Raw genomic sequence first — 112393 nt, 5'->3', positions numbered from 1 at the left:
AGCAGAAGGTCTCCGACGAGCTGAAGCAGCACTTCCGTCCCGAGTTCCTCAACCGCGTCGACGAGATCGTGGTCTTCCCGCCGTTGACCAAGGAACAGATCGTGGCGATGGTCGACAACATGATCGCCTCGGTCGAGCTGCGGATGAAGGACCGGGACATGTCCCTCGAGCTCACCCAGGCCGCCAAGGACCTGCTCGCCACCCGGGGCTTCGACCCGGTGCTCGGTGCCCGACCTCTGCGGCGCACGGTGCAGCGCGAGATCGAGGACTCGCTCGCGGAGAAGATGCTGTTCGGTGAGGTGGGTCCGGGTCAGATCGTGCTGGTCGACGTCGAGGGCGAGGGCCCGTCGGCCAAGTTCACCTTCAAGGGGCAGAAGTTCGGCGCCCTGCCGGACCTCCCGCCGCTGGAGACGGCCTCGATCGACCTGGTCAAGCCGGATGCCGGACCCGAGGGTCGTGGTGAGGGCGAGGACGAGACCCCAGGTCCGATCGACGTCACCAAGGCCGAGGACTGACCTGTCGCAGCTGTACCGCTGAATCACGCTGACCCGTCGCAGATGTACACCCGGAGGTGTACATCTGCGACGGGTCGCTGCATTTCAGGCGGACGTCTGCGACAGGTCAGTGCGCGCCCTGGAGGTTGAGCACCACCACGGCGGCGATGATCGTCATCAACATGGTGGCCTTGAGCGGGTCGATGCCCTCACCGAAGAACAGCACGCCGATCAGGACGATCCCCGCCGTACCCAGCCCGGACCAGACGGCGTAGGCGATCGAGACCGGGATGTTCTTGATGACCAGGGCCAACATCCAGATCGACAGGGCGTAGCCCAGCAGCACGAGGCCGGTCCAGAACGGGTCCCGGAAACTCTCGGTGCGGGGAAGCGAGGCGGTTGCTGCGACCTCGATGCCGATGGCGCCCAGCAGCAGGGCCCAAGCGGTGAACATGACTGACTCCTCATTGATGTAGCGATTGCTACAAATGTAGCACCCGTTACAATCGCTTTTTCCATCGTGGGGAGTGTGATCCGCATGACGTCTCGGCGCGACGAGCTCGCACAGGCGGCCACCGACTTCGCGCTCGAGCACGGACTGATCGGCCTGAGCCTGCGTCCGTTGGCCGCCGCGATCGGCACGAGCGACCGCATGCTGCTCTACCACTTCACCGACAAGGACGACCTGATCGCCAGCGTGCTGCGCGTCTCGGTCGACTGGTCGGTGGCCACGCTGCGGGCACTGCCTCCCGCGCCCGATGTCCGGGCGGCCGTCCTGGCCCTGTGGGCCGCGATGACCTCGGACCGGATGGACCGGTGCCAGCGCATGTACGTCGAGGCGGCGGCCCTCGGCCTGCTCGGTCGCGAGCCCTACTTCTCAGTCATCGGCGAGGCGAACACGCGGTGGACCGAGGCCCTCGCCGACCAGTTGGTCGCCGCCGGGAGCCCGGTGGCGCTGGCCCGCAGGGCGGTCGTGCTGCTCGACGCTGCGTTCATGGGGTTCCAGCTGGACCTGCCGCTCGACGCTGCCGACCCCGTCGTCGACACCGCGGTCGAGGACCTCGCCGACGCGGTCGTGGCGATCACCTCGGCTCAGGGCAGCGCGTAGGTCTCCGCGGACGTCTGCACGATCAGGCCGTCCGCGACGAGGCTCTCCAGACACCGTCCGCGTTGGTCCGCCGGGGACCACGCTGCGTCCAGTCGGGATCGATGGACCGGACCGTCACTCTCACGCAACACCGACAACAGGCGCCCTCGGCACTGACGGTCGGTGCCGGCCCAGGTCTGGACCTTCCGCGGCGGCCCCTCGTAGCCAGGGTGCCCGGCAGCTCTCCAGGCGCACAGCTCCGCGACCGGGCACGAACCGCATCGGGGTTCACGCGCGTTGCACACCAGTGCGCCGAGCTCCATCACGGCGACCGCCCACTGGGCTGCCAGCGCCTCGTCGTCGGGGAGCAGGCTGCCCGCCCGCTCACGCTCGGGCTTCGTGAGGGTCGTAGGTGGGAACTCGCTGCCGCCCACCAGGCGGGCGAACACCCGGCGCACGTTGGTGTCGAGCACGACATGGCGTCGACCGAAGGCGAAGGAGGCGATCGCAGCTGCGGTGTAGTCACCGATGCCCGGCAGGGCGAGCAGTTCGTCGTACTCCCCGGGCACCTCGCCGCTGTGGCGCTCCACGATGGCCGTCGCGGCTGCGTGCAGCCGCAGTGCCCGGCGCGGGTAGCCCAACCGACCCCACGCCCGCACAGCCTCGCCCGGTGCCTCGGCAGCCAGGGCGGCAGGAGTCGGCCAGAGTCGCAGCCAGGTCTCGTGCACCGGCAGCACGCGGGTCACCGGCGTCTGCTGCAGCATGAACTCCGAGACCATGACCGACCACGCGGTCGCCTCGGGACGCCGCCACGGAAGATCGCGGGCCTGCTCGTCGTACCACCGGAGGATCGGCTCGTGCAGCTCACTCATCGAGGCCGATAGTAGGTGACCCACGGTTGTGACCGAGCCCGAGGAGGCCGCCTCGGTGTGGCAGCCCGGGCGCGACGTCGGCTCTGGTTAGCGTGGCTCCATGAGTTCCGTGACCCGCCCCCGTGGACCGCTCCCGGCCCGCGTCTACTGGACCCGGCGGCTCCTGGTGCTCGCGGTCGCCTTCGCCCTGGTCTTCGGGCTGGGCCGGCTGCTCGGCGGTTCCAGTGACGGCTCGTCCGGATCAGGCGGTACGGCGGCCCAGGCCGCCGCGGATGCCTCCACGACCACCACCCCCGCGCTGACCTACGGGCCGACGGTCGCCCCGAGCGGCAAGAAGAGCCGCAAACCCAAGCCCCCGCCGCTGCCACAGCCACAGGGTCCCTGCGCGGACGACGAGGTCGTGGTCCAGCCGCTCCTCAAGGCGCCCCAAGGTGGCGGCGCGGTCGCCATCGGCCTGAGGATCTACTCGAACGACTCCCAGGCGTGCACCTTCCAGGTGTCACCCTCCAGCGTGGTGGTCAAGCTCGTCTCCGGCAAGGACTTCATCTGGTCCTCCCAGGAGTGCCCCAAGTCGGTGCCCACCGTCGACGTGATCGCGCGCCGCACCGTGCCGGGCGTGGCCGAGGTGACGTGGTCGGGTCGACGATCGGACTCGGCCTGCCGCACCAGCACCGACTGGGCCCGACCCGGGTGGTACCACGCGATCGGTGCAGCTCTCGGCGGCGAGGCGACTGACACCCAGTTCCAGCTGCTGCCCCGCGCCGCCGCGACGATCACCCGGACCGCGACACCGACCCAGTCGCCGTCCCCGAGCCAGTCGCCCTCCGGGGCTCCGAGCAGGTCGCCCCGAGGCTAGACGTAGCGCTCGAGGATGCTCGACTCGGCGAGGCGTGAGAGCCCCTCGCGCACGCTGCGGGCGCGCAACTCGCCCACCCCGTCGACCGCCTGGAGGTCGTCGATGCCGGCCGACAGCAACTTCTGCAGGGTGCCGAAGTGGTCGACAAGGCGATCGACGACGGCCGGTGGCAGTCGCGGCACCTTGGCCAGGAGGCGGTAGCCACGCGGCGCCACGGCGCCGTCGAGGTGCTCGCTCGCGCCCAGCCCGAGCGCTCTGGCCACTGCGGCCGGGTCGACGAGCTCGGTGGGGGACAACGACTCGAGCCTGTTGAGCAGCGTCTCGGGGGTGCGTGCCTTCCGCCCGGGCGGAAGGTAGTCACGGATCACCAGCTCCCGCTCATTGTCGACACCGGTGATCAGCTCCTCGAGCTGGAGCGAGAGCAGCCGCCCGTCGGTGCCGAGCTCGAGAACGTAGTCCTCGATCTCCCGGGCGATCCTGGTGACCATCTCGAGGCGCTGGGCCACGACGGCCACGTCGCGCACGGTCACGAGATCCTCGATCTCGAGCGCGGACAGGGTGCTGGACACCTCGTCCAGTCGAAGCTTGTAGCGCTCCAGGGTGGCGAGTGCCTGGTTGGCGCGCGACAGGATCTGGCCCGCGTCCTCCAGCACGTGGCGGGTGGCGCCGACGTAGGCGGCGATGATCTGCATCGACTGGGACACCGAGATCACCGGGAAGCCGGTCTGGCGGGCGACCCGGTCTGCGGTGCGATGCCGGGTGCCGGTCTCCTCGGAGGGGATCGTGTGGTCGGGCATCAGGTGCACTGCAGCCCGATGGATCCGGGTCACGTCGCGGTCGAGGATGATCGCGCCATCCATCTTGGCGAGCTCGCGCAGACCGGTGGAGGTGAACGGGACGTCCAGGGTGAAACCGCCCGTGGCGATCGAGTCGACGGTCTTGTCCATGCCCAGCACGATCAACGCCCCGGTGCGCCCGCGCAGGATGCGCTCGAGACCGTCACGTAGTGCAGTGCCGGGAGCGATGGACGCCAAGGTCGTGCGCAGGCGCAACCAGTCCTCGGTGCGCTCGATGTTGGCCACGCCATCCCCGTTTCCCAAAATTCGTCAGCACGCGCATTCTAGGGGATCGCATGCCTGCGGGGCTCATCCTTTGGAAGGGGCCTCGCGAGGGGACAGCCCGATCAGCCGAAGGGCCGAGGAGACGTCGTGGACGTCGATCACCTTCATGCCGTCGACGGTCCACTCCTCCGGCTTGCGTGAGATGCCCGACGGGTCACCGGGGACCAGGGCCACGCGGAACCCCAGGCGGGCCGCCTCGTTGAGCCGCTGGGGCAGATCACGGACCTTGCGCAGCTCGCCGGCCAGGCCGATCTCACCGAAGGCGACGATGCCCTGGGGTGCCGGACGGTGCACGAAGGCGGAGGCGATGCTGACCGCCAGGGCGAGGTCGGTCGCGGGCTCGATCAGGCGCGCACCTCCCACTGTCGAGGCGAACACGTCGTGGTTGTGCAACCGGATCCCGGCATGCTGTTGCAGCACGGCCACCAGCATCGCCAGCCGGGATGCGTCCAGCCCGACCGTGGTGCGCCGAGGGCGCTCGCCGGCGGATGGCGTGACCAGGGCCTGCACCTCGGCCAGCAGGGGGCGACGACCCTCCATGGTCACCGCCACACAGGTGCCCGGCACTCGCTGGTGGTGGGTCTCCACGAACAGCCCCGTGGGGTCTGTCACCGCGACGATCCCCTCGGCGGAGAGGTCGAAGCAGCCCACCTCGTCGATGGGGCCGAACCGGTTCTTCATCGCGCGCACCATGCGGAAGCGGGAGTTGCGGTCGCCCTCGAAGTGCAGGACGACGTCGACGAGGTGCTCGAGCACGCGCGGGCCCGCGATCGACCCGTCCTTGGTGACATGGCCGACCAGCACCGTGGTGATGTTGCGGGTCTTCGCGACCCGGATCAGCGCGGCCGCGACCTCCTTGACCTGGGTGACCCCGCCCGGGACGCCGTCGACGTCGGCCGCGCCGATGGTCTGCACCGAGTCGACGACCAACAGCTCGGGCCGCACCTCCTCGATGTGGCTGAGCACGGCGCCGAGGTCGGTCTCGGCGGCGAGGTAGAGCTCGTCGTGCACGCCGTTGGTGCGGTCCGCGCGCATGCGGACCTGGGCTGCCGACTCCTCCCCGGTGACGTAGAGGGTGCGGCGGTGGTAGCGGGCGGTCTGAGCGGCCACCTCGAGCAACAGCGTGCTCTTGCCGACGCCCGGCTCACCGGCGAGCAGGATGGCAGCGCCAGGCACCAGGCCACCCCCGAGCACCCGGTCGAGCTCCGGGACCCCGCTCGAGCGGAAGCCGGACTGCTCCACCGACACCTGCCCGATGGGCACGGCCGCCGTGGTGACCGGCCCGGCGGCGGCCCGGGTCTGGACGACCGCTGTCTCGGCGATCGAGCCCCACGCCTGGCACTCACCGCACCGGCCGACCCACTTGGCTGCCTCCCAGCCACACTCGGTGCAGCGATAACTCGCCCGGGGACGGCCCTTCGCCGCGGCTTTGCTCATGACCGGAACCGTAGGGCACAGCGCCGACAGCGGGAGGGTCGGCGTTAACCTTGGATCGTTCAACGTGGGGAAGGAGGCCGCATGTCGCACGACGTGCGTCGCGCCGCCCTCCAGGCGACGCTCTCAGACGTGGCCGAGCTCGCGGGCGTCTCGCGCCAGACGGTGTCGAACGCGATGAACAACCCTGACCTGCTCAAGGCCGACACGCTCGCCCGCGTGCAGGCAGCAGTCGCGGCGCTCGGCTACTCCCCGAACCGTGCTGCCCGCAACCTGCGGACCCGCTCGTCGCGTCTGATCGGCATGCGCTTCGCCCCCGCCCAGGAGGGCACCGCCAACGCGATGATGGACCGCTTCGTGCACTCCCTGGTGGAGGAGTGCAAGGAAGGCGGCTACCACGTCCTGCTCTTCCCCGGCGACGGCGAGGATCCGTTGGCGGGCTACGACGACCTGTTGCGCGCCACCGCCGTCGATGCGTTCGTGGTGACCGACACTTATCTGGGCAACCCGCAGACCGTGTGGCTGGAGGAGCGCGGGGCGCCCTTCGTGGCCTTCGGTCGGCCCTGGGACACCCCCGAGGTCTCACATCCGTGGGTGGACGTCGACGGTGCCGCCGGGACCCGTCTGGCCACCGACCATCTGCTCGACCGCGGTCATACCCGGATCGCCTGGATCGGCTGGCGCAAGGACTCACCGATCGGGGAGGACCGTCGCGCCGGTTGGCTCACCGCCATGCACGAGCGCGGACTGCCCACCACCGGGCTGGCCTCACGGGTGGAGGACACGGTCGCCTCCGGCGCCGAGGCGGCCGCCGTACTCCTCGACGACGCCGGGCCGACCGGTTTCGTGTGTGCCTCGGACACCTTGGCCATGGGCGTGCTGCAGACCCTCGGCGCGCGCGGCCTCACCCCGGGCAAGGACATCGCCGTCGTCGGCTTCGACGACTCGCAGGTGGCACAGGTCGTCACCCCGGGACTGACCTCGGTCCGACAGCCCCTGGAGGAGGTGGCCGTGGAGATCGTGGCCCGGCTCCAGGGTCGACTCGCGGTGCCGGCCGAGATGAATGCCAGCGCCCTGCTGACGCCACGACTGGTGGTGCGTGGCACGAGCTGATCCGGTGCTGCGGCAGGTCAGAACTGGCGCGACCACACGTTCACCGCATAGTCGACCTCGGTGCCGCAGTGGTTCTCGAGGATCCAGTCGGCGGTCTCCGGGTCGAACTCGATGCGCACGACCGCGATGAGGTCGGCGCGGTGGGCGAAGCGCCAGCCCATGCTGACCGAGGTCCTGGTCCAGCCGCGCGTGGACCAGAACCGCTCGACCTCGGTGGGGTCGATGTCGCGATAGCCGCGCCGGAACCATCCACCGAAGGTCGAGGTGCTCGGGTCGTTGTCGATCACCAGGGCGGTCCCCCCGCGACGTACGACGCGGTCCAGCTCGACGAGGCCGGGCTCGCAGCCGGGACCGAAGAAGTAGGCCCAACGGGCGTGGACCACGTCCACGGAGGCATCGGGGAGCGGGAGCTGCTGGGCCGTGCCGTCGAGCACCGTCACCCCAGCGAGTCGCCTGGTACGGCGCCGGGCGAGCGCAGCGAGGTCCGGGTGCGGCTCCACCCCGATGACCGAGGCGGCTGTCTCGGCGAACCACGGGAGGTGGAACCCCGTGCCGCAGCCCAGGTCCAGGACGCACCGGCTCGACCAGTCCGCGAGCTGGTGCAGCGTTGCGGCGAGGCGCCGGTCCGGGTCACAGGCGCGGTTCTCGATCTCGTAGATCGCCGGATGGTTCCAGATGTTCGGCGAGGGACGTGCGCCCGGCGGCGGTGTGGACACGACCGGGTCAGCGCACGAGCACGGTGTCAGATGCGGATCAGGCCGGACGGGGTGAGGAACTGGGCGGCGATGATGCCCGGAGTGCCGTGCGGGGCGACCCACTCGACCTTGACGTCCTCGAGGGGCGCCTCGACGGTCTGGCCGAGCCATTCGCTGACCCGCTGGGGGTCACCGGCGATCTCCAGGCAGGCGAGGGAGAAGTCCGTGGCGCCGCCGCGACCCGGGTGGTCGGCCGGGTCGCCGCTCCACTCGATGAAGAAGGGCAGCTGCGGGTCGGCCATGAGGCCGTTCACGCCGATCTGCTTCCAGGTGAGTTCCTTGCCGTCCGGGGTGTGCCGGTTGCCCAGCACTGCCGGGCGACCCAGGCGTTCCTCGACCTCACTGATGTCGTCCACCGCCACGACCCAGCCGAGCCAGCCGCCACCGTTGGCGGAGCGGGCGCGGACGGCCTGGCCGAAGGGAGCCTTGTCGGAGGCCGGGTGGTCCAGCACCTCGACGACCTCGATGTAGGTGCCGTCTCCGAGCGGCATCGTCATGTTGCGGGTCCCGAATCGGGGGTGGATACCGCCGCTGGTGAACTCCTGGCCGAGCAGCCCTGAAATGCGCTGGGCTGTGCCGGCAAGGCCATCCGGTCCGGCTGCGAAAGAGAGATGGTCCAGGCGCATGCACAGCATTGTGCGTGAACAGTAAATGCCCGCCGACACTGGGGTCGGGTCTCTTGATGTCGAGACGACGGCTCAGTGACGCGGATCGGCGGGGTGCAGCGCGAGGGCCGAGCGTGAGCGCAGGTGGGCCTCGCAGTGCCGGGCGAGCTCGGCGTACGCCGCGGGTCCCATGAGCTCGGTGAGCTCGGCGGCGTTGTTCACGAAGACGGCCGTGGTGCCGACGTGGGCCTCGGTGTTGCCCGAGCAGTACCAGTCCAGATCGTGCCCTCCCGACCCCCACCCGCGGCGGTCGTACTCGCTGATCGAGACTTCCGTGTAGGTGGTCGAGTCCGGCCTCTCGACCTCGCGGAAGCTGCGGCGGATCGGCAGCTGCCAGCAGACATCGGGCTTGGTCTCGAGCGGTTCGCGTCCCTCGCTCAGCGCCAATGCGTGCAGGGCACAGCCGGCGCCGAGTGCGAAGTCGGTCCGGTTGTGAAAGACGCAGGCGCTCTGTCCCTCGACGTCGAGCACCCGGGTCTTGCGGGCGTCCTCCTCGTCGGTCTCCACCCAGTCGGCGGCCCGGACCCGGCGGCCGGGGTGGAACTGCCACAGCTCCGCGGTGAGTCGCGCGACGTGGGTGGCGACCCGCTTCTCGTCGGCCTGGTCGGCGAAGTGTGCCCCCAGGGTGCAGCACCCGGTGTCCGGGGAGTCGGCGTAGATCCCCGCGCACCCCTCGCCGAAGATGCACCGGTACGACGAGGTCAGCCACGTCAGGTCGCAGCGAAAGACCTGGGCCGGGTCGGCCGGGTCGCCGAACTCGACCCAGGCGCGAGGAAAGTCCAGATCCACTTCGGGCACCTCGCAAACCTACGGGGCAGCGGTAGCGTTGGGCCATGCGGCTGGGCGTACTCGACATCGGTTCCAACACCGGACACCTCTTGGTGGTCGATGCCCACGGGGGTGCCGCACCGCTGCCGGCGTACTCCTACAAGGAGCCGCTGCGGCTTGCCGAGCACCTTGACGAGTCCGGAGCGGTCAACGACCGGGGGATCGCGGCCCTGACCACCTTCACCGCCGATGCGGTGCTGGTCGCCGAGGACAAGGGCTGCTCGGAGATGCTGGCCTTCGCCACCTCGGCGGTGCGCGACTCGGTCAACTCCGACGAGGTCCTGGCCCACGTCCGCGACCAGACCGGCGTCGACATCGGCGTGCTGTCCGGTGAGGACGAGGCTCGGCTGACCTTCCTGGCCGTCCGGCGCTGGTTCGGCTGGTCGGCAGGGCGCCTGGCGGTGTTCGACATCGGCGGGGGATCGCTGGAGATCGCCGGCGGCACGAATGAGGCCCCGGATGTGGCCTGGTCGCTGCCGCTGGGTGCCGGGCGACTGGCCCGGGAGTACTTCGCCAAGGATGCGCCGATGGACGACGACCTGCGCTCCCTGCGCCGACGGATCCGCGCCGACATCGCACGTGACGCCGGGCATCTGCTGCGCTCGGGGGTGCCCGACCGGGCTGCCGCCACGTCCAAGACGTTCCGCTCCCTGGCCCGGATCTGCGGTGCTGCCGGCTCCGCGGAGGGCCCCTTGGTGCCGCGCGCCCTCCCGGCTGCCGAGCTCTCCTCGTGGATCCCGAAACTGATCTCGATGAGCCCCGACAAGCTCAGCGAGCTGCCGGGGGTCTCACCCTCGCGCACCCACCAGATCGTGCCCGGGGCCCTCGTCGCCGAGGCCTGCATGGACATCTTCGACCTGCCTGAGCTCGAGATCTGCCCGTGGGCACTGCGCGAGGGCGTCATCCTCGAGCGCTTCGACCACCTCGGCATCCTGGATCGGTGAGCCATCCGATGATCCCCCTCATCGCTCTGTCCACCGCCTCGAGCTATCCGGAGTCGACCGCGCACGCGTTCGGCTACGCCGCGACCATCGGGTACGACGCGGTCGAGGTGATGGTCGGCATCGACTCCCTCAGCCAGCAGACCTCCGCGATCCGGCAGCTCTCCGAGCACCACGAGATGCCCGTGTGCGCCGTCCACGCCCCCTGCCTGCTGTTCACCCAGCGGGTGTGGGGCACCGAACCGTGGGGCAAGCTCGAACGCTCCGCGGAGATGGCGCACGCGGTCGGTGCCGACGTGGTCGTCGTACACCCGCCGTTTCGGTGGCAGAAGGACTACGCGCGCGACTTCGTCAACGGCATCGCGGCCCTCGAGGAGTCGACCGGGATCGCGTTCGCGGTGGAGAACATGTATCCGTGGCGCGCCTCCACCAAGCGGGGCATGGAGATGTACCTGCCCGGGTGGGACCCCTCCGGTGAGAACTACGCCAACACCACCATCGACCTGTCGCACGCGGCGATCGCCCAGAGCGACGTCATCGAGATGGCGAAACGACTGGGCGACCGGCTGCGTCACATCCACCTCACCGATGGCAGCGGGTCGGCCAAGGACGAACACCTGGTGCCCGGTCGCGGCGTCATGGGGGCGGCCCCGTTCCTGCGACACCTCGAGTCGGTGGACTTCAGCGGCCACGTGGTGCTGGAGATCAACACCCGTCGCGCCAACAACCGCGAGGAACGCGAGGCCGACCTGGTCGAGTCCCTGAGGTTCGCCCGCGAGCACCTCGGTCTGTCCGCGCGCCGCTGATCGAGAGGAGCACGGATGGACACCGCCGTGGTGGTCGCCGGCCTCACCGTCGTGCGCGGGCACACGAGGGTCCTCGATGGGCTCGACCTCGAGATCGGGGGTGGCGTCACGGGCCTCCTGGGCCCGTCGGGGTGCGGGAAGTCCACGCTCATGCGGGCCCTGGTCGGGGTGCAGAAAGTGGCCTCGGGGTCGGTCCTGGTGTTCGGTCAGGAGTCCGGAAGCGCCGCCCTGCGTCCCCGGATCGGCTACGTCACCCAGGCCGCCAGCGTGTACGACGACCTCACGGTCGCAGAGAACCTGGCGTTCTTCGCCGCGGTGCTGGGCGCCGACGCGGCCGCGGTCCACGCCGCGCTGGACTCGGTCGACCTCCGAGCCCGCCGCGACCAGGTGGTCGGTCGGCTCAGCGGCGGTGAGCGGTCCCGGGTCAGCCTCGCGGTGGCTCTGCTCAACCAGCCCGACCTCCTCGTGCTCGACGAGCCGACCGTCGGGCTCGACCCTGTGCTGCGCCGCGACCTGTGGGGGCTCTTCCACCGGCTCGCGGACGCAGGCGCCGCGGTCTTCGTGTCGAGCCACGTGATGGACGAGGCCGAACGCTGCGATCGGCTGCTGCTGATGCGCGCGGGGCGGATCATCGCCGACGGCAGCCCGGCCGCGATCAAGCAGCAGACCGGGACGAAGGACATCGAGGCGGCGTTCCTGAGCCTGGTCTCGACGGGCCCGGGCGCCGGGGACGCGCAGTGACGCCCCGCCTCACGCTGGCGGTCACGGCCCGGGTGCTGCGCCAGTTGCGCCGTGACCACCGCACGCTGGCCATGCTGCTGGTGCTCCCGTGCCTGCTCATCACCTTGCTGTGGTGGATGTTCGAGGACTCGCCAGCACCCATGTTCGACCGCCTGGGGCCGGGACTGCTCGCCCTGTTCCCCTTCATCATCATGTTCCTGGTCACCAGCGTGACCACGCTGCGTGAGCGCTCCAGCGGCACCCTCGAGCGACTGCTGTCGATGCCGCTGGGCCGCCTCGACTTCCTGCTCGGCTACGCCCTCGCGTTCGGGCTGATCGCCGCGGTGCAGTCCGCGCTCGCCGTCGGGCTGAGCGTGGGGCTGCTCGACCTCCAGGTCGCCGGTCCGGTCTGGCTGCTCACCCTCGTGGCGGTCGTGGATGCCGTCCTCGGCACGGCCCTGGGACTGTTCGTGAGCGCGTTCGCCCGCACCGAGTTCCAGGCCGTGCAGTTCATGCCGGCGGTGGTGATCCCGCAGATCCTGCTCTGCGGGCTGTTCCTGCCACGCAGTCAGCTGCCCGCCGTACTCCAGCGCATCAGCGACGTACTGCCGCTGTCGTATGCCACCGACGCGATGAACGAGCTGGTGGTCTCGGAGTCGACCGGCGAGGTGTGGCGCAACGTCGCGGTCGTGGTGGGCTTCGCCGTCGCCGCACTGGCCTTGGGCGCGGTGACGTTGCGTCGGCGTACGGCGTAGCCTGTCGGCCATGTCGTTGCTCCGTCAGCCACTGCTGCTCGTCTCGCGCAGCGAGCTGGTCAAGAACCTGGTCAGCACCATGCCCGTGTCCGCGGGCATCGTGAACAGCTACGTCCCCGGTGAGTCCACCGAGTCGGCGGTCGAGGCGACGCGTGCGCTGGTGGACGACGGCTTGAAGGTGACGCTCGACTTCCTCGGCGAGGACACCCTCGACGCCGCGCAGGCCCAGGCGACGGTGGACGCCTACCTCGACATGCTCAGGCAGCTCACCGCCAGCGGGCTGGCCCGCAACGCGGAGGTCAGTGTGAAGCTGAGCGCGGTCGGCCAGGCACTGCCCAGGGACGGCGACAAGATCGCCCTGGACAACGCGCGCACGATCGTGCGGGCGGCCCGCAACGCCGGCACCACCGTGACCCTCGACATGGAGGACCACACCACCACCGACGCGACCCTGGCCACGCTGCGCGAACTGCGCAAGGACTTCCCAGAGACCGGAGCGGTGCTGCAGGCCTACCTGCACCGCACCGAGTCCGACTGCCGGCACCTGGCCTTCGAGGGCTCTCGGGTGCGACTGTGCAAGGGCGCCTACAAGGAGCCCGAGTCGGTTGCGTTCCAGAGCCGCCTCGACGTCGACAAGTCCTACGTGCGCTGCCTGAAGGTGCTCCTGGCCGGCCAGGGCTACCCGATGATCGCGACCCACGACCCGCGGATGGTCTCGATCGCCTCGTCGCTGGCCAGTCGCTACGGCCGCGCCCAGGGCAGCTACGAATACCAGATGCTCTACGGCATCCGTCCCGAGGAGCAGAAGCGGCTGGCCGACAGCGGGGAGACGATGCGCGTCTACATCCCCTACGGCCAGGAGTGGTACGGCTACCTCATGAGAAGGCTCGCCGAGCGCCCGCAGAACCTGTCATTCTTCGCGAAGTCCCTGATCTCGAAGAAGTAGGACACTGATGACCCAGACTGCGATCCTCGGCGCCGGGGTGATGGGGGAGACCCTGCTCTCCGGCCTGGTGCGTGCCGGCCGCCGCGTCGACGACCTCCTCGTCGGCGAGAAGCGCGCCGAGCGTGCCCGCGAGCTCGAGGAACGCTATGGCGTGCGTGTTGTGGACAACCGCCAGGCGGCCAAGCTGGCTGACACCGTCGCCATCGTGGTGAAGCCGCAGGACATGGGTGATCTCCTCGACGAGATCTCCGGTGACCTGCGGGCGGGCCAACTGCTGGTCTCGCTGGCTGCGGGCATCACCACCGCGTTCATCGAGTCCCGGGTGCCCGCCGGGGTGGCGGTCGTCCGGGTCATGCCCAACACCCCCGCCCTGGTCGATGAAGGCATGGCCGCGATCTCGCCGGGGTCCCACTGCGACGAGGCCCACCTCGCCGAGGTGGAGTCGCTCATGGCGTCGGTCGGCAAGGTGCTCCGGATCCCCGAGCGACAGCAGGACGCGGTCACCGCGATCTCCGGGTCCGGCCCGGCGTACATCTTCTTCGTGGTGGAGTCGATGATCGAGGCCGGTGTCCACCTCGGCCTGCCGCGGACGACGGCCACCGAGCTCGTCGTCCAGACCCTGGTCGGGTCGGCCAAGATGCTGCGCGAGACCGGCACCCACCCGACGGTGCTTCGCGAGCAGGTGACCTCGCCAGCGGGCACCACCGCCGCGGCGCTGCGCGAGCTCGAGATCCACAAGGTGCGTGCGGCGTTCCTGGCTGCGATGGAGGCCGCGCGCGACCGCTCCCGCGCCTTGGCCGAGGGCTCCTGACCCCCGCAAAGTCATAGCTTCTGGCCGCTGGGGCAGCCAGGTTCGATGACGTCAGTCCGCCGGTGCGAGGGGCCGGCGGTTGTGACGTGCGCCCGAATGAGGCAGGTTGTCCCGTGGTGACCGTCTCGGGCCACCTGTCGAGCTCGGTGATCGAACAGGAGCGGTGCATGACCTCCACGACCAGCAGGACGCCTTCGGGAACCCGGCGGGATCTCCGCCAGACAGCGCTGTGGGTGGGCGTCGCCATCGTCGGCGCAGTCTGCTGGGCGGTCCTGGCCCTGGCGCGCGGCGAGAACGTCTCGGCGCTGTGGATCCTGTTCGCGGCCCTGAGCTCCTACGCCATCGCCTACCGGTTCTACGCGAAGTTCATCGTCAAGACCGTGCTCGAGGTCGACGACAGCCGGGCCACCCCGGCCGAGCGGCTCGAGAACGGCGTCGACTTCGAGCCGACCGACAAACGGGTCCTGTTCGGGCACCACTTCGCCGCCATCGCGGGCGCCGGACCCCTCGTCGGGCCGGTGCTGGCAGCCCAGATGGGCTACCTGCCCGGCACGATCTGGATCATCGTCGGTGTCATCTTCGCCGGGGCTGTGCAGGACACCATCGTGCTGTTCTTCTCGATGCGACGCGACGGCAAGTCCTTGGGCCAGATGGTGCGCGACGAGATCGGGGTCGTCGGCGGCATCGCGGCACTGATCGCGGTGTTCGCCATCATGATCCTGATCCTCGCGGTGCTCGCGCTCGTGGTGGTCAACGCCTTGGCCGAGTCGCCGTGGGGTGTCTTCTCCATCGGCCTCACCATCCCGATCGCCCTGTTCATGGGCTTCTACCTGCGGGTGCTGCGCCCGGGCAAGGTGCTGGAGGTCACCGGCATCGGGGTCGCCCTGCTGCTGGTCTCCATCGCAGGCGGGGCGTACGTCGAGGAGCTCGGCCTGTCCGGCGCCCTCACCCTCAGTCCCGAGACCCTCACCCTGCTGCTCGTGGTCTACGGGTTCGTGGCCTCCATCCTTCCGGTGTGGATGCTGCTCACGCCGCGTGACTACCTCTCGACGTTCATGAAGATCGGCGTGATCGTCCTGCTCGCCATCGGCCTCATCCTGGCCGCTCCCGACCTCAGTGCTCCTGCGGTCTCGGACTTCGCGACCTCCGGTGAGGGGCCGGTGTTCGCGGGCAAGGTCTTCCCCTTCGTCTTCATCACGATCGCCTGCGGTGCCCTGTCCGGCTTCCACGCCCTGATCGCCTCCGGCACCACACCCAAGATGGTGAGCAAGGAGAGCCACATCCGGATGATCGGGTACGGCGGGATGGTGATGGAGTCGTTCGTGGCGATCTCGGCGCTGATCGCGGCCTGCATCATCGACCAGGGGCTGTACTTCTCGATCAACTCGCCCCTGGGCGCCACCGGCGGGTCGCCGGAGTCGGCCGCCGAGTTCGTGCGCACGCTCGGCTTCACGATCAGCCCCAGCGACCTCGCCGCTGCTGCCGCGTCTGTGGAGGAGCAGAGCCTCATCTCGCGCACGGGTGGGGCTCCCACGCTGGCCTTCGGGATCTCGCAGATCTTCTCCGAGGCCTTCGGGGGTGGCCTGGCGGCGTTCTGGTACCACTTCGCCATCATGTTCGAGGCGCTCTTCATCCTGACCGCCGTCGACGCGGGCACCCGGGTCGGGCGCTTCATGCTGCAGGACACCATCGGCAACGTGTGGAAGCGCTATGGCGACACCTCGTGGCGCCCGGCGTCCTGGTCGGCCAGCGCGGTCGTCGTCGGCCTGTGGGGCTACATGCTCTACGTCGGCGTCACCGACCCGCTCGGCGGCATCAACCAGCTGTTCCCGCTGTTCGGGATCGCGAACCAGCTGCTCGCCGCGATCGCGCTCACGCTCTGCGCCACGCTGCTGATCAAGCACGGCAAGGCCAAGTGGGTGTGGGTGCCGGGCATCGGTCTGCTCTGGGACCTGATCACCACGATGACGGCCAGCTGGCAGAAACTCTTCAGCGACAACCCCAAGATCGGCTACTTCGAACAGGCGTCGGTCTATCGCGCGGCCATCGATCGAGGAGAGCTGCTTGCGCCGGCCGCGGATCTGGACCAGATGCGCCAGGTGGTCACCAACTCCACCGTGAACGGCACCCTCCAGGCGACCTTCGCGCTCCTGGTGATCGTGGTGGTCCTCAACGCCGTGGTCGTCTGTGTGAAGGCACTGCGCGGCGGTCAGCCGCTGCCCACCACCGAGGTCGCGAAGGTCGAGTCCGAGCTGGTGGACGCATGAACGTGTGGTCGAAGGCCCGGTGGTACCTGCGGGTCATCTCGGGCGACACCCGTTACGAGCGCCATCTCGCCGACTGCCGGGCGTCCGGGACGGTCGCGCTGTCGCGTCGCGACTTCGAGCGGCTGCGCTCGGACCACCGCGACGCCCACCCCGAGGGTCGCTGCTGCTGATCACGCCCCACGACGTCATGTCTCCTGGTCGCCCGGACGACCAGTTGCTATGACGTTGCTGATGAGGGGTCGGGTTGGCGCAGGCTGGCGATCAGACTGATGATGTCGTCGACCAGTCCGCGGATCACCGGCAGCCGGGTCATCCGCAGGAGCTTGTCGACGAGCGGGACGGCTTGGGTGATCAGCGTCCGGGTGCGCCGCTGGTCCGCACTGGTGTCATGGACCCAGAAGAGCACCAGGCCCATCTGCATCAGCCACAGCAGCTCCGGCAGCTCGCGTCGCAGCGCCGGCGCGACCTTCAGGTCGGCGCCGTCCAGCACCTCCTGGAGGATGCCGAGGGCGGCGTCGCGGGTCGGCTTGGACTCCTCGCTGAACGGTGACAGCGGGCTGCTGGGCTCGGCTGCGTTGCGGAAGAACTTGCCCGCGAACTCGTGGTACGGCGCCGCGACGTCCACCCACGCCTGGAGGACACCGTCCAGGCGGCGTACGAAGCCCTGGTCGCGGGCCAGCAGCGGTGCCACCGCCGCGGCGTGCTCGTGCTGCACCTGGTCGTAGAACGCCTGGATCAGGTGTTCCTTGGAGGAGAAGTAGTAGTAGGCGTTGCCCAGCGAGACGTCGGCCTCACCGGCGATGGCCCGCATCGTGGTCTTGTCGTAGCCACTGGAGCGGAACAGCCGCAGGGCCGCCTCCACGATCGCCTGTCGCGTCTGTTCAGCCTTGGCTGAGAGGGCTGCAGGTTCCGGCACAGTCGTCAATGTAGTCGCCTCCCACCGAGCTCCGGGTGCGGGACCTGATGCCCGCGGCGGTGTACGCCGCCGCCTTGGCCAGCGGGAGCCAGGCGGGCCGGGCCAGCCGTTCGGCGAGGGCGCGGTGCTGGGTGGTCGCCCACAGGCACATCACCCAGGCGTGCTCGTTGGTCCACACGGCACCGTCGTCGCCGACGACGGTGATCTCCTCGAGCGTCCGCCGGTGGTCGAGCCCAGGAAACCGGTTCCTGGCCTGTGTCGATCCGGCGGCGACGAGGTCGATCGGGACCAGGAGCGGCTGGTTGGCCAGCCACGTCCCGAACCCCCGACACATCGCGCAGTCCTCGTCGTACAGGACCGTCAGGCGCATGGCTCAGCTCCCTGCGCTCGGATAGGCCATCGCCGGGGGCACGAAGCCCTGGGGCGGGAGCGGGGGAGTGCGCAGGGCCTCGGCCCGGCTGCGGCGCCGGATGGAGTTGAAGACGTAGACGTTCATGAAGTGGATGACGCCCAGCACCAGCATCACCACGCCGATCTTGACGCTGATGGCCTCGAACAGGCCGGTCAGGTCGTCGACGGCCGAGCCCGAGCGGAGGTAGAGCATGACGAATCCGAGGTTGAGGAGGTAGAAGCCGACGACCAGCAGCCGGTTCACCGCGCCGGCGAGCTCGGCCTTGTCCTCGAACACGTCGGCCAGGAACACCTCGCCGTTGCGCGAGAGGGTCCGGGCCACCCAGATGGTGAGCGGGACGGCGATCAGCAGGTAGACCACATAGGTCCCGACGGTCCAGGTCATGTCGCAACTCCATTCTTGAACGTGTTCAATTCCTTGGAGACGACAAACTAGCACAGAGTTTTGAACGTGTTCAAGAGACTAGCTCACGCCGTCGAAACCCAACCCGGCGAGAGCGCCGGTGTCCTCGATCTGTCCCCACAGCTTCTGGCGGCGGTGAATGCCGATCTCCGCGGTCAGGTGGTTGTAGTCACGCCACACGACCACGTCGTTGAGGATCGGGCGACACAGCGGAGCATCGGGACAGAACACGGGATTGATGTCGACGGTGAACATGTCGTCGCGCAGGACGTCCTCGGTGGAGTAGAAGCCGTCGCTGGCGTCGACGCCGAGGGGGACGGGCACGGCGCACTGGCTGATGAACTTCGCTGTCGCCAGGCAGTCCAGCGGACTCCCGTCGGCCTTGAGGGTGTTCTTGACGACCAGGGTGCGGACCCCGAGGTCGCTGAAGGTGTCGAGCGTCTCGCGGGTGGTGTTGTAGAGCAACTGGTTGAGGCTCTCGTCGGAGCCGCCGATACGCGAGAGCGTGGACTCGAACTTCTCGTCGTTGCCGTCATAGCTCTGCTCGACCAGCACCACCAGGTCCGGCTTGATCTCCGGCAGCACCTCGTCGTACCAGTCGCCTCGCTGCTCCACGCACGCGTCGCGCTGTTCCGGGGGGCGGTTGTCGTTGATGACGCCGGCCTGCCAGGGACAGCCGGTGGCGATGTTGACGGCGAGCGAGAAGCCCTTGTCCTTGGCCAGTCGCCTGAAGGCCGGGGACAGCATCCGGGCGTGGCTGTCGCCGACCAGCAGGATGGTGGGCCCGTCCCCCTTCACGAGGAAGCAGTCGGCTGCCGTGGTGCACGTGCGCTGGGAGCCGATGTCGCCGGCGGCTGCCGCGAAGTCGATGTCGCCGGGGACCCGGTCCTTCGCGGTGCCCGCTCCTGCGGCTCCGGAGGCGGCGAACTCGGGCGCGGCCAGCGCCGGCTTGCGGTCGCTCTCCAGCAGCGGAGGGATGATCAGTACGGCGACCAGTGCGCTCACCGTCACCCCGGAGATGGCCACCGGCCACTGGATCCGGCGCGGCCCCTCCCGCCGGCGCAGCGGCATCTCGAAGACCTCGTAGGACAGGGCGGCGAGCCCCGTGCTGAGGGCGGCCCCGATGATCGAGAGCACGAGTGGGCGCAGCTCGAAGAGCTCCTGCAGGATCAGCAGGACCGGCCAGTGCCACAGGTAGGTGCCGTAGGAGATCTTGCCGAGATAGACCGGCACCGGCCGCGCGAACATCCGCGGCACCAGGCCCCGCTCGCCCATGAGGCCGGTGATCAGGAGTGCGCCGGCGACGGTGATCAGGAAGCCTCGCCAGGTGGGTACGACGTCGAACAGGTTGCTGGCGGCGAAGAGGGTCAGGGCGAGGCCGACCGGGGCCATCCAGGTCGCCAGTCGGGCGGTCACCCCGGACCGGATCACCACGGCCAGCAGGGCGCCGGCCAGGAGCTGGTAGAGCCGGGCGTCGGTGCCGTAGTAGGCGTGGTTCGGGTCGGCCGACATCCAGTAGAGCTGACTGCCCACCGACAGGACCGCGAGCACCCCCAGGCCGACGGGCAGGGCCCAGCCCCGGCGCCGGCTCAGCCAGATGAGTCCGAGCAGCACCATGGGGAAGAACAGGTAGAACTGCTCCTCGATCGACAGCGACCAGAAGTGCAGGTAGGGGCTGCGGTCCACCGTGGTGGCGAAGTAGTCGTTGGACTGGCCCAGGAAGTGCCAGTTCGCGTAGTAGAGCAGGGCGCTGCGGGCGTCGGCGACGAACACGAGGCGGCGCACCACGCTGGCCACGATGACGAACATCGCGGCCGTCGCCACGATGACGACGACCGCTGCGGGCAGCAGGCGCCGTACCCGGCGAGCGTAGAACCGCCCCAACCGGATCGAGCCGGTGTTGTCGACCTCGCTCAACAGCACGTTGGTGACCAGGAAGCCGGACAGCACGAAGAAGAGGTCCACTCCGACGAACCCACCGCCCACGATGCTCATCCCCGAGTGGAAGAGCAGGACCAGGTAGACCGCGAGTGCCCGCGCCCCGTCCAGGGCGGGTCGGTAGGACCATTTCATTGCCTGGAGGCTACCGAATCATGCCCCTATGTCCCGATTCGTGAAGCTCGTCCCACTACCCGATGCCCATGGCAGCCTGGGCGTCCAGCAGCACCGGGGCGGTCACCTCCCGGCACCTGGCAGCGCCCGCGGCGTACCTGGCCTGGACATGGTCGGGATGCTGGGCGAGCTCGGCGTAGCGGACCTGGAGTGGACGCAGCAGCTCGACGACGACCTCGGTGGTGGCGGTCTTCAGGGCGCCGTAGGTGGTGATGGACTCCAGCGAGCCTCCGGCCGCCTCGAGGAGCTCGATCAGGTTGGTGACCCCGGGCTTGTTCACCGGGTCGCGGCGTACGGCGTCCGAGCCGGTGTCGGAGTCGGTGACCGCGCGGGCCACCTTGCGGCGGATCACGTCGGGGGAGTCCAGCAGATAGATGATCCCGCTGCCGTCGGCGTGCGACTTGCCCATCTTCGAGCTCGGATCGGCCAGGTCCATCACCCGGGCCCCGAGTGCGGGCCGGACCAGCTCGGGCACCGTGAAGACGGGCCCGTAGGTGGCGTTGAACCGGATCGCGAGGTCGCGGGTGAGCTCGACGTGCTGGCGCTGGTCCTCGCCGACCGGCACCTGGGTGGGGCGGTAGAGCAGGATGTCGGCGGCCATGAGCGTCGGATAGGTGAACAGCGAGGCCCGGGTGGAGGGCTGACCACGGCCCTTCTCCTTGAACTGGATCATCCGGTTCAGCTCGCCGACGTAGGCCGTGGACTCCAGCAGGTAGGCCAGCTCGCTGTGACTCGGCACGTGGCTCTGGATGAAGAGGGTCGATCGCTCCAGACCGGCGGCCAGGAGCAGGGTGGCCACCTCGCGCACGCTGGCGCGCAGGCGGGCGGGGTCCTGGGCCACAGTCAGGGCGTGCAGGTCGCAGACGCCGTAGAAGCAGTCGGAGCCGTCCTGGGCCAGCGCCATGGGTCGCAGGGCGCCCAGCAGGTTGCCCAGGGTCAGGTGCCCGGTCGGCTTGAGCAGGGACAGGGTGGTGTTCATCGCAGGTCCTTTCGAGGGTGATGGACGCCTCGGGTGCCTGCCGAAATGCAGCACGGCCGCCCGGAGGCGGCCGTGGGTGTCGCGTGTGCGCGACGAGGAGGGGTCCGCCGGTCAGGCGGCCCACCACTGGGAGCTGTGAGTCCTCGTCACGTCATCAGTCTGGCACAGCTGGGGGACCGGTGATGTGACACGCGCTACTCTCGCGACATGTCCGGGTGCGGGAGAACGACGGTCGTGTTCGACGAGACGCTGACCGACTACGACTTCGGGCCCACGCATCCGATGTCGCCGCTGCGCGTCGACCTGACCATGCGGCTGGCCCGCGAGCTGGGCGTGGTGCCGACCCTCGTCGATGCGCCCGTCGCCAGTGACGACCTGATCGGGACCATCCACACGCCATCCATGATCGCTGCGGTCAAGCGGATGAGCCGGGGGACCGTCGACGTCGAGCATGGCCTCGGCAGTGACGACAACCCCACCTTCGACCACATGCACCAGGCAGCCGCGCACGTGGTCGGTGCCAGCGTCGAGGCCTGCCGACAGGTCTGGACCGGTGAGTCGAGCCACAGCGCCAACATCGCCGGGGGTCTGCATCACGCGATGCGGGACCGGGCCAGCGGCTTCTGCATCTACAACGACGTGGCTGTGGGCATCCAGTGGCTGCTCGACCAGGGCGCCACGCGGGTGGCCTACGTGGACGTCGACGTCCACCACGGCGACGGCGTGGAGCACATCTTCGCCGACGATCCGCGAGTGCTCACGATCTCACTGCACGAGACCGGCCAGATGCTGTTCCCGGGCACCGGGTTCGCCACCGACTGCGGCAGCGGTGCGGCTGAGGGCACCATCGTCAACGTGGCACTGCCGCCCGGCACCGCCGATGCCGGATGGCTGCGGGCCTTCCATGCGGTGGTCCCGCCGCTGCTGCGGGAGTGGAAGCCGGAGATCTTGGTGACCCAGCACGGGTGCGACTCCCACCTGGAGGACCCGCTCGCCCACCTGATGCTGACGGTCGACGGCCAACGGGCGACCTATCTGGCCCTGCACGACCTGGCCCACGAGATCTGCGAGGGCCGGTGGGTGGTCACCGGCGGCGGCGGTTACGCCATCGTCGAGGTCGTGCCCCGCGCCTGGACCCACCTGCTGGGCATCGTGAACGGCACTCCCTTGGACCCCCAGACCGAGACCCCGCCGCTGTGGCGTGAGCACGTCCGCGACGACCTGGGGTGTACGCCGCCCCTGCGGCTCACCGACGGCCGCACCCCGACCTGGCGGGACTGGGACGAAGGCTTCGATCCGGAGGTCTGGCTCGACCGGGCCATCCATGCCACGCGGCAGGCGGTCTTCCCTCTGCACGGCCTGGATGCCTACGCTTAGGGAGCCGATCTGGGGCGAATCAACTCGCCACGCCGAAACAACTGAGACAAATTTTCAGTAACCCCTTCCCCATGAGTCACACAAGACCCTATTCTCACCTGAGCGGGACGTGGGTCATCGGCGGGGAAGCCGATGGCGTGCCGCGCAGAAAGCCGGTGCCCATGTCGAACGGTGATATCTCTGAGGCGAAGTTCCTGACTGTCGCCGAAGTCGCCACCACCATGCGAGTTTCCAAGATGACGGTCTACCGTCTGCTGCACAGTGGCGAGCTGCCCGCTGTGCGCGTTGGACGCTCCTTCCGCGTCGTCGAGAGCGACGTGAACGAATACCTCCGCAAGAGCTTCTTCAACGCGGGCTGAGCCCCGCCCCACAGCAGCAGCCCGCGCCCGAGTGGTGCGGGTTTGTTGTGTGACGAGCAGTCCGGGCGTGGTCAAATGACCACTGGATTCTGCCGCCTGAGGGTGGCCCGATAGGCTGTGCGGGTCGTCTCGACCGTCGTCGTACGACCCGCATGGTTTTCGAGAGGTTTATTCGTGGGTTCTGTCATCAAGAAGCGTCGCAAGCGTATGGCCAAGAAGAAGCACCGCAAGCTTCTGAAGAAGACGCGCGTCCAGCGTCGCAAGCTCGGCAAGTAGCTCACTGCCGCCATGGGCAGGGTCGGCAGAGTGGTCCTGGTCACCGGGGTCTCGCGCGACCTCGGCCGCCGCTTCGCGCGAGCAGTGGCGAACGATCCTGCTGTCGACCGGGTCATCGGTGTCGATGTCGTGCCCCCGCGCGGCGACATCGGCAACGTCTCCTTCGTGCGCGCTGACATCCGCAACCCGGTGATCGCCAAGGTCATCGTCAAGGAGGACGTCGACACGCTCGTGCACATGAGCGTGATCGCCACTCCTGGCAGCACCGGTGGCCGGATCCCGATGAAGGAGCTCAACGTCATCGGCACGATGCAGTTGCTCGCGGCCTGCCAGAAGGCGCCCCGTCTCGAGAACCTCATCATCAAGTCGAGCGCGACGGTGTACGGCGCCAGCAGCCGCGACCCCGCGATGTTCACCGAGGACATGGAGGCCAGGCGGCTGCCGACCTCGGGCTACGCCAAGGACGTCCACGAGGTCGAGGGCTACGCCCGCGGCTTCGCTCGCCGGCGGCCCGATGTGCGCCTCACGATGCTCCGGGCTGCCAACGTGCTCGGCCCCCATGTGGTCAGCCCCATGGCCTCCTACTTCCGGTTGCCGGTGATGCCGACGGTGCTCGGCTTCGATCCGCGCCTGCAGTTCCTGCACGAGGAGGACCTGATGGCGGTCCTCCAGCACTCGGTGACCCATGACGTGTCGGGCACCTTCAACGTGGCCGGTGACGGCGTCCTGACGTTGTCCCAGGCGATTCGCCGACTGGGTCGCCAGGCCGTGCCGCTGCCCCGGTTCGCCGTGGGTCGGGTGGGCCTGCTGGCCCGACAGGCCAAGTTGGCCGACTTCTCACCCGAGCAGTTGGCCCTGCTGACCTACGGTCGAGGCATGGACACCACCCGGATGCGCCACCAGCTGGGCTTCGAGCCGCGGTTCACCACGGCCGAGGCCTTCGCCGACTACGCGGCCAGCGTGCCCAACGGCCGCCACACCTCCGAACGGATGCTCGCCGGCGTCACCGGGATCCTCGAGGCGGGAGGTGTCGGCCGTGGGTGATGCCGAGGTGATCCCGATCGGGACTCGAGGTCGACCCGGGCGCGGCACGGGCAAGCAGAAGCCGTCGGCGGCCGCTCGCAGCCTCGCCGGCAACGCCGGTGGCCGTTCGCGGGCCACTCCTGCGCCTCGCCCGGTCAAGGCCAAGAGCAGGTCCGGCGCCCAGGCTGCTCCCACGACGGGGGCTGCGACGCCCACCATCAGCGTCGTACCGGAGCCCCAGCCCGCCACCGGACAGGACGCACCCCGCTCGACGACCACCGCGAATGATCGTTCCCCGTCGGCAGGGATCCCGGTCGGCGACTGGCTCTCGGCCTTCGGCTTCGCGGCGCGCGAGATCTTCGGTGACGACTGGGAGCCGCGCCTCGCGCACTTCCTGGCCTTCCTGCGCCGCCGACTGGCCGGCGACTACGCCGTCGACGAGTACGGCTTCGATCGGGAGCTGACCGAACGCTTCCTGCTCGCGTCCCTCAAGCCGATCGCGGAGAAGTGGTTCCGCATCGAGGTCCGTGGAGCGGAGAACATTCCCGCCGAGGGCGGTGCCCTGGTCGTGTCCAACCACTCCGGCACGGTCCCGGTCGACGGGCTCATGACGATGTTCTCGATCCATCGCGAGACCGGTCGGTTCCTGCGGCCGCTCGGCGCGGACCTGGTCTTCAAGATGCCCGTGGTGAGCAGCATGGCCCGCAAGGGCGGGGCGACCCTGGCCTGCAACGAGGACGCCGAGCGCATGCTGTCGGGCGGTCAGCTCGTCGGGGTGTGGCCCGAGGGGTTCAAGGGGATCGGCAAGCCCTACTCCGAGCGCTACAAGCTGCAGCGGTTCGGTCGCGGCGGCTTCGTGGCCGCTGCCATGCGCACGGGGGTCCCCATCGTGCCGCTCTCGGTGGTCGGCGCCGAGGAGATCTACCCGCTGGTCGGCAACGTGCCGTCCCTGGCCCGCCTCCTCGGTGTGCCCTACCTGCCGATCACTCCGCTGTTTCCCTGGCTCGGCCCTCTCGGCATGGTGCCGCTGCCCTCCAAGTGGCTGATCGAGTTCGGTGAGCCGATCCGCACCGACTCCTACGAGCGCGGCGCCGCCGATGACCCGATGCTGGTGTTCAACGTGACCGACCAGGTCCGCGAGACGATCCAGCAGACGCTCTACACCCTGCTCATGCAGCGCACGTCCGTCTTCTCCTGATCCGCCTCCCTCGACGGGGGATCAGCCCTGGCGGCGTCCTTTGACAGCCAGGCCGGCGGCCACGGCACCACTGACCGCGCCCGCGACCGCCGCCACCCCGAGGCCGAACCTGGCTGCCTTGCGTCCGGTCCGGTAGTCGCGGATCCGCCAGCCCTGCTCCTTGGCGTGGGCGCGCAACCGGGAGTCGGGATTGATCGCACAGGGGTCGCCGACCATGGTCAGCATCGGCAGGTCGTTGAAGGAGTCCGAGTACGCCGAGCATCGGCTCAGGTCGAGCTGCTCGCGGATGGCCAGGGCCTTGACCGCCTCGGACTTGGCCGGACCGTGCAGCATCTCGCCCACCAGCTGCCCGGTGTAGACGCCGTCGACGTGCTCGGAGACCGTGCCCATCGCGCCGGTGAGACCGAGGCGCCGGGCGATGATGTTCGCGATCTCGATCGGTGCCGCGGTGACCAGCCACACCCGCTGGCCCTGGTCGAGGTGCAACTGGGCGAGCGCCCTGGTGCCCGGCCAGATCCGGTGGGCCATCATCTCGTCGAAGATCTCCTCGCCGAGCTCCTCCAGCTCCTGGACGGTGTGTCCGGCGATGAAGCTGAGGGCCGAGTTGCGGGCCTCGGCGACGTGTTCGGGGTCCTCGACCCCGACGACCCGGAAGTACATCTGCTTGTAGGCCGCCCCGAGGATGTCGCGGGTGGTGAAGAAGTTGCGGCGGTGCAGCCCGCGGGCGAGATGGAAGATGCTGGCACCCTGCATCACGGTGTTGTCCACGTCGAAGAAGGCCGCAGCCGTGGGGTCGGCGGCGATGTCGAGCGCACTCTCCACCTCGGCAGCCGAGGCGGCCGCCTCCCCGGCCAGTGTCGAGCGCCGGCGCAGGTCCTGGCGAGCGCTGGGGCGGCCCGGTTGGTGGCGCGGCGGCGGGTTCACGTCTTCACACTAGTGGTGTGGACGTGTGGAAGTATCTGCCCATGGCTGACTTCTCCGGTGTTGCCGACCTGCTGGGCCGCGCCGCCGCTGAGCATCCTGACAAGCGCGCTCTGGTCGAGGGCGGGGGGCGCACCCGCACGTGGGGTGAGCTCGACGACGACGTGCACCGGTTCACCGCCGGACTGGGCGCGGCAGGACTCGTGGCCGGCTACCGGGTGATGATCGTGCTGGGCAACCGCATCGAGTTCGTCGTGGCCTACCTCGGCATCCTGCGCTCGCAGACCGTCGCCGTACCGGTCAACCCCCGCTCCTCGGTGGACGAGCTCAACCGGATGCTGGCCGACTCAGGGGCCCGGATGGTGATCGCCGACCCCGACACGGTCCTCGCCGTGCGCGCGGCGGTGGCCCAACTGCCCGAGGAGGGCCTGCGCCCCCGCGTCGTCGTCGTGGGCGCCACCCTGCAACCCGGCGAGCGGTCCTGGGACCATCTCGTGGCCAGTCACGGGGCGGCGATCCCCGAGGTGCGGGACTCCGAGTCCCTGGCGGCCCTGCTCTACACCAGCGGCACCTCGGGTCGACCGCGCGCGGCGATGCTCAGCCACCGCGCGCTGCTGGCCAACGTGGAGCAGGTGGCCGCGATCGAGCCGCCGATGATCGGTCCCCAGGACATCGTGCTCGGGGTCCTGCCCCTGTTCCATGTCTATGGCCTGAACGCGATGCTCGGCGTGGTGCTGCGCCAGGGTGCCTGCCTGGTGCTGCTGGAGCGGTTCGACCCCCAGTCGGCCCTGGACCTGATCGCGGCCGAGCAGTGCACCGTGGTGCCGGTGGCGCCACCGGTCTTCGCGCACTGGCTGCCGATCGAGGACCTCGGCTCCCGCCTCGGATCGGTGCGCCTGATGCTGTGCGGCTCGGCCCCCCTGTCTCCCGAGGTCGCCGACCGGTTCACCGCGGCGACGTCCATCCCGGTGCACCAGGGCTACGGACTCACCGAGGCCGCCCCGGTGGTCACCAGCACCCTGTGCAGTGACCAGGTCCAGTCAGGCTCCGTGGGGGCAGCGCTGCCCGGGGTCTCGATCCGGCTGGTGGATGACGACGGTCGCGCGCCGGAGGGCGGAGATCCGGGGGAGATCCTCATCGCCGGGGACAACCTCTTCAGCGGCTACTGGCCCGACGGCACGGAGGGACCCGACGCCGAGGGCTGGTGGGCCACCGGGGACGTGGGCTTCCTCGACCCCTCCGGTGACCTCTTCCTGGTCGACCGGATCAAGGAGCTGGTGATCGTCAGCGGCTTCAACGTCTATCCCTCCGAGGTCGAGGACGTCATCCGCGAGGTCGACGGCGTCGACGGTGCGGCCGTCATCGGCGTCGCCGACGAGCTGACCGGCGAGGCCGTGGTCGCCTACGTGACCGGCGCGGATCCCGACGACCACCTCGTCGACCTGGTCCGCGCGCACTGCGCTGTCCGGCTGGCCAGGTTCAAGCAGCCCAGCCGCGTCGAGCTGGTCGAGGAGCTCCCACTCACCGGGACCGGCAAGGTGCAGAAGGGACGGCTGCGAGCGGCCGAGCGGCGGCGCGGCGTACCGCTGCTGGAGGACGAGTGAGCAGCCGCGTCACGCTCTACACACGACCCGGCTGTCACCTGTGTGACGACGCCCGCGCGGTCATCGAACGGGTGTGCGCCGAGCTCGGGGAGACCTACGAGGAGATCAGCATCGCCGGGGTCGAGGACCTCGAGCAGAAGTTCGGCGAGGAGATCCCGGTGACCCTCGTCGATGGCCGCCAGCACGACTTCTGGCGGGTGGACGAGACCCGGTTGCGCACAGCCCTGACCGGCTGATTCCCTGTGCCTGAGGAGTCCGTGCCCACCCCGCTGCGGTGAGGATTGTCACCCGTGGTAGCCATCGGCACCATACGGCACGCTCGCCAGTTTGTTCTCACGTTCACAAACTTCTACAGTGGGCTGGCCGCGATGGCCACCCCAGTCACCATCCCAGACACCATCGCCGGCTCTGGAGACGAGAGCATTGACCGCACGGACGCCAGCTACCGGGACCCCCCACGGGGGCGTGCCGATCGGATCCGACGTGTCTGCCGACCTCACGCCCGGCCGGGACATTCCCGAGGCCACCGTGGCCCGCCTGCCGATCTACCTGCGCGCCCTGACCTCGCTGTCCGACGCCGGCACCGGCACCTGTTCCAGTGAGGAACTGGCCGTGGCCACGGGCGTCAACTCCGCCAAGCTGCGCAAGGACCTCTCCTACCTCGGCTCCTACGGCACCCGCGGCGTCGGCTACGACGTCGACTACCTGCGCTACCAGATCGCCCGCGAGATCGGGCTGACCCAGGACTGGCCGGTCATCATCGTGGGGATCGGGAACCTGGGCCACGCCCTGGCCAACTACTCCGGCTTCCGCAGCCGCGGCTTCCGGGTCGTGGCCCTGCTCGACGCCGACCCAGCCCGCACCGGGGCAGTGGTGGCGGACGTGCCGGTCCGCTCCTTCGACGAGCTGGCCGAGATCGTCGCCGAGCAGTCGGTCTCCATCGGGGTGATCGCCACTCCGGCGGCTGCGGCCCAGGAGGTCTGCGACGACCTGGTGAAGGTGGGGATCACCAGCATCCTCAACTTCGCCCCCACCGTGCTCGCCGTGCCCGACGGCGTCGACGTCCGCAAGGTCGACCTGTCCATCGAGCTGCAGATCCTGGCGTTCCACGAGCAGCGCAAGGCCGCACCCGAGGACGCCACCCAGCAGCGCTCACGTCGGCCAGCCGCCGTCCAAGGGGAGTCGGCATGAGCGTTCTCGTGGTCGGGGTCTCGCACCGTTCAGCCCCTCTCGACGTGCTCGAACAGCTCGCCCTGGACTCCGATGGCGTCCGCAAGCTGCTCATCGACGTCGCCGAGACCGCCCACGTCACCGAGGCCACCGTGCTGGCCACGTGCAACCGGCTCGAGATCTACACCGAGGTGGACCGGTTCCACGGATCGGTCGAGGCGATCTCCCGGCTGCTGTGCCAGCGCTCCGAGCTGCAGACCGACGACCTGATCCCGCATCTCTACGTGCACTATGACGACGGCGCCGTCTCCCACCTGTTCAAAGTCGCCTCCGGGCTGGACTCCATGGTCATGGGCGAGGGCCAGATCCTCGGCCAGACCCGAGGTGCGCTGCGCCTCGGGCAGGAGCAGGCCACCGTCGGCCCCGCCCTCAACGTGCTGTTCCAGCAGGCCCTCCGGGTGGGCAAGCGGGCACACGCCGAGACCGATGTGGACCACGCCGCCCCCTCGTTGGTGACCGCCGCGCTGGACCGCTGCGTCGAGGAGATCGGCCCGATCGCCGGCCTGCGCGCCGTGGTGGTGGGCGCCGGCACGATGGCTGGGCTCGCCACGGCCACCCTGTCGCGCCTGGGCGCCGTGGACATCGCCGTGGTCAACCGCACCGCAGGCAACGCCAAGCGTCTCGCCGGCGAGTACGCCGCCCGCTCGGTCGCCCTCACCGAGCTCGACCGGGAGCTGGCGCTGGCCGACGTCGTCATCTCCTGCACCGGTGCGACCGGGATCATCCTGTCGCGCGACCAGGTGGCCGAGGCCCGTCTCGGCGCCACCCGCCCACTGGCCGTCATCGACCTGGCACTGCCCCACGACGTGGAGCCCGAAGTGGGCGACCTGCCTGGGGTCACCGTCATCGGCCTGCGCCGCCTGGCCGAGGACCTCGCGGGTCATCCGGCCAGCGGTGAGGTCGACGGGGTCCGGCGCATCGTCGCCGAGGAGATCCAGGTCTTCAGCTCCGCCCGCAGGCAGGCCAGCGTGACGCCCACGCTGGTGGCCCTGCGCTCGATGGCCACCGGTGTGGTCGAGTCGGAGATCCAGCGGCTCATCAGCCGCCTGCCCGACCTTGACGACGCCTCGCGTGCCGAGATCGAGATGGCCGTGCGCCGGGTCGCCGACAAGCTGCTCCACCAGCCCACGGTGCGCGTCAAGCAACTGGCCAACGAGACCGGCGCGGTGTCCTACGCAGCGGCCCTGCGCGAGCTCTTCGCCCTCGATCCCGAGGCCGTCGACGCCGTGACCAGTCCGGACGGTCGAACATGATCCGCCTCGGGACCCGGGCCTCACTGCTCGCGCGCACCCAGTCCCAGCTCGTGGCCGACCTGATCACCGAGCGGATGGGGGTCGAGGTCGAGCTCGTCGAGGTCTCCACCACCGGCGACCGGACCGCAGCGCCCCTGTCCCAGCTCGGCGGCACCGGCGTCTTCGTCAGCGCGCTGCGCGATGCACTGCTGCGCGGCGAGGTGGACGTCTGCGTGCACTCCCTCAAGGACCTGCCCACCGGCCCCGCGGCCGGGGTCACGCTGGCCGCCGTACCCGCCCGCGCGGATGCGCGCGACGTCCTGGTCGCCCGGGACGGTCTCACGCTCGGCGAGCTGCCGGTCGGCAGCAAGGTCGGCACCGGCTCACCTCGGCGGGCCGCCCAGCTGCACGCACTCGGGCTCGGACTGGAGATCGTCGACATCCGCGGCAACGTCGACACCCGGTTGCGCAAGGTCAGCGAGGGCGAGGTCGACGCAGTGATCCTGGCCCGGGCCGGGCTCGACCGGATCGGTCGTGCCGCCGCCGTCACCGAGACCCTCGACCCCCTCCAGATGCTCCCGGCCCCCGGCCAGGGCGCGCTGGCCGTCGAGTGTCGCAGCACCGACGAGGTGCTGGCCAAGGACTTGTGCGCCGCCCTCGAGGACCCGCACACCCGGGTCGCCGTCGACGCGGAGCGATCTCTGCTCGCCACCCTGGAAGCCGGGTGCGCGGCACCGGTCGGAGCCCTGGCGGAGGTCGTGGAGGGTGAGGACGGCGACGAGCTCTGGATCAGGGCCGTGGCCCTCTCGCCGGACGGGACGCTGTCGATCCGCAACTCCCACACGGGACTTCCCCACGACGCCGCGGGCGTCGGGCGCCAGCTCGCCGAGGACCTCCTCGCCGACGGCGCCGCCCAGCTGATCATCATGACCCACACCGAACCACCAGCTAGAAGGCAGCAGGCATGACTGGACGCACCACCAGCCCGGTTCCGAGCACCTCCGCAACCGGCGCACCGACAACACCTCGCGGTTGGGTCTCCTTCGTGGGAGCCGGCCCCGGAGACCCCGACCTGCTCACGCTGCGGGCCGCCGAACTGCTGCGCGCCGCCGACGTGGTGATCACCGAGGGCCCTGAGCACGCCGCCCTCGTGCGCACCCTCCTCGGTCTCCCGGCGCCCACCATCGTGGTGGACGAGCATGGCACCGAGTCGGTCGAGACCGGGTGCGGCCCCGACTTCGTCGACGGCGGCTTCGGCACCGACGGTCAGCCGTTGACCCATGCCGCGCGCGCCAAGGTGGTCGTCAAGCACGCCAAGAGCGGCCGGGCCGTGGTCCGCCTCATGAACGGTGACCCGTTCCTCTACGCCTCCGGACCCGAAGAGGCCCAGGCCTGCGTCAAGGCCGGGGTCGGTTTCGAGATCGTGCCCGGCGTCTCCTCCGTGCACGCGGTGCCGGCCTACGCCGGGATCCCGCTGACCACGAAGAACAACCGCGAGGTCGCCGTGGTGACCTGTGGCGACAAGGTCGACTGGAGCAAGTACGGCGACGACCGCACGCTGGTCCTCCTGTCCGGCGTCGGCACGATCCGGGAGAACGCCGCCGCACTGATCGAGGCCGGTCGTTCGCCGCGCACGCCGGTCGCCATGACCACCGTCGGCACCACCACCGCCCAGTCGACGATCACCTCCACGCTCGAGCACATCGCCGACGAGGCCCGCGCCGCCAAGATCACGCCGCCGGCGATCACCGTGGTCGGCGACGTCGTCGACCTGCGCGAGACCCTGTCGTGGTTCGAGACCAAGCCGCTGTTCGGCTGGCGGGTCCTGGTGCCGCGCACCAAGGAGCAGGCCGCCTCGCTCTCGCAGCGCCTGCGTGGCTACGGCTCGGTGCCCGAGGAGGTGCCGACCATCTCGGTCGAGCCGCCCCGCAACCCCCAGCAGATGGACAAGGCCGTGCGCGGTCTGGTCGAGGGCCGTTACGAGTGGATCGCCTTCACCTCGGTCAACGCGGTGCGCGCCGTGCGCGAGAAGTTCGAGGAGTACGGCCTCGACGCCCGCGCCTTCTCCGGGCTGAAGATCGCCGCGGTCGGCGAGAAGACCGCAGCGGCCATCGCCGACTGGGGCCTGCGTGCCGACCTGGTGCCCTCCGGTGAGCAGTCGGCTGCCGGACTGCTCGAGGTCTGGCCCGAGTTCGACCGGCTGCTGGACCCCATCAACCGGGTGTTCCTGCCGCGCGCCGACATCGCCACCGAGAACCTGGTGGCCGGCCTGATCGACCTCGGCTGGGAGTGTGACGACGTGACGGCCTACCGCACGGTGCGGGCCACGCCGCCGCCGGCCGCCACCCGCGATGCCATCAAGAGCGGCAAGTTCGACGCCGTCGTCTTCACCTCCTCCTCGACGGTGCGCAACCTGGTCGGCATCGCCGGCAAGCCGCACACCTCCACGGTGATCGCCGTGATCGGTCCGGCCACGGCCAAGACCGCCGAGGAACACGGCCTGCGCGTCGACGTGATGGCCCCTTCGCCGTCGGTCGAGGTGCTCGTCGAGGCGCTCGCCGACTTCGGCGCCAGCCGGCGCTCGGCGCTGCTCGAGGCCGGCCAGTCCGTCACCCGACCCTCCGAGCGCAAGTCGTCGGCCCGGCGCAAGGTCCGAGCCGAGTGATCATCCGGCCGCGGCGGCTGCGACGTACCTCTGCCCTGCGGCGGATGGTGCGCGAGACGTCCCTGGCGCCGGGGCAGCTGGTGCTGCCGTTGTTCGTGCGCGAGGGCCTGACCGAGCCGCAACCGATCTCCTCGATGCCCGGCGTCGTCCAGCACTCCCGGTCCTCCCTGCTCGGCGCGGTGGACTCAGCCGCGCAGGCGGGGCTGGGCGGCGTGATGTTGTTCGGCATCCCGGAGCACAAGGATGCGGTCGGGTCGGGTGCGCTCGACCCAGCAGGCATCCTCAACCTGGCCATCGCCGACGTGGTCGCCGAGGTCGGGGACGCGCTGACGGTGATGAGCGACCTGTGCCTCGACGAGTTCACCGACCACGGTCACTGTGGCCTGTTGACCGCCGACGGCCGGGTCGACAACGACGCCACCCTGGAGGTGTACGCCGAGATGGCGCGCGCCCACGCCGCGGCCGGCGTCGACATGGTGGGACCCAGCGGCATGATGGACGGGCAGGTCGCCGTCGTGCGGGCTGCGCTCGACGGAGCCGACCACCAGGACGTGTCGATCCTCGCCTACTCCGCGAAGTACGCCTCGGCTTTCTACGGCCCGTTCCGCGAGGCCGTGGACTCCTCCCTCGAGGGTGACCGGCGCACGTATCAGCAGGACGCGGGCAATGCCGTCGAGGGCGTGCGCGAGGCCCTGCTCGATGTCGCCGAAGGGGCGGACATCGTGATGGTCAAGCCCGCGCTCGGGTATCTCGACGTCGTACGCCGGGTGCGGGACGCCGTGGACGTGCCGGTCGCGGCGTACAACGTCTCGGGCGAGTACTCCATGGTCGAGGCCGCCGCGGCCAACGGCTGGATCGACCGCGAGGCCGCCATCCTCGAGACCCTCACCTCGATCCGCCGTGCCGGAGCCGACGTCATCCTCACCTACTGGGCTGCCGAGGCTGCTGACCTGCTCAGGTGAGGTGCACCGGCGAGCCGGGACCGAGTGGGATCGCGAGCAGGTACCACGCGATGAAGAACAGGATCCAGGTCACCAGGACCACGACGGTGTAGGGGATCATCATCGCCACCACCGTGCCCATCCCCGCGCGGGCGCGGTAGCGCTGGCACACCAGGATGATGAACGGCAGGTAGACCATCAGCGGCGTGATCACGTTGGCCGGCCCGTCGCCCACCCGGTAGGCGGCGATCACGGTCTGCGGAGCGATGCCCAGGTTGTAGAACAGCGGGATGAAGATCGGGGCGATGATCGCCCACTTCGGGATCACCCCGGGCATGATGATGTCGATCACGAACACCAGCAGGATGAAGCCGACGAGCAGGGGCAGGGCCCCGATGTCGGCCCGCCCGAGCAGGTCGGCCAGCTGGGTCGCCGCGATCGCGGAGATGTTGGAGTAGTTGAAGAAGGCGATGAACTGGGCGATCAGCAGCATCAGGAAGATCAGGCCGCCCAGGCCGTTGAAGGTCTTCACGATCGCGTTGATCACGTTGGTGCTGCCTGTCAGGCTGCCGGCGCCCTTGCCGTAACCGAGTCCCGCTGCCAGGAACAGCATCGAGATGATGAACAGCAGGCTGCTCATGAACGGTGAGTTGCCGAAGATCTCGCCGGTGTCGGGGTTGCGCAGGGGTGCGCCCGGGATGGCGGTGAGCGCGGTGATGATCGCGACGGCGACCAGCAGGTAGATCAGCGAGAGCCGCAGGCCCCGAGACTCGTGGGCGAGCTCGTCCCCGCTGGGGACGTGGTCGACCGGTGCGTCCGCCGGGCGTTCCGCGGGGTCCCACGTGCCCAGTCTCGGCTCCACGAACCGTTCGGTGAGGATGGTCATCACGAAGGCCACGAAGATCGTCGACACGATCGAGAAGTAGAAGTTGTGGGTCACGTTGAGCTGGTCGGCCTGGGGCGCGACGCCGCCCATGATCTCGTTGGTGACCTCGGTGATGATGCCGTCGGCAGGGGTGATCAGGATGTTGACGAAGAAGGCGGCGCTCACCCCGGCGTACGCCGCCGCGATGCCGGCCAGGGGGTGCCTGCCCAGGCTTGCGAACGCCGCCGCCCCCAGGGGGATGAGCACCAGGTAGCCCGCGTCCGAGGCGACGCTCGAGATCCCGCCGAGCAGCACGATGATGAAGGTGATCGCCTTGGCCGGCGCCACCTGCACCATCTTGCGGATCAGGGCAGCGATCAGTCCGGCCTCCTCGGCGACGCCGACGCCGATCATGGCGACCAGGATGACCGCGACCACTCCGAAGTCGTTGAAGTTCTGGACCGCCGTGGTGAAGATGTAGCGGATCCCGTCCCCGCTGAGCAGGCTCTTCGCCTCGATCGTCTCGGTCTTCAGCTCGTAGTCGGGGACGGCGACCTCGGGGTCGTGCTCGAGCGACGGGTTCGTCGTTCCGCCCTCGTACTCCTGACTGACCGTGGTCGACTCGGGCTCGGCCACCTCGGTGGTGACGCTCACGTCGGCCCAGGCCAGCACCGCGGAGAGCACGATCACTCCGACGATGAGACCGAGGAAGATGATCGCGGGGTGCGGGACCTTGTTGCCCACCCGCTCGATCCAGCCGAGGAAGCCGCTCGAGGCGCTCTGGTCCTCGGCGGCCGCGGCACTCATCGGGCGCCCCGGTGTCGAGACGTCGCATCGGCCAGGCACTCACTGGTTCCCATCGCCACCTCCAGGTCGAAGCTGTCAGGATTCTAGGCCAGCCGGCTCCCCGATTGGCGGGCGTTTGAGGGTCTCCGCGAGAATGGCCCGGTGACCTTCTCGACCGCGCGCTCGAGCGCGCTCTTCGACCGCGCGTGGGCCGTGACACCCGGGGGCGTGAACTCGCCCGTGCGGGCGTTCAACGCGGTCGGGGGCACGCCACGCTTCATCGAGTCCGCCGCGGGAGCCTGGCTGCGTGACGTCGACGGCAACGAGTACGTCGACCTGATCTGCTCGTGGGGTCCGATGCTGCTGGGGCACGCCCACCCGGAGGTGCAGGCAGCGGTGGCCACAGCGGTCGCCCGCGGCACGTCCTACGGCACACCGACGGTCCCCGAGGTGGAGCTCGCCGAGGAGATCGTCGCGCGCACACCGGTCGACAAGATCCGCTTCGTCTCCTCCGGCACCGAAGCCACGATGTCCGCGATCCGCTTGGCCAGGGGATTCACCGGCCGCGACGTGATCGTCAAGTTCGCCGGTTGCTACCACGGTCACGTGGACTCCCTGCTGGCCAGCGCCGGGTCGGGCCTGGCCACCCTGGGACAGCCACAGGACATCGCGTTCGCCACCCCTGGCACGCCCGGCGTACCCGCCTCCTCGACCGAGCTCACCCTCGTCCTGCCCTACAACGACACCGATGCCGTCGAGAAGGCGTTCGCCGACCACGGCGACCGCATCGCCTGCCTGATCACCGAGGCCGCCCCCGGCAACATGGGCGTCGTGCCGCCGGCGCCGGGCTTCAACCGGTTCCTGGCCACCATCTGTGCCGCCAACGGTGCGCTGTTCGTCTCCGACGAGGTGATGACGGGCTTCCGGGCCAGCAGACTCGGCCAGTGGGGCCTCGACGGCGCCGTCGAGGGCTGGCAGCCCGACCTGATGACCTTCGGCAAGGTGATGGGTGGCGGGTTCCCCGCGGCCGCCTTCGGCGGGCGGGCCGACGTGATGTCACAGCTGTCGCCCGAAGGTCCCGTCTACCAGGCCGGCACGCTGTCGGGGAACCCCATCGCCACCACCGCCGGTCTGGCCACGCTCCGACTGGCCACCGACGAGGTCTACGAGCGCATCAGCACGGCCGGGGAGACCATCAAGGAGGCGTGCGCGGCCGCGCTGACCGCAGCCGGCGTACCCCACGTGGTCCAGGCGAGCGGGACCATGTTCTCGGTGTTCTTCACCGACCAGCCGGTCCGCGACTTCGACGATGCCCAACGCACCGACACCGCCGCTTATCGTGGCTTCTTCCATGCCATGCTCGACCGGGGCGTCTACCTGCCGCCGTCGGCCTACGAAGCCTGGTTCCTGTCCTCGGCCCACGACGACCGGGCCGTCCAGACCGTGCTCGACGCCCTGCCTGCTGCGGCCAGCGCCGCAGCCCACTCCGCCCTCGAGGGGACCCGATGACCGACAAGACCACCGTCCACCTGCTGCGCCACGGCGAGGTGCACAACCCGAGCGGCATCCTCTACGGCCGGATGCCCGGCTTCCATCTCTCCGAGCTCGGCAAGGAGATGGCGGTCAAGGTCACCGACGCCATCAAGGACCGCGACATCGTGCACCTGCGGGTCTCCCCGCTGGAGCGTGCCCAGGAGACCGCCCGCCCCCTCGCCGAGGCACGCGGCCTGGAGATCGTCACCGATCCGAGGGTGATCGAGTCCGGCAACGTCTTCGAGGGCAAGCCGTTCGCGGTCGGCGACGGTGTCCTGCGCAAGCCGTCCACGTGGCGCCACCTCTGGAACCCGTTCACACCCTCGTGGGGCGAGCCCTACAAGGAGGTTGCGGCGCGGATGATGGCCGCGGTCCACGACGCCCGTGACCAGGCGCGCGGCCACGAGGCCGTGATCGTCTCCCACCAGCTGCCGATCTGGATCACCCGGCTGCACGCGGAAGGTCGTCGGTTCGTCCACGATCCGCGCAACCGGCAGTGCACGCTGTGCTCGCTGACCTCGTTCAACTTCACCGACGACCGCCTCACGTCGGTGTCGTTCTCCGAGCCGGCCGGCGACCTGATCCCGGTGAAGGACAAGAAGGCCCCGTTCTCCGCAGGTGGCGCTCCCGAGGAGCGCCGGCCCTGAAGGTCCCCCTCGCTCTGCTCTGTGCCTGTCTGCTGCTGCTGACGGGCTGCACGTCGTCTGAGAAGACCGGCGACAAGGGCTACATCAGCGGCGACGGCTCAGTCGTGCAGTACGACGCCACCGACCGCGGCGACCCGATCGACCTCACCGGCGAGACGCTGGAGGGCGAGTCGTTCGACGTGGCCGACCTGCGCGGCAAGGTCGTGGTGGTCAACGTGTGGTGGTCCGCCTGCGCCCCGTGCCGGTTGGAGGCGCCCATGCTGGTAGGCGCTGCGGCGCAGACGGCAGCCGACGCGGACTTCGTCGGGGTCAACATCCGCGACAACAGCGCAGAGCCCGCCCTGGCCTTCGACACGACGTTCGGGGTCACCTACCCCTCCATCTACGACCCGACCGGCAAGGCGCTGCTCGCGTTCGCCGGCAAGGTCAACCTGCAGGCCGTCCCGACCACGGTCGTCCTCGACCGTGAGGGTCGGATCGCCGCGACCATCTCGGGCGCCATCCCCTCCCAGCTGACCTTGACCGACGTGATCGACGATGTGGCGGGCCAGGATGGATGACTTCCTCCGGGAGTCGGCCAGCTCCAGCTCCCTGCTGTTGGCGGTCCCGATCGCGCTGGTCGCCGGGCTGGTGTCCTTCTTCTCGCCGTGCGTGATCCCGCTGCTGCCCGGCTACCTCTCCTACGCCACCGGGCTGTCGGGCGCCGACATCGCCAGCGGCGATGCCCGACGCGGCCGGATGCTGGCCGGAGCCCTGCTGTTCGTGCTCGGGTTCACCGTGGCCTTCGTGCTGCTCGGCGCCTTCTTCGGCGCGGCCGGCACCTGGCTCTACGTCAACCGGCGCCTGTTCTCGGTGATCCTCGGTGTCCTCTCGATCATCCTCGGCCTCGCCTTCCTCGGCCTGGTCCCCTGGCTGCAGCGTGACGTGCGGGTGCACAAGGTCCCGGCCGTCGGGCTGGCGGCCGCACCGCTGCTCGGCTTCCTGTTCGGCGTCGGCTGGTCGCCCTGCGTGGGACCCACCCTCGGCGGCATCCTCACCCTGGCCGCCAACGAGGGCAGCCCCGGACGCGGGGCCGTCTTGCTGGCCTTCTACTCCCTCGGTCTCGGCCTGCCGTTCATCGTGGCCGCCCTCGCCTGGCGTCGCTCGCTGGTCGCCTTCGCCTTCCTGCGGCGCCACATGGTGTGGATCACCCGGGTCGGCGGCGTGATGATGATCCTGGTCGGCGTCCTCCTGGTCACCGGATGGTGGGACTACGTCGTCACCTGGCTCCAGGTCCAGCTCGCCCCGATCTGGGCGGTCGGCCTGTGACCGCACCCGCTCCCGAGCGCCGCGCGGGGGAGCTCAACCTGCGTGAGCTCCTGCGCTGGGCCTGGCGCCAGCTCACCTCCATGCGCACCGCCCTGATCCTGCTGCTCCTGCTGGCGCTCGCCGCGATCCCCGGCTCAGTCATCCCGCAGTCCAACATCGACGCCCTCAAGACCTCGAACTGGCAGGACGCCCACCCCAAGCTGACCCCGGTCTACGAGAAGCTCCAGCTCTTCTCGGTCTACGACTCGCCCTGGTTCTCGGCCATCTACATCCTGCTCGTGCTGTCCCTGGTCGGCTGCATCATCCCGCGCTGCTTCGTCTACGCGCGGGCGATCCGCAACAAGCCGCCCGCCGCACCTCGCAACCTCAGTCGCCTCGCCGATCACACCAGCTGGAGCACCACCGAGGAACCCGACGAGGTGCTGGCCCGCGCTGCCGTCGTACTCAAGAAGCGCCGCTACCGGGTCGTGCCCGCCTCAGCCTCAGCCTCAGCCTCGGGAGACGCGGTGAGTGCGGAGAAGGGCTACCTGCGCGAGGTCGGCAACCTGCTGTTCCACCTGTCGGTGCTGATCGTGCTGGTGGGCTTCGCCGCAGGAGGTCTCTTCGGCTACAAGGGCGGCGTGATCGTCGTCGAAGGCGGCGGCTTCAGCAACCTGCTCAACCAGTACGACGACTACGACCCGGGCAGCCTGTTCGACCCCGACAGCATGGAGCCCTTCTCCTTCGACATCGAGAAGTTCGACGCCCAGTGGCTGGTCAGCGGGCCCCGTGCCGGGATGGCCTACAAGTTCGTGTCGCACCTGAGGTACCAGGAGAGCCCGGACTCCCCGGAGAAGACCTACGACCTCCGGGTGAACCATCCGCTCAAGATCGGCAGCACCGAGATCTTCCTGATCGGACACGGCTACGCCCCCAGCTTCACGATCACCGACGGGGACGGCAACGCCACCTCGACCGGCCCCGTGGTGTTCCTGCCGCTCGACCAGACGTTCCGCTCGATCGGCGTGGTGAAGGACCCCGACGCCAGCCCGAAGCAGATCGGGCTGGAGGGGGAGTTCTACCCGACCTACGCCACCAACGCCGAGGGCTTCCCGTTCTCGGCCTTCGGCAACGCCCTGGACCCACGGGTCTCGCTGCTGGCCTACGTCGGTGACCTCGGCCTCGACGACGGCGTACCGCAGTCGGTCTACTCGCTGCGCAAGGACGGGGTGGAGCTCCTGCACCGCCCCAACGGCAAGATCTTCCGGCTCGACCTGCAGGTCGGTCAGACGATGAAGCTCCCCGACGGCATGGGCAGCGTGCGCTTCGACGGTTTCCAGCGCTGGAACAAGATCCAGATCAGCCGTACGCCGGGCACCCACGTCGCGCTGGCCGGCGTGCTCCTGGCCCTGCTCGGACTGATGGGGTCGCTGTTCATCCGCCCCCGACGTGTCTGGCTCAGGGTGCGCAGGGAAGATGGAGTCACCCTGGTCGAGCTGGCAGGTCTCGACCGTTCCGGTGGCGGAGATACGCTCGCGGAGTTGGAGGCCCTTCGGGCCCTGGTGGAGGAGAAGCGATGACCGACGCAGCATGGGAGCAGCTCAGCGACCAGGCGGTGGCCATGTGCGGCCTGGTCTACTTCCTGGCCCTGCTCGCCCACCTCGTCGAGTGGTCGATGCTGCGCAAGGTGCCCGTGGAGATCGCGGTCCGGGAGTCGGTCACGGCCGGCGGCGGGTCCGCAGAGCCCCCCACCGCGGCCTCGGTGACCCCGGAGCGGACCGCGAAGATCGCGATGTTCGGACGCTTGGGCGTGCTGCTCACCATCATCGCCGTGGGCCTGCACTTCGTGGCCCTGCTCGGGCGAGGCATGGCCGCCGACCCGAACAGGGTGCCGTGGGGCAACATGTACGAGTTCACGATGGCGGGAGCGTTCGTCGTGGCGTTCCTCTACCTGGCGATGTACCGGCGCCTGCAGCTGTCCTGGCTGTCCCCGCTGGTGCTCGGCTTCGTGGTCGCCGTCCTGATGATCGACGTGATCTGGCTCCACGAGCGGGTCGCGCCCCTGACCGAGGCGCTGTCGTCGTACTGGCTGGTCATCCACGTCGTGTCCGCCGTCATCGCCACCGGAGCGTTCACGCTGGGCGGGATGACCTCCGCGCTCTACCTCATCAAGGCTCGCCGGCCCGATCGCACCACCGGCTACATCGCCCGGCTCCCCGAACTGCGCGACCTCGACCGGATCTCCTACCGGCTGCACGCCTTCGGTTTCCCCATCTGGACCTTCGCGGCCCTGATCACCGGCCCGATCTGGGCACACGAGGCGTGGAGCTCCTACTGGAACTGGGACCCCAAGGAGGTGTGGGCCTTCATCACCTGGGTGGTCTACGCCGCCTACCTGCACGCCCGATCCACCGCCGGCTGGAAGGGCCGCAACGCCGCCATCCTGGCCCTGGTGGGCCTGGCGACGCTCTGGTTCAACTTCATCGGCATCAACTACTTCTCCACCACCAGCCAGCACTCCTACGCGGCCCCTGCGGTGGCCCCGGTGGTGCCTGGCAGGCTGTAGGTGGATCTCGCAGGTTTCACCGGTCGACCGGTGAAACTCGCGGTTGTCAGCGTTCGCAACGGCTGACAACCGCGGCCAATCCCTGACCAGCTCGTGGAAGCCGGAGCTCAGGCGGGCGGATCGTCCTTGGGGTGTCGCCGCTTCTTGTTCAGGCCCCAGATGAAGTCGGGGTCGTCATCAGGTCCCAGTGGGCGACCCGGCGCGGGACCGGAGGGCCGTGCCGGACCGGTTCCTCGCGAGCCCGGTCGGCTGATGCCCCGGCGCTCGATGACGCGCACCAACACGTAGACCGCCGCGGCGATCAACAACAAGACGATCACGAACTTTCCCACACCCCAAGGATAGGTGGCCTCCGGTTGCGCTCGGGCGGCGCTCTAGTCTGGTGGCGTGAAGGAGTTCGTGATCTACACCGTCTTGCGCATCATCCTGTTCTTCGGCGCCCTCGCGGTGGTGGTCGGCATCTGGCTGCCGCTCGGTGAGGTCCAGCTGACGTGGGCCATCGTGATCGCCGTACTCGTGTCCGGAGTCGGGTCCTACTTCATCCTCCGGCCCTTCCGCGAGCGGTTCGCCCACGTCGTGGAGCGGCGTGCCGAGCGGGCCTCGGCGGCGTTCGAGGAGATGAAGGCGAAGGAAGATGCCGACTGAGGGCTTCGACCGCTCCGACCCCGCCGGCCGCGCCTGGGTGCATGAGGCGATCCGCAAGGTCCAGGCCGACGCCAACCGATCTGCCGACACCCACCTCCACGTCTTCCCGTTGCCGGCCGAGTGGGGCATCGACCTCTACCTGAAGGACGAGTCGGTGCATCCGACCGGCTCCCTCAAGCATCGCCTGGCCCGGTCCTTGTTCCTCTACGGACTCTGCAACGGCTGGATCGGCGCGGAGACCACCATCATCGAGGCCTCCTCCGGCTCCACCGCGGTCTCGGAGGCGTTCTTCGCCCGGATGCTGGGGCTGCCGTTCGTCGCCGTGATGCCCCGCTCGACCTCCCAGGAGAAGGTCGACCTGATCACCTTCTACGGTGGGCGGTGCCACTTCGTGGACTCGCCCGCCACGATGTACGCCGAGGCGCAGCGACTCGCCGACGAGACCGGCGGGCACTACCTGGACCAGTTCACCTACGCCGAGCGCGCCACGGACTGGCGCGGCAACAACAACATCGCCGAGTCGATCTTCGAGCAGCTGTCCCACGAGCGCCATCCGGTTCCGGCCTGGATCGTCGTCGGGGCCGGGACCGGGGGCACCTCGGCGACCATCGGCAGATACCTGCGCTACCAGCGTCACGACACCCGGCTGCTGGTGGTCGACCCGGAGAACTCAGCGTTCTACCCGGGCTTCTGCGAGACCGACGACACCGTGACCACCCTGGTGCCGAGCCGTATCGAGGGGATCGGACGCCAACGCGTGGAGCCGTCGTTCCACGCATCGGTGGTCGACGCCATGATGTCCGTGCCCGACGCCGCCTCGATCGCGGCGGCCCGGTGGTGCTCGGCGCGGACGGGGCTCAGTGTCGGCGGCTCCACGGGCACCGCCCTCTGGGGCGCCCTGCACCAGATCGCGGCGATGCGGGCGGCCGGTGAGACGGGATCGGTCGTGACGTTGATCTGCGACGGCGGCGAGCGCTACACCCGCACCTACTTCGATGACACGTGGCTGGCCGCCCAGGGCATCGACATCGCGCCATGCCTGGCCACGCTCGAGACCTTCGCCGACACCGGCGAGTGGGGCGACGTACTCAGTCCTTGCGACGGTTGAGGCGACGCTCGATGCGGCTCTCGGGCTGACCCAGGAGCTTGGCCAGCAGCGGCACACGGAACCGGTAGGCGACCACGCCGAGCACGATGAGAAGCACGATGAACCAGAACATGGCCCCAGCCTACGTCGACCCCCGCAACGTCATCGTTCCTGGTTGCTCCAGCCGCCAGCTGCTATGACGTCAGGAAGAGCGGGACCGCGACGCCCGCCGCCCAGAGCAGCTGCGCCACCCCGGTCAGCTGCAGCACCGGGATGAGGGCCGGGCCGACCGCTCCCGAGAGCACGATCCGCAGCGCGCCAGCACTGCGCGCCAGGAACAGCAACCCGAACAGCGCCCACCACGTGGTGGTGGCCGCCAGCGCCACGACGGCGAACGCCGCAGCCAGGGTCAGCAGGGCGTAGAGACCGCGGGTCCGCTCGGGGCCGAGGACGACCGCCAACGTCTGCTTGCCCACCTCCCGGTCGGTGGGGATGTCGCGCAGGTTGTTGACCACGAGCAGGGCACAGGCCAGCGCCCCGATCCCCACGCCGGCATACAGGGCGGGCAGGTCGAAGGACTCGGTCTGCACGTAGGCCGTGCCGATCACCGCCACCAGCCCGAAGAAGACGAAGACCATCACCTCGCCGAGCCCGAGATAGCCGTACGGGCGCTTCCCGCCGGTGTAGAACCAGGCCGCCAGGATGCAGAGGACCCCGACCGCGACCAGCCACCAGGCGGTGGTGATCGCCAGGACCAGGCCCGCGAGCGCGGCCACCGCAAAGGCCCCGAAGGCGGCGAGCTTGACCGAGCGTGCGGTGGCGGCCCCGGAGCCGACCAGGCGCATCGGGCCGACGCGGGCGTCGTCGGTGCCCCGGATGCCGTCGGAGTAGTCGTTGGCGTAGTTGACGCCCACCTGGAGGGCGAGCGACACCACGAGTGCCAGCAGGGCCTTCCACCAGAGCGCCGAGTCGACGTACGCCGCCACCCCGGTGCCGGCGAGCACGGGGGCGACCGCGGCCGGCAGGGTGCGGGGGCGGGCGCCGGCGATCCAGTCAGCTGTGGTTGCCATCGACCAGATTCAAGCAGGCCGGTGCACCATGTCGACGTGCGGGATCCCGTCCTCGTCGTACGGCTCGCCGACGGCGACGAAGTCGTGCCCGGCATAGAAGTCCGTCAGGTGCGCCTGCGCCGACAGGGTGATCGGCGCACCGGGCCAGTGCTGGGCGCAGGACAGCAGGGCCCGGGTCATCAGTTGGCGACCGAGTCGCTGACCGCGCACGGACGACGACACGATCACCCGCCCGATCCGCACCGCCTCCGGGGCCGGGGCGAGCAGCCGCGCGTAAGCGACCAGCGTGCCGTCGTGCTCGGCGCCCAGGTGCCGGGTGGTCGGTGCCAGGTCGAGGCCGTCGATGTCCTGGTAGGCGCACTGCTGCTCCACCACGAACACCTGGTTGCGCAGGCGCAGCAGCGCGTGGAGCGCCGCGGCGGTCACCGCGTCACCGGCCACGTCGGACCAGTCCAAGGAGGTCATGGGGCGTCATTGAACCAGCCGGGGCTACCGTTCGTCGCGTGGAACTCCTGCGGCTCGGCGACCCGGCGCCTGACGCCGTCGACTCGCTGCGGTCCTGGCTGGAGGCCGCCGAACCGGCGCGGCTGCTGATCGAGACCTCCGGGTCGAGCGGGGTTCCCAAGCGGGTGGTGCTGAGCCGCGAGGCCGTGCTCGCCTCCGCCGAGGCCGCCCTGACCCGGTTGGGGGGACCCGGCCGATGGGTGCTGGCCCTCCCACCGGCGTACATCGCCGGAGTCCAGGTGATCGTCCGTTCGCTCCTGGCCGGCCACGAGCCGGTGCTGGGGCTCGACGAACCGGCGCCCGGCGACGGTCCCCTCTACACCTCGCTGGTCGCCACCCAGCTCCATCGCCTCCTGGAGACGGATCCAGGGCAGCTCGCTCGCTTCGACACCATCCTGCTCGGCGGTGGTCCGGTGGATCCCGAGCTGCGAGGCCGGGCCGAGGCCGCGGGCGCGCGCGTCGTGGCGACGTACGGCGCCAGCGAGACCGCCGGAGGGTGCGTCTACGACGGGTTGCCGCTGGACGGGGTGGAGGTCCGCATCGGCTCGGAGGCGCGGATCGCGCTGCGCGGGCCGATGCTCTTCGAGCGGTACGACGACGACCCGGAGCTGACCGCCCAGACCCTCGTCGACGGCTGGTTCCTCACCTCGGACCTCGGCAGCCTCGACGACGGGCGACTGCGGGTCCTCGGGCGCATCGACGACATCGTGATCAGCGGGGGCATCAAGGTCCCCACTCCTGCGGTCGCTGCTCGGCTCCGTCAGCATGCCGAGGTGCTCGACGCGGCCGTGGTCGGCGTACCGGACGAGGAATGGGGCCAGCGCGTCGTCGCGTTCGTGGTCGGCCCGCTCGGGCTCGACGCGGCCCGGGACTGGGTCAGTGCGGTCCATCCCCGCTCCTGGGCGCCTCGTGAGGTCCGCCGCGTCGACGCCCTCCCCCTGCTGCCGAACGGCAAGCTCGATCGACAGGCGCTGGTGTGAAGACCTTCTCGATCCCGATGCGCACCCGCTTCCGTGGCATCACCGTGCGCGAGGGCGTGCTGATCCGGGGTGCTGCCGGGTGGGGGGAGTGGAGCCCGTTCCTGGAGTACGACGCCGCGGTCGCCGAGCCCTGGCTGCGCTGCGCCGAGGAGGCAGCTGCCGGCGACTGGCCCGATCCGGTGCGCGACGTGATCCCGGTCAACGTGACGGTCGCGGCAGTCGGCCCGGTCCACGCCCACGAGATCGCCTCCGCGGGCGGCTGCGCCACCGCGAAGATCAAGGTCGCCGAGCCCGGGCAGGGTCTGGCCGAGGACCAGGCCAGGGTCGAGGCCGTCCGCGATGCGCTCGGCCCGGAGGGCCGGATCCGCGTGGACGCCAACGGCGGCTGGTCGGTCGAGGACGCCATCGGGGCCATCGCCGTGCTCGATCGGGCCGCGGGCGGACTGGAGTACGTCGAGCAGCCCTGCGCCAGTGTCGAGGAGCTGGCCGCGGTCCGCCGCGCGGTCGACGTGCCGATCGCTGCCGACGAGTCGATCCGCCGGGCCGCCGACCCCTACCGGGTCCGCGACCTGGAGGCCGCCGACATCGCCGTCCTGAAGGTGCAACCCCTCGGTGGGGTCCGAGCCTGCCTGCGGATCGCTGAGGACATCGGGCTGCCGATCGTGGTCTCGAGTGCCCTGGAGACCTCGGTGGGCATCGCGGCCGGCCTGGCGCTCGCCGGCGCGCTGCCCGAGCTGCCCTACGCGTGCGGGCTGGCCACCGTCCAACTGCTGACCGCCGACGTCACTCGCTCCCCGCTGCTGCCCGTCGGCGGTGTGCTCCGGCTCGCCGCGCCGGCGGTCGACGACGAGGCGATGGCCGGGGTGCAGGCCGAGCCCGGGCGCATCGCCCACTGGGAGCGGCGACTGGCCGAGGTCCGCTCGCTGCGACAGGATCGCCGATCATGACCAATCCCTCGACCGTGCTGGCCCGCGAGGTGGTGGCGGCGCTCATCGCGAGCGGCGTCCGCGACGTGGTGCTCGCGCCAGGATCGCGGAACGCGCCCTTGAGCTTCGCCGTCTACGACGCGGCAGCCGCGGGTGCGGTGCGGCTGCACACCCGCCTCGACGAGCGCAGCGCGGGCTTCCTCGCGCTCGGCCTTGCCAAGACCGGTCCGCCGGCAGCAGTCATGTGCACGTCCGGTACGGCGGCCGCCAACCTGCACCCCGCCGTACTCGAGGCTGCGCATGCCGGGGTCGGGCTCGTGGTCGTGACCGCCGACCGTCCAGCGCGGCTGCGAGGCACCAACGCCAACCAGACCACCGACCAGGTGCGGCTCTTCGGCGATGCCGCGCGGTTCGCGGACGTCAGCGCCGGCCCGGTGGACCTCGTCGCGGGCGGCGGGCCGTTGCATCTCAACGTGCAGTTCGACGATCCGCTGCTGCCCGAGGACCACTGGGTGCCCTCGGTGGGTTCCGGCTCGCAGGACTGGCGCCCGGGCCGTGTCCCTGGCGACGTGGTCACGATCCCCCGGGGACCGCGCACCGTCGTCGTGGCCGGTGATGACGCCGGCCCTCCGGCCAGAGTCCTCGCCGAGCGGGCGCACTGGCCACTGCTCGCCGAACCGTCGAGCGGCTCGCGCACCGGAGACAATGCGTTGCGCACCTATCGCCTCCTGCTCGAGACCGACCTCGGGGCCCAGGTCGAGCGCGTCGTCGTGTTCGGGCACCCGACCCTGTCGCGCCCGGTGATGCGGCTGCTGGGCCGCGACGATGTCGAGGTCTGGTCGGCCCCGGCTCGGGGACGATGGCCCGAGCGGCCCTTCAGTGTCGACCGCAGGTTCGGTCGGGCGGAGGTAGAGCTCCCCGACGACCCGGCCTGGCTGGAGGCTTGGCGTGGCGCCGACCGCGAGACGGCCGCCAGACTCGATGCGCTGCTGGCGGCCGAGGGCGAGCTCACCCCGCATCTGGTCGCCGGCGCCGTCGCCCGCGCGCTGCCGCCCGGAGGGTTGCTCGTGGTGGGTGCCTCGAGCCCGATCCGCGACCTGGACCTGATGGTGCCGCGCTACGAGGTCGGCGTGCACCGCAAGGTGATCGCCAACCGCGGCCTGGCCGGCATCGACGGCACCATCTCGGCCGCCATCGGCGCCTCCCTCGGCCGCACGGGCAGCACCAGGGCGCTGGCGCTGATGGGAGACGTCACGTTCCTGCACGACAGCAACGGGCTGGTGCTGGGGCCTGAGGAACCTCGCCCCGACCTCACCATCGTCGTGGTCAACGACGACGGCGGCTCGATCTTCGCGATGCTCGAGCAGGGAGCCGACGAGTACGCCGACCGCTTCGACCGGCTCTTCGCCACCCCGCACCGGGTCGACCTCGCGAGCCTGTGCGCGGCCACCAGGACCCCACACTGGCGGGTCAGCACCGAGGCGGAGCTCCAGCACGCCCTGGCCAACCCCAACGGAGGCATCGACGTGGTGGAGGCCGTCGTACGACGTGACAACCGCCGCGACCTCGACCGACGCATCCGCGCGCTGGCCACCACTCGACGCGGCGGCACTGGGGTCGGCAGGGGACGCTGACCCGTCCGGACTATTCCGGGTCCAGAGGTGTCGTCGTAGCGTGCCAAGGGACCGAGGGGACAATTGTGGTGAAAACACGCGCACGCTGGGCGAGGGTGGCGGCGTTCGCGCTCGTCGTGGCCTCCGCGCCTCTGTTGCTGACCAGTCCGGCCCGAGCGGCTGTCGCTCCGGGGACGCCGTACACCGTCGGGGAGAACGCGCTCGGCCAGCTCGGCAGCGGTCCCGGTGGCAGCCGGAGCCTGGCTGCCCCGCTGACCGGACTGGACGACGTGGTCGACCTGCACGGCGGCCGCGAGCACGTCGTGGCCCTGCGGGCAGGTGGCACCGTCACGACCTGGGGCAGCAACGACGTGGGACAGCTCGGGATCGGCGTCAACGGTGGCAGCCGGAACACCCCGCAGAGTGTGCCGGGCCTCAGCGGCGTCACCGCCGTCGCCACCGGCCACTACCACTCCCTCGCACTGCGCGACGACGGCTCCATCTGGACCTGGGGACTGAACGCCAACGGCCAGCTCGGAGACGGGACCACGACCAACCGCAACTCGCCGGTCAGGGTCTCCGGCACCGCGACGTACACCCACATCGCCGCCGGCCGCGACATGTCGTACGCCGTGCGGTCCGACGGCACCGTCTGGGCGTGGGGCCTCAACGGGGACGGGCAGCTGGGTGACGGCACCCTGACCCGTCGCCTCACCCCGGTGCGGGTCGGATCCCTCACCGACGTGGTGCGCATCGCCGGTGGACGTGACCACGGCCTCGCGGTGACCAGCACCGGAGCCGTATGGGCCTGGGGCTGGAACGCCTACGGCATGGTCGGTGACGGCACCACAGTCGACCGCACCAGCCCGGTCCAGGTCACCACCGGTGGCAGCTCGGTGACCGCCGGGGCGCACCACTCGATCCTGCTCAAGGCCGACGGCACCGTCTGGGCCTGGGGCCGCAACTACCGCGCCGAGCTCGGTGACGGTACGACGGTCAACCGCAGCAATCCCGTGCGGGTCGGCAACCTCACGGGCGTCACTGCCGTGGCCTCGGGGCGCGACCACGGGCTGGCCATGCTCGGTGACGGCACCGTGCGAGCCTGGGGCGACAACACCGACGGGCAGCTCGGTGACGGCACCACCACGCGGCGCTCGACGCCGGTGGTGATGGCCGGCGTCGCCGGCGCGACGATCGGCGGCGGAGGCTCGGGCTACTCGGTGGTGCTGGTCACCAGCGGCCCTGTCGCCAACCGGCCCCCCACCGCTGCCATCTCGTCGTCGTGCACCAGCCTGTCCTGCTCGTTCTCCTCGGCCGGGTCCACCGACTCCGACGGCACCATCGTCAGCCGTGAGTGGACCTTCGGTGACGGCGACACCAGCAGCCTGGCCAACCCCCCGCACACCTATGCCGCCTCGGGCAGCTACGTCGTGACACTGACCGTGACCGACGACGACGGCGACACCGGGACCGCCTCGCGCACCGTCGTCGTCTCCGACCTGCCCCCACCTGCGGTTGCCTACCGGGCCGGCGTGGTCAGCAACCGCAACGCGACCTCCAACTCGGTGACCGTGCCGGGCTCGGTAGCGGCTGGTGACCAGCTGCTGCTGTTCGTGGCCAACGCGGCCAACGTCACGGTCACCGGCCCAGCAGGCTGGACCCAGCTGGGCACCCGTGCCGACAGCGAACTCAGGGCGACGGTCTTCACCCACACCGCCACGGCGACCACTGCCGGGTCGAGGATCACCGTGGGCTACAGCGCCATGGTGAAGTCCGACCTCTCGCTGGTCGCTTACAGCGGGGCCGCGCCGGTCACGGTCACTGCCTCGGCCATCGAGCCCGGCACGAGCGCCGCCCACTCCTCGCCGGCAGTGAGCGTGGCTGCTCCCTCCACGGTGGTCTCCTACTTCGTCGACAAGTCGGCCGGGCACTCCGCGTGGGTGCTGCCCGGCACCGTGACAGGTCGCCTGGCCGGCGCCGGGAGCGGGTCGGGTCAGGTCGTCACCGCGACGGCCGACACGGCCGGAGTGGCGGCGGGGACCTGGCCCGGGGTCAGTGCCAACGCGGGAGTGGCTTCGGCGAAGGCCGTGTCCTGGTCGGTGGTCGTCCGCGGAGCGTGACCCGCGGTTCGCCCCTCCACGGGTACGACGGCCGTGGGCGCCGCATGGGGCATGATCGCTGAGCAAACAGGATCAAGCGGGCCTCGCTGCGGCGTCGCAGGATGAGTGGCATGAGCGTTGCCAGTGACACCTTCGTCGAGTTCGTCGACCAGCTCACCGCTGCCCTCGACGACCACGACGCCACCGGCGACGACCTGGCCGCACGGCTGCACTTCTCCCGGCACCACTTCGACCGGATGATCCGGTCGGTGGCGGGGGAGCCACCGCGTGCCCTGCGCCGCCGCATCCTGCTCGAACGGGCGGCGTACCGGATGATCACGACCCGAGCACCGCTGATCGACATCGCCGTCGAGGCGGGCTACGGGTCCCACGAGGCGTTCACGCGTGCCTTCAGCAAGGCGTACGGCGTGCCGCCCCGGGTCTGGCGCAAGCAGCCGGGCCGCACCCAGATCGCCGCTCCGAGCGGCGTGCACTTCCATCCGCCGGCCAGCCTGCGGCTGCCGGCCCGCGACAAGGTGACCTCCATGGAACTGATGACCACGATGATCGAGCACCACCTCTGGCTGACCGGTGAGATGGTCCGTGTCGCCGGCCGGCTCACCGACGAGCAGCTCGACCAGCCGATCGTGCTCGACGTCGACGACGACGAGCAGACCATCCGCTCGCTGCTCTCGAGGCTGATCGGTCAGCTCGGGATGTGGAACGCAGCCCTGGCCAGCCGCGACTACGACTGGTCCCTCGAGGACCACGAGTCGCTGGCCTCGATGCGCCGACGGCTCGACGTCGACGGGCCGGCGTACCTCGCCCATGTGCGCGACGTCGTTGCCAACGACCGTTTGGACGACACCTTCGTGGACGCCCTGTGCGACCCGCCGGAGGTGTTCACCTACGGCGGGATGATCGCCCACGTCCTCACCTTCGCCGCCCACCGGCGCACTCTGGTCGCGCTCGCGTTCGGGCGCCATGGTGTGGACGAACTGGGTTGGGGGGACCCGATGCTGTGGGTGGCCCGATCTGCCTGACCCCGACTCAACGTGGCCGCGGGACACGATTCAACGGGGTGGGAGGTCACAATGGCCACGTGGAAATTGCCTTGTTCCTGGTGGCCCTGTCCGTCGCGGTGCTGACCATCACAGCCCTGGCCGAACGCATCGACGTGCCGGCACCCCTGCTGCTGATCCTGGGCGGCGTGATCGCCTCGTACCTGCCCGGCGTGCCGGTGGTCCACCTCGAGGCCGACGTCGTCCTCATCGGCCTGCTCCCACCGCTGCTCTACGCGACGGCGATCCAGACCTCCCTGGTTGACTTCAACGCCAACCGCCGCTCCATCCTGCTGCTCTCGGTGGGCCTGGTGGTGTTCACCGCCGCAGGGGTCGCGGTCGTCGTGCACGCGTTGATCCCGGGGATCGACTGGTGGGTGGCGGTGGCGATCGGGGCGGTCGTCGCGCCCCCGGATGCGGTGGCGGCCACCGCGATCGCCCGCCGGATCGGCTTGCCACGCCGGATCGTCACGATCCTCGAGGGTGAGTCGCTGCTCAACGACGCGACCGCGCTGGTCACCCTGCGGACCGCGGTCGCCGCCATCGGCACGGCGGGAGCGGCCGCGACCCACGGCGGCGAGGTGACGATGGGTGGGGTCGGACTCGACTTCCTCATCGCCGCGGGCGGTGGCGTGGCGGTCGGTGTCCTGGCCTTCGTGATCGTGGCCTGGTTGCGCAAGAAGATCACCGACCCGATCCTGGACACCGCGATCTCGTTCGTGATCCCGTTCGCCACCTACCTGCTCGCCGAGGAGATTCACGCCTCCGGCGTCGTCGCTGTGGTCGTGGCCGGGTTGCTGCTCGGGCACAAGGCCCCGATCCTGCAGACCGCCCAGTCGCGGATCTCCGAGCGGATGAACTGGCGCACCATCGCCTACGTCCTGGAGAACACCGTCTTCGCCCTGATCGGCCTGCAGGCCCGCTGGATCATCGAGGACGTGGGGGCCAGTGAGCTGTCGTTGGGCCGCATCATCGCCGTGTGTGCCGCGACCCTGCTGGCCGTGGTCGTCCTGCGGATCGGCTGGGTCTTCGTCGCCCGCTACCTGCTGGTGCGGCCGGGCCCCGACCCGGCGACCGGGCATGCCCCACCCTGGCAGTTCACCTTCATCCTGGGTTGGGCCGGCATGCGCGGCGTGGTCACCCTGGCCGCGGCGTTCGTCATCCCCGAGGACACGCCCCACAGCGAGGTGCTGCTGCTGATCGCCTTCACGGTGGTGGCCGGCACCCTGTTCATCCAGGGACTGTCCCTGCCGTGGCTGGCGCGCGCCCTCAAGGTGCCTTCACCGGATCCGATGGACGATGCCCTGGCCCGGGCCACCGTCCTCCAGCAGGCCTCCAAGTCCGGCCTCAAGGAGCTCAAGGCGCTCGAGGTCGAGGACGACCACGGCGTCTTCGAGCTGATCCGCCAGCGCATCGACCAGCGCAACTTCGCCGCCTGGGAACGACTCGGCACGGTCAGCGAGCGGGAGACGCCGAGCGAGCTGTACGCGCGGGTCCGGTCGGCGATGATCGATGCGGAGCGCAAACGCGTGCTGGAGATCCGCAGCGCCGGCACCGTCGACTCCAGCGTCGTCTCCGAGGTGCTGTCGATGCTCGACGTGGAGGAGTCGATGCTCGACGTCGCCACCCAGAACCGTGAGGAGCTCAAGACCATCACGGCCAGCCGGCGGCGCACCGGGGACGTCTGCGACGAGCTCCTGGCCTTCCCGGCGATCGAGACCATGGAGGACCCGGTGTGTGCGCGGTGCCTGGCCGAAGGCCTGAAGTGGGTGGCTCTGCGCCAGTGCCTGGCCTGCGGCAACGTGGCCTGCTGCGACTCCTCGCCGCAGCAGCACGCCACCGCTCACTTCAGGGAGACCACCCATCCGGTCATGCAGTCGGCCGAACCGGGGGAGGACTGGCGCTGGTGCTACCTGCACCACCTGACGGCGTGAGCCTCACTGCATGAGGACCTGTTCCAGCGTGCGGGCCTCGTGGCCGGTCACCCGGCGGACGTCGTCGGTCACCTCCGCGACCGACCCGTCGCGGATGGCGGTGTAGGTGCTGACCCAGGCGTCGAGCTGCCACTGCTCGGCGCCGTACTCTGCGCGCCGCCAGGCGTAGGCCTGCTCCACGGTCTCGTCCTCGAAGCGGAGGTCGCGACCGAGTACGGCGCTCGCGCGGGCCGCGATCTCGGTCAGGGTCAGCGCAGCGGGCCCGGTCAGGGTGTAGGTCAGCGCGGCGTGCGCGCCCGGATCGCGGAGCACTCGCTCGGCGACATCGGCGACGTCGATCCTCCCGACCGCGGCGACCTTGCCGTCACCGGCCGGCCCCCGGATCGCGCCGCTCGGATCAGCGAAGAGGGGCAGCAGGTCGGCGTAGAAGTTGTCCCGCAGGATCGTGAAGGCCATGCCGCTCTCGCGGATCGCCTGCTCGGCGTCGGCGTGGTCGCGTCCGAGCGTGAAGGTGGCGTCGGGAGCCGCTCCGGAGAACGAGGTGTAGACGAGATGGCGCACGCCGGCCTCGGCGGCCGCGCCGATGAAGGTGCGGTGCTGCTGCCGTCGGTCCACCGCCTCGGCCCCCGAGACCATGAACAGGGTGTCCACCCCGGCCAGCGCCTGGCGGGAGGCCGCCGCGTCGCTGTACGACGCCTGACGGACCTCGCTGCCCGGGATGGAGGGTGCCCGTCCAGGATCGCGCACCACCAGCACGGGGGCGAGGTCACTCAGTGCGGCGGCGACGAGGCCACCCAGGGCACCGGTCGAGCCGGTCAGTGCAAGGGTCATGCAGGCGATTGTGCCCCCACCGTGCTCGGCGACCACCGATAGGCTGGTCTCATGCGGATCACGAAGTTCGGGCACGCCTGCGTCAGGATCGAGTACGACGGGCACACGCTGGTGCTCGACCCGGGCATGTTCACCGACCCCGAGGCGGTCGACGGGGTCGACGCCGTCCTGATCACGCACCAGCACTACGACCACTGGGATGCCGAGCTCCTGCGCAACACCGATGCACCCGTCTACACCATCGCGGCGGTGCGCGACCAGATCGCCAGCGAGGCGCCGGACGTCGCGGAGCGGGTCAGCGTGGTGGCCCCGGGCGACAGCCTCGACATCGGCCTGCCGGTGACGGTGGTCGGTGAGCTCCACGCGGTGATCCATCCGGAGTTCCCCCGTTTCGACAACTCCGGCTACCTGATCACCGCGGGGGAGCAGAAGCTGTTCCACCCCGGTGACGCGCTCCAAGTGCCGGGTGAGCCGATCGATGTCCTGTGTGCACCCTCGAGCGCGCCGTGGCTCAAGGCCTCGGAGGCGGTCGACTTCGTGCGTGCCGTGCAGGCACCGGTCAACATCTCGATCCATGACCGCATCTACACCGAGGCCGCTCACGACATCCTCGAGCACCACATGCACGCGTTCCTGAACAAGACCGGGCAGACCTGGGTGCGGCTCGACGACGGCAGCGACCTCTGAGCAGCCACCTGGTGGCCGGCCTGATCAGCCTGGCCGCCCTGCTGCTGGTGACCGGCTGGCTGGTCGTGCGCCCCGGCTTCCTGGCGCGGGCGGCCTGGGTGCTGAACGCCACGGCGTGGTGGTTGCTCAACAAGTCACTCGAGGGACCCATCCTGCTGCGGCTCACCGACGACAGCGGCGTGACGCTGGCCGACGTCCTGCCGCTGCTCTGCATCGCCGCTGTGATGCTGGCGCGCTACCGGCGCCAGCATTCCCTGCGCTGAGGCGTCAGATGCCTTCGAGCGCGTCGCGGACCGGCACGAACTTGGCCTGGGCCTCGGCCAACTCGGCCTCGGGATCGGAGTCGGCCACGATGCCGCAGCCCGCGAACAGTCGCACGGTCTGGCCCTCGACGGCGGCCGAACGCAGCGCGATGCCCCACTCGCCGTCACCGCTGGCATCCATCCAGCCGACCGGCCCGGCGTAGCGGCCCCGGTCCATGCCCTCGATCTCGGTGATGAGGGCCACCGCGGCGGCGGTGGGAGTGCCCCCGACGGCCGCCGAGGGGTGCAGCGCCTCGGCCAGCTGCAGCGACGAGGCGGCGTCGTGCACCACACCGGCCACGTCGGTCGCGAGGTGCATCACGTTGGGAAGGTGCAGCACGAACGGGGTGTCGGGCACGTTCATCCCCGAGCAGTGCGGCTCGAGCGCCTCGGCGACCGACCGCACGGCGTACTCGTGCTCCTCGAGGTCCTTCGAGGACCGCGCGAGGGCGCCGGCGAGCGCGAGGTCGTGCTCGTCGTCACCGGTACGCCGGATCGTGCCGGCCAGGACCCGTGAGGTGACCAGGCCGCGCTCCCGGCGTACGAGCATCTCCGGCGTGGCCCCGAACATCCCGTCGACATGGAAGGTCCAGCACATGGGGTAGGTCGACGCCAGTCGGGCCAGCGGCCAGCGGACGTCGATGGTGGCGTCGGCGGTGGCCACCAGGTCGCGGGCCAGCACGACCTTCTCCAGCTCGCCCGCGTCGATCCGGGTCACGGCGTCGGCGACCACCGACATCCACTGCTCGCTGTTCAGTGCCCCGTCGGCGAACGTCACCACCGGCGGTGCCGGGAGCTCGTGGTGCTCGAGGTTCGCGGGACCACCGACGCTCGTCACCCAGGCCACGTCGCCACGGGTGCCGACGATCACGCGAGGCACGACCAGGACGGAGTCGCCGGGCTCGTCGGAGAAGGCGAAGCTGCCGAAGCAGACCGGCCCGGTCCCGGGCTCCTCGACCTCGTCGACGACCTCGGCGCGGGCCAGCAGCTCGCTCCACCACTTGGCGGCGTCGGCGAAGCGGGTCGGCCCCGAGGTGCGGATGATCGCCGCCACGCCCCAGCCGACCAGCCCCTCACCCCGTCGCAGCCAGGTGACCGGCGCGTCCGGTGGGAGCAGGGTGAGCAGGTCGTGCACCGGGGCGTCGAGTGCGCGGGTGTGGACGACGAGGGGTTCGTCCGTGGACGCGCTCAGGGTCACGAGGCCGAAGTTTACGCCGGGCCGGTTCACGACCAGTAAACGACGACCTTGTCCCCGATCTGCACCTGGTCGAACAACCACGCCATGCCGTCGTAGTCGCGCACGTTGACGCATCCGTGGGAGGCCCCGGAGTAGCCGTTGGCAGCGAAGTCGGGCGAGTAGTGCACGGCCTGTCCACCGGAGAAGAACATCGCGAAGGGCATCGAGGTGTTGAAGAGGCTGGACACGTGGTCGCGCGACTTGCTCTTCACCGAGAACGCCCCCTCGCGGGTGGGCAGCTCGTCGGAGCCGAACCGTGCGTCGTAGGTGGCGACGACATGGCCGTCGATGACCCACCGCACCGACTGGCTGGTCTTGTCGACGCACAGCGCCCGGCCGACCTTGCACCGGGCGTCCAGTGCGCCGGGCTGCGGCTCGATGTTGAACAGCTGCTCGTGGGTGGGCTCCACCGTCATGGCCACCAGACGGTCCATGGTGCGCTGGTCGACCTCACCGGTGACCGGGATCCCCCGCTTGGCCTGGAACCCGCGCACGGCCTCGACGGTCCCGGCGTCGTAGGTGCCCGAGACGTCACCGAACAGCCACGCGATCTGCTTGAGGCGCGCCTGCACAGCGCGCACCGGGTCACCGCTGTTCCCGGCCGACAACAGGGCCGGGCCGGGGTGCAGCACGTTGAACAGCTGGTCATGGTTCGGTGTCCTGGTCATCTTCACCAGGCGCTTCCAGGTGCGCTGGTCGACCACGCCCGTCGCGGTCAAGCCGCGCTTGTCCTGGAAGCCTGCGACTGCGGCCTTGGTCGCACGGTCGTAGTCGCCGGTGGTGAGCTCGGGCCACCAGGCGAGCTGGTAGAGGCGGTGCTGCAGCTCGCGCACGGCCTTGCCGCTGCTCCCGGGCGTGAGGACGTCGTCGGGAGTGGGTGCGGCGCTGGGACTCGGGCTCTTGACCGGAGTGGGTTCGCGCGTGGCGTCCGGGCTCGGTTCGGTGGTCGGCGTGGGGGCGCCGGCATCGGCCTGCGACCCGCTCTGCGCGGGCCAGTGGCGCACGGCGTACCCGGTGCCGAGCGCGACCGCAGCCAGCACCGCGGCGCACAGCACCGTGAGTGCGAGCTTCCTGAACAACATCATCTGGATCTCCGAGAGTCGTCGAGTGAACCATTCTTGATGACAAAGACGCTCATTCCCGGCATTTGGTTGCTCCCGATGCCCGCTGGGCTCCTGAGCGCTCCTACGCTGTCCCTGTGCCCCGCGCTGAACTCGACAAGTTGCCGACCGACGTCCGCCAGATGTTCGATGCCGTCGCCCAGCGCTACGACATCACCAACGACGTCCTCTCGCTGGGCCAGGACCGGCGCTGGCGCACCGAGGTGATCGATGCGGTCGATCCGAGGCCGGGTGACCTGGTGCTGGACCTCGCGGCAGGCACGGGCACCTCGAGCCAGCCCTTCGCCGACCGGGGGGCCAGTGTCGTGCCCTGCGACTTCTCGGTGGGGATGTTGAAGGTGGGCAAGCAGGCCCGGCCCTCGCTGCGGTTCGTCGCTGGCGACGGCACTCAACTTCCCTTCGCCGACGACACGTTCGACGCCGTCACCATCTCGTTCGGCCTGCGCAACATCGTCGACCCGCTGGCCGGACTGCGGGAGATGCGCCGGGTCACCAAGCCCGGCGGACGCCTCGTGGTGTGCGAGTTCAGCCACCCCACAAACGGCCCGTTCCGAACGGTCTACATGGAATACCTCATGAAGGCGCTGCCGGCGATCTCGCGGGCTGTCTCGAGCAGCCCGGACGCCTATGTCTACCTCGCGGAGTCCGTCCGGGCCTGGCCCGACCAACAGGGTCTGTCGACCCAGATCGCTGGGGCCGGCTGGGCTGACGTCGCCTTCCGCAACCTGTCCGGCGGCATCGTGGCCCTGCACCGCGCCACTGCTTAATAACGCAAGCCCGACCTTGGCTAAATCTGCTGGTCAGGGGCAGGGTCGCGCCTTTGGCGTGGGAGTCCTAGACTGTCGAACGCGGCTCATGTGAACTGATTCACAAGATCACAATGGCGTCCGCGGCAAGGACGAGAGGACAGGTGCGATGAGCCGGACGCTCGCTGACGAGCGACAGGCCGACGTGATCATCGTCGGCGCCGGGCCGGGCGGCTCAGCAGCCGCCTACCACCTCGCCGCAGCCGGAGTCGACGTCCTGCTCCTGGAGAAGTCGGCGTTTCCGCGCGACAAGATCTGCGGCGACGGACTCACCCCGCGCGCCGTACGCCAACTCATCGCGATGGGCTTCGACCTCGACGAGCCGGGTTGGCAGAAGAACAAGGGCCTGCGCATCGTGGGGGCCGGTCACCGGCTCGAGCTGCCGTGGCCCGAGCTGACCAGCTTCCCGAGCTACGGCATGGTCCGCACCCGGATGGAGCTCGACGAGATCCTGGCGCGGCACGCCCAGAAGGCCGGCGCCCGGCTCATGGAGCGCATGAACGTCACCGGTCCGGTCCTCGACGAACGCACCGGCCGAGTCATCGGCGTCACTGCCAAGCCCGTCGACGAGCGCGGGCGCAAGGCCGGCGACGAGATCACCTACTCCGCCCCGATCGTGATCGCCGCCGACGGTGTGAGCGCCCGGATGGCCACCGCCCTCGGGATCGAACGCCGCGAGAACCGACCCATGGCCGTCGCGGTCCGTGCCTACTACGAGACGCCGCGCCACCAGGACGAGTGGATGGAGTCCTGGCTCGAGCTGTGGACCGGGGAGCCCGGCAAGTCCGACCTGCTGCCCGGCTACGGGTGGATCTTCGCGGTCGGCGACGGGACGGCCAATGTCGGCATGGGTCTGCTCAACTCCAGCAAGGGCTTCCAGGACGTCAACTACCGCGACAGCCTGACCCGCTGGCTGGCGAACACGCCCGAGGAATGGGGCTTTCGCGGCGACACCAACCTGGTCGGCAAGATCGGCTCGGCGGCCCTGCCGATGGCGTTCAACCGCAAGCCGCACTACACCCGCGGGCTCCTGCTGGTCGGCGACTCCGGCGGCATGACCAACCCGTTCAACGGCGAAGGCATCGACTACGCCCTCGAAGCCGGGCACATGGCGGCCGAGACGATCGTCCAGGCCCTGGCCCGCCCGGAGGGTGCTGGTCGCGAGCAGGTGCTTCAGGGCTACGCTGCGCATCTCGACCAGGAATACGGCGGGTACTTCACGCTGGGCCGGGTCTTCGCCAAGATGATCGGCAACCCGATGTTCATGAAGCAGGCAACGAAGTACGGCCTGCCTCGTCCCACCCTGATGCGGTTCATGCTCAAACTGATGGCCAACCTGACCGATCCCCGTGACGGCGACGCCATGGACCGCGTGATCAACGGACTCAGCAAGGCGGCGCCCAGGGCCTGAGGGCACTGGACGTACGACGAGGAGAAGACATGGAGCTCTACACACCGGTCCTGGCACTGGCGATCCTGGCAGCAGGCTTCGCCATCTTCTCGATCGTCGTCAGCTCGCAGACCGGGCCCAAGCGCTACAACCGGGCCAAGCTCGACTCCTACGAGTGCGGGATCGAGCCGACCCCGCAGCCGGTCGGCGGCGGCCGGTTCCCGGTGAAGTACTACATCACCGCGATGATGTTCATCGTCTTCGACATCGAGATCATCTTCCTCTACCCCTGGGCCGTGCACTTCGACGCCATGGGGTTCTTCGGACTGGTCGAGATGGTCATCTTCATCGCCACCGTCTTCGTCGCCTACGCCTACGTCTGGCGCCGCGGCGGACTGGACTGGGACTGAGAGCCGCGATGACCGCACCCTGCCCCCGCACGCACCTCGCCACCCACAGAGGGAGTCACTGACCACATGGGACTTGAAGAGAAGCTTCCCTCCGGCGTCCTGCTGACCACGGTCGAAGGTGTTGCCGGCTACATGCGCAAGGCGTCGTTCTGGCCGGCCACCTTCGGCCTGGCCTGCTGCGCCATCGAGATGATGACCTCAGGCGGACCGAAGTACGACCTCGCCCGCTTCGGCATGGAGGTCTTCCGGGCCAGTCCTCGCCAGGCCGACCTGATGATCGTGGCCGGGCGAGTGAGCCAGAAGATGGCCCCGGTCCTGCGCCAGATCTACGACCAGATGGCCGAGCCCAAGTGGGTCCTCGCCATGGGGGTGTGTGCCAGCTCCGGCGGCATGTTCAACAACTACGCGATCGTGCAGGGTGTCGACCACGTCGTGCCCGTCGACATGTACCTGCCCGGCTGCCCGCCCCGTCCGGAGATGCTGATCGATGCGATCCTCAAGCTCCACGACCAGGTGCAGGCCACCAAGCTGGGCGCCAACCGCCTCGCGCAGATCCAGGACCTCGAGACCGAGGCCCTCAACGCCCTGCCGACCTCCGAGATGAAGGGCCTGCTTCGGTGAGCGACGACAAGGACGTGGTCTCGACCGGACCCGACCAGGCAGCGGTCGAGCAGTCACCGGAGAATCTGCCGCCAGCAGATGACGTCCAGCAGGTCGAGCAGGTCGGCGTACGCACCGGCATGTTCGGGGTATCCGGCACGGGCGACACCTCCGGCTACGGCGGACTGGTCAAGCCCATCGAGCTCCCGGCGGCTGCAGCGCGACCGTTCGGCGGTTGGTACGACGACGTGGCCGACGCCATCGAGTCCACCCTGGGTCTGGAGAAGGTGGTGGTGCACCGCGGTGAGATCACCTTCCACGTCCGGCGCGAGGAGCTCCCGGCGATCGCCCTGCTGCTGCGCGACGACCCGAAGCTGCGCTTCGAGTTCTGCGCGGGCGTCAGCGGCGTGCACTACCCCGATGACCACGGTCGTGAGCTGCACGCGGTCTACCACCTGCTCTCGATGACCCACAACCGCCGGATCCGGCTCGAGGTCACCTGCCCCGACGCCGATCCGCACATCCCGAGCATCGTCGGCATCTACCCGACCAACGACTGGCACGAGCGCGAGACCTGGGACTTCTTCGGGATCATCTTCGATGGACACCCGGCCCTGACCCGCGTGCTCATGCCCGACGACTGGCCGGGCCACCCGCAGCGCAAGGACTACCCCTTGGGCGGCATCCCTGTGGAGTACAAGGGCGGCACGGTTCCGCCGCCGGACCAGCGGAGGTCTTACAACTGATGGTTTCGCCAGGCTCAACCACCGAGAACGAAGACATCTACGCGGGCGCGTCCGAGACCAACCAGGGGCGCGTGTTCACCGTCACCGGTCAGGACTGGGACACCGTCGTCCAGGGCATCGCCGAGGAGGCCGACGAGCGTGTCGTGGTCAACATGGGCCCGCAGCATCCCTCCACGCACGGCGTCCTGCGACTGATCCTGGAGCTCGAGGGCGAGACAGTCACCGAGGCGCGCTGCGGCATCGGCTACCTGCACACCGGCATCGAGAAGAACATGGAGTACCGCTCCTGGGTCCAGGGCGTCACGTTCTGCACGCGCATGGACTACCTGTCGCCCTTCTACAACGAGGCGACCTACTGCCTGGGCGTGGAGCGCCTGCTCGACATCGAGGACGACATCCCCGAGAAGGCCCAGGTCATGCGGGTGCTCCTGATGGAGCTGAACCGGATCTCCTCGCACCTGGTCTGCATCGCCACCGGGGGCATGGAGATCGGCGCCCTGACCGTGATGACCATCGGATTCCGCGAGCGCGAGCTGGTCCTCGACCTGTTCGAGCTCATCACCGGTCTGCGGATGAACCACGCCTTCATCCGGCCCGGCGGGGTCGCCCAGGACCTGCCCAACGGTGCCCTGGACGAGATCGGCAGCTTCATCAAGCTGATGCGCAAGCGCCTCACCGAGTACGCCGCACTGTGCAACGCCAACCCGATCTTCAAGGCCCGGCTCGAAGGGGTGGGACACCTCGACCTGGCCGGATGCCTGGCGCTCGGGCTCTCAGGACCGCCGCTGCGGGCCAGCGGCTACCCCTGGGACCTGCGCAAGACCCAGCCCTACAGCGGCTACGAGGACTACGACTTCGACGTCCAGACCTGGGACACCTGCGATGCCTACGGCCGCTTCCGGGTCCGGCTCAACGAGATGGAGGAGTCGCTGCGCATCGTCGAGCAGTGTGCTTCCCGCCTGAGCAAGCTCGAGGGCGCGCCGGTGATGGTCTCGGACAAGAAGATCGCCTGGCCCAGCCAGCTGGCCATCGGCAGCGACGGCATGGGCAACAGCCTCGACCACATCAAGCACATCATGGGTGACTCCATGGAGGCGCTGATCCATCACTTCAAGCTGGTCACCGAGGGCTTCCGGGTCCCGCCCGGCCAGGCCTACGTGCCCATCGAGTCGCCGCGCGGCGAGCTCGGCGCCCACGTGGTCTCCGACGGCGGCACCCGGCCCTTCCGGGCCCACTTCAGGGATCCCTCGTTCACCAACCTGCAGGCGACGAGCGTGATGAGCGAGGGTGGCCAGGTCGCCGACGTCATCGTCGCCATCGCCTCCATCGACCCCGTGATGGGAGGCGTTGACCGATGACCGAGGTCCCTTCGACAGGCTCAGGACAGCGCTCGACGAGCTCGATCAGCGACACCACCTACGCCGAGCTCCAGGAGATCGCGGCCCGCTATCCGCAGGCGCGCTCGGGACTGCTGCCGATGCTCCACCTCGTGCAGTCCGCCGCCGGACGGGTCACCCCCGAAGGCATCGAGGCCTGTGCCGAGATCCTCGGGATCAGCGCGGCCGAGGTCAGCGGGGTGGCGACGTTCTACACGATGTACAAGCGCCGCCCGGTCGGCGACTACCACGTCGGCGTCTGCACCAACACGCTGTGCGCGGTCATGGGTGGCGACCTCATCTTCGAGCGCCTCAAGGACCACCTCGACGTCGGCAACGACGAGACGACCCCCGACGGCGAGTCGGCCAGGACGATCACGCTGGAGCACCTCGAGTGCAACGCCGCCTGCGACTACGCGCCGGTGATGATGGTCAACTGGGAGTTCATGGACAACCAGACCCCGGAGTCCGCCGTACGCCTGGTCGACGACCTGCTCGCCGGCACCGAGGTCCAGTCCACCCGCGGTGCCCGCCTGTGCACCTGGCGCGAGGCCGAGCGGGTGCTCGCCGGGTTCCCCGACGGGCGGGCCGACGAGGGCCCTTCGGCCGGGCCGGCTTCGCTGGTCGGGTTGAAGATCGCCCGGGAGAACGGCTGGACCGCTCCGGAGGGCGGCGCCCAGGGCAAGGCAGGCTCCACCGCGGACAGCAAGGTCGAGGCGGTCGAACAGGCCGACACCTCCCGCGCCGAGTCCGAGACCAAGGTCGAGGAGGGCAAGAAGTGACTGACACATTGACGCCGGTGCTGACCGACAACTGGGACCAGGAGCGCTCCTGGACGCTGGCGGCCTACGAGTCGCAGGGCGGGTACGACGCCCTGAAGAAGGCACTCGCCATGGCTCCCGACGACGTGATCGCCGCGGTCAAGGACTCCGGTCTGCGAGGTCGCGGCGGCGCGGGCTTCCCCACCGGCATGAAGTGGAGCTTCATCCCCCAGACCAACCCCAACCCGAAGTACCTCGTCGTCAACGCCGACGAGTCGGAGCCGGGCACCTGCAAGGACATGCCGCTGCTGATGGCCAGCCCGCACACCCTGGTCGAGGGCGTGATCATCTCCAGCTTCGCGATCCGGGCCAACCACGCCTTCATCTACATCCGCGGTGAGGTGCTCCACGTCATCCGTCGACTGCAGGCAGCCGTGGCGGAGGCCTACGCCGCCGGGCACCTCGGCAAGAACATCCACGGCACCGGCTACGACCTCGACCTGGTCGTGCACGCCGGCGCGGGCGCCTACATCTGTGGCGAGGAGACCGCCCTGCTGGACTCCCTCGAGGGACGTCGCGGCCAACCCCGTTTGCGGCCCCCGTTCCCGGCCGTGGCCGGGCTCTACGCGAGCCCGACCGTCATCAACAACGTCGAGTCGATCGCCTCGGTGCCCAGCATCATCGCGAACAGCGCCGAGTGGTTCGCCTCGATGGGCACCGAGAAGTCCAAGGGCTACGGCATCTTCTCGCTGTCGGGTCACGTCACGAACCCCGGACAGTTCGAGGCCCCGCTGGGCATCACCCTGCGCGAGCTGATCGACCTGGCCGGTGGCATGCGCGATGGCCACGAGCTCAAGTTCTGGACACCGGGCGGCTCCTCGACCCCGCTGTTCACCGACGAGCACCTCGACGTACCGCTCGACTTCGAGAGCGTCGGTGCCGCCGGGTCGATGCTGGGCACCCGCGCCCTGCAGCTGTTCGACGAGACCACCTGCGTGGTGCGCGCCGTGCTGCGCTGGACCGAGTTCTACAAGCACGAGTCCTGTGGAAAGTGCACCCCGTGCCGCGAGGGCACGTGGTGGCTGGTGCAGACCCTGGCCCGGCTCGAGAAGGGGGATGGCTCCGAGGACGACCTCGAGATGCTGCTCGACCAGTGTGACAACATCCTGGGCCGCTCGTTCTGTGCCCTCGGCGACGGGGCCACCAGCCCGATCTCCTCCTCGATCAAGTACTTCCGCGAGGAGTACCTCGCCCACCTGACCCACGGCGGCTGTCCGTTCGACCCGGCCGCCTCGACCGTCTTCGTCTCCGAAGGAGCCTCAGCATGACCGTTCGACAGGCTCAGGACGGCGGCGCGGAGGTCGTGAAGTCGGACCTCATCAACGTCACCATCGACGGCGTCGAGACCAGTGTGCCCAAGGGCACCCTGGTGATCCGGGCCGCCGAGGAGATCGGGGTGCAGATCCCGCGGTTCTGCGACCACCCGCTCCTGGCCCCGGTCGGCGCCTGCCGACAGTGCCTGGTGGAGGTCTTCCTGCCCGGCCCCGACGGGTCGCTGCGCCAGATGCAGGGCCCACCCGGTCAGATGAAGCCCCAGGCATCCTGCACCCTGCCGGTCACCGAGGGCATGGTCGTCAACACCCAGATCACCTCGCCGGGGGCCGACAAGGCCCAGCAGGGCGTGATGGAGTTCCTGCTGGTCAACCACCCGCTCGACTGCCCTGTCTGCGACAAGGGTGGCGAGTGCCCGCTGCAGAACCAGGCGATGTCCAACGGCCGAGGCGAGTCCCGTTTCGGGGCCAAGGGCGGCGTGAAGCGTACCTTCCCCAAGCCGATCAACATCTCCGCCCAGGTGCTGCTCGACCGCGAGAGGTGCGTGCTCTGCGCCCGCTGCACCCGCTTCTCCGAGCAGATCGCCGGTGACCCGTTCATCGCCCTCATCGAGCGCGGAGCCCTGCAGCAGGTCGGCATCTACGAGAAGGAGCCCTTCGAGAGCTACTTCTCCGGCAACGCCATCCAGATCTGCCCGGTCGGTGCCCTGACCAGCGCGGAGTACCGCTTCCGCTCGCGCCCCTTCGACCTGGTCTCCACGCCTGCGATCGCCGAGCACGACGCGTGCGGCTCCGCGATCCGCGTCGACCACCGTCGTGGCAAGGTGATGCGTCGCCTGGCCGGCAACGACCCCGAGGTCAACGAGGAGTGGATCACCGACAAGGACCGCTTCGCGTTCCACTACGCCACCGCTGCCGACCGGCTCACCCACCCGCTGGTGCGCGGCGAGGACGGCGAGCTCCGAGCGGCGTCCTGGCCCGAGGCCTTTGCCGTGGCCGCCCGCGGGCTCGCGGCGGCCGGCAGCGCTGGCGTGCTCACCGGCGGTCGGCTGACCGCCGAGGACGCCTACGCCTACAGCAAGTTCGCCCGGGTCGTCCTGGGCACCAACGACATCGACTTCCGGGCTCGGCCGCACTCCGCCGAGGAGGCCGCCTTCCTGGCCTCCGACGTGGTGCTGACCCAGTCCGTCTCGTACGCCGACCTCGAGACCGCCTCGTTGGTGGTGCTGGCCGGGCTCGAGCCCGAGGACGAGGCCGGGTCCATCTTCCTGCGCCTGCGCAAGGCATCACGCACCGGCACCCGGGTGCTCTCGATCGCGCCGTACACCTCGCGAGGGCTGCACAAGATGGGCGGCACGCTCCTCGCGACCGCCCCCGGTGACGAGCCCGCAGCCCTCGACTCCCTCCTCGGTCACGCCGACCACGGCCTCGACGCCACGTCCGTGATCCTCGTCGGGGAGCGACTGGCCACCGTGCCTGGTGCGCTGAGTGCAGCCTCCGCCCTGGCGAGGAAGTCCGGGGCCCGGCTGGCGTGGGTGCCGCGACGTGCCGGTGACCGGGGCGCCCTGGAGACCGGCTGCCTGCCCAACCTGCTGCCCGGCGGTCGGCCGGTAACCGACTCGGCAGCGCGCGTCGACGCCGCAGCCGCGTGGGGAGTCGACCACCTCCCGGAGGCCGTGGGGCGTGACACCGACGCCATCCTCGCCGCGCTGACCGCCGGTGAGCTCGGCGCTCTGGTGATCGCCGGGGTGGACCCCGACGACCTCGCCAACCCGGCGGGTGCTCGTGCCGCGATCCGCGCGGCCGGCTTCGTGGTCAGCCTCGAGCTGCGCGAGAACGACGTCACCCGCGCCGCCGACGTGGTCTTTCCCGTCGCCCCGGTCTCGGACAAGGCGGGCATGTTCGTCAACTGGGAGGGTCGCCCGCGTCCCTTCGACGCGGTCTTCAGCAACCCGGCCGCCCTTCCGGACCTGCGGATCCTCGCCGGCATCGCTGAGGAGGCCGGCACCTCGCTCGGATTCAAGACCTCGCAGCAGGCGCGGGCCCAGCTGGAGGAGTTCGGACCGTGGGACGGCGAGCGCGCCGCCTCGGCGGTTGCTCCCAAGCGGGTGGAGCGCAAGGTGCTCAAGCGTCGTACTGAGCCTGTCGGAGTGGCCAAGCTCGCCCTTGCCACCTGGAAGCAGCTGCTCGACAACGGATCGCTGCAGGACGGCGACGCCAACCTGCGCGCCACCGCACGGACACCGGTGGCCCGGGTGTCCCGGGAGACTGCTGAGATGCTCAAGGGCGATAGCGTCACCCTGACCGGTGACCGTGGGTCGGTCACGCTGCCCATCGAGGTGGCCGACCTGGCCGACGGCACGGTCTGGGTGCCGGCGAACTCCTTCGGCAACGGGGTGCTCGCCGACCTGGCATCACCCGGCAGTTCGGTCACCGTGAAGGGAGCCCTGTGATGGACGAGCGCCTCGCCCAGTTCGGGCAGGACCCGGTCTGGCTGGTCATCATCAAGGCCGTGCTGGTCTTCGTCGTGCTGGTGCTGCTCACCCTGTTCAACATCTGGCTCGAGCGCCGGGTCGTGGCGCGCATGCAGCACCGCATCGGCCCCAACGTCAACGGTCCCTTCGGTCTGCTGCAGTCACTCGCCGACGGCGTCAAGCTCGCGCTGAAGGAGGACATCGTGCCGAAGGCGGCCGACAAGGTCGTCTTCATCCTCGCGCCCGTGATCGCTGTCATTCCGGCCTTCGTGACCTTCTCGGTCATCCCGTTCGGACCGGAGGTCGGGGTGCCGTTCAGCGACCTGACGACTCCTCTGCAGCTCACCGACATGCCGGTGGCCGTGCTGTTCGTGATGGCCGTGGCGTCGATCGGCATCTACGGCATCGTGCTCGGCGGCTGGTCCTCGGGTTCGACCTACTCCCTGCTCGGCGGACTGCGCTCCAGCGCCCAGATGATCTCCTACGAGGTGGCCATGGGGCTCGCCCTCGTGGCGGTCTTCCTGTACGCCGGCTCGATGTCGACCAGCGAGATCGTGGACGCCCAGGGTGACCTGTGGTTCGGGCTGATCCTCGCGCCGTCCTTCGTGATCTACACCATCGCCATGATCGGTGAGACCAACCGCGCGCCGTTCGACCTGCCCGAGGCCGAGGGCGAGCTCGTCGGCGGCTTCCACACCGAGTACTCCTCGCTCAAGTTCGCGCTGTTCTTCCTCGCCGAGTACATCAACATGGCCACTGTGTCGGCGCTGGCCACCACCCTCTTCCTCGGCGGCTGGCACGCGCCGTTCTGGATCGACCACGTGTGGGCGGGCGCCAACCAGGACTACTGGCCGGTGCTGTGGTTCTTCGGCAAGGTCTTCTTCTTCATCTTCATCTTCATCTGGCTGCGGGGCTCGCTGCCGCGTCTGCGCTACGACCAGTTCATGGCCTTCGGCTGGAAGCGCCTCATCCCAGTGGCGCTGGTCTGGATCGTCGCCGTCGCGACCATCCGGGCGATCAGCCTCAACGGCGGGGTCGACCGGACCGGCCTGCTGATCGGGATCGGCATCCTCGCGGTGATCTTCCTCGGACTGTTCTTCGTGCCGGAACCGGGCAAGGACGAGGACTCCCACGAGGAGGAGGGCGAGTTCGACGCCCACGTCGCCGGCTTCCCGGTGCCGCCCATGCCTGCAGGCGGCGCGATCCGCGGCGCTGCTGCCACGCTCACGTTCGACAAGTCGGTCACGCAGACCGCTGAGGAGATCTGATGCCCACGCTCAAGGAGCAGTTCTGGGACCCGGTCGCGGGTTTCGGGGTGACCTTCCGGACGATGTTCCGCAAGGTGGTCACCGAGCAGTACCCCTTCGAGAAGATGCCCACCGCCCCACGGTTCCACGGACGTCACCAGCTCAACCGCTGGCCTGACGGGCTGGAGAAGTGCATCGGGTGCGAGCTGTGTGCGTGGGCCTGCCCGGCCGACGCCATCTACGTCGAAGGTGGCTCCAACTCCGACGGTCCTGACGGTGAACGGTTCAGCCCCGGCGAGCGCTACGGGCGGGTCTACCAGATCAACTACCTGCGCTGCATCCTGTGCGGGCTGTGCATCGAGGCGTGCCCGACGCGCGCCCTGACGATGACCAACGAGTACGAGCTGGCCGACAACAACCGGGCCGACCTGATCTACGAGAAGTCCGACCTGCTCGCCCCGCTGCTGCCGGGGATGGAGCAGCCCCCGCACCCCATGCGGCTCGGCACCGACGAGGGTGACTACTACCGCGGCGACTTCAAAGCGCAGGAGGCCGACCAGTGATCGCTTTCTGGATCCTCGCGCCGATCATGGTGATCGCTGCCCTCGGCATCCTGTTCGTCCGCAAGGCGGTGCACGCCGCCCTGCTCCTGGCCGTGGTGATGATGAGCCTGGCCATCCTCTACCTGGCCCTCGAGGCGCCGTTCCTGTTCGCGGTGCAGATCATCGTCTACACCGGCGCCATCCTGATGCTCTTCCTGTTCGTCCTGATGCTCGTCGGGGTGGATGCTGCCGACTCGGTCGTGGAGACGATCAAGGGCCAGCGTCTGCTGGCCACCGTCTTCGGCCTGCTCCTCGGGATCACGCTGGTCGTCGCGCTCGGTCAGCTGACCCTCGGTGACGCGGTCGGCCTCGACAAGGCCAACCGGGGCGGCAACATCGAACAGCTCGCCAACCTGCTCTTCTCCAAGTACGTCTTCGCCTTCGAGACCACGAGCGCGCTGCTCATCACCGCAGCGATCGGCGCGATGGTGCTGGCCCACCGCGAGCGGATCACCCCGCGCGCCGGCCAGGCCGAGCTGGCCGCCAAGAGGATCAAGGACTTCGCGGAGTCCGGGTTGCACCCCGGGCCGTTGCCCTCTCCCGGCGTCTACGCCCGACACAACGCCGTCGACACTCCCGCGCTGCTGCCTGACGGCACCGCCGAGGAGTCCTCGGTGTCCCGGGTGCTGGCAGCCCGAGGGACGGTCCGGTCGGCACCAGCCATGGCTGAGAGCATCGACGAGCTGCAGCGCCAGATCAGCGGAGGCGTGGTCTCGACAAGCTCGACCACCGAATATCGCTCGACCACCGAATCTCGCTCGACCACCGAGGGTCGCTCGACCACCGAGGGCCGCTCGACCACCGAACCTCGCTCGACCGGCGACACCGACAAGGGGGAGCAGCCGTGAGTGTCACTCCCTACATCGTGCTCTCCGCGATCCTGTTCACCATCGGCAGCGTGGGCGTGCTGACCCGTCGCAACGCCATCGTCGTGTTCATGTGCGTGGAGCTCATGCTCAACGCCTCGAACCTCGCCCTGGTGGCCTTCGCCAAGCAGCACGGCAATCTCGACGGGCAGATCGCGGCCTTCTTCGTGATGGTCGTCGCCGCAGCCGAGGTGGTCGTCGGGCTGGCGATCATCATGACCATCTTCCGGACCCGACGCTCGGCCTCGGTCGACGACGCAAGCCTGCTGAAGTACTAAGGGGCTCAGTCACATGTACGCACTTCATGAGGGAGCCCACATTCCCGTCATCGACCTGTCCCAGGCAGACGGCGCCTTCGCGCTGATCTGGCTGGTGATCGCGCTGCCGCTGGCCGGTGCCGCGATCCTGCTCATCGGGGGGAAGGCCACCGACAAGTGGGGTCACCTCCTGGGCACCGCCACCTCGGTCGGCTCGTTCCTGCTGAGCCTGGTCCTGTTCTTCACCCTCCTCGGGCGTGACGAGGCCAACCGCTCCATCGGGCAGCACCTGTTCGACTGGGTCGACGCCGGCAAGTTCCACGTCGGCATGGACCTGCTCTACGACCCGCTGAGCTCGCTGTTCCTGCTCCTCATCACCGGCGTCGGATCCCTGATCCACGTCTACTCCATCGGCTACATGGAGCACGACGAGCGTCGGCGGAGGTTCTTCGGCTACCTCAACCTGTTCGTGGCCGCGATGCTGATGCTGGTGCTCGCGGAGAACTACCTCGGCCTGTTCCTCGGCTGGGAGGGTGTCGGGCTGGCGTCGTACCTCCTGATCGGCTTCTGGCAGCACAAGCCCTCGGCATCGGCCGCGGCCAAGAAGGCCTTCATCATGAACCGGGTCGGGGACCTGGGCATGTCGCTGTCGATCATGTTGATGTTCGTCACCTTCGGCACCATCTCCTTCAGCGGGGTCTCCGCCGCCGCCGACGGTGCCAGCGAGAAGACCTTGACGATCATCGGCCTGCTGCTCCTGCTGGGTGCCTGCGGCAAGTCCGCCCAGGTGCCCCTGCAGGCCTGGCTCCTCGACGCCATGGAGGGCCCGACCCCGGTGTCGGCGCTCATCCACGCGGCCACCATGGTGACGGCCGGTGTCTACCTGATCGTGCGCTCCAACTTCATCTTCGAGAACGCGCCCAACGCCCAGACGATCGTCATCGTCGTCGCGGTCGTCACGCTCCTGTGGGGTGCTGTCCTCGGTTGTGCCAAGGACGACATCAAGAAGGCACTCGCAGGGTCGACCATGAGCCAGATCGGCTACATGATGCTGGGCGCGGGTCTCGGCGTCGCCGGCTACGCGTTCGCGATCTTCCACCTGATCACGCACGGCTTCTTCAAGGCCAACATGTTCCTGGGTGCCGGATCGGTCATGCACGCCATGGACGACGACGTCGACATGCGTCACTACGGCGCACTTCGCAAGATGCTCCCGGTCACGTTCCTGACCTTCGCGATGGGCTACCTCGCGATCATCGGCTTCCCGGGCTTCTCCGGCTTCTGGTCCAAGGACAAGATCATCGAGACCGCCTACGGCCACAGCATCTGGGTGGGGGTGCTGGCCACGCTCGGCGCAGGTATCACCGCGTTCTACATGACCCGCCTGATGCTGATGACCTTCTTCACCAAGGAGCGTTGGGAGGAGGACCTGCACCCGCACGAGTCCCCCAAGGTGATGACGGTGCCGCTCATCGTGCTCGCCGCCCTCTCGGTGCTCGGCGGCCTGCTGTTGCTCAACGACTGGATCGTGGACTACCTCAGTCCGGTGGTGGGCACTGCGGAGCACGAGGAGCTGCCGCTGCCGGCGCTCGTCCTCACCCTGATCGTCGTGCTGACCGTGGCGGCCGGTGTGGCCACTGCGTGGGTGCTGGTGGGCTCGCGTGAGGTGCCTCGCGAGGCTCCCCAGGACGTCTCGTTCGCCACCAAGGCCGCGCGCGCCGACCTGTACGGCGACGCCATCAACCAGGAGCTGGTGGTCGGGCCGACCACTGCCCTGATCGGTGGCCTGACCGTGTTCGACCGCACGGTGGTCGACGGCGTCTTCGAGGGTGGTGCGCTCGCCACCGGGGGGTTTGCCTCCCGGTTCCGTCGCATCCAGAACGGCTACGTCCGCTCCTATGCCCTCTCCGTGCTCGCCGGCGTGCTCATCGTCGTCCTGGCCCTCCTGGCGGTGAACTTCGCATGATCCACCCCACGACATCGCTCGCTGCGCTCCAGATTCCGCGAGGACCCCGAAAATGAGTGACTTCCCCTGGCTGACAGCCCTGGCCCTGACCCCACTGGTCGGCGCCCTGGTGACGGCGTTCCTGCCGCGCACCCCCGGCGCTGCCCTGCCCAAGCAGGTGGCCCTCGGGTTCTCCCTGCTCGCCCTGGCGATCGTGGTCGCGGTCGCGGTGCAGTACGACGCCGGCGCCGGCATGCAGTTCACCGAGACCCACACCTGGATCGAGGCCTTCGGGGCCAATTACGGGCTCGGTGTCGACGGTCTGGCGCTGACCCTGGTCGCCCTCACCTCGCTGCTCACCCCGGTCGTGATCCTGGCGTCGTGGAACGACGCCGACGAGCGCAACACCAACCTCTACTTCGCGCTGATGCTGGCGCTGGAGGGGCTGGCGCTCGGGGTCTTCATGGCCACCGACGTGTTCTTGTTCTACGTGCTGTTCGAGGCGACGCTGATCCCGGCGTACTTCCTCATCGGCTCGTTCGGGCGGGAGGGCCGCGCCAAGGCGGCGGTCAAGTTCCTGCTCTTCATGCTCGGCGGCGGCCTGGTGATGCTGGCCTCGGTCATCGGCCTCTACGTGGTCTCCTCCGACAACGGAGCCCCGTCGTACCTCATCTCCGATCTGGCCGCCCTCGACATCGGCGGCAACACCGGGCGCTGGCTGTTCGTCGGCTTCTTCATCGCGTTGGCGATCAAGTGCCCGCTGTTCCCGGTGCACACCTGGTTGCCGGACACCACCGCCGCCTCCACCCCGGGCACGAGCGTGCTGCTGGTGTGCGTGCTGGACAAGATCGGCACCTACGGCATGCTGCGGTTCTGTCTCGGGCTCTTCCCCGAGGCCTCGGACTGGGCGACCCCGGTGGTCATCACCCTGGCGCTGATCAGCGTGATCTACGGCGCCCTGATCGCGGTCGGGCAGGACGACCTGCTCCGCCTGATCGGTCTCACCTCGTTGAGCCACTTCGGCTACATCGTGCTGGGCATCTTCGTGATGAACAGCCAGGGGATCTCCGGCGCCACCCTGTTCATGGTCAACCACGGGCTGGCCACGGCGGCGTTGTTCCTGATCGCGGGCTACCTGATCAAGCGTCGCGGTGGATCTGCCCTGATCAGTCAGCAGGGTGGGATGGAGAAGGTGACGCCCCAACTGGCCGGCCTCTTCCTCATCGCCGGTCTGGCCTCGCTCGGCCTGCCCGGGCTGTCGCCGTTCGTCTCGGAGTTCCTGGTCATGCTGGGTGCGTTCAGCTACGCCTGGTGGGTGGGCTCGATCGCGGTCATCGGGATCGTGCTGGCGGCCATGTACATCCTCATCGCCTACGCCCGCACGTTCACCGGACCGACCCGGGCCGGGCTCGAGGGCATCCGTGACCTGCACCGTCTCGAGGTCGTCGCCGTCGCGCCCCTGCTGATCGCGCTCGTGTTCCTGGGCTTCTATCCCAAGCCGGTGCTCGACGTGATCAACCCGGCCACCGAGACGACCATGATCCACGTGGGCAAGACCGACCCGCCCGCGGATGTAGCTCAGGGCGAGGAGGCCCAGGAATGATCGAGTTCTCCAAGCCCACCATCGAGTACGGCGTCCTCTGGCCGTTGCTGCTCATCTTCGCCGTGGCCTGTGTCGGCGTCCTGGTCGAGGCTTTCGTGCCCCGCGCCAAGCGCTACGTGATCCAGTCCGTCCTCGCCGGCGCCGGCGTGGTCGCAGCCTTCGTGGGCGTCGTGTTCGTCGCGCGTGACCTGACCGTGCACAGTGACGGTGCTGCCCGCGGCAAGCTGGTGGCCGAGGGTGCCCTCGCCGTCGACGGACCCACGGTCTTCCTCTGGGGCCTGATCCTGTTGCTGGCCTTCGCCGGGGTGCTGCTGTTCGCCGAGCGCCACCTCGAGGGTGGTCTCTCCGCCTTCGCAGGACAGGCCGCGGCGCTGCCCGGGACCGAGGCCGAGCGACAGGCCTCTGCTCGTGGTCTCGACCACACCGAGGTCTTCCCACTGCTCATGTTCGCGGTCGCCGGCATGATGATGTTCCCGGCGGCCAACGACCTGCTCGCGCTGTTCGTGGCCCTCGAGGTGCTCTCGCTGCCGCTGTACCTGCTCTCCGGACTGGCCCGGCGCCGCCGGCTGCTCAGCCAGGAGGCGGCCCTGAAGTACTTCCTCCTCGGTGCGTTCTCCTCCGGCTTCTTCCTGTACGGCGTCGCGCTGGTCTACGGCTACGCCGGCAGCATGCAGTTCGCGGCGATCGACTCGGCGATGCGCAACACCGACGACAACCGGGCCCTGTTGCTGATCGGCATGGGCATGCTCACGGTCGGGCTGCTGTTCAAGGTCGGCGCGGTGCCGTTCCAGGCCTGGACGCCCGATGTCTACCAGGGTGCGCCGACGGCGGTCACCGCCTTCATGTCGGCCGCCACCAAGGTGGCCGCCTTCGGGGCGATCATGCGGCTGTTCTACGTCGCGTTCGGCTCGGAGCGCTGGAGCTGGCAGCCGCTGTTCTGGGTGATCGCCATCATCACCATGGTCGTGGGTGCGGTGCTCGCCATCGCGCAGTCCGACGTCAAGCGGATGCTCGCCTACTCCTCGGTGGCCCACACCGGGTTCCTGCTCACCGGTGTGCTCGGTGTCACGGCGCTCTCGGAGCGTGGCCCGGGCGAGATCAGCTCCCTGCAGGCCGTGCTGTTCTACCTGGTCACCTACGGCTTCCTGACCCTCGGTGCCTTCGCGCTCGTCTCGACGGTGCGTGACTCCGCCGGTGAGACCACCCAGCTGTCGCGGTGGGCGGGCCTCGGGCGCACCGAACCGGTGGTGGCAGGCATCTTCGCGCTCTTCCTGCTCGGCATGGCCGGCATCCCGCTGACCTCGGGCTTCACCGGGAAGTGGGCGGTCTTCGAGGTCGCCGGCGCCACCGGCGCGTGGCCGGTCGTCGTGGCCGCCGTGCTCACCAGCGCGATGGCCGCGTTCTTCTACCTGCGTGTGATCCGGCTGATGTACTTCACCGAGCCGGTCGGCGACGGACCCTCGGTCACCGCGCCGTCGATCCTGACCTCGGCGACCATCGCCCTGGCGGTCGGCGTCACGGTCGTCCTCGGGGTGATCCCGGGCCCGGTTCTCGATCTGGCCGGTCGTGCGGGAGAATTCATCAAGTGACCCAGGATTCCTCTGCCGGGCTGGCGCTGCCGGTCCTCGACGACGCGCTCGCTGCGCGCCTGCGGGCCCGGATGCTCGTGGTGGAGGAAGCCCTCGCGGGACACGTGCACGGCCAGACGCCGTTCGTCACCGAGGCCGCCAGTCACCTCATGTCGGCCGGCGGCAAACGCTTCCGGCCGCTGCTGGTGCTGCTCGCGGCGGAGGCCGGGCCCGACGCCGACAGCGACGAAGTCGTCACCGCGGCCTGTGTGGTCGAGCTGACCCACCTCGCCTCGCTCTACCACGACGACGTGATGGACGAGGCCGACCTGCGCCGAGGTGCGGCCTCGGCCAACGCGCGGTGGGACAACCACGTGGCGATCCTGGTGGGAGACTTCCTGTTCTCGAAGTCCTCGGAGCTGACCGCTGACCTGGGCGCTGACGCGGTGCGGATCCAGGCCCAGACCTTCACCCGCCTCGTCGAGGGTCAGATCCTCGAGACCGTTGCTCCCGAGCCCGGGGCAGACCCCTTGGAGCACTACCTCAAGGTGGTCGCCGGCAAGACCGGCTCGCTGATCGCGACCTCGGCGCGCTACGGAGCCAGGTTCGGCGGCGCGAGCGCCGACATCGAGGCCGCGCTCACGGCGTACGGCGAGATCGTGGGCTCTGCCTTCCAGCTCTCCGACGACATCCTCGACGTGGCCAGTGACTTCGAGGAGTCCGGCAAGACCCCCGGCACCGATCTGCGCGAAGGGGTGCCGACGTTGCCGGTGCTGCTGGCGCGCCGGTCGACCGATCCGGCCGACGAGCGACTGCTGTCGTTGCTCGCGGGGGACCTGAGCGGTGACGAGCTGCATGCCGAGGCCCTCGACCTGCTCCGCAAGCACCCGGCCATGGAGGAGGCGCGAGCCTACGTGGTCGCCCGTGCACAGGAGGCGAAGGCGCTGCTCGGTGCGTTGCCCCAGGGGCCGGTGCGTGAGGCGCTGGAGGCGTTCGCCGACGTGGTGGCGATCCGCTCCACCTGAGCCGGGCTCAGAGTGCGGCGGACTCGGCGGCCAGCCGGAGGTGCTGTCGCCGGTGTCGCAACGACTCGATCGTGAACACCATCAGGGCCAGCCAGACCAGCACGAAGCCGATCCAGCGACCTGCCGGCATGTCCTCGTGGAAGTAGAGGACGCCGAGCGCGAACTGGAGGATCGGGGCCAGGTACTGCAGCAGGCCCAGGGCGACCATCGGCACTCGGGTGGCAGCGGCGCTGAACATCACCAGTGGCACTGCGGTCACGATGCCGGTGGACATGAACAGCAACACGTGGCCGGCGCCGTGCTGGGTGAAGCCTGAGCCGCCGTCGGCCGAGAGCCACACGAGGTAGCCCGCGGCGAGTGGGGCGATCAGAAGGGTCTCGAGGGTGAGGCTCTCGATGGCCGGTGCATCGGCCTTCTTCTTGGCCAGGCCGTAGGTGCCGAACGAGAACGCGAGCAGCAGAGCGATCCAGGGCGGCCGCCCGTAGTCCAGCGTGAGGATCGCGACAGCGAGGGCGCCCAGGCCCAGGGCCGCCCACTGCCCCGGGCGGAGCCGCTCACCCAGCACGAAGACGCCCATGAGCACGGTCACGAGCGGGTTGATGAAGTAGCCGAGCGAGGTCTCCACGACCCGACCGTTGGTCACCCCCCAGATGTAGCCGCCCCAGTTGAAGGTGATGACGAGGGCGGCGACCGAGAGGATCAGGAAGGTGCGCCGGTCGGCGACGAGAGCGCGGAGGCTGGGTCCTCGGCGCAGGAGCAGCACCAGCAGGCTCATCGTGATCGCGGACCAGAGGATGCGGTGTGCGAGGAGCTCGATCGCCCCGGCCGGCTCCAGCAGTGGCCAGTAGATCGGGAAGGTGCCCCAGAGCCCATAGGCGGCAGCGCCGTACAGCATGCCGCGGCGCTTCTCCACGAGGTGAAGTATGCGACCGACATGTGCATTTGCAAACTTCTGGGGCGGTTTCGTGTTTGGCTGGTTCCGCGCGGGGGAACTAGCCCTGCGACACGTGTCACCACTACCGACAATCTCAGGGGGAACCTTCACATGAAGCGTCTTGTCACAGCCTTGGCCGTTCTGGCCCTCGCCTTCACCACCTTGCTCGTGGGCCCCGGTGCCCAGGCAAGCACCAGCTCCAGCACCACCGCCACCGTGAGCCAGGTGGGCGCCCCGGCGGCCGCACCGCAGCGCACGGTCGGCATCCGTTTCGTCGCCACGTCCGGCACCTACAAGTTCATCGGCAAGGTCACCCCGAAGGGCGGCAAGCGGGTCGCCGTCCTCCAGCAGCTGAGGGCCGGATCGTGGAAGCAGTTCAAGCGGGGCCAGACGAAGGCCAACGGCACCTATGCCTTCACCAGGTTGGCGCGCGCCGGCAAGTTCCGGGTGTTCATCCGGGCGTCCGCCGGCTACTCCGGCTCGTTCTCGAACGTCATCAAGGTCGTCAAGCGCTGAGCTGAGCGACCTTCGTCAGACGACGGTCCAGGTGTCGCCGCCCCCGATGAGAGCAGCCAGCTTGTCGGGGGCGGGGCCAGGGGCCGCCTCCTTGGCGCTGGCCACCTGGGCGCGCGCCTGGTCGTCGTACGACGGCCGCTCGACCGAGCGGAAGATCCCGATCGGCGCCTGGTTGAGGTAGCCGGAGTCGGTCAGCCGGGAGATCGCGAACGCAGTCGTCGGGTCCGGGTCGTGGGCGTCGTGGACCAAGAGGTCTGCTTCGGTGGGCCCTTCGGTGGTCGAGCTTGTCGAGACCGTCGAGACCACCTCCACCCCGCCGTTCGCCGAGCGGACCAGGCCCTTGGTGGGCTGGCCGTCCTCGCCGAGCGCGCCGAATCGGATGGGTTCGCCGTGCACTAAGGGGATGATGGCGTCGGCTTTGGTGTCGTGGTCCTTGATCGCGTCGAAGGCGCCGTCGTTGAAGATCGGGCAATTCTGGTAGATCTCCACGAAGCTGGTGCCCCGGTGGGCGGCTGCCGCGGACAGCACGGCGGTGAGGTGCTTGCGGTCGGAGTCGATGGTGCGCGCCACGAAGGAGCCCTCGGCGCCGAGCGCCAGGGAGACCGGGTTGAAGGGGTGGTCCACCGAGCCCATCGGGGTGGACTTGGTGACCTTCCCGGTCTCGGAGGTGGGGGAGTACTGGCCCTTGGTGAGGCCGTAGATCCGGTTGTTGAACAGCAGGATCGTCATGTTGACGTTGCGGCGCAGCGCGTGGATGAGGTGGTTCCCCCCGATCGAGAGGGCGTCACCGTCACCGGTCACCACCCAGACCGAGAGGTCCTCGCGGGCGGTGGCGATGCCGGTCGCGATCGAGGGGGCACGGCCGTGGATGGAGTGCATCCCGAAGGTGTCGAGGTAGTAGGGGAAGCGGCTCGAGCAGCCGATCCCGCTGACGAAGACGATGTTCTCGCGGCGCAGGCCCAGGTCGGGCAGGAAGGACTGGACGGCCTTGAGCACGGCGTAGTCACCACACCCGGGGCACCAGCGAACCTCCTGGTCGGAGGTGAACTCCTTGCCGGTCTGGGGGCCGTCGGCCGCCGGCACGCCGGCGGTCCCGCTGGTGGGGAACGGCAGTTCGATCGTGGTCATCAGGCGTTTTCCTTTCCGGCTGCCGAGCTCGTGGCGACCAGCTTCAGCGTCAGGTCGTGATCGAGCCCTTCGGCCATCGCCACGAGCTCGCCGATGGCGTCGGCCAGCTCGGCGGCCTTGAGGGGCAGACCGCGGACGTGGTTGTAGCCGACGGCGTCGACGAGGTACTTCGCACGCAGCAGCATCGAGAGCTGACCGAGGTTCATCTCGGGCACCAGCACCTTGTCGTAGCGCGCCAGAATCTCGCCGAGGTCGTTGGGGAACGGGTTGAGGTGGCGCAGGTGCGTCTGGGCCACGTTGAACCCGGCCCGGCGTACCCGGCGCACACCGGCCCCGATCGGGCCGTAGGTGGAGCCCCAGCCCAGCACCAGCACCTTCGCCGTGCCGCTCGGGTCGTCGACCTCGAGCGGGGGCAGCGACTTGGCGATGGCGTCGACCTTGGCTTGGCGGGTGCGGACCATGAAGTCGTGGTTGGCGGGGTCGTAGGAGATGTTGCCGTGCCCGTCGCCCTTCTCCAGGCCCCCGATGCGGTGTTCGAGACCGGCGGTGCCCGGGATGGCCCACGGACGGGCCAGCGTCTCTGGGTCGCGCAGGTAGGGCCAGAACTCCTTCTTCTCATCGCCCGTCGAGCCGTTCGCGACCACGTGGTTGGGCTCGGTGGCGAAGTTCGGATCGATGGCCGGGAGATCGTCGACGTCGGGGATCCGCCATGGCTCGGAGCCGTTGGCCAGCATCCCGTCGGAGAGCAGCATCACCGGGGTGCGGTAGGTGACGGCGATCCGGACGGCCTCCAACGCGGCCGAGAAGCAGTCGCCGGGTGACTGCGGAGCGACGATCGGGACGGGGGACTCGCCGTTGCGTCCGAACATGGCTTGGAGCAGGTCGGCCTGTTCGGTCTTGGTCGGCAGTCCGGTCGAGGGCCCGCCGCGCTGGACGTCGACGACGACCAGGGGGAGCTCGGTCATCACAGCCAAGCCGATGGCCTCGGACTTCAGCGCGAGGCCGGGGCCGGAGGTGGTGGTGATGCCGAGGTGCCCGGCGAAGGAGGCTCCGATGGCCGCGCCGACGCCGGCGATCTCGTCCTCGGCCTGCAGGGTGGTGACGCCGAAGCCCTTGTGCTTGCTCAGCTCGTGCAGGATGTCGGAGGCCGGCGTGATCGGGTAGGAGCCCAGGAACACCGGGAGCCCCGACTGCACGCCGCCGGCGATGAGGCCGTAGGACAGGGCCAGGTTGCCGGTGATGTTGCGGTAGGTGCCCGGCGCCATCGGGGCCGGCTTGATCTCGTAGGAGACCGCGAACGCCTCGGTGGTCTCGCCGAAGTTCCAGCCGCTGGTGAACGCCCGGATATTGGCGTCGCGGATGTCGGGCACCTTGGCGAAGCGCTTGGACAGGAAGGTGGTCGTCGATTCGGTCGGCCGTCCGTACATCCAGGAGAGCAGCCCGAGCGCGAACATGTTCTTGGCTCGCGCCGCGTCCTTGCGGGACAGGCCGAACTCCTTGACCGCCTCGACGGTCATGCCGGTCAGGTCCAGGGTGTGCAGTGCGTAGGAGGAGAGGGAGTCGTCGTCGAGCGGACTGGCGGCGTACCCGGCCTTGGTCAGGTTGCGCGCGGTGAAGTCATGGGTGTCGACGATGATCGTCGCGCCCTTGGGCAGGTCTGCGAGGTTGGCCTTGAGGGCGGCCGGGTTCATCGCCACGAGCACGTCGGGAGCATCGCCCGGGGTGAGGATGTCGTGGTCGGCGAAGTGGACCTGGAACGACGAGACACCAGGCAGCGTGCCCTGGGGTGCGCGGATCTCCGCAGGGAAGTTCGGGAGCGTCTGCAGGTCGTTGCCGAAGGTCGCCGACTCCTGCGTGAAGCGGTCTCCGGTGAGCTGCATCCCGTCGCCGGAGTCGCCCGCGAACCTGATGATCACGCGATCGAGCTGCTTGACCTGCTTGGCCTGCCTACCCATGGCCAGCTTCCTACTTCCCGCCGAGTGTCTAGTCGTCCTCTGCAGCCTCTCACGATAGTCCGGCCCGCCTGAGAACACCCGCCGTCTCCCGTTGTGGGCACGTGACGAAACCCACGCTTCAGGGAATGCATACTTATTTACGTAAGTCGCCTAAACTTCTCGGAATAAACGAGATAGCTCCTCCGTGGGGGCAGGAAAGAGAGCACATGAGCATCAAGATCAAGGCGGCAGTTGTGTCAGTGGCTGGGGTGCTGGCCTTGACCGCCTGTTCAGCGAGTTCCGGCAGTACGGACGCCGACCAACTGAGTGTTGTCGGCTTCTCCGTCCTCGAGTCGGCCAACAAGCCGCAGTTCGAGGCCTTCGACAAGACCGACGCGGGCAAGGACGTCACGTTCAAGACGTCGTACGGCGCGTCGGGTGACCAGAGCCGGGCCGTGGAGGGTGGGCTCGACGCCGATGTCGTGCACTTCTCCCTCGAGCCCGACATCAAGCGACTCGTGGATGCCGGCCTCGTCGCCGACGACTGGAAGTCCAACGGCGACACCAACGGCATCGTCACCTCCTCGGTGGTGTCGTTCGTGACGCGCGCCGGCAACCCCAAGAACATCCAGACCTGGGATGACCTGGTGAAGCCCGGTGTCGAGATCATCACCCCCAACCCGGCATCCTCGGGTTCGGCCAAGTGGAACATCCTCGCGGCCTGGGGCCACGTGCTGGCCACCGGTGGGACCGAGGCGGACGCCAAGGAGTTCGTCACCAAGTTCCTCAACAACACGATCGCGCTTCCCGGCTCGGCCCGTGAGGCCACCACTGCGTTCTCTGAGGGCAACGGCGACGTGCTCATCTCCTACGAGAACGAGGTGATCCTGGCTCGGGAGAACGGCGAGGACTTCGACTACGTGGTCCCCGACGACACCCTGCTCATCGAGAACCCCGCCGCCATCACGGTCGACTCCGACCCGAAGGCGCAGGATCTGTTCGACTACCTGCTGACCCCGGAGGCCCAGGCGGAGTACGCGCTGTTCGGCTTCCGTCCGGTCGTCGACGGTGTCGACCTGCCCGAGGTGGAGGGTGCCAACGACCCGGCCGACCCGTTCCCCACCCCCGGCACCCTGTTGACCATCGACAAGGACTTCGGCGGCTGGGACGAGGCGAACACCAAGTTCTTCGACGAGGAGAACGGCATCATCACCAAGTTGCAGGCTGAAACGGGCAAGACGGAATGACTTCCGCCACCCTCACGGCCCCTGCGGCCAACCCCACCCCTTCGGCGCGCAAGCGCCGGAGGGGTGGCGGCACGAATCTGACCAAGGGGTCGTTCCTCGGTCTCGGCATCGCCGTGACCTGGTTCAGCCTCCTGGTACTCATCCCGCTCTCCGCCCTGATTGCCACCGCCGCCGGCGGCGGCTGGGATGCGTACGTCCGAACCCTCACCAACGAGCAGACCCTGGCAGCCATCAAGCTCACCGTCGGTCAGGCCCTGTTGGTGACGGCCATCAACGTCGTCGTCGGGACGATCATCGCCTGGGTGCTCGTGCGCGACCAGTTCTTCGGCAAGCGGATCCTGGACGTCATCATCGACATCCCCTTCGCGCTGCCCACGATCGTCGCGGGCCTGGTGCTGCTGTCGCTCTACGGCCCCAACAGCCCGATCGGGCTGCATTGGGCCAACACCGAGCAGGCCGTCATGTTGGCGCTGGCGTTCGTCACGCTGCCCTTCATCGTGCGGACCGTGCAGCCGGTGCTGGAGGAGATCGACCATGACGTCGAGGAGGCTGCTGCCTCACTCGGAGCGGGCCGACTGACCATCTTCCGGCGGATCATCCTGCCGAGTCTGGTGCCGGCGATCGCTGCCGGTGCTGCGCTGTCGTTCGCCCGGGCCATCTCGGAGTACGGCTCCCTGGTGTTGCTCTCGGGCAACCTTCCCTTTAGGACCGAGGTCGTGTCGGTGCGGGTGCTCACGTTCATCGAAGGCGGCAACACCGCGGCGGCTGCATCACTGGCCTCCGTGATGCTGGCTGTCGCGTTGTTCGTGATCGTGGCGCTCGACCTCGTGCAGCGAAGGGTGGCTCGTCGTGGTTAGCGTGTCGACGCCCCTCAAGTGGACGCTGAGGTTCATCGCTCTCGGCTACGTGTTCTTCCTGGTGGCCTGGCCGGTGTCGCTGATCGTCAAGGAGACCTTCTCCGACGGCCTGACGACGCTGACCGACGCCCTCAAGGACCCCTACGTGCAGAACGCCCTGTCGTTGACTGCCGAGATCGCCTTCTGGGCCGTGCTGATCAACCTGGTGTTCGGGGTGACGATCTCGATCCTGCTGGTGCGCTTCGAGTTCCCCGGCAAGCGGGTGCTGTCGGCGCTGATCGACGTACCGCTGTCGGTGTCGCCGGTCGTGGTCGGCCTGGCCCTGCTGCTGGTCTACAACGGCCGCACGGGCTGGTTCGGTCCCACGCTGGAGGAGAACGGCCTCCAGGTCATCTTCAACTCGCCGGGCATGATCATGGCCACGTGTTTCGTCGCGCTGCCGCTGGTGATCCGTGAAGTGGTGCCGGTGCTGACCGAGATCGGTGACGACCAGGAACAGGCCGCCAAGAGCCTCGGCGCCAATGGACGGCAGACGTTCCTGCGGATCACCCTTCCCAGCATCAAGTGGGCGGTCGTCTACGGCGTCGTCCTCTCCCTGGCCCGATCGCTGGGTGAGTTCGGCGCGGTCAAGATCGTGTCCGGCAACTTCACCGGCGAGACCCAGACGGCGACCCTCGTCGTCGAGCAGAAGTATCAGAACTTCGAGCAGGGGGCGGCGTACGCCACTTCCTTCATCCTGGCCACCGCGAGCGTCCTGTGCATCGTGGTCGTGTCCCTGCTCCGTCCTAAGGAAGAGACCTCATGAGTATCGAGATCACGGGCCTGAACAAGACCTTCGGGGACTTCGTCGCGCTCGAAGACGTCAATGTCACCATCCCCACCGGCCAGCTCACCGCGCTGCTCGGCCCCTCGGGTGGTGGCAAGTCCACCCTCCTGCGGATCATCGCGGGCCTGGAGAGTGCCGACTCGGGCACGATCACCATCGAAGGCACCGACGCCACGAAGCTGCCGGCCCAGAAGCGCAACGTGGGCTTCGTGTTCCAGCACTACGCGGTCTTCAAGCACATGTCGGTGGCCAAGAACGTCGCCTTCGGCCTGGAGATCCGCAAGCGCCCCAAGAAGGAGGTCGTGGCGCGTGTCGAGGAACTGCTCAAGCTCGTGCACCTCTCGCAGTTCGCCCACCGGCTCCCAGCACAGCTCTCGGGTGGCCAGCGCCAGCGCATGGCGCTGGCGCGGGCGCTCGCGGTGGAGCCGACCGTCCTGCTGCTCGACGAGCCGTTCGGTGCGCTGGACGCCAAGGTCCGCAAGGAGCTGCGCGACTGGCTGCGTCGCCTCCACGACGAGGTGCACGTGACGACGGTGTTCGTGACCCACGACCAGGAGGAGGCCATGGAGGTCGCCGACGAGATCGTGGTGATCAACGAGGGTCGGGTGGAGCAGATCGGTTCGCCCGACGAGCTCTACGACTCTCCGGCCAACGACTTCGTGATGGGCTTCCTCGGCGAGGTCACCAAGCTCAACGGCGAGGTGGTGCGACCCCACGACATCGACATCTCCACGACCCCGGTCCTGGCCGGCGCCGTCCAGGGCACCATCAGCCGCCTGCTGAAGGTGGGCTTCGAGGTCCGGATCACCGTGCTGTCGGAGAACGGCGAGGAAGTGACCGTGGTGCTCAGCCGCACCCACGCGAACTCGCTCGGCCTCGAGGTCGACCAGACGGTCTGGATCACGCCGGTGCCCGGCGCGGTCGGCGTACGGCAGATGTCGAAGACAGGCTGAGCCATGTGACCACCGGCCGGGTCGACGTTTGGGGACGTCGGCCCGGTCGGTTCACGTCCTGCCCGCGGTGTGGGCCGCAACGGTTCGCGCAGCGCTCCTGCAGGCGCGCTCAGCGGTAGTTGGTGAACTGCACCGCGAAGTCGAGGTCCTGGGACTTCACCAGCGCCTGCACGGCCTGGAGGTCGTCCCTCTTCTTGGACGACACCCGCAGCTCGTCTCCCTGGATCTGCGCCTTGACGCCCTTCGGGCCCTCGTCGCGGATCAGCTTGCTGATCTTCTTGGCGTCCTCCGAGGAGATGCCCTCCTTCAGCGTGATGGAGATCTTGCTGACCTGCCCGGACTGGCGCGGCTCGGAGGCGTCGAGGATCTTGAGGGACTGGTTGCGCTTGACGAGCTTGCCCTGGAAGACGTCGAGTACGGCGGTGGCGCGATCGTCGGCTGAGGCGCTGATCTCGATCGCCTGATCACCCTGCCACTCGATCGAGGCACCGGTGCCCTTGAAGTCGAAGCGGGTCGCGATCTCCCGCGCGGCCTGGCTCAGGGCGTTGTCGACCTCCTGGCGGTCGATCTTGCTGACGATGTCGAACGACGAGTCGGCCATCGGGGCTCCTTACGATTTTTGTCTCTGTGGGTCTGACGCTATCCTCATCCTTGCTTCTCCTTCGACCAAGTCCTCAACCGGTCGGTGAGTGCACGGCAGATTGCCCGAGCGGCCAATGGGAGCGGACTGTAAATCCGTCGCGAAAGCTTCGAAGGTTCGAATCCTTCATCTGCCACAGATCGACGCGAAGGCCCTCTGACTTGCGAGCGCAAGTTCGAGGGCCTTCGGCCTGCCCCGCGTGGGTCTGTGCGAGCTCTTCCTACGTTTGAGCGTGGGCAATGCGTTCGCAACGTTGCGGGGGTGGCGCTCGCGACCTGGTCAGGCAACTCGCTGACCCAGCGCTGCCGCACCGGGGTGCGGGCGTGCCATCGCCAGGGGCCCTCGGGCAGCGGACGACGCTGCCCGTGCGCTTCGTCCATGTTGCCGACGCTTGCGCCGGGCTCCGTCAGTCGACAGGGGTCACCTCGCTCGCGCGGCTGCGGGAGCTGAGCCTGGTGTCTGTGGTCAGACACCTTGTCCCGGCTATGGCTCAGGCGGGCGGCAGCTCAGCCAGCAGTCGGCACGCTCTTTCAGCAGCCTGTTCGAGCCGGTCCAGGCAGTGCCGCAGCCGTGCCTGGTCTTCGTCGCCGGTGAAACCGACGAGTCCGACGCTCAGCACGACTCGACCGTTCGCGTCACGCACCGGCACCATCAGGGCGGTCACGTCGGAGAGCATCTCGAGCGGACTGGTCAGTGCAGGATCGCGCTCCCCGACGACCGCCCGCACCACCTCGTCGAAATCCGGTGACCCCTGCCCGTCGGCTCCGTCCAGCACGACTCGCCGAAACCGCTCGGACACGGCCCGTCCCGTGGTGATGTCGTGGCCACGTTCTCGAACCGCCGCCAGCGCGGTGGTGGCAACCTCGGTCACGTCCGTCCCAGCCAGCCGGGTTCCCTCGGCTATCCACTGACGCTGCTCCTCCTGGCCGGCCCAGGCCAGAAACACCGGTGCCAGCGGGGCGGCGAGCGGGAAGGTCGAGCCGACGTGGGTTCGCGAGCTGCCCGCTGCCGACTCGATCCCTGCTGCAGCGACCATGACCACTTCGCGGTCGACAGCCGCGAGCACGATGCACTCCAGCGCGAGCTCTTGCGACACCGACTCCACCTCCGGTCGCACTGCATCTGCGAGCCGCAGCACCGGGCCGAGCCCGGGGGCTTCCACCTGTAGGGACGCGATCTGGGGAGCGCCGTAACCCCCACGCAGGAAGAGAAGCGGCAGTCCTCCATTCTCGCCGACGGCAAGTTGACGGACCCGTCCTAGAACGAAGTCGTGGTCGCCGGCCGGCAACACGTCCTCGATAGTGCAGTCCACCCACAGTGCCGCCTCGTTCAGGCGTGGACAACCGGAGTCGGCGACCGCGGTGGCGTGACGGAACCGCTCGTGGTCCTTGGTGGCGAAGGCGCGACACACGTGCTCGTGACCAGCGCCGAGGACGCTGACACAGAAGTGCCCGGCGGCCTTGATGCTCTGCCAGCTGTTGCCGTGCTTGTCAGCGAGGAATCCCACGAATGGCGGGTCGAGTGAGACCGAGGTGAAGGTCCCCACCACCATGGAGACCGGCGATCCGTCCGAACCGACGGCGATGACGACCGCGACGCCGGTCGGGTAGTGGGCGAGGGCGCGACGGAACTCCTCCGGCAACACCGCGAAGTCGGAATTCGCGCTGGCAGCGTCGATGATCTGCTCCTCCTCTGAACGACAGGGCCGTTACAGGCTCGCTGCGGCCAGCCGTCCCGTCGACCCCGATGGCGGAAATAAGGATCGAAGGTCGAGTCCGCATTTCTGCCATGAATCACGTGGGGCTTGGTTTGTGCATCCCGCTTCACGAGACTCCAGTCGTGCACTTCGTCCATGAGTCCCTTCCACAACGCGTGCGCTTCGCGCCGGGTGATGCAGCCCGGGGGGTTGAAGCCGAGATCGACCGGCTTCGTGCCTCCCGCGTGATGGTCATCGCGGCCGAAGCAGAGGCCGCCCTTGCCGACCGGGTGACCTCCGGACTGCCCACGGTGCTTCGCCATGCGGACGTCGTGATGCATGTCCCAGTCGAGGTCGCGCAGCGAGCCCGGGAAGCGGCGCTCGCAAACGACGTGGACGTCATCGTGTCGGTGGGTGGTGGATCGACCACCGGGTTGGCCAAGGCCGTTGCGATGACCACCGCCCTGCCGATCGTGGCCGTGCCGACGACGTACGCCGGCAGTGAGGCGACCGCAGTCTGGGGCCTCACCGAGGATGGCCGAAAGACGACAGGGGTGGACCCGGCCGTTCTGCCCCGCGCAGTGGTGTACGACGCGACGCTCCTGCGGAGCCTCCCGACCGACCTCGCGGTCGCCAGCGGCCTCAACGCTCTGGCGCATTGTGTGGACTCACTCTGGGCGCCGCTCGCGGATCCGATCAACGCGGTCCTGGCCGCGGAGGGCGCGCGCGCCTTGCACGAGGGCCTGCCGTTGGTGGCACGGGACGGCGCCGGGCTGCCCGGCATCGAGTTGGCGCTGTATGGCGCGCACCTGGCGGCGAAGGCGTTCGCGTCGGCCGGCTCCGGGCTGCATCACAAGATCTGCCATGTGCTGGGGGGCAGATACAACCTGCCGCATGCCCAGACCCACGCCATCGTGCTTCCCTATGTCCTTGCCTTCAATGCACCGAACGCCCCCGGGGCCGAAGCCAGGTTGGCGGCCGCGTTCGCCAGCCCGACGGCCGTCGGGGGTCTCTCGGCGCTGTGCCGGGCCCTGGACGCGCCCCGCTCGCTGAGCGATCTCGGCCTCACGGAGGCCGAGGCGGAGGCCGCGGTCGACGACGTGCTCGTCGTCGTGCCCGAGTCGAACCCGACGCCGGTGACGACCGAGAACCTCACCGCGTTGCTGCGTGCGGCCTGGGCTGGAAAGGACGTGTCATGAGCGAGGTCTCAGCTGAGCAACAGGCCCGGGAGGACGCCATCGTCAACACGGTGCTTGCGTCCTTCGATGGCTGCGAGAACCCCCGATTGCTGGAGCTGATGCGGGGAGTCGTGACTCACCTGCACAGCTTTCTGCGCGACGTCCGCCTCACCGAGGAGGAGTGGAGTGCGGCAGTCGCCTTCCTGACTGCTGTCGGGCACATGACCGACGATCGACGCCAGGAGTTCATCCTGCTCTCCGACACACTCGGCGCGTCCATGCAGACCATTGCGATCAACAACGAGGCCCGCGGTGACGCCACGGAGGCCACCGTGTTCGGACCCTTCTTCGTTGAGGGTTCCCCTGAGATCGGCTCGGGTGGCGACATCGCGCTCGGGGCGGCGGGTGAGCCGTGCTGGGTCGTGGGCACGGTCCGTGACACCGAGGGACGTCCGCTTGCTGGCGCGCGCCTCGAGGTGTGGGAGGCCGACGACGACGGCTTCTACGACGTGCAGTACGGCGACGAGCGGACGGCCGCCCGAGGACACCTGTTCACCGAGGCCGACGGTTCGTATCGGTTCTGGGCCATCACCCCGACGCCGTACCCGATCCCACACGACGGACCGGTCGGGCAGATGCTCGACGCGACCGGTCGCTCGCCGATGCGTGCGGCGCACCTGCACTTCCTGGTCAAGCAGGCCGGGTACCGCACGCTGGTGACCCACATCTTCGTGCGGGGAGACCAGTTGCTGTCCTCCGACGCGGTATTCGGGGTCAAGGACTCCCTGGTGCGCGACTTCGACCGTCAGCCCGCCGGGACGCCCACTCCGGACGGCCGGGTCGTCGATGGCACCTGGTCCACGACCACCTTCGATATCGTGCTGGCCCCCGAGCAGCCGTGAGGAAGCTGAGCGTGGTCGTCGCAAGCACCCGGCCCGGACGCCTGGGACCTGCGGTGGGTCGCTGGGCTCTGGACGCGGCGATCGCCCACGGTTCGTTCCAGGTCGAGGTCCTCGACCTGGCCGAGGTGGCCCTGCCCCTGCTGGACGAGCCGAACCACCCTCGGTTGGCCTCCTACGTTCACGAGCACACGATCCGGTGGAGCGCCCTGGTCGAAGCCAGTGACGCCTTCGTCTTCGTCACCCCGGAGTACAACCACGGGCCAGCGGCAAGCCTGCTCAACGCGATCTCGTTCCTCTACCGCGAGTGGCTCTACAAGCCCGTGGGCTTCGTCAGCTATGGCGGTGCCGCGGGCGGTATGCGCGGAGTGGAAGCGATCAAGCCCGTCCTGTCACGACTGAGCATGGTGCCCGTGCCCGAGGGGGTCGCGATCACCAACATCCGGCGTCACGTGGTCGATGGCGTCTTCACACCCGAGTCGGCGCACCCGGCCGCGGCCGCGGGCATGCTCGACGAGCTGCTGCGCTGGACCGAGGCCCTGCGCCCGCTGCGTCCTGCCGGACCCGGCTGAGACGTCCGCTGGCAACGATCCTTGCTCCCGAAACGAAAGACACCCTGATGGCACTCTTCTCCTCCGTCGAACACGCACGGGACACGATGGCGAGCACCGGCTATCTCGTGGACGAGGAGCTCGCCACCGTGGTCTTCCTGGGTGACGCGATGGGCAAACCGCTCCTCCTCGAGGGCCCGGCCGGCACCGGGAAGACCGAGCTCGCCAAGGCAGTCGCCGCCGGGACTGGGTCCACGCTCATCAGGTTGCAGTGCTACGAGGGCCTGGACGAGGCGCGAGCGCTCTACGAATGGAACTACCGCAAGCAGCTGCTTCGGATCCAGACGGCCCAGGGCGGCGACGAGCATGGCCGAGCCTGGGACGAGCTTCATGACGACATCTTCAGCGAGGAGTTCCTCCTCGAACGCCCGTTGCTCGCCGCGATCAGGCACAAGGGGCCGGTGGTGCTGCTGATCGACGAGACGGACAAGGCCGACGTCGAGGTCGAAGGTCTGCTGCTCGAGCTGCTCAGCGACTTCCAGGTGAGCATTCCCGAACTCGGCACGATCACCGCTGTTCAACGCCCGTTCGTGGTGCTCACCTCCAACGCGACGCGCGACCTGTCCGAGGCTCTGCGCCGGCGCTGCCTGCATGCCCAGGTCGACTATCCCGACGCGGCGCGCGAACGCGCCATCGTGCGCAGCCGAGTCCCCGAGGTCAGCGAGGAGCTGGCCCTTCAGGTGGTCAAGGCGGTCCGGGCTATGCGGGCCCTCGACCTCCGCAAGCCGCCGAGCGTCGCGGAGACGATCGACTGGGCGCAGGCGGTCTCGGCCCTCGGTCACCACGAGCTCGGCGACGCCGTGGCCGGGCAGACCCTGGGCGTGGTCCTCAAGAACGACCAGGACAAGGCGAAGGTGCGCGAGCAGCTGCACCTGGCCGGCAGCGGCCCGTGAGTACGCCGGCCCCGCCCGCCGAGGCCCGCGGCATCAGTGAGGTCGGGCCGCTGCTGGTCGTGGCACTGGTCACCCGGCTCAGGGCAGGCGGCGTACCGGTCTCCACCAGCGAGGTGCTCGACGCGATGAGCTCGTTGCGCCACTCCGACCTGGCCTCGCGCGGCCGGGTGCGTGCCGCGCTCCGGGCGACCCTGGTCAAGGACTCCAGCCATGACGTGCTGTTCCGGCGCTCGTTCGACGCTGTCTTCCCGGTGGCGCGCCCGGAGGTCGACGCCACGGCCCGGACCAGCGCCGACCCGGTCGTCGACGACCAGGAGCAGCTCCTCGACTCCGTCATCCGAGCCCTGCGGGAGGAGGACGAGCAGGAGCTGGAGCACACGCTCGACGAGGCCATCACTCGTTTCTCCGGCAACCACGACGACGGCAGGTCAGCCGGGCATCACACACAACGAGTGCTGCGGCGGATGAACGTGCCCGACCTCTACCGGCGCTACCTCGAGGGTGACGCCGACAGCACGGACTTCGATCGCGGCGTCGGCGCCGCCGAGGCCCGGGCGGCGATGGAGCAGATGAGCCGCCGGCTCACCGACATGCTGGCCGGTCGACTGCGCGAAGGTGCAGGGGTGGAGGCTCAGCACCTGGACGACCTCCAGGATCGCCCCCTGCTGCGGGCCGGACCCGACGAGCTCGTGGCGATGCGGATAGCGATGCGCCCCCTGGCTAGGCACCTGGCCGCGAAGCTCAGTGCGCAGCGCCGGCGTGGCGGGGCCGGGGTCGACATGAGGCGGACCATCCGAGCCTCGATGGGATACGGCGGAGTGCCGGTGGCACCGGTGCTACGCCGCCGGCGGCCGACCAAGCCGGACCTGGTCGTGCTGTGTGACGTATCAGGGTCGACGGCTCAGTTCGCCCCATTCACCTTGACCCTCCTCCACGCCCTCCACGAGGAGTTCCGTCGGGTCCGATCCTTCGTCTTCATCGACGGCATCGTCGAGATCACCGAGATCATGCAGAACAACCCGGGAGTCCTCGACCCCCACCACCTGCTTGGAAAACGGGGCCTTGTCGCAGACGACGGCCGCAGCGACTATGCCCGGGCCATGACCACGTTCCTGGCCTCCTGGGGGGATGTGGTCACCGCGAAGACGACCGTGATCGTCGCCGGGGACACCCGGTCCCACGACCGCGAAGCCGCCACGTCAGTGGTGGCTGAGCTGAACCGTCGCGCGCGGCGGCTCTACTGGCTCAACCCGGAGCCCCGCGCGGAATGGGACACCCGGGACTCCCGGGCCACCGAATATGCCACCCACTGCACCGGCGCCTTCGAGGTGTCGACCATCCGCCAGCTCACCGGCGCCGTCGCCCAGATCTTGTAGGAAGACGTCCTTCGAGGAGGAAATTGTGACCAGGCATCTGCTCAGCGTCGGGATCAACCTGCCCGCTGGGCTTCCCACCCCGACCGCGATCAGCATCGCGGCGATGAGCGGCCGACTGGGGTTCGCCTCGGTGCATCTGAGCGAGGCTCCCGCGTCCGATCTCCTGCAACGCCTCGTCGACGCCGCCGCTCCGGCACTGGTGGTTCTCGACCCGGGGACGCAGGCCACGGGAGTCGTTCGGGTCAACGACCTGCTCGCCGTGGCAACCGAGCGGGCACGGCTGGACTCCGAGGGAGTGAGACGCCCTCTGCAGCTGTCGGTGCCGATCTCCATCGGGCGCACCATGAACGAGGCCGTCGCGAGGGCAGACCTCGAGCCCCGCTTCGCCGACCGGCACCCGCGCGACGTGGGCATCTTCGGGACCTTCGAGCAGGCTCAGGAGCAGGTGCTCGCACTGGCCCGTGCCGGCGTCGACGACCTGGTCCTGGACGTGCCGTTGGAACGGGACGTCGCCGACGTACTTGCGCAGATCCGAGCGCTGGTGGTGGGAGCGACCCCCGAGCTGGTGCGAAGGCCGCCTGACGAGGAGCGCACCGTGCCACCGCCGACCGTGTTCTACGGCACCCGGGACGAGTGAGTGCGGTTTCGCAAATCCGCCACAACAGCGCCCAGCCCTGTTCTCCGGTCACAGGTTCCTCAACACTCGAAATGAACCTGGACGTGCGCGACGCAGCTGCGTGTGCACGGCCCATGACTACGCAAGGAGCCGACGAGATGACTACCACCAGCCCCGCCCAGGGAGGTGCGGTCCAGCACGCGAGCTACACCACCAAGTTCGGTGCGCTCGCGTCCTACGACAAGGGTGGCGTCGAGCTCATCGCCGACGACGCCCGTCACTACGCCTTCTCCAACGTCTTCGAAGTGGCAGCCTCCATGCCGGCCTGGAGCCGCGTGGCGGTAGCCAAGAACTGGGAGTACGTGCTCGAGACCGTGCGCGCCGAGGGAACGTCGCCCTGGTACACCGCCTCCCACGACGAGTTCGCCATCTGCATGGACGATGCAGGAGGCGAAGTCATCGTCGAGCTGGTCAAGCTCGAGACCCCCATCGCTGCTGACGACCTTGAAGGCGCCGTGCTCGTGCAGGGAGAGCCGATCGGCCCGAAGATGGGCCGGATCCATCTCAAGCGCGGCCATCAGGCGCTGCTTCCGAAGGGATCGGCGTACCGCTTCGTCAAGGACGGCGACCCTGGCGTCCTGCTTCTGCAGACCATCGGCGGGCAGCTCACTGAATACCGCTGGGCCGAGATCTGCCAGACCGTCTGACCTTCCACCTGCTCACGACCAAGGGATCGCACCGATGACCATTCAGATCGAAGTAGACCGGTCCGCCGACGTCAACGCTGACGGCTATCACGAGTTCAAGCTCGAGGAGTTCAGCTTCAGGCGTGACGAGTTCTTCGTCTACATCAACTGGCCGACCGGCTCCCACATGATGAGCGTCGACGCCTTCCTGCGCGCGTTGCAGCGCGACGTGGCGTGGGACTTCTTCTACGGCATCGTCAACTTCGACGGCGTCTTCGGGACGGTCAACCACTACGGCACCGTCGACATCTTCGCGGGGCGATACAACGACTCCTACCGCAAGGCCGAGCTGGACTACAGCGTCAACCTGGAGACCCCGGTGATCCGCGAGGTGTTCAAGGCGATCCTCTCGGACTGGACCAACGAGTCCTTCGACCCGTTCGCCTCCCCACACGAGACCGGATCGGCGTTCGGCGTGAAGAACGGCGACAACGACGCGGCCGTCACCAGGCAGCGCGTTGCGGCAGACCGGATGGTCGGCCTGCCCGGTGACCAGCAGCCCCGCACAGACGAGATGGGCTACCCGATCAACCGGATGTTCGCCGACGTCGACCAGTCGGAACCGGTGATCGAGGTGGAACCCGGCTTCGAGGACGAGGTCGCGGCCTTCAGCCTGTTCGCCTATCTGTCGCGTTCCAACGTCACCTGGAACCCGTCAGTCGTGAGTGTCTGCAAGGACTCCCTGGCCTGCCCGACCACGGAGGAGTACATCCTCCCGATCATCCACGGCAACGACCGGGTCGAGTGGTTCGTCCAGCTCTCCGACCAGATCACCTGGGAGGTCGAGGACCGCGACACGGGTGCGGTGCGCTCACGCGTGGTGATGAAGGCCGGCGACGTCTCAGCGATGCCGGCAGACATCCGACACCAGGGATATTCACCCAAACGATCGATGCTGCTGGTGTGGGAGAACAACTCCGAGGCGATTCCAGCGGCCATCGCCTCCGGTGAGGCCCCCACGTACCCCGTCGAGTTCTGAGCGCGGCAGCGCACCTCGAGAACAAACGTTCGCCGGTCCGGCGGCGCTAGGGCCGCCGGACCGGCGAATCCCCATCAGGGCTCCCGTTCAGCGGGAGCAGGGAAGGACGACGTGCAGACCAAGCTCTTCATCGGAGGCGAGTTCGTCGATGCCGCAGACGGGGCCACCGTCACCAGCCTCGATCCGCACGACGGCTCGGTGCTCGCTGAGGTCGCGGAGGCCAAGCAGGAGGACGTCGACCGCGCGGTGACCGCGGCCAAGGGGGCGTTCCACCACTGGAGTCGCCTCGCCGCCGCTGATCGTGGGCGGCTGCTCTTGAAGCTGGCCGACGCCATCGAGGCCGACGCTGACAACCTGGCGCTGCTCGAGACCCGCGACACGGGCCATCCGTTGCGCGACACCCTGGGCCTGGACGTGCTCCGGACGGCAGCGACCTTCCGCTACTTCGGCGGGATGGCGGACAAGTTCCAGGGCACCGTGGTCCCGGTCGAGCAAGGCTTCCTCGACTACGTGGTGCCCGAGGCCCTCGGGGTGATCGGACAGATCGTTCCCTGGAACTTCCCGGTCATGTTCGTCAGTTGGAAGCTCGGCCCGGCCCTGGCGGCCGGCAACTGCGTGGTGATGAAGCCCTCGGAGATCACACCGTTGTCCGCGCTTCGCGTGGCCGAGCTGGCAGCTGAGGTGGGCTTCCCACCTGGGGTGATCAACGTGGTTCCCGGCTACGGTCAGACGGCTGGGCAACGTCTCGTCGACCACCCCGACGTGGCCAAGCTCTCCTTCACCGGCAGCACCGACGTCGGCAAGCAGATCGCCCGAGGTGCCGCGGACACGCTCAAGCAGGTGCACCTGGAGCTCGGCGGCAAGGGCGCCAACATCGTCTTCGACGACGCCAACCTCGCGGCGGCGGTGGGCGGCACCGCGTTCGGAATCTTCCACAACCAGGGGCAGGCATGCATAGCAGCGAGCCGGCTCATCGTCCACGAGTCGGTCAAGGACGAGTTCCTGGAGCGGCTCGTGAGCCTTGCCGGTTCGATCCGGGTGGGTGACCCCAAGGATCTGAACACCGAGATGGGTCCCCTCACCTCCGCGCTGCACCGTGACCGGGTGCTCTCCTACCTCGAGATCGCGGCGGACGAGGGCGGAGCGGTGCTCGTGGGCGGGAAGGCGCCCGCGGAGCCGTCGCTCGGGTCCGGCTACTACATCGAGCCGACCATCGTCGAGACCACACCCACGGCCCGCGCGGCCCAGGAGGAGGTGTTCGGTCCCTTCATGGTCGTGCACACCTTCAAGACCGACGAGGAGGCACTCGAGATCGCCAACGGGACCGCCTACGGCCTCGGCGGCGGCCTGTGGACCTCGGACCTGTCCCGTGCCCACAAGGTGGCGCGCGAGCTGCGGGCGGGAATGGTCTGGGTCAACTCCTACAAGCGGGTCAATCCGGGTTCGCCGTTCGGCGGCATGGGCGTTTCCGGCTACGGTCGGGAGATGGGGTTCGAGGCGATGCGCGAGTACACCGAACCCAAGGCGACCTGGATCAACATCGATGCGAACCTGCCAGCGTTCTATCGGCGCTGAGCGCCCTGGGCACTGCGTCGGACGTCGCCTGCGGTGGCGCCGAAGCGCCGCTTGAACGTGTCGGAGAAGTAGGCCGTCGAGGTGAACCCACAGCTCTCGGCGATGTCGACGATCCGCGCATCCGGTTCTTCGCTGCGGCACAGCAGGGTGTGGGCGAGGTCGAGTCGCCGGGCCAGGATGTGCTGCGGCACGCTGGTGCCGGTCTCCGCGAACAGCCGCGACAGGTGCCGCTCACTGATGCCGGCACCCGAGGCGACGTCAGCCGCCGAGAGCGAGGGGTCCGTGAGGTGATCATCGATGAACGTCCGTGCCGCCGCGCGATGGGCGACCGGGAGGCCGACCCGGCCGCCGGTGGCCAGCACGGAGACGAGCTCGAGAATCGTGCGCTCGTCGGCAGGCACCGCGGTGCGCCCCACGGCCCGGCCCACGAGTCGCACCAAGGCGCGGGCGTAGGGGTCTGCCCCCGAACTCGCCGCGTCCAACAGCAGCGGTGCGTCGACGGTCGTCAGCCCAGTCAGCTCGGTGAACGCCGCGCGCGGCACCTTGACCGCCAGCTCTTCGAGGCCGTGTCCGAAGCCGCGGAGGAAGGGCCGGTCCACGTCACACACCAACAGCTGTCCGGGACGCACCAGGCGCTTCGAGCCGGCGTACTCCCACAGCGCCTCTCCGCGCAGAGCGGCATACACGACGATCGCGTCGGCTGGCCGCCTGGCCACCATGGACTCGTCGCGAACCACGACGTGAGGGGTGCCTTGCACCCGGGCGAGGTGGAGTCGATCGAGCTGGAGGTTGACCTCTTTCGCGCGAAACGGCACCTGTGAGGGCACCTGGCACGTCAGGCCGATGAGGGCGGCCGCGTTGTGCTGCTCCCAGACCTCGATGCTTCGGTCGTGCCCAAGCGCCGAGACGTCGAAGGTCTCGGGTCGAGGGATCGCGTTCATGCGCCTCTGCCTTTCCCACTGTTCGTGGCCTACGTCACATCGCCAGTAACCGTAGCCCAATTCCGCTCTGTGGAAAATGGTTGCGCCGGATGGAATGTCAATTGCGTGGTCTCAGTCGTCGGCGACCAGTCGGCGAACCGCCTCGAGTGCGCGGTGCAGATGGGCGGCCCGCCGGCCGGAGCGGAAGGCGACGGCCAGCGGCACCGTTCCAGCGCCGGTGAGCGGCAGGTAGGTGACTCCCGCGAGTTCGAGGCTGGTGACCGGGGCAGGCACGATCGCTGCCCCGAGCCCGCCGGCCACCAGGGTGAGCAAAGTAGACGTCTCGCTCACCTCGGCCCGGAACCTGGGCTCGAAGCCCGCCCTGCGGCACAGGTCCAGCACTGTGTTGTGCATGACGGAGTCACGGCGGCCCACGTGCACCACGAGGTCGGTGTCCTGCAGGTCCCCGACATGCAGTCGCTTTCGCCCCGCGAGCGGGTGGTCGTCAGCCAGCGCGACGACGAGCCGGTCGTGCCGCAAGATGTCGACACGGAGCGTGGGGTCGTGGACCGGAGGTCGCAGGAGGGCGATGTCCATGCGGCCCTCGCTGACGGCCCGGACCTGGTCAGGGACGAGCATCTCGCCTTCGAAGGAGAAGTCGATGCCGGGCAGCTCCTGGGCCAGGCCGCGGGCCAGCCGCGGAAGCAGGCTGTAGGTCGCCGATCCGACACACCCGATGACGAGTCGGCCTGTCATGCCGGCTGCGATGGACTGCGCTTCGCGGCCGGCCTCCTCGACCGCGTCCAGAATGACTCGAGCACGCTCGAGGTAGGTCTCGCCGGCGTCGGTCAACTCGACCCGCCGGGTGGTTCTGCGCAGCAGGGGCACGCCGAGCTCGACCTCCAGGGCCTTGATCTGCTGCGACAGCGGCGGCTGGGCCATGTGCAGGCGGGTCGCGGCACGACCGAAATGCCGCTCCTCGGCGACAGCTACGAAATAGCGAAGGTGTCTGAGTTCCATTAGGACGCTCAGCATATCAATAGGGCCGTATTTGGATACTTCAGTTTCGCTTGATCTCGAAATAGCCTGAAGGACGTGCATGATGCCTTCGTCTACGACGCAGTCCGGACACCCTTCGGTCGATTCGGCGGCGCGCTCGCCGCGGTGAGGCCCGACGACCTTGCCGCCGCGGTCATCTCCGCGACGTTGACACGCACCCCTGCGCTCGACCCCTCGCGCGTCGACGAGGTGCTGTGGGGATGTGCCAACCAGGCCGGAGAGGACAACCGCAACGTCGGCCGGATGGCGCTTCTGCTGGCCGGCCTACCAACCAGCGTTCCCGGCTCCACCGTGAACCGGCTGTGTGGGTCGAGCCTCGACGCGATCATGATGGCCTCGCGCGCCATCGAGACCGGTGATGCGCAGGTGGTGATCGCCGGGGGAGTGGAGTCGATGACCCGTGCACCCTGGGTGCTCCCGAAGCCCTCGCGGGCCTACCCGGCTGGAGACATCGCCGCTGCGTCGACGACCCTGGGGTGGCGGCTGGTCAACGAGCGGATGCCGCCGGAGTGGACCGTCTCCCTGGGCCAGGCCAATGAGCAGCTCCAGCAGCGCTTCGGCATCTCGCGCGAGCGCCAGGACGCCTTCGCGCTGAGGTCGCACCACCTGGCCGCGGCCGCGTGGGCAGCTGGGTTCTACGACGATCTCGTGGTCGACGTTCCCGGCGTGACGCTCGCTCTTGACGAGAGCATCCGGCCCGCGACGAGCCTGGAGGCGCTGGCAGGACTCAAGGCGTCGTTCAGAGCCGACGGGAGCATCACCGCAGGAAATGCGTCGCCGCTCAATGACGGGGCGTCCGCTGTCCTGCTCGGGTCAGAGCAAGCCTCGGTGGAGCTCGGCCGTGAGCCGGTGGCCCGTATCGCTGGGCGCGGCGTACACGCGCTCGACCCACAGGACTTCGGTTTCGCCCCGGTGGAGGCGGCCAACAAGGCGCTGGCCAGGGCCGGCATCTCGTGGTCGGACGTCGAGGCCGTGGAGCTCAACGAAGCGTTCGCGGTCCAGTCGATCGCCTGTGTCGATGCTTGGATGATCGATCCGGAGATCGTCAACACCCACGGTGGCGCCATCGCGATCGGTCACCCGCTGGGGGCCTCGGGCGGCCGACTCGTCGCCACCCTGGTGCACCGCATGCGGCGCGAGCGCCAGCGGTACGGCGTGGCTGCCATCTGCATCGGCGTTGGCCAGGCTCTGGCTGTGGTCGTTGAGAACACCGGGGACGTGGCATGAGCGCAGTGATCTGCGCCGACCTCGCTGAAGCCGTGGCCGGGATCCAGGACGGGGCGACGGTCCTCATCGGTGGTTTCGGGCTCGCAGGCATGCCGGTCGAGCTGATCGAGGCCCTCATCGACCAAGGTGCCAGCGACCTCACCGTGGTCTCGAACAACGGCGGCAACGGCGACACCGGGTTGGCCGCCCTCCTCGATCGCGGTCGGGTGCGCAAGGTGATCTGCTCGTTCCCGCGGCAGTCGGATTCGTGGGTGTTCGACCGGATGTACCGCGCAGGTCAGCTCGACCTCGAGCTCGTGCCCCAGGGGACGTTGGCCGAGCGGATGCGGGCGGCCGGAGCCGGGCTCGGCGGGTTCTACTGCCCGACCGGAGTCGGAACGCTGCTCACCAAGGACAAGGAAGTGCGCGTCATCGACGGACGGACCTACGTCCTCGAGCTCCCGCTGAAGGGGGACGTGGCCCTCATTCGGGCCCATCGAGCCGACCGCCTGGGCAACCTGGTCTACCGCAAGACCGGCCGGAACTTCGGGCCGGTGATGGCGACCGCGGCCACGACGGTCATCGCCCAGGTCAGTGAGGTTGTGGAACCCGGGAGCCTCGACCCCGAGGTGATCGTCACTCCGGGGATCTACGTCGACAGGGTGGTGGCGGTGTGCTGACCAAGGACGAGATGGCTGCACAGGTGGCGAAGGACATCCCGCGGGGCGCCTACGTGAATCTCGGGATCGGTCAGCCGACCCTGGTGGCCGATCATCTCCCTGAGGGGTCGGGCATCGTGCTCCACACCGAGAACGGGATGCTGAACATGGGGCCCGCGGCTCGGGAGTGGGAGGTGGATCCCGACCTCATCAATGCCGGCAAGGTGCCGGTCACCGAGCTGCCAGGGGCCTCTTACTTCCACCATGCCGACTCCTTCGCGATGATGCGTGGTGGACACCTCGACGTGTGCGTGCTCGGCGCCTTCCAGGTCTCCGCAACCGGTGACCTCGCCAACTGGCACACGGGCGAGCCGGACTCCGTGCCGGCTGTCGGTGGGGCGATGGACCTGGCGATCGGCGCGAAACAGGTCTTCGTGATGATGAGTCTCTTCGCCAAGGACGGGTCCCCGAAACTGGTGCCCACCTGCACCTATCCGCTGACCGGGATCGGCTGTGTCGACCGGATCTACACCGACGTCGCTACGTTCGTCATCGAGTCTGGGCGGCTGGCGGTGGTCGAGACCTTCGGCATCACGGTCGAGGAGCTGGCCGATCGCCTCGACGTCGACCTGGATGCCGTCCGGGGCGACCAGTGACCGGTCAGAAGCTTCCCGTCACGGAGGCCACGGCATCGGGCCCCTTCCTCGTCGAGCGCGGTCCCGCGCTCCCATGCGGCGCCGATCTCTCCTTCGGGGCGGCCGACGACCCGTGTTGGGTGGAGGGTGTGGTCCGCGACAGGGGCGGACGTCCGATTCCCGGAGCGTGCGTCGAGCTCTGGAGGCCCGACGCCGGCAAGGCCGGCGGGCACGTCAGGACCGACACCACCGGACGTTACGCATTCTGGGCGTCCACCCCCCACGCGCTCACCCCGCCGAGCCGCACTGGCGAGGCCCAGGCTGCGCCACGGCTGCCGATCAGAGTCACCGCGCTGCACTGTCGAACCTTGGTCACCCACATTCTCGTGGCGGGCGCAGACCTTCCCGAGGTCATCGGGAAAGGCGTGGGGCAAGGCACCCTGGTGAGGGTCTTCGAACGACAGGCGCCGGGCACCGCCACTCCGGACGGTCGCGAGCTGGCTGGCCGCTCGTGGACGCGGGTGCACTTCGACATCGTCCTTGCACCTGCGGGAGCCAGCTAGCCCCCGTCGGCGTGGCGACGCCAGGTTGCACCGGGTTCAGGCCCGGGCCAGGGCCTGAGGTTCTGGTTCCCGCCACCTGGGTCCAGTGACACTCGACACAGGTGGATCCCGCTGGTAAGTTCCGGAATGAGTTTCCGACAGACGGAATCGTGAAGGGAAGTTGCACATGACTGCCAAGCCGTCAGCACCACGCGTCGCCATCTCCGGTGCCGGCCCTGTGGGCATGGCGCTGGCCATTGATCTGGCTTTGCGGGGCGTAGCCAGCGTGGTCTTCGAGAAGCGATCGAACCAGGAGCGCATCGTCGCTCGAGCGAACATGACCAACGTCCGTTCGATGGAGCACTTCCGGCGCTGGGGGATCGCGGACGCCTTGCGCGAGAACGACCCGGTGAGCCCGGAGATCCAGCGAGACGTCGCGTTCGTGACTCGACTCAACGGCCACCACATCTTTGACTTCCCGCGGGCCTACGAGTGGTCGGAACGACTGCCGATCGCGTCCGAGGTCGCCGAATGGGCCCCCAACGAGGCCATCGAGAAGACTCTGCGCGAGCGGGTCCTGTCCCTTCCCCTGATCGATCTGCGGTTCGAGAACGAGGTCCAGTCGTTCACCCAGGACGAGGATGGCGTCACGCTCACCGTGACCACGCCGCAGGGCGAGGAGACGCTCTCAGCGTCGTACCTCGTCATCAGCGAAGGCAGCCGAAGCAAGCTGCGCAACGAGGGTCTCAATGTGCGCATGGAGGGCCATCCGAACCTGGCGCGCAGCTTCCTGTGGCACTTCCGGTCCGAACGGCTGGCCGAGCTGTGGAAGGCCTCGCCCATGGTCTCCATGTTGTTCTTCTACAACGAGGACCGCGGCGGCGACAGCCTGGTGCCGCAGGCCGGGACCGACCACTGGGCCTACTTCTGCTCTCCCGTGCCGGACGGCGTGGACGGCGACGACTGGGAGGCCTGCCGCGACATGCTGTTCCGCGCCATCGGTGAGGAGTTCGAGATCGAGCCCCTCAACGGTGGCACCTTCTGGACGCACTCCATGCAGGCCCCACGCTTCGACTTCGGCCGGGTCTTCCTGGCTGGTGACTCGGCGCACCTGGTCTCACCGATGGGTGGGTTCGGCATGAACCTCGGCATCGGTGACGCGGCCGACCTGGGCTGGAAGCTTGCTGCCGTGATCCAGGGTTGGGGCGGTCCGATGCTCCTCCCGAGCTACAGCATCGAGCGCGGCGAGGTCACCCGGTTCATTCTCGACGGCTGTGAGCGCAACCAGTTCACCGGTCCCCGTGAGCTCGTCCGCGACGGCATCGAGGACCAGGGACCCCTGGGCGATGCCGTTCGCGCGCAGGTCGCCGCGGACATCGACGAGAAGAAGGCGCGGCAGTTCAAGCGGATGGGCGGGCAGCTGGGCTACCGCTACTCGTCCTCGCCGGTCATCGTCCGCGATGGCACCGACGAGCCGCCGCCCTCGTTCGAGGACTATGTGCCCTCCGCGGCGCCCGGGAACCGCGCGCCCCACCACTGGCTGGCGGACGGCACCTCGCTCTACGACCACGTGGGTCAGGGGTTCACCCTCCTGATCCTGGGCGAGCTCGACACCACTGGTCTGAGGGCAGCAGCCGACGCCCGGGGCATCCCGGTCGAGTTCTTCGCCCCGGAGGGAACCGACCGTGACGACCTCCAGAAACTCTATTCGGCGCGCGGCGCGGTCATCCGATCCGACCACCACGTCGCCTGGCGAGGCGACGAGCTGCCGGCGGATGCCGATGGGCTGCTGGACGTCATCACCGGCACCAACGCCTGGGCGCGCTAGCCCCACGCCCCGCAACAAACCATCACACTCACCAAACGAAAGGTCCCATCATGCCTAAGGTCACCCGGTTGGGTCACGTCGGTCTGTACGTCCGCGACATCGAGGTCATGAAGGAGTTCTACGCGGACTTCCTCGGCCTGACGGTCACCGACCGCGACGAGCGTCGGGTCTTCCTGAGCGGACGACCCGACGAGGAGCACCACGAGCTGCTGCTGGCCCAGAACGACGAACATCACACCGATCCTCAGCAGATCTCCTTCCCGGTCGAGACGCTCGGCGAGCTGCGCGAGTTCTACACCCAGATCCTCGAGCGCGGCTATCACATCGACCACGTGAACAACCACGGCAACGCGTTCGGCTGCTACTTCCACGACCCCGAGAGCAACCGGGTCGAGGTCTACTGGCACACCGGACTCGATTGGCCGCAGCCCTACGGCGTACCCGTCGACCTCTCGCTCTCCGAGGAGGAGCTGATGCAGGTCCTCGAGGACATGAAGGCCTCGATCTCAGCCTGACCTGACCTGGCACGACGCAGCGAGAGAGAGATACAGCGGTGGATGACGAGATGCTCGTCGAGTGGGTCGGGTTCCCGGGCCACGGGGGAGACGTGATCAAGGCGTACTCGGCGCGCCCCTTGGTTCGCGAGGAGACGCCGGGCGTCGTGGTCTTGCACCATGCGCCGGGCCTCGACCCGTGGTGCAAGGAGGTCGTCCGGGCGTTCGCCTCTGCCGGCTTCGCCGCGGTCGCGCCGCACCTCTATCACCGGCGGGGCCCGGGCCACTGGGCCGACGTGGCGGCAGCGGCCCGCGCCGACGGGTTGGGTGTGTCGATGCCGAACGAGCAGGTGATGGGTGACATCGACGGCGCCGCACGCTACCTGCGAGCCCAACCGAGCTCGAACGGCAAGGTCGGCGTCATCGGCTTCTGCTCCGGCGGACGTCAGTCGTTCCTGGCTGCCTGCGACGTGCCCTCGCTCGACGCGGCTGTCGACTGCTGGGGTGGCAGCATCCTGCCCCAACCTCCAGATCCGTCCCGTCCGGGAAGCCCGTCGCGTGGGGTCATCCACCGAGCCGTCGACATGTCCGCCCCACTGCTGGGCATCTTCGGCAACGACGACGCGAACCCCGACATCGCCCAGGTGGACGAGATCGACCGGGTCCTCACTGAGCTGGGCAAAGAGCATGAGTTCCACCGCTACGACGGAGCCGGCCACGCCTTCTTCACCGCAGACAAACCGAACTACCGCCAAGAGCAGGCGGTCGATGGGTGGGCCAAGGTCTATGCCTTCTACGACAAGCACCTTCGATAGGAACTGACATGTGCACCTGGATCACTGAGAAGATCGCCGCCGACGGCTCCGCCCGTGGCGTCTCGGACTGGATCGACGTCACCCAGATCAACGTGTTCTACGACCACCCGGTCAACGCACCGTTCGACCACGCCGTGATCATCGACTTCGTCGACCCGTCAGCCGGGGTAGGTGCCCGGGTCGGTGTCGAGCTGAGCGCCGCCTCCGCCGCTGACCTGATGCGCGCCATCGCGGATGCCCTGAAGAGCCCCGAGGCGATTCGGGACCTCGCGGACCAAGCCGCCTCCGAACCCACCCAGCACGTCACCGTCGGCGCCCTGCCAGGTGATCCCATGAGGAGAGTTTCATGACTGAATTGGCACGGGTGACGATCCCGCAGCCGGAGCCCGATCTGCAGCCGGCCGAGCTGATCGCTCGGGCGAGGGCGATGCGGGAGCACCTGCGTGAGGAGGGACAGGCGACCGAGGACCGAGGCACCTACTCGCCCGAGACGCACCAGATGTTCCGTGACGCCGGCTTCTACCGGACCCTCCTGCCCCGCCGATTCGGCGGCTACGAGTTCGACGTGACCACCTTCCTGCAGGTGGTCATCGAGATCGCCCGTGGCTGCCCCGGCACTGGCTGGTGCCTCTGCCTGGCCGCCGGGCATGGCGTCCACATCGGCGGTTTCTTCAACGAGAAGGCCCAGTCGGACGCCTTGTCACCGGACGGCGAGTTCGCCGCTCCGCTGCGTGGTATCCCGATGGGGACTGCCACCAAGGTGGCTGAGGGGTGGCAGATCGACGGGATGTGGGACTACTGCTCCGGGTCTCCCTACTCCACTCACGCCATCGTGGCGGTGCGCCTGATCGAGGACGGCGCGCCGACCGGCGAGGGACTGGCCCTGGTGCCTCGCAAGGGGTGGATCCTCATGGATGACTGGCGCCACCGTGCCTTCGGCATGCGCGGCAGCGGTTCCAACAGCATCACCATGGACGCAACCGTCATCCCCGACGAGTGCCTGGTCCGCGGCAGCCTTCTGAAGTTCGATGGCGAGCTCAAGAGCCCGGGCTACGAGCTCCACGGCAACCCGATGTACGCCGGCCATCCCCTGGGATACCTGCAGCTCGAGATCACCTCGATCCTGGTCGGGTGTGCCTACGCCGCGCTGGACGAGTACGAGCGCATCATCACCACCAAGAAGACGCCAGGACCCCACGGCGTCGCGCGCGTCAACAGCCCTGACATGCAGCGCTACTGGGGGCTTGCCGCAGGAAAGATCCGCGCCTCCGAGGAGGTCCTCCTGGCGATGGGCCGCTTCTACACGAAGCTGTGCATCGAGGCAGCCGAGGACGAGAAGGGCTTCGACACCGAGCAGATCACGAGCATCAACGCGAGCACGCACCATGCGGTGAACCTTGCCTGGGAAGCAGTCGAGCTGTTGTTCCGCACGTCGGGAACCAGTGAGGGCGGGACCAACGGGTCACGCATGCAGCGCTACTACCGCGACTTCTCCACCGCCCGCACCAACATCGGCCTGCAGTACGAGTCGTATGCACCGAGGTTCGCCCAGGCGCACTTCGGGCTCGACGTCGCTGCACTTGTCTGATGCGAGACTCCGCCAACGAAAGAGGTACGACAAGATGAAGATCGCCATAGTCGGTGCAGGCAAGATGGCACAGACCCTGACCCCCTTGTTCGTCGAGGCGGGGCACGAGGTGCGGCTCAGCAACTCGAGAGGGCCGGAGTCGCTGGCCGAGCTGGTCGAGAACCTCGGCCCCGGCGTACAGGCCGCCACCGTGCCGGATGCTGTGGAAGGTGCCGACCTGGTGCTGCTGGCCACACCGTGGGGTCGCACCGCTGAAGCAGCGTCGGCCGTTGCCGACTGGAGCGGCCGCGTCGTGATCGATGGCACCAACAACCGCAGTGCCCCGGGACCAGCAGGGCTCATCGACATCGGGGACCGGATCTCGAGCGAGGTCGTCGCCGAGTATGTCCCCGGTGCCAAGCTCGTCAAGGCCTTCAACGTCACCCCGCTCTTCAAGCTGGGGCCGGCCCTGGGCTCCGGAGCCGGCGAGGACAACGCGGTCTTCATCGCCGGGGATGACGAGCAGGCCAAAGCGTTGGTCGGCGAGCTGATCGCCAGCATCGGGGGTGCCGCGATCGACACCGGAGACCTGCACACGGGCGGCTTCCTGCAGGGAATGACCGGACCACTGGCCGGAACGCTCGAGATGCTGACCCCGACCGAGGCCCGAGCCCGGCTCGCGCAAGCACAGAACTGACCACCAACTGTCGCGTGCATCGTGCGCGCGTCGAGAAAGCGAGACACACCATGGCAATCGTCCGTGTCAGCAAGACCACCCACCTGCCCGCCTCGGCCGACGAGGTCTGGGCGTTCGTGAGCGACTTCGCGGGCTATGCCTCCTGGCAGCCGCACATCGAGTCGATCGAGATGCAGGCCGATGGTGACCGCAAGGTGACCTTCACCCGCGGCGACTCCATCCTGGACCGGATCACCGCCCAGGACGACGCGGCCAAGTCCCTGACCTACGGTCTGGTCCCCGGTCAACCGTCGCCGATGAAGAGCCTCGACGCCACCTTCGTCGTGACCGGCGAGGGTGCGCAGAGCGACGTCGAATACATCATCGAGGTCGACGTCCCCGACGAGATGCAGGAGATGGCGCGCGGCGGGATCGGCGCCGACATCGACGGCGCACTGGCAGGTCTGTCCACCAAGTTCGATGGCTGACGCTCCGGTCGCGCTGGTCACGGGCGGAGCCGGATTCATCGGCTCCGCCATCGTCCAGCGGCTCGAGGAGACCGGACACCGAGTCGCCGTACTCGACCGCGAGGGCGACTACGCCGTCGATCTCGCCGACGAGCAGTCAGTCCGGGACGTGGCACGCAGGGTGCTGAGCGAGTTCGGCCGGTGCGATGTGATCGTGCATGCCGCAGCGTCCTTCGCCCTCGCCTCGCTCACGGACCTGGATGTGGACCTGCTGCGCCAGGTGATGGCGGTCAATGTGGAGGCACCGATGTGGCTCCTGCAGGAGTTGAGCCCCGGGATGGTCGAGCAGGGCCACGGTCGGGTCGTGTTCATCGTCTCCGACACCTACTTCAACCCCCCGCCGGTCCCCGAGATGCTCCCCTATGTGATGAGCAAGGGAGCACTCATCGGTGCTGCACGGTCCTTGGCCAAGACGCTCGGTTCGGACGGCATCACCGTCAACTGTGTGGCGCCAGGCATGACGCCGCCCCCCGGTGGCGGCATGGGGGCAGACATGGCGGAGGTCGAGGAACGGCTCGTTGAGGATGTACGTCGTCGTCAGGCCGTTCCCAGGAGCCTGGTCCCTGACGACGTGGCACATCTGGTCGCGTTCCTGGTCCGGCCTGAGGCCGAGATGCTGACCGGTCAGACTCTGTGCCCCGACGGCATGAGCATCGCCGTCGGCGGCTTCGGCGTGGCGGGGGTTCCCTGGTCGCTGGTGTCCGCGCTCGGAGATCAGGGAGCGCGTGGCCTGACCATCGTGACCAACAACTGCGGGGTCAACGACGCCGGGCTGGCGCTGCTGCTGCGCGCCGGTCGGATCGATCGAGTGATCGCCTCCTACATCGGCACCAACCGGGAGTTCGCGCGCCAGTACCTCGAGGGACTGATCGAGGTGGAGCTCGCTCCCCAGGGCACCCTTGCTGAGCGACTGCGCGCAGGAGGAGCCGGTCTCGCAGCCTTCTACACCCCGACGGGCGTGGGGACGATGGTGGCCGAGGGCGGACTCCCGCGTCGGTTCGGCCCTGCGGGCGAGGTCCTGGAGGCGAGTCCTCCCAAGGAAGTACGCCGGTTCCGACGCTCCGGGGTCGAGCAGGACTTCGTGCTGGAGGAGGCGATCTCGACAGACTTCGCGTTTGTCCGGGCGACCCTCGCCGATCGTCACGGCAACGCCGTCTTCCACGCGTCAGCCCGCAACTTCAACCCCGACGTCGCCATGGCCGGGCGGATCACCGTCGTCGAGGCGGAGCGGATCGTGGACGCCGGTTCGCTGGACCCGGACAGCGTCCACCTTCCCGGCATCTTCGTCCAGCGCGTCGTCCAGGCTGCGGGGGCAGTCCATTGAGCCGGGGATGGACCCGGGACCAGGTCGCAGCGCGCGCGGCGAAGGAACTACGCGACGGCGACTACGTGAACCTCGGGATCGGGTTGCCCACTCGTGTGGCCGATCACGTCGGTGCGGCGATCGAGGTCGTGGTGCACAGCGAGAACGGTGTGCTCCGGATCGGCCCTTCGCCCGCCCCCGGGCACGAGGACCCCGAGCTGATCAACGCCGGGACAGAGTTCGTCACGGTCGGCCCAGGTGCCTCCTTCGTCTCCTCCTCGGACTCCTTCGCGATGATCAGAGGAGGGCACATCGACGTCACGATCCTCGGGGCCATGCAGGTGTCGGCCGGCGGCGACCTGGCGAACTGGATCGTGCCCGGCCAGCTTGTCAAAGGGATCGGTGGGGCCATGGACCTCGCCATCGGGGCTCGCCGGGTGATCGTGCTGATGGACCATGTCGCGAAGGATGGTTCGTTCAAGCTTGTCGAGCGCTGCTCATTGCCCCTGACCGGCCGCGGCGTGGTGAACCGGGTCATCAGCGACCTCGGAGTCATCGACATCACGCCCGAGGGCTTCGCAGTGACCGAGCTGGCGCCCGGGATCGACTTCGAGGAAGTAGCGTCGAAGACCGGCGCTCGGATCGCGAAGACCGTCGACAGGTTCCCCCTGTCGTCCCTGTAGTCTGAGCGTCCTGTGGAGGTGACGTGAACGTTCAAGTACCAGAGCCGACCGGCCAGAAGGAGACCCGCGACGTCGGCGGTGTGAGGGCGGTGACCCGGGCTGCGCGCATCATCACCGCGTTGGCTGAGCATCCCTTCCCGTTGGGGATCGTCGAGCTCGCCACCTTCGTCCAGCTCTCACCTGCCAGCGTCCATCGCATTCTTGCGACCCTGGTCAACGTGGGTTGGGTCGAGCAGAACTCCCGGACCGCCAAGTATCGTCTGGGGATGCACGCCATCGGCGTCGGCATGGTGGGCTCGGTCACGAACCCCGTTCTCCACGATGGACGGCTCTATCTGTCCCGGCTTGCCGAATGGTCAGGTTATGACGCCGTGCTCAGCACGCTTGTCGGCGTGAAGACCGTGCAACTGGCCAGGGTCGCCGGGGCGCACACCGAGATGATCGAGTTCGAAGCCGGCCGTCCCCAGCCCGCACACGCCATGGCTGACGGAAAGCTGCTCCTGTCCTACCTCTCGGAAGAAGACGCCAGGTACTTCTACGAGGTCGAGGGGCTGCGCCAGTACACCGAGCAGACCATCACCGACCCGATCCAGATGGAACGAGAGCTGCGACAGGTCCGCAAGCAGGGCTACGCCCTCGACAACTTCGAGCGCTTCGAGAAGGGGCGCGGCATCGCCGTGCCCGTCCTCGACGCAGATGGTCGCCCCATCGCGGCGATGCTCTGTCTCGGCAGGATAGATCCGAAGCAGGACACCGAGATCGTGCAGCAGATGATGTCGTTGGCCCGAGAGATGTCTGACCGCCTGAGTGCGTCCGGCGACCTGCCCCCAGCCGCCAGCGACGCCCTGCCGTCCCTGGTGACCCCGCGGTTCAAGGACCGTTGAGCGCCGGCGGTCTCATTCCTAGCCTGCAACAAAATATCACAAAGCACGAAGGCACCAGGGCGACGTCGGCTGTCGTGGCGTGGAGCGGGCGCTCTGACCCGACGGGCCGCCGACCTCCGCGGATCGCCCTGCTACGGCGCAGCCGCGTCGCCTGAGCGCGGACAGGCCTGTTCAGCAGGTTCTCAACGAATTCTTGCGCGTAACATGGTTGACATGACGTGCGTCACGTTCTAGCGTGGGGCGCATTCCGCACAACGGAATCAAGTTGCGCAAAGTTTTCAGCCGCTATCTGCTCGCGGACTCCACCACTGAGCTTGGTCAGTTACTGCTCGGCTGTGTCGAGGCAAACCTTTGGACTGGAGGAGGTCCCGTGAGACTCAGGCACGCAAGTCGCCCTGGCCCGTACGCGAGGATGCGATGCGCCCCCACTACCTGGAACGCTGGGACCCGACTACTCCGATGAACACTCCGAGTACCACAGGGCGCACCTGCCCGCGAAGCTACGGCTGGCCGACATGGCGCTGACGATACTGAGACGCCTCGCTGCGGCCGTCATCACGCTGCTGGTCGTGATCGTGACGGTGTTCCTGCTTCAGCAACTGGTCCCCGGCGACCCCGCTATTGCGATCGCGGGGGAGGATGCCACGCCTGAGGTGATCGCGCAGATTCGCGAGCAGCTCAATCTCAACCGATCCCTGCCGGTGCAGCTGGTCGAATACGTCTGGCATGCCATGACCTTCCAGCTCGGCACGAGTCTGCAGTCCCAGCAACCCGTGACCCAGCTTCTCAGGGATGCGCTGCCGGTCACCGTCTCGCTGGCGTTGGTCTCCTTGTTGTTCACACTGGTGGTGGGTATTGCGGCGGGCACGCTGGCAGCGATGAAGCCCGGTTCGTGGATCGACCGTCTTCTGGTCGGCAGCAGTGCCGTTGCCCTCGCGATCCCGCCGTTCGTCACCGGTCTGCTGTTGCAGCGGGTCTTCGGCGTCCGGTTGGGTTGGCTGCCGGCGATCGGCTACACGCCGATCACCGAAGACCCGGTGCTGTGGTTCAAGGGCCTGATCCTGCCCGGCCTCACCCTGGCAGCGATCTCTGCTGCGGAGGTTGCTCGTCAGCTGCGAGGCAACCTGATCGACACCCGCGAGCAGGACTACATCCGGACCCTTCGAGCCAAGGGCCTGCCGGTCAGCCTCGTCCTGTTCAAGCATGCCTACCGCAATGCCGCTGCCCCGATGCTCACGGTCCTCGGCATCCAGTTCGGGTCGATCATCGGAGGCGCTGTGATCATCGAGCAGGTCTTCGCTCTGCCAGGGCTGGGCCAGACCGGCGTGAACGCGATCCTGTCGCAGGACTTTCCTGTGGTCCAAGGAGTCGTGCTCTTCGGAGCCACCATGGTGATCCTGCTCAACCTGGCCGTCGACCTGATCAACACCAAACTCAATCCGAGGGTGGCGCACCAATGACCGGCAAGCAGCAACTCGTCCCGGCCACGGCGGACGCGCTCGATCCAGAGGCCTTCGCGGTCGGTGGCTCCTTCGTGCAGCGCCGGCTGCGTCGGCTGCGCAACAGCCGGGTGCTGCGACGTTTCGCTTCGGACCGGGTCGGCCAGCTGGCTGTCGTCGTCCTCGTGCTCCTGACACTGGTGGCCGTGTTCCACTCGTGGCTCGAGCCCTACGATCCCTTGCGTCAGGACCTCAGCAACATCGGCGCGGGCCCCAGCGGTGCCCACCTGCTCGGGACCGACCACCTGGGCAGGGATGTCCTCAGCCGGCTGATCGCCGGCACCGCCGTCACGCTGTGGACCGCGGTGCTCGGGACGGCGGTCGGCATGGTCGGCATCCCTCTCGGCCTCCTGGCCGGCTACTTCCGGGGACCGTTCGATGCGATCAGCAGCCGCATCGCAGACGGCCTGCTCAGCATCCCGCCACTGCTCTTCGCCTTCGGAATCATCGGATTCCTGGGTCGAGGCGAGCTCAACGCTGCTCTTGCTCTGGGCATCGTGTCTGCTCCCCGCTTCTTCCGGGTCGCGCGCACGGTGGCGACCTCCGTTGCCGAGGAGCCCTACATGGAGTCCTCGCGGGCCGCAGG

The 112393-nt window shown here is 68.9% G+C and carries 115 protein-coding genes and 1 tRNA gene (2 of these 116 running past the window's edge); 88 read left to right on the top strand and 28 right to left on the bottom strand.

What is annotated here, in order from left to right:
• On the top strand, positions 1–515 hold the final stretch of the coding sequence (locus tag AB7I40_RS05745) for an ATP-dependent Clp protease ATP-binding subunit (RefSeq protein WP_428344088.1). Its footprint begins 2080 nt before the window's first position; the window shows 515 of its 2595 coding nt (coding positions 2081–2595); the start codon falls outside the window, past its left edge; the stop codon is at positions 513–515.
• A gap of 106 nt (positions 516–621) precedes the next feature.
• Here the strand turns inward: AB7I40_RS05745 and AB7I40_RS05740 are convergent, their stop codons facing one another.
• Positions 622–948 (bottom strand): DMT family transporter, encoded by a 327-nt coding sequence (locus AB7I40_RS05740; RefSeq protein WP_428344087.1) that lies wholly within the window; start codon positions 946–948, stop codon positions 622–624.
• Between the two features lie 84 nt (positions 949–1032).
• On the opposite strand from AB7I40_RS05740, the gene AB7I40_RS05735 reads away from it, so the two are divergent.
• On the top strand, positions 1033–1602 hold the full coding sequence (locus tag AB7I40_RS05735) for a TetR family transcriptional regulator (RefSeq protein WP_428344086.1): 570 nt from the start codon (positions 1033–1035) through the stop codon (positions 1600–1602).
• Here AB7I40_RS05735 and AB7I40_RS05730 read toward each other — a convergent pair.
• A complete protein-coding gene (locus tag AB7I40_RS05730; protein ID WP_428344085.1) occupies positions 1587–2453 on the bottom strand; it encodes an A/G-specific adenine glycosylase in 867 nt (288 codons plus the stop codon). The two genes, AB7I40_RS05735 and AB7I40_RS05730, sit on opposite strands and share 16 nt — an antisense overlap.
• Positions 2454–2553: 100 nt before the next feature.
• Here AB7I40_RS05730 and AB7I40_RS05725 point away from each other — a divergent pair, with 100 nt between their 5' ends.
• Positions 2554–3309 (top strand): hypothetical protein, encoded by a 756-nt coding sequence (locus AB7I40_RS05725; RefSeq protein ID WP_428344084.1) that lies wholly within the window; start codon positions 2554–2556, stop codon positions 3307–3309.
• On the opposite strand, the gene disA is transcribed toward AB7I40_RS05725, so the two are convergent.
• Positions 3306–4391 carry a DNA integrity scanning diadenylate cyclase DisA gene (gene disA, locus AB7I40_RS05720; RefSeq protein ID WP_428344083.1) on the bottom strand — a complete coding sequence of 362 codons (1086 nt, stop codon included), beginning with the start codon at positions 4389–4391 and terminating at the stop codon, positions 3306–3308. The genes AB7I40_RS05725 and disA overlap by 4 nt on opposite strands.
• Positions 4392–4454: 63 nt before the next feature.
• Positions 4455–5867 carry a DNA repair protein RadA gene (gene radA, locus AB7I40_RS05715; RefSeq protein WP_428344082.1) on the bottom strand — a complete coding sequence of 471 codons (1413 nt, stop codon included), beginning with the start codon at positions 5865–5867 and terminating at the stop codon, positions 4455–4457.
• 81 nt (positions 5868–5948) lie between these two features.
• Here radA and AB7I40_RS05710 point away from each other — a divergent pair, with 81 nt between their 5' ends.
• Positions 5949–6977: a LacI family DNA-binding transcriptional regulator gene (locus AB7I40_RS05710; RefSeq protein ID WP_428344081.1), complete on the top strand. Its 1029-nt coding sequence runs from the start codon at positions 5949–5951 to the stop codon at positions 6975–6977.
• A gap of 17 nt (positions 6978–6994) precedes the next feature.
• Here AB7I40_RS05710 and AB7I40_RS05705 read toward each other — a convergent pair whose 3' ends face one another.
• From AB7I40_RS05705 to AB7I40_RS05695, 3 genes are all read right to left on the bottom strand, one after another.
• Positions 6995–7693, bottom strand: a complete 699-nt coding sequence (locus tag AB7I40_RS05705; protein ID WP_428344080.1) for a class I SAM-dependent methyltransferase — start codon at positions 7691–7693, stop codon at positions 6995–6997.
• A gap of 26 nt (positions 7694–7719) precedes the next feature.
• Positions 7720–8358 carry a VOC family protein gene (locus AB7I40_RS05700; RefSeq protein WP_428344079.1) on the bottom strand — a complete coding sequence of 213 codons (639 nt, stop codon included), beginning with the start codon at positions 8356–8358 and terminating at the stop codon, positions 7720–7722.
• A 72-nt stretch (positions 8359–8430) separates the two neighbouring features.
• Complete coding sequence (locus tag AB7I40_RS05695) at positions 8431–9195, bottom strand: hypothetical protein (RefSeq protein WP_428344078.1); 765 nt, start codon at positions 9193–9195, stop codon at positions 8431–8433.
• 35 nt (positions 9196–9230) lie between these two features.
• Here AB7I40_RS05695 and AB7I40_RS05690 point away from each other — a divergent pair, with 35 nt between their 5' ends.
• From AB7I40_RS05690 to AB7I40_RS05655, 8 genes are all read left to right on the top strand, one after another.
• Entirely contained in the window at positions 9231–10169 is a 939-nt protein-coding gene (locus AB7I40_RS05690; protein WP_428344077.1) for a Ppx/GppA family phosphatase, read from the top strand.
• 8 nt (positions 10170–10177) lie between these two features.
• Complete coding sequence (locus AB7I40_RS05685; RefSeq protein ID WP_428344295.1) at positions 10178–10972, top strand: sugar phosphate isomerase/epimerase family protein; 795 nt, start codon at positions 10178–10180, stop codon at positions 10970–10972.
• A gap of 15 nt (positions 10973–10987) precedes the next feature.
• Entirely contained in the window at positions 10988–11713 is a 726-nt protein-coding gene (locus AB7I40_RS05680) for an ABC transporter ATP-binding protein (RefSeq protein ID WP_428344076.1), read from the top strand.
• The gene (locus AB7I40_RS05675; protein WP_428344075.1) at positions 11710–12447 is read left to right on the top strand and encodes an ABC transporter permease; all 738 of its coding nucleotides are present in this window, start codon (positions 11710–11712) and stop codon (positions 12445–12447) included. The genes AB7I40_RS05680 and AB7I40_RS05675 overlap by 4 nt, the downstream gene beginning before the upstream one ends.
• A 10-nt stretch (positions 12448–12457) precedes the next feature.
• A complete protein-coding gene (locus tag AB7I40_RS05670; RefSeq protein ID WP_428344074.1) occupies positions 12458–13393 on the top strand; it encodes a proline dehydrogenase family protein in 936 nt (311 codons plus the stop codon).
• Between the two features lie 7 nt (positions 13394–13400).
• Positions 13401–14204, top strand: coding sequence for a pyrroline-5-carboxylate reductase (gene proC / locus AB7I40_RS05665; RefSeq protein ID WP_428344073.1), 804 nt, complete (start codon positions 13401–13403; stop codon positions 14202–14204).
• 167 nt (positions 14205–14371) lie between these two features.
• A complete protein-coding gene (locus AB7I40_RS05660; RefSeq protein WP_428344072.1) occupies positions 14372–16471 on the top strand; it encodes a carbon starvation CstA family protein in 2100 nt (699 codons plus the stop codon).
• Positions 16468–16641 (top strand): YbdD/YjiX family protein, encoded by a 174-nt coding sequence (locus AB7I40_RS05655; RefSeq protein ID WP_428344071.1) that lies wholly within the window; start codon positions 16468–16470, stop codon positions 16639–16641. The genes AB7I40_RS05660 and AB7I40_RS05655 overlap by 4 nt, the downstream gene beginning before the upstream one ends.
• 47 nt (positions 16642–16688) lie before the next feature.
• On the opposite strand, the gene AB7I40_RS05650 is transcribed toward AB7I40_RS05655, so the two are convergent.
• From AB7I40_RS05650 to trpS, 5 genes are all read right to left on the bottom strand, one after another.
• Complete coding sequence (locus AB7I40_RS05650; RefSeq protein WP_428344070.1) at positions 16689–17387, bottom strand: TetR family transcriptional regulator; 699 nt, start codon at positions 17385–17387, stop codon at positions 16689–16691.
• Positions 17353–17757, bottom strand: a complete 405-nt coding sequence (locus AB7I40_RS05645; RefSeq protein WP_428344069.1) for a DCC1-like thiol-disulfide oxidoreductase family protein — start codon at positions 17755–17757, stop codon at positions 17353–17355. The genes AB7I40_RS05650 and AB7I40_RS05645 overlap by 35 nt, the downstream gene beginning before the upstream one ends.
• Positions 17758–17760: 3 nt before the next feature.
• Positions 17761–18183: a hypothetical protein gene (locus AB7I40_RS05640; protein WP_428344068.1), complete on the bottom strand. Its 423-nt coding sequence runs from the start codon at positions 18181–18183 to the stop codon at positions 17761–17763.
• A gap of 78 nt (positions 18184–18261) precedes the next feature.
• On the bottom strand, positions 18262–20274 hold the full coding sequence (locus AB7I40_RS05635) for an acyltransferase family protein (RefSeq protein ID WP_428344067.1): 2013 nt from the start codon (positions 20272–20274) through the stop codon (positions 18262–18264).
• Positions 20275–20329: 55 nt separating this feature from the next.
• Positions 20330–21292 carry a tryptophan--tRNA ligase gene (trpS, locus tag AB7I40_RS05630; RefSeq protein ID WP_428344066.1) on the bottom strand — a complete coding sequence of 321 codons (963 nt, stop codon included), beginning with the start codon at positions 21290–21292 and terminating at the stop codon, positions 20330–20332.
• Between the two features lie 207 nt (positions 21293–21499).
• Between trpS and AB7I40_RS05625 the strand changes: the two genes are divergently transcribed.
• The 5 genes from AB7I40_RS05625 (at position 21500) to AB7I40_RS05605 (ending at position 25525) form a co-directional block, all read left to right on the top strand.
• Entirely contained in the window at positions 21500–22669 is a 1170-nt protein-coding gene (locus AB7I40_RS05625) for an acetoin utilization protein AcuC (RefSeq protein WP_428344065.1), read from the top strand.
• 71 nt (positions 22670–22740) lie between these two features.
• Positions 22741–23028: a helix-turn-helix domain-containing protein gene (locus tag AB7I40_RS05620; protein ID WP_428344064.1), complete on the top strand. Its 288-nt coding sequence runs from the start codon at positions 22741–22743 to the stop codon at positions 23026–23028.
• A gap of 174 nt (positions 23029–23202) precedes the next feature.
• A complete protein-coding gene (locus AB7I40_RS05615; RefSeq protein ID WP_008356322.1) occupies positions 23203–23304 on the top strand; it encodes a 30S ribosomal protein bS22 in 102 nt (33 codons plus the stop codon).
• Between the two features lie 12 nt (positions 23305–23316).
• Positions 23317–24348: an NAD-dependent epimerase/dehydratase family protein gene (locus AB7I40_RS05610; RefSeq protein ID WP_428344063.1), complete on the top strand. Its 1032-nt coding sequence runs from the start codon at positions 23317–23319 to the stop codon at positions 24346–24348.
• Positions 24341–25525 (top strand): 1-acyl-sn-glycerol-3-phosphate acyltransferase, encoded by a 1185-nt coding sequence (locus AB7I40_RS05605; protein WP_428344062.1) that lies wholly within the window; start codon positions 24341–24343, stop codon positions 25523–25525. Before AB7I40_RS05610 ends, AB7I40_RS05605 begins: the two co-directional genes overlap by 8 nt.
• Positions 25526–25546: 21 nt before the next feature.
• On the opposite strand, the gene AB7I40_RS05600 is transcribed toward AB7I40_RS05605, so the two are convergent.
• Positions 25547–26449 (bottom strand): HAD family hydrolase, encoded by a 903-nt coding sequence (locus AB7I40_RS05600; protein WP_428344061.1) that lies wholly within the window; start codon positions 26447–26449, stop codon positions 25547–25549.
• A 41-nt stretch (positions 26450–26490) separates the two neighbouring features.
• On the opposite strand from AB7I40_RS05600, the gene AB7I40_RS05595 reads away from it, so the two are divergent.
• The 7 genes from AB7I40_RS05595 to hemB all read left to right on the top strand — a co-directional run bounded on the left by AB7I40_RS05595 (position 26491) and on the right by hemB (position 34139).
• The gene (locus AB7I40_RS05595; RefSeq protein WP_428344060.1) at positions 26491–28050 is read left to right on the top strand and encodes a class I adenylate-forming enzyme family protein; all 1560 of its coding nucleotides are present in this window, start codon (positions 26491–26493) and stop codon (positions 28048–28050) included.
• Positions 28047–28286, top strand: coding sequence for a glutaredoxin family protein (locus AB7I40_RS05590; RefSeq protein ID WP_428344059.1), 240 nt, complete (start codon positions 28047–28049; stop codon positions 28284–28286). Before AB7I40_RS05595 ends, AB7I40_RS05590 begins: the two co-directional genes overlap by 4 nt.
• A gap of 247 nt (positions 28287–28533) precedes the next feature.
• On the top strand, positions 28534–29241 hold the full coding sequence (locus tag AB7I40_RS05585; protein WP_428344058.1) for a redox-sensing transcriptional repressor Rex: 708 nt from the start codon (positions 28534–28536) through the stop codon (positions 29239–29241).
• The gene (locus tag AB7I40_RS05580) at positions 29238–30533 is read left to right on the top strand and encodes a glutamyl-tRNA reductase (RefSeq protein WP_428344057.1); all 1296 of its coding nucleotides are present in this window, start codon (positions 29238–29240) and stop codon (positions 30531–30533) included. The genes AB7I40_RS05585 and AB7I40_RS05580 overlap by 4 nt, the downstream gene beginning before the upstream one ends.
• Positions 30530–31480: a hydroxymethylbilane synthase gene (hemC, locus tag AB7I40_RS05575; RefSeq protein WP_428344056.1), complete on the top strand. Its 951-nt coding sequence runs from the start codon at positions 30530–30532 to the stop codon at positions 31478–31480. The genes AB7I40_RS05580 and hemC overlap by 4 nt, the downstream gene beginning before the upstream one ends.
• Positions 31477–33177 (top strand): uroporphyrinogen-III synthase, encoded by a 1701-nt coding sequence (locus AB7I40_RS05570; RefSeq protein WP_428344055.1) that lies wholly within the window; start codon positions 31477–31479, stop codon positions 33175–33177. The genes hemC and AB7I40_RS05570 overlap by 4 nt, the downstream gene beginning before the upstream one ends.
• Positions 33174–34139 (top strand): porphobilinogen synthase, encoded by a 966-nt coding sequence (hemB, locus tag AB7I40_RS05565; RefSeq protein ID WP_428344054.1) that lies wholly within the window; start codon positions 33174–33176, stop codon positions 34137–34139. Before AB7I40_RS05570 ends, hemB begins: the two co-directional genes overlap by 4 nt.
• On the opposite strand, the gene AB7I40_RS05560 is transcribed toward hemB, so the two are convergent.
• Entirely contained in the window at positions 34132–35790 is a 1659-nt protein-coding gene (locus tag AB7I40_RS05560) for an AbgT family transporter (protein ID WP_428344053.1), read from the bottom strand. The genes hemB and AB7I40_RS05560 overlap by 8 nt on opposite strands.
• Before the next feature lie 141 nt (positions 35791–35931).
• Between AB7I40_RS05560 and hemL the strand changes: the two genes are divergently transcribed.
• The 6 genes from hemL (at position 35932) to ccsB (ending at position 41802) form a co-directional block, all read left to right on the top strand.
• Positions 35932–37278, top strand: coding sequence for a glutamate-1-semialdehyde 2,1-aminomutase (gene hemL, locus AB7I40_RS05555; protein ID WP_428344052.1), 1347 nt, complete (start codon positions 35932–35934; stop codon positions 37276–37278).
• Positions 37275–37949 carry a histidine phosphatase family protein gene (locus tag AB7I40_RS05550; RefSeq protein ID WP_428344051.1) on the top strand — a complete coding sequence of 225 codons (675 nt, stop codon included), beginning with the start codon at positions 37275–37277 and terminating at the stop codon, positions 37947–37949. Before hemL ends, AB7I40_RS05550 begins: the two co-directional genes overlap by 4 nt.
• Positions 37950–38053: 104 nt before the next feature.
• Positions 38054–38509: a TlpA disulfide reductase family protein gene (locus AB7I40_RS05545; protein ID WP_428344050.1), complete on the top strand. Its 456-nt coding sequence runs from the start codon at positions 38054–38056 to the stop codon at positions 38507–38509.
• Positions 38502–39257: a cytochrome c biogenesis CcdA family protein gene (locus tag AB7I40_RS05540; RefSeq protein WP_428344049.1), complete on the top strand. Its 756-nt coding sequence runs from the start codon at positions 38502–38504 to the stop codon at positions 39255–39257. Before AB7I40_RS05545 ends, AB7I40_RS05540 begins: the two co-directional genes overlap by 8 nt.
• Positions 39254–40816 carry a cytochrome c biogenesis protein ResB gene (gene resB / locus AB7I40_RS05535; RefSeq protein WP_428344048.1) on the top strand — a complete coding sequence of 521 codons (1563 nt, stop codon included), beginning with the start codon at positions 39254–39256 and terminating at the stop codon, positions 40814–40816. The genes AB7I40_RS05540 and resB overlap by 4 nt, the downstream gene beginning before the upstream one ends.
• Complete coding sequence (gene ccsB, locus AB7I40_RS05530; RefSeq protein ID WP_428344047.1) at positions 40813–41802, top strand: c-type cytochrome biogenesis protein CcsB; 990 nt, start codon at positions 40813–40815, stop codon at positions 41800–41802. Before resB ends, ccsB begins: the two co-directional genes overlap by 4 nt.
• A gap of 107 nt (positions 41803–41909) precedes the next feature.
• Here the strand turns inward: ccsB and AB7I40_RS05525 are convergent, their stop codons facing one another.
• Positions 41910–42134, bottom strand: a complete 225-nt coding sequence (locus AB7I40_RS05525) for a hypothetical protein (protein ID WP_428344046.1) — start codon at positions 42132–42134, stop codon at positions 41910–41912.
• A 55-nt stretch (positions 42135–42189) separates the two neighbouring features.
• On the opposite strand from AB7I40_RS05525, the gene AB7I40_RS05520 reads away from it, so the two are divergent.
• Together AB7I40_RS05520 and AB7I40_RS05515 are read left to right on the top strand one after the other, a co-directional pair.
• Entirely contained in the window at positions 42190–42447 is a 258-nt protein-coding gene (locus AB7I40_RS05520; RefSeq protein WP_428344045.1) for a DUF4229 domain-containing protein, read from the top strand.
• A complete protein-coding gene (locus tag AB7I40_RS05515) occupies positions 42437–43555 on the top strand; it encodes a PLP-dependent cysteine synthase family protein (RefSeq protein ID WP_428344044.1) in 1119 nt (372 codons plus the stop codon). The genes AB7I40_RS05520 and AB7I40_RS05515 overlap by 11 nt, the downstream gene beginning before the upstream one ends.
• Here AB7I40_RS05515 and AB7I40_RS05510 read toward each other — a convergent pair.
• The 3 genes from AB7I40_RS05510 to AB7I40_RS05500 all read right to left on the bottom strand — a co-directional run bounded on the left by AB7I40_RS05510 (position 43536) and on the right by AB7I40_RS05500 (position 45069).
• Complete coding sequence (locus tag AB7I40_RS05510) at positions 43536–43667, bottom strand: hypothetical protein (protein ID WP_428344043.1); 132 nt, start codon at positions 43665–43667, stop codon at positions 43536–43538. The genes AB7I40_RS05515 and AB7I40_RS05510 overlap by 20 nt on opposite strands.
• Positions 43668–43728: 61 nt before the next feature.
• Complete coding sequence (locus AB7I40_RS05505) at positions 43729–44604, bottom strand: 1,4-dihydroxy-2-naphthoate polyprenyltransferase (RefSeq protein ID WP_428344042.1); 876 nt, start codon at positions 44602–44604, stop codon at positions 43729–43731.
• Between the two features lie 9 nt (positions 44605–44613).
• Positions 44614–45069, bottom strand: coding sequence for a GNAT family N-acetyltransferase (locus AB7I40_RS05500; protein ID WP_428344041.1), 456 nt, complete (start codon positions 45067–45069; stop codon positions 44614–44616).
• A 38-nt stretch (positions 45070–45107) separates the two neighbouring features.
• Between AB7I40_RS05500 and AB7I40_RS05495 the strand changes: the two genes are divergently transcribed.
• From AB7I40_RS05495 to AB7I40_RS05470, 6 genes are all read left to right on the top strand, one after another.
• Positions 45108–46088, top strand: a complete 981-nt coding sequence (locus AB7I40_RS05495; protein ID WP_428344040.1) for an AMP-binding protein — start codon at positions 45108–45110, stop codon at positions 46086–46088.
• Positions 46085–47035, top strand: coding sequence for an o-succinylbenzoate synthase (locus AB7I40_RS05490; protein ID WP_428344039.1), 951 nt, complete (start codon positions 46085–46087; stop codon positions 47033–47035). The genes AB7I40_RS05495 and AB7I40_RS05490 overlap by 4 nt, the downstream gene beginning before the upstream one ends.
• Positions 47032–48648, top strand: a complete 1617-nt coding sequence (gene menD / locus AB7I40_RS05485) for a 2-succinyl-5-enolpyruvyl-6-hydroxy-3-cyclohexene-1-carboxylic-acid synthase (RefSeq protein WP_428344038.1) — start codon at positions 47032–47034, stop codon at positions 48646–48648. The genes AB7I40_RS05490 and menD overlap by 4 nt, the downstream gene beginning before the upstream one ends.
• 68 nt (positions 48649–48716) lie before the next feature.
• Positions 48717–50747, top strand: a complete 2031-nt coding sequence (locus AB7I40_RS05480; protein ID WP_428344037.1) for a PKD domain-containing protein — start codon at positions 48717–48719, stop codon at positions 50745–50747.
• A gap of 110 nt (positions 50748–50857) precedes the next feature.
• Positions 50858–51769 carry a helix-turn-helix transcriptional regulator gene (locus AB7I40_RS05475; protein WP_428344036.1) on the top strand — a complete coding sequence of 304 codons (912 nt, stop codon included), beginning with the start codon at positions 50858–50860 and terminating at the stop codon, positions 51767–51769.
• Positions 51770–51828: 59 nt separating this feature from the next.
• Positions 51829–53721: a cation:proton antiporter gene (locus AB7I40_RS05470; protein WP_428344035.1), complete on the top strand. Its 1893-nt coding sequence runs from the start codon at positions 51829–51831 to the stop codon at positions 53719–53721.
• Between the two features lie 3 nt (positions 53722–53724).
• Here the strand turns inward: AB7I40_RS05470 and AB7I40_RS05465 are convergent, their stop codons facing one another.
• Complete coding sequence (locus AB7I40_RS05465) at positions 53725–54552, bottom strand: SDR family oxidoreductase (RefSeq protein ID WP_428344034.1); 828 nt, start codon at positions 54550–54552, stop codon at positions 53725–53727.
• A gap of 51 nt (positions 54553–54603) precedes the next feature.
• On the opposite strand from AB7I40_RS05465, the gene AB7I40_RS05460 reads away from it, so the two are divergent.
• Entirely contained in the window at positions 54604–55239 is a 636-nt protein-coding gene (locus tag AB7I40_RS05460; protein WP_428344033.1) for an MBL fold metallo-hydrolase, read from the top strand.
• 11 nt (positions 55240–55250) lie between these two features.
• On the top strand, positions 55251–55502 hold the full coding sequence (locus AB7I40_RS05455) for a hypothetical protein (protein ID WP_428344032.1): 252 nt from the start codon (positions 55251–55253) through the stop codon (positions 55500–55502).
• A gap of 4 nt (positions 55503–55506) precedes the next feature.
• Here the strand turns inward: AB7I40_RS05455 and AB7I40_RS05450 are convergent, their stop codons facing one another.
• Both AB7I40_RS05450 and AB7I40_RS05445 read right to left on the bottom strand, forming a co-directional pair.
• Positions 55507–56733, bottom strand: coding sequence for an isochorismate synthase (locus tag AB7I40_RS05450; protein WP_428344294.1), 1227 nt, complete (start codon positions 56731–56733; stop codon positions 55507–55509).
• A gap of 32 nt (positions 56734–56765) precedes the next feature.
• Entirely contained in the window at positions 56766–57863 is a 1098-nt protein-coding gene (locus tag AB7I40_RS05445; RefSeq protein ID WP_428344031.1) for a peptidoglycan-binding protein, read from the bottom strand.
• Between the two features lie 113 nt (positions 57864–57976).
• Here AB7I40_RS05445 and AB7I40_RS05440 point away from each other — a divergent pair, with 113 nt between their 5' ends.
• The 17 genes from AB7I40_RS05440 to AB7I40_RS05360 all read left to right on the top strand — a co-directional run bounded on the left by AB7I40_RS05440 (position 57977) and on the right by AB7I40_RS05360 (position 76906).
• Complete coding sequence (locus AB7I40_RS05440) at positions 57977–58666, top strand: demethylmenaquinone methyltransferase (protein ID WP_428344030.1); 690 nt, start codon at positions 57977–57979, stop codon at positions 58664–58666.
• A 148-nt stretch (positions 58667–58814) separates the two neighbouring features.
• Positions 58815–60116: a geranylgeranyl reductase family protein gene (locus tag AB7I40_RS05435; protein WP_428344029.1), complete on the top strand. Its 1302-nt coding sequence runs from the start codon at positions 58815–58817 to the stop codon at positions 60114–60116.
• Between the two features lie 5 nt (positions 60117–60121).
• A complete protein-coding gene (locus AB7I40_RS05430; protein ID WP_428344293.1) occupies positions 60122–60505 on the top strand; it encodes an NADH-quinone oxidoreductase subunit A in 384 nt (127 codons plus the stop codon).
• Between the two features lie 66 nt (positions 60506–60571).
• On the top strand, positions 60572–61126 hold the full coding sequence (locus AB7I40_RS05425) for a NuoB/complex I 20 kDa subunit family protein (protein WP_428344028.1): 555 nt from the start codon (positions 60572–60574) through the stop codon (positions 61124–61126).
• Positions 61123–61851, top strand: a complete 729-nt coding sequence (locus tag AB7I40_RS05420; protein WP_428344027.1) for an NADH-quinone oxidoreductase subunit C — start codon at positions 61123–61125, stop codon at positions 61849–61851. Before AB7I40_RS05425 ends, AB7I40_RS05420 begins: the two co-directional genes overlap by 4 nt.
• Positions 61851–63209 carry an NADH-quinone oxidoreductase subunit D gene (locus AB7I40_RS05415; protein ID WP_428344026.1) on the top strand — a complete coding sequence of 453 codons (1359 nt, stop codon included), beginning with the start codon at positions 61851–61853 and terminating at the stop codon, positions 63207–63209. The genes AB7I40_RS05420 and AB7I40_RS05415 overlap by 1 nt, the downstream gene beginning before the upstream one ends.
• Complete coding sequence (gene nuoE, locus AB7I40_RS05410; RefSeq protein WP_428344025.1) at positions 63206–64009, top strand: NADH-quinone oxidoreductase subunit NuoE; 804 nt, start codon at positions 63206–63208, stop codon at positions 64007–64009. Before AB7I40_RS05415 ends, nuoE begins: the two co-directional genes overlap by 4 nt.
• Entirely contained in the window at positions 64006–65316 is a 1311-nt protein-coding gene (nuoF, locus tag AB7I40_RS05405) for an NADH-quinone oxidoreductase subunit NuoF (RefSeq protein ID WP_428344024.1), read from the top strand. Before nuoE ends, nuoF begins: the two co-directional genes overlap by 4 nt.
• Positions 65313–67772: an NADH-quinone oxidoreductase subunit G gene (locus AB7I40_RS05400; RefSeq protein WP_428344023.1), complete on the top strand. Its 2460-nt coding sequence runs from the start codon at positions 65313–65315 to the stop codon at positions 67770–67772. Before nuoF ends, AB7I40_RS05400 begins: the two co-directional genes overlap by 4 nt.
• Positions 67772–69061, top strand: coding sequence for an NADH-quinone oxidoreductase subunit NuoH (gene nuoH, locus AB7I40_RS05395; protein WP_428344022.1), 1290 nt, complete (start codon positions 67772–67774; stop codon positions 69059–69061). Before AB7I40_RS05400 ends, nuoH begins: the two co-directional genes overlap by 1 nt.
• A complete protein-coding gene (nuoI, locus tag AB7I40_RS05390; protein ID WP_428344021.1) occupies positions 69061–69603 on the top strand; it encodes an NADH-quinone oxidoreductase subunit NuoI in 543 nt (180 codons plus the stop codon). Before nuoH ends, nuoI begins: the two co-directional genes overlap by 1 nt.
• On the top strand, positions 69600–70490 hold the full coding sequence (locus AB7I40_RS05385; protein WP_428344020.1) for an NADH-quinone oxidoreductase subunit J: 891 nt from the start codon (positions 69600–69602) through the stop codon (positions 70488–70490). The genes nuoI and AB7I40_RS05385 overlap by 4 nt, the downstream gene beginning before the upstream one ends.
• Positions 70487–70786, top strand: a complete 300-nt coding sequence (gene nuoK, locus AB7I40_RS05380) for an NADH-quinone/ubiquinone oxidoreductase subunit 4L family protein (RefSeq protein WP_428344019.1) — start codon at positions 70487–70489, stop codon at positions 70784–70786. The genes AB7I40_RS05385 and nuoK overlap by 4 nt, the downstream gene beginning before the upstream one ends.
• 13 nt (positions 70787–70799) lie before the next feature.
• Positions 70800–72731: an NADH-quinone oxidoreductase subunit L gene (nuoL, locus tag AB7I40_RS05375; protein WP_428344018.1), complete on the top strand. Its 1932-nt coding sequence runs from the start codon at positions 70800–70802 to the stop codon at positions 72729–72731.
• A 52-nt stretch (positions 72732–72783) separates the two neighbouring features.
• Entirely contained in the window at positions 72784–74313 is a 1530-nt protein-coding gene (locus AB7I40_RS05370; protein WP_428344017.1) for an NADH-quinone oxidoreductase subunit M, read from the top strand.
• On the top strand, positions 74310–75902 hold the full coding sequence (gene nuoN / locus AB7I40_RS05365) for an NADH-quinone oxidoreductase subunit NuoN (RefSeq protein ID WP_428344016.1): 1593 nt from the start codon (positions 74310–74312) through the stop codon (positions 75900–75902). Before AB7I40_RS05370 ends, nuoN begins: the two co-directional genes overlap by 4 nt.
• The gene (locus tag AB7I40_RS05360; RefSeq protein WP_428344015.1) at positions 75899–76906 is read left to right on the top strand and encodes a polyprenyl synthetase family protein; all 1008 of its coding nucleotides are present in this window, start codon (positions 75899–75901) and stop codon (positions 76904–76906) included. Before nuoN ends, AB7I40_RS05360 begins: the two co-directional genes overlap by 4 nt.
• 7 nt (positions 76907–76913) lie before the next feature.
• On the opposite strand, the gene rarD is transcribed toward AB7I40_RS05360, so the two are convergent.
• On the bottom strand, positions 76914–77819 hold the full coding sequence (gene rarD / locus AB7I40_RS05355) for an EamA family transporter RarD (protein WP_428344014.1): 906 nt from the start codon (positions 77817–77819) through the stop codon (positions 76914–76916).
• Positions 77820–77951: 132 nt separating this feature from the next.
• Between rarD and AB7I40_RS05350 the strand changes: the two genes are divergently transcribed.
• The gene (locus AB7I40_RS05350; RefSeq protein WP_428344013.1) at positions 77952–78356 is read left to right on the top strand and encodes a hypothetical protein; all 405 of its coding nucleotides are present in this window, start codon (positions 77952–77954) and stop codon (positions 78354–78356) included.
• Positions 78357–78371: 15 nt separating this feature from the next.
• On the opposite strand, the gene AB7I40_RS05345 is transcribed toward AB7I40_RS05350, so the two are convergent.
• Entirely contained in the window at positions 78372–79484 is a 1113-nt protein-coding gene (locus AB7I40_RS05345) for a 2-oxoacid:ferredoxin oxidoreductase subunit beta (protein ID WP_428344012.1), read from the bottom strand.
• Positions 79484–81439, bottom strand: a complete 1956-nt coding sequence (locus AB7I40_RS05340; protein WP_428344011.1) for a 2-oxoacid:acceptor oxidoreductase subunit alpha — start codon at positions 81437–81439, stop codon at positions 79484–79486. Before AB7I40_RS05340 ends, AB7I40_RS05345 begins: the two co-directional genes overlap by 1 nt.
• A 206-nt stretch (positions 81440–81645) precedes the next feature.
• Between AB7I40_RS05340 and AB7I40_RS05335 the strand changes: the two genes are divergently transcribed.
• Genes AB7I40_RS05335 through AB7I40_RS05320 form a run of 4 tightly spaced genes read left to right on the top strand, consistent with a single transcriptional unit; the run spans position 81646 to position 85301 of the window.
• Entirely contained in the window at positions 81646–82665 is a 1020-nt protein-coding gene (locus AB7I40_RS05335; protein ID WP_428344010.1) for a sulfate ABC transporter substrate-binding protein, read from the top strand.
• The gene (gene cysT / locus AB7I40_RS05330) at positions 82662–83522 is read left to right on the top strand and encodes a sulfate ABC transporter permease subunit CysT (RefSeq protein ID WP_428344009.1); all 861 of its coding nucleotides are present in this window, start codon (positions 82662–82664) and stop codon (positions 83520–83522) included. Before AB7I40_RS05335 ends, cysT begins: the two co-directional genes overlap by 4 nt.
• Complete coding sequence (locus AB7I40_RS05325) at positions 83515–84327, top strand: sulfate ABC transporter permease (protein ID WP_428347928.1); 813 nt, start codon at positions 83515–83517, stop codon at positions 84325–84327. The genes cysT and AB7I40_RS05325 overlap by 8 nt, the downstream gene beginning before the upstream one ends.
• Entirely contained in the window at positions 84324–85301 is a 978-nt protein-coding gene (locus AB7I40_RS05320; RefSeq protein WP_428344007.1) for a sulfate/molybdate ABC transporter ATP-binding protein, read from the top strand. The genes AB7I40_RS05325 and AB7I40_RS05320 overlap by 4 nt, the downstream gene beginning before the upstream one ends.
• Positions 85302–85410: 109 nt before the next feature.
• Here AB7I40_RS05320 and AB7I40_RS05315 read toward each other — a convergent pair whose 3' ends face one another.
• Positions 85411–85902 (bottom strand): YajQ family cyclic di-GMP-binding protein, encoded by a 492-nt coding sequence (locus tag AB7I40_RS05315; RefSeq protein ID WP_428344006.1) that lies wholly within the window; start codon positions 85900–85902, stop codon positions 85411–85413.
• Between the two features lie 94 nt (positions 85903–85996).
• Here AB7I40_RS05315 and AB7I40_RS05310 point away from each other — a divergent pair.
• A tRNA-Tyr gene (locus tag AB7I40_RS05310) sits at positions 85997–86077 on the top strand.
• A gap of 354 nt (positions 86078–86431) precedes the next feature.
• Here AB7I40_RS05310 and AB7I40_RS05305 read toward each other — a convergent pair.
• Entirely contained in the window at positions 86432–87586 is a 1155-nt protein-coding gene (locus AB7I40_RS05305; RefSeq protein WP_428344005.1) for a flavin reductase, read from the bottom strand.
• A 194-nt stretch (positions 87587–87780) separates the two neighbouring features.
• Between AB7I40_RS05305 and AB7I40_RS05300 the strand changes: the two genes are divergently transcribed.
• The 9 genes from AB7I40_RS05300 (at position 87781) to AB7I40_RS05260 (ending at position 96510) form a co-directional block, all read left to right on the top strand.
• On the top strand, positions 87781–88836 hold the full coding sequence (locus tag AB7I40_RS05300) for a maleylacetate reductase (RefSeq protein ID WP_428344004.1): 1056 nt from the start codon (positions 87781–87783) through the stop codon (positions 88834–88836).
• Entirely contained in the window at positions 88833–89717 is an 885-nt protein-coding gene (locus AB7I40_RS05295) for a dioxygenase (protein WP_428344003.1), read from the top strand. The genes AB7I40_RS05300 and AB7I40_RS05295 overlap by 4 nt, the downstream gene beginning before the upstream one ends.
• Before the next feature lie 11 nt (positions 89718–89728).
• Positions 89729–90286 (top strand): NADPH-dependent FMN reductase, encoded by a 558-nt coding sequence (locus AB7I40_RS05290; RefSeq protein ID WP_428344002.1) that lies wholly within the window; start codon positions 89729–89731, stop codon positions 90284–90286.
• 47 nt (positions 90287–90333) lie between these two features.
• The gene (locus tag AB7I40_RS05285) at positions 90334–91218 is read left to right on the top strand and encodes an AAA family ATPase (RefSeq protein WP_428344001.1); all 885 of its coding nucleotides are present in this window, start codon (positions 90334–90336) and stop codon (positions 91216–91218) included.
• Complete coding sequence (locus AB7I40_RS05280; protein WP_428344000.1) at positions 91215–92594, top strand: VWA domain-containing protein; 1380 nt, start codon at positions 91215–91217, stop codon at positions 92592–92594. Before AB7I40_RS05285 ends, AB7I40_RS05280 begins: the two co-directional genes overlap by 4 nt.
• A gap of 25 nt (positions 92595–92619) precedes the next feature.
• Positions 92620–93231, top strand: coding sequence for a hypothetical protein (locus AB7I40_RS05275; RefSeq protein WP_428343999.1), 612 nt, complete (start codon positions 92620–92622; stop codon positions 93229–93231).
• A gap of 137 nt (positions 93232–93368) precedes the next feature.
• On the top strand, positions 93369–93917 hold the full coding sequence (locus AB7I40_RS05270; RefSeq protein ID WP_428343998.1) for a hypothetical protein: 549 nt from the start codon (positions 93369–93371) through the stop codon (positions 93915–93917).
• 34 nt (positions 93918–93951) lie between these two features.
• On the top strand, positions 93952–94935 hold the full coding sequence (locus tag AB7I40_RS05265; RefSeq protein WP_428343997.1) for a hypothetical protein: 984 nt from the start codon (positions 93952–93954) through the stop codon (positions 94933–94935).
• A gap of 111 nt (positions 94936–95046) precedes the next feature.
• Entirely contained in the window at positions 95047–96510 is a 1464-nt protein-coding gene (locus AB7I40_RS05260; RefSeq protein WP_428343996.1) for an aldehyde dehydrogenase family protein, read from the top strand.
• On the opposite strand, the gene AB7I40_RS05255 is transcribed toward AB7I40_RS05260, so the two are convergent.
• Together AB7I40_RS05255 and AB7I40_RS05250 are read right to left on the bottom strand one after the other, a co-directional pair.
• Entirely contained in the window at positions 96498–97451 is a 954-nt protein-coding gene (locus AB7I40_RS05255; protein ID WP_428343995.1) for a helix-turn-helix domain-containing protein, read from the bottom strand. The two genes, AB7I40_RS05260 and AB7I40_RS05255, sit on opposite strands and share 13 nt — an antisense overlap.
• A gap of 111 nt (positions 97452–97562) precedes the next feature.
• Positions 97563–98450 carry a LysR family transcriptional regulator gene (locus AB7I40_RS05250; RefSeq protein ID WP_428343994.1) on the bottom strand — a complete coding sequence of 296 codons (888 nt, stop codon included), beginning with the start codon at positions 98448–98450 and terminating at the stop codon, positions 97563–97565.
• A gap of 75 nt (positions 98451–98525) precedes the next feature.
• Between AB7I40_RS05250 and AB7I40_RS05245 the strand changes: the two genes are divergently transcribed.
• The 16 genes from AB7I40_RS05245 to AB7I40_RS05170 form a co-directional block, all read left to right on the top strand.
• Positions 98526–99716, top strand: coding sequence for a thiolase family protein (locus AB7I40_RS05245; RefSeq protein WP_428343993.1), 1191 nt, complete (start codon positions 98526–98528; stop codon positions 99714–99716).
• Positions 99713–100375 (top strand): 3-oxoacid CoA-transferase subunit A, encoded by a 663-nt coding sequence (locus AB7I40_RS05240; RefSeq protein WP_428343992.1) that lies wholly within the window; start codon positions 99713–99715, stop codon positions 100373–100375. Before AB7I40_RS05245 ends, AB7I40_RS05240 begins: the two co-directional genes overlap by 4 nt.
• Positions 100369–101010, top strand: a complete 642-nt coding sequence (locus AB7I40_RS05235) for a 3-oxoacid CoA-transferase subunit B (protein WP_428343991.1) — start codon at positions 100369–100371, stop codon at positions 101008–101010. The genes AB7I40_RS05240 and AB7I40_RS05235 overlap by 7 nt, the downstream gene beginning before the upstream one ends.
• Entirely contained in the window at positions 101007–101552 is a 546-nt protein-coding gene (locus AB7I40_RS05230) for a hypothetical protein (protein ID WP_428343990.1), read from the top strand. The genes AB7I40_RS05235 and AB7I40_RS05230 overlap by 4 nt, the downstream gene beginning before the upstream one ends.
• Before the next feature lie 166 nt (positions 101553–101718).
• Positions 101719–103359: an FAD-dependent monooxygenase gene (locus tag AB7I40_RS05225; protein ID WP_428343989.1), complete on the top strand. Its 1641-nt coding sequence runs from the start codon at positions 101719–101721 to the stop codon at positions 103357–103359.
• A 50-nt stretch (positions 103360–103409) separates the two neighbouring features.
• The gene (locus AB7I40_RS05220; protein WP_428343988.1) at positions 103410–103874 is read left to right on the top strand and encodes a VOC family protein; all 465 of its coding nucleotides are present in this window, start codon (positions 103410–103412) and stop codon (positions 103872–103874) included.
• A 38-nt stretch (positions 103875–103912) separates the two neighbouring features.
• Positions 103913–104668, top strand: coding sequence for a dienelactone hydrolase family protein (locus AB7I40_RS05215; RefSeq protein WP_428343987.1), 756 nt, complete (start codon positions 103913–103915; stop codon positions 104666–104668).
• 8 nt (positions 104669–104676) lie between these two features.
• Complete coding sequence (locus tag AB7I40_RS05210) at positions 104677–105018, top strand: DUF6295 family protein (protein ID WP_428343986.1); 342 nt, start codon at positions 104677–104679, stop codon at positions 105016–105018.
• Entirely contained in the window at positions 105015–106256 is a 1242-nt protein-coding gene (locus tag AB7I40_RS05205; RefSeq protein WP_428343985.1) for an acyl-CoA dehydrogenase family protein, read from the top strand. Before AB7I40_RS05210 ends, AB7I40_RS05205 begins: the two co-directional genes overlap by 4 nt.
• Positions 106257–106290: 34 nt before the next feature.
• Positions 106291–106932 carry an NADPH-dependent F420 reductase gene (locus AB7I40_RS05200; protein WP_428343984.1) on the top strand — a complete coding sequence of 214 codons (642 nt, stop codon included), beginning with the start codon at positions 106291–106293 and terminating at the stop codon, positions 106930–106932.
• Between the two features lie 50 nt (positions 106933–106982).
• Complete coding sequence (locus AB7I40_RS05195) at positions 106983–107399, top strand: SRPBCC family protein (protein ID WP_428343983.1); 417 nt, start codon at positions 106983–106985, stop codon at positions 107397–107399.
• Positions 107392–108762, top strand: a complete 1371-nt coding sequence (locus tag AB7I40_RS05190; protein WP_428343982.1) for a 3-oxoacid CoA-transferase subunit A — start codon at positions 107392–107394, stop codon at positions 108760–108762. Before AB7I40_RS05195 ends, AB7I40_RS05190 begins: the two co-directional genes overlap by 8 nt.
• The gene (locus AB7I40_RS05185; RefSeq protein WP_428343981.1) at positions 108759–109424 is read left to right on the top strand and encodes a 3-oxoacid CoA-transferase subunit B; all 666 of its coding nucleotides are present in this window, start codon (positions 108759–108761) and stop codon (positions 109422–109424) included. The genes AB7I40_RS05190 and AB7I40_RS05185 overlap by 4 nt, the downstream gene beginning before the upstream one ends.
• 23 nt (positions 109425–109447) lie before the next feature.
• Complete coding sequence (locus tag AB7I40_RS05180; RefSeq protein ID WP_428343980.1) at positions 109448–110308, top strand: IclR family transcriptional regulator; 861 nt, start codon at positions 109448–109450, stop codon at positions 110306–110308.
• Positions 110309–110823: 515 nt separating this feature from the next.
• Complete coding sequence (locus AB7I40_RS05175; protein ID WP_428343979.1) at positions 110824–111768, top strand: ABC transporter permease; 945 nt, start codon at positions 110824–110826, stop codon at positions 111766–111768.
• Positions 111765–112393, top strand: the 5' portion of a protein-coding gene (locus AB7I40_RS05170) for an ABC transporter permease (RefSeq protein ID WP_428343978.1). It continues 304 nt past the right edge of the window; the window shows 629 of its 933 coding nt (coding positions 1–629); it begins with the start codon at positions 111765–111767; its stop codon lies off the right edge, out of view. The genes AB7I40_RS05175 and AB7I40_RS05170 overlap by 4 nt, the downstream gene beginning before the upstream one ends.

The organism is Nocardioides sp., assembly GCF_050246775.1.
In the GTDB taxonomy this organism is placed as follows: Bacteria; Actinomycetota; Actinomycetes; order Propionibacteriales; family Nocardioidaceae; genus Nocardioides.
Note: the sequence above shows the minus strand (reverse complement) of the source record. Positions and strands in the feature narration are given on the sequence as shown.

What these genes read in the sequence shown, in the direction of transcription:
- AB7I40_RS05460 (WP_428344033.1), top strand. Translation starts at nt 54,604, where the DNA reads ATGCGGATCACGAAGTTCGGGCACGCCTGCGTCAGGATCGAGTACGAC.
- nuoI (WP_428344021.1), top strand. Translation starts at nt 69,061, where the DNA reads ATGCCCACGCTCAAGGAGCAGTTCTGGGACCCGGTCGCGGGTTTCGGG.
- AB7I40_RS05690 (WP_428344077.1), top strand. Translation starts at nt 9,231, where the DNA reads ATGCGGCTGGGCGTACTCGACATCGGTTCCAACACCGGACACCTCTTG.
- cysT (WP_428344009.1), top strand. Translation starts at nt 82,662, where the DNA reads ATGACTTCCGCCACCCTCACGGCCCCTGCGGCCAACCCCACCCCTTCG.
- AB7I40_RS05540 (WP_428344049.1), top strand. Translation starts at nt 38,502, where the DNA reads ATGGATGACTTCCTCCGGGAGTCGGCCAGCTCCAGCTCCCTGCTGTTG.
- AB7I40_RS05415 (WP_428344026.1), top strand. Translation starts at nt 61,851, where the DNA reads ATGGTTTCGCCAGGCTCAACCACCGAGAACGAAGACATCTACGCGGGC.
- AB7I40_RS05295 (WP_428344003.1), top strand. Translation starts at nt 88,833, where the DNA reads ATGAGCGAGGTCTCAGCTGAGCAACAGGCCCGGGAGGACGCCATCGTC.
- AB7I40_RS05735 (WP_428344086.1), top strand. Translation starts at nt 1,033, where the DNA reads ATGACGTCTCGGCGCGACGAGCTCGCACAGGCGGCCACCGACTTCGCG.
- AB7I40_RS05400 (WP_428344023.1), top strand. Translation starts at nt 65,313, where the DNA reads ATGACCGTTCGACAGGCTCAGGACGGCGGCGCGGAGGTCGTGAAGTCG.
- AB7I40_RS05625 (WP_428344065.1), top strand. Translation starts at nt 21,500, where the DNA reads ATGTCCGGGTGCGGGAGAACGACGGTCGTGTTCGACGAGACGCTGACC.
- AB7I40_RS05270 (WP_428343998.1), top strand. Translation starts at nt 93,369, where the DNA reads ATGACTACCACCAGCCCCGCCCAGGGAGGTGCGGTCCAGCACGCGAGC.
- AB7I40_RS05730 (WP_428344085.1), bottom strand. Translation starts at nt 2,453, where the DNA reads ATGAGTGAGCTGCACGAGCCGATCCTCCGGTGGTACGACGAGCAGGCC.
- AB7I40_RS05655 (WP_428344071.1), top strand. Translation starts at nt 16,468, where the DNA reads ATGAACGTGTGGTCGAAGGCCCGGTGGTACCTGCGGGTCATCTCGGGC.
- AB7I40_RS05175 (WP_428343979.1), top strand. Translation starts at nt 110,824, where the DNA reads ATGGCGCTGACGATACTGAGACGCCTCGCTGCGGCCGTCATCACGCTG.
- AB7I40_RS05285 (WP_428344001.1), top strand. Translation starts at nt 90,334, where the DNA reads ATGGCACTCTTCTCCTCCGTCGAACACGCACGGGACACGATGGCGAGC.
- AB7I40_RS05505 (WP_428344042.1), bottom strand. Translation starts at nt 44,604, where the DNA reads ATGGCAACCACAGCTGACTGGATCGCCGGCGCCCGCCCCCGCACCCTG.
- radA (WP_428344082.1), bottom strand. Translation starts at nt 5,867, where the DNA reads ATGAGCAAAGCCGCGGCGAAGGGCCGTCCCCGGGCGAGTTATCGCTGC.
- AB7I40_RS05370 (WP_428344017.1), top strand. Translation starts at nt 72,784, where the DNA reads ATGAGTGACTTCCCCTGGCTGACAGCCCTGGCCCTGACCCCACTGGTC.
- hemC (WP_428344056.1), top strand. Translation starts at nt 30,530, where the DNA reads ATGATCCGCCTCGGGACCCGGGCCTCACTGCTCGCGCGCACCCAGTCC.
- AB7I40_RS05640 (WP_428344068.1), bottom strand. Translation starts at nt 18,183, where the DNA reads ATGACCTGGACCGTCGGGACCTATGTGGTCTACCTGCTGATCGCCGTC.
- AB7I40_RS05190 (WP_428343982.1), top strand. Translation starts at nt 107,392, where the DNA reads ATGGCTGACGCTCCGGTCGCGCTGGTCACGGGCGGAGCCGGATTCATC.
- AB7I40_RS05335 (WP_428344010.1), top strand. Translation starts at nt 81,646, where the DNA reads ATGAGCATCAAGATCAAGGCGGCAGTTGTGTCAGTGGCTGGGGTGCTG.
- AB7I40_RS05435 (WP_428344029.1), top strand. Translation starts at nt 58,815, where the DNA reads ATGAGCCGGACGCTCGCTGACGAGCGACAGGCCGACGTGATCATCGTC.
- AB7I40_RS05225 (WP_428343989.1), top strand. Translation starts at nt 101,719, where the DNA reads ATGACTGCCAAGCCGTCAGCACCACGCGTCGCCATCTCCGGTGCCGGC.
- AB7I40_RS05700 (WP_428344079.1), bottom strand. Translation starts at nt 8,358, where the DNA reads ATGCGCCTGGACCATCTCTCTTTCGCAGCCGGACCGGATGGCCTTGCC.
- AB7I40_RS05710 (WP_428344081.1), top strand. Translation starts at nt 5,949, where the DNA reads ATGTCGCACGACGTGCGTCGCGCCGCCCTCCAGGCGACGCTCTCAGAC.
- AB7I40_RS05580 (WP_428344057.1), top strand. Translation starts at nt 29,238, where the DNA reads ATGAGCGTTCTCGTGGTCGGGGTCTCGCACCGTTCAGCCCCTCTCGAC.
- AB7I40_RS05740 (WP_428344087.1), bottom strand. Translation starts at nt 948, where the DNA reads ATGTTCACCGCTTGGGCCCTGCTGCTGGGCGCCATCGGCATCGAGGTC.
- AB7I40_RS05265 (WP_428343997.1), top strand. Translation starts at nt 93,952, where the DNA reads ATGACCATTCAGATCGAAGTAGACCGGTCCGCCGACGTCAACGCTGAC.
- AB7I40_RS05465 (WP_428344034.1), bottom strand. Translation starts at nt 54,552, where the DNA reads ATGACCCTTGCACTGACCGGCTCGACCGGTGCCCTGGGTGGCCTCGTC.
- menD (WP_428344038.1), top strand. Translation starts at nt 47,032, where the DNA reads ATGACCAATCCCTCGACCGTGCTGGCCCGCGAGGTGGTGGCGGCGCTC.
- AB7I40_RS05195 (WP_428343983.1), top strand. Translation starts at nt 106,983, where the DNA reads ATGGCAATCGTCCGTGTCAGCAAGACCACCCACCTGCCCGCCTCGGCC.
- AB7I40_RS05250 (WP_428343994.1), bottom strand. Translation starts at nt 98,450, where the DNA reads ATGGAACTCAGACACCTTCGCTATTTCGTAGCTGTCGCCGAGGAGCGG.
- nuoL (WP_428344018.1), top strand. Translation starts at nt 70,800, where the DNA reads ATGTACGCACTTCATGAGGGAGCCCACATTCCCGTCATCGACCTGTCC.
- AB7I40_RS05500 (WP_428344041.1), bottom strand. Translation starts at nt 45,069, where the DNA reads ATGACCTCCTTGGACTGGTCCGACGTGGCCGGTGACGCGGTGACCGCC.
- AB7I40_RS05680 (WP_428344076.1), top strand. Translation starts at nt 10,988, where the DNA reads ATGGACACCGCCGTGGTGGTCGCCGGCCTCACCGTCGTGCGCGGGCAC.
- ccsB (WP_428344047.1), top strand. Translation starts at nt 40,813, where the DNA reads ATGACCGACGCAGCATGGGAGCAGCTCAGCGACCAGGCGGTGGCCATG.
- AB7I40_RS05240 (WP_428343992.1), top strand. Translation starts at nt 99,713, where the DNA reads ATGAGCGCAGTGATCTGCGCCGACCTCGCTGAAGCCGTGGCCGGGATC.
- AB7I40_RS05515 (WP_428344044.1), top strand. Translation starts at nt 42,437, where the DNA reads ATGCCGACTGAGGGCTTCGACCGCTCCGACCCCGCCGGCCGCGCCTGG.
- nuoE (WP_428344025.1), top strand. Translation starts at nt 63,206, where the DNA reads ATGACCGAGGTCCCTTCGACAGGCTCAGGACAGCGCTCGACGAGCTCG.
- nuoN (WP_428344016.1), top strand. Translation starts at nt 74,310, where the DNA reads ATGATCGAGTTCTCCAAGCCCACCATCGAGTACGGCGTCCTCTGGCCG.
- AB7I40_RS05475 (WP_428344036.1), top strand. Translation starts at nt 50,858, where the DNA reads ATGAGCGTTGCCAGTGACACCTTCGTCGAGTTCGTCGACCAGCTCACC.
- AB7I40_RS05200 (WP_428343984.1), top strand. Translation starts at nt 106,291, where the DNA reads ATGAAGATCGCCATAGTCGGTGCAGGCAAGATGGCACAGACCCTGACC.
- AB7I40_RS05610 (WP_428344063.1), top strand. Translation starts at nt 23,317, where the DNA reads ATGGGCAGGGTCGGCAGAGTGGTCCTGGTCACCGGGGTCTCGCGCGAC.
- AB7I40_RS05255 (WP_428343995.1), bottom strand. Translation starts at nt 97,451, where the DNA reads ATGAACGCGATCCCTCGACCCGAGACCTTCGACGTCTCGGCGCTTGGG.
- AB7I40_RS05345 (WP_428344012.1), bottom strand. Translation starts at nt 79,484, where the DNA reads ATGACCACGATCGAACTGCCGTTCCCCACCAGCGGGACCGCCGGCGTG.
- AB7I40_RS05560 (WP_428344053.1), bottom strand. Translation starts at nt 35,790, where the DNA reads ATGAGTGCCGCGGCCGCCGAGGACCAGAGCGCCTCGAGCGGCTTCCTC.
- AB7I40_RS05340 (WP_428344011.1), bottom strand. Translation starts at nt 81,439, where the DNA reads ATGGGTAGGCAGGCCAAGCAGGTCAAGCAGCTCGATCGCGTGATCATC.
- AB7I40_RS05350 (WP_428344013.1), top strand. Translation starts at nt 77,952, where the DNA reads ATGAAGCGTCTTGTCACAGCCTTGGCCGTTCTGGCCCTCGCCTTCACC.
- AB7I40_RS05425 (WP_428344028.1), top strand. Translation starts at nt 60,572, where the DNA reads ATGGGACTTGAAGAGAAGCTTCCCTCCGGCGTCCTGCTGACCACGGTC.
- AB7I40_RS05620 (WP_428344064.1), top strand. Translation starts at nt 22,741, where the DNA reads ATGAGTCACACAAGACCCTATTCTCACCTGAGCGGGACGTGGGTCATC.
- AB7I40_RS05725 (WP_428344084.1), top strand. Translation starts at nt 2,554, where the DNA reads ATGAGTTCCGTGACCCGCCCCCGTGGACCGCTCCCGGCCCGCGTCTAC.
- AB7I40_RS05510 (WP_428344043.1), bottom strand. Translation starts at nt 43,667, where the DNA reads ATGTTCTGGTTCATCGTGCTTCTCATCGTGCTCGGCGTGGTCGCCTAC.
- AB7I40_RS05320 (WP_428344007.1), top strand. Translation starts at nt 84,324, where the DNA reads ATGAGTATCGAGATCACGGGCCTGAACAAGACCTTCGGGGACTTCGTC.
- AB7I40_RS05550 (WP_428344051.1), top strand. Translation starts at nt 37,275, where the DNA reads ATGACCGACAAGACCACCGTCCACCTGCTGCGCCACGGCGAGGTGCAC.
- nuoH (WP_428344022.1), top strand. Translation starts at nt 67,772, where the DNA reads ATGGACGAGCGCCTCGCCCAGTTCGGGCAGGACCCGGTCTGGCTGGTC.
- AB7I40_RS05635 (WP_428344067.1), bottom strand. Translation starts at nt 20,274, where the DNA reads ATGAAATGGTCCTACCGACCCGCCCTGGACGGGGCGCGGGCACTCGCG.
- AB7I40_RS05445 (WP_428344031.1), bottom strand. Translation starts at nt 57,863, where the DNA reads ATGATGTTGTTCAGGAAGCTCGCACTCACGGTGCTGTGCGCCGCGGTG.
- AB7I40_RS05660 (WP_428344072.1), top strand. Translation starts at nt 14,372, where the DNA reads ATGACCTCCACGACCAGCAGGACGCCTTCGGGAACCCGGCGGGATCTC.
- AB7I40_RS05685 (WP_428344295.1), top strand. Translation starts at nt 10,178, where the DNA reads ATGATCCCCCTCATCGCTCTGTCCACCGCCTCGAGCTATCCGGAGTCG.
- AB7I40_RS05645 (WP_428344069.1), bottom strand. Translation starts at nt 17,757, where the DNA reads ATGCGCCTGACGGTCCTGTACGACGAGGACTGCGCGATGTGTCGGGGG.
- AB7I40_RS05595 (WP_428344060.1), top strand. Translation starts at nt 26,491, where the DNA reads ATGGCTGACTTCTCCGGTGTTGCCGACCTGCTGGGCCGCGCCGCCGCT.
- AB7I40_RS05210 (WP_428343986.1), top strand. Translation starts at nt 104,677, where the DNA reads ATGTGCACCTGGATCACTGAGAAGATCGCCGCCGACGGCTCCGCCCGT.
- AB7I40_RS05670 (WP_428344074.1), top strand. Translation starts at nt 12,458, where the DNA reads ATGTCGTTGCTCCGTCAGCCACTGCTGCTCGTCTCGCGCAGCGAGCTG.
- AB7I40_RS05315 (WP_428344006.1), bottom strand. Translation starts at nt 85,902, where the DNA reads ATGGCCGACTCGTCGTTCGACATCGTCAGCAAGATCGACCGCCAGGAG.
- AB7I40_RS05220 (WP_428343988.1), top strand. Translation starts at nt 103,410, where the DNA reads ATGCCTAAGGTCACCCGGTTGGGTCACGTCGGTCTGTACGTCCGCGAC.
- AB7I40_RS05205 (WP_428343985.1), top strand. Translation starts at nt 105,015, where the DNA reads ATGACTGAATTGGCACGGGTGACGATCCCGCAGCCGGAGCCCGATCTG.
- trpS (WP_428344066.1), bottom strand. Translation starts at nt 21,292, where the DNA reads ATGAACACCACCCTGTCCCTGCTCAAGCCGACCGGGCACCTGACCCTG.
- proC (WP_428344073.1), top strand. Translation starts at nt 13,401, where the DNA reads ATGACCCAGACTGCGATCCTCGGCGCCGGGGTGATGGGGGAGACCCTG.
- AB7I40_RS05570 (WP_428344055.1), top strand. Translation starts at nt 31,477, where the DNA reads ATGACTGGACGCACCACCAGCCCGGTTCCGAGCACCTCCGCAACCGGC.